This window comes from Agrobacterium sp. Ap1 (genome assembly GCF_017313375.1).
Lineage (GTDB): Bacteria > Pseudomonadota > Alphaproteobacteria > Rhizobiales > Rhizobiaceae > Neorhizobium > Neorhizobium cellulosilyticum.
The window spans coordinates 388,366-501,822 of record NZ_JAFLMY010000004.1 but is presented as its reverse complement, the minus strand read 5'-3'; the positions used below and the strand labels follow the sequence as shown (position 1 = coordinate 501,822).

107 protein-coding genes, 1 tRNA gene, 1 pseudogene and 1 riboswitch (2 of these 110 cut by a window edge) are annotated in these 113,457 nt (G+C 59.2%); of the genes and pseudogenes, 42 read left to right on the top strand and 67 right to left on the bottom strand.

The window, feature by feature from the left end; genetic code table 11:
• From JZX87_RS11425 to JZX87_RS11395, 7 genes are all read right to left on the bottom strand, one after another.
• On the bottom strand, positions 1-256 hold the 5' portion of the coding sequence (locus JZX87_RS11425) for an SUF system Fe-S cluster assembly protein (protein WP_206825510.1). It extends 119 nt beyond the left edge of the window; only the first 256 of its 375 coding nucleotides appear in the window; its start codon is at positions 254-256; its stop codon lies beyond the left edge, outside the window.
• 15 nt (positions 257-271) lie between these two features.
• Complete coding sequence (locus JZX87_RS11420) at positions 272-1,516, bottom strand: cysteine desulfurase (RefSeq protein WP_206825509.1); 1,245 nt, start codon at positions 1,514-1,516, stop codon at positions 272-274.
• A 204-nt stretch (positions 1,517-1,720) separates the two neighbouring features.
• Positions 1,721-3,004 (bottom strand): Fe-S cluster assembly protein SufD, encoded by a 1,284-nt coding sequence (gene sufD / locus JZX87_RS11415; protein ID WP_206825508.1) that lies wholly within the window; start codon positions 3,002-3,004, stop codon positions 1,721-1,723.
• A 19-nt stretch (positions 3,005-3,023) separates the two neighbouring features.
• The gene (gene sufC / locus JZX87_RS11410; RefSeq protein ID WP_148148439.1) at positions 3,024-3,779 is read right to left on the bottom strand and encodes a Fe-S cluster assembly ATPase SufC; all 756 of its coding nucleotides are present in this window, start codon (positions 3,777-3,779) and stop codon (positions 3,024-3,026) included.
• A 108-nt stretch (positions 3,780-3,887) separates the two neighbouring features.
• Positions 3,888-4,229 (bottom strand): GIY-YIG nuclease family protein, encoded by a 342-nt coding sequence (locus JZX87_RS11405; RefSeq protein ID WP_206825507.1) that lies wholly within the window; start codon positions 4,227-4,229, stop codon positions 3,888-3,890.
• A 59-nt stretch (positions 4,230-4,288) separates the two neighbouring features.
• Positions 4,289-5,758 carry a Fe-S cluster assembly protein SufB gene (gene sufB / locus JZX87_RS11400; protein ID WP_206825506.1) on the bottom strand — a complete coding sequence of 490 codons (1,470 nt, stop codon included), beginning with the start codon at positions 5,756-5,758 and terminating at the stop codon, positions 4,289-4,291.
• A 149-nt stretch (positions 5,759-5,907) separates the two neighbouring features.
• Positions 5,908-7,074 carry a cysteine desulfurase family protein gene (locus JZX87_RS11395; RefSeq protein ID WP_206825505.1) on the bottom strand — a complete coding sequence of 389 codons (1,167 nt, stop codon included), beginning with the start codon at positions 7,072-7,074 and terminating at the stop codon, positions 5,908-5,910.
• 239 nt (positions 7,075-7,313) lie between these two features.
• Here JZX87_RS11395 and JZX87_RS11390 point away from each other — a divergent pair, with 239 nt between their 5' ends.
• From JZX87_RS11390 to JZX87_RS11375, 4 genes are all read left to right on the top strand, one after another.
• Complete coding sequence (locus JZX87_RS11390; RefSeq protein ID WP_183989266.1) at positions 7,314-7,991, top strand: alpha/beta hydrolase; 678 nt, start codon at positions 7,314-7,316, stop codon at positions 7,989-7,991.
• 153 nt (positions 7,992-8,144) lie between these two features.
• Positions 8,145-8,510 carry a hypothetical protein gene (locus JZX87_RS11385; RefSeq protein WP_206825503.1) on the top strand — a complete coding sequence of 122 codons (366 nt, stop codon included), beginning with the start codon at positions 8,145-8,147 and terminating at the stop codon, positions 8,508-8,510.
• Positions 8,511-8,589: 79 nt separating this feature from the next.
• Positions 8,590-11,118: a protein translocase subunit SecD gene (gene secD / locus JZX87_RS11380; RefSeq protein ID WP_206825501.1), complete on the top strand. Its 2,529-nt coding sequence runs from the start codon at positions 8,590-8,592 to the stop codon at positions 11,116-11,118.
• An 82-nt stretch (positions 11,119-11,200) separates the two neighbouring features.
• A complete protein-coding gene (locus tag JZX87_RS11375; protein ID WP_206825493.1) occupies positions 11,201-11,641 on the top strand; it encodes a YqaA family protein in 441 nt (146 codons plus the stop codon).
• On the opposite strand, the gene JZX87_RS11370 is transcribed toward JZX87_RS11375, so the two are convergent.
• Entirely contained in the window at positions 11,622-12,266 is a 645-nt protein-coding gene (locus JZX87_RS11370) for a class I SAM-dependent methyltransferase (RefSeq protein ID WP_206825491.1), read from the bottom strand. The genes JZX87_RS11375 and JZX87_RS11370 overlap by 20 nt on opposite strands.
• A 197-nt stretch (positions 12,267-12,463) precedes the next feature.
• Here JZX87_RS11370 and JZX87_RS11365 point away from each other — a divergent pair, with 197 nt between their 5' ends.
• Complete coding sequence (locus JZX87_RS11365; RefSeq protein WP_206825484.1) at positions 12,464-13,831, top strand: APC family permease; 1,368 nt, start codon at positions 12,464-12,466, stop codon at positions 13,829-13,831.
• Between the two features lie 6 nt (positions 13,832-13,837).
• Here the strand turns inward: JZX87_RS11365 and JZX87_RS11360 are convergent, their stop codons facing one another.
• Positions 13,838-14,452, bottom strand: a complete 615-nt coding sequence (locus JZX87_RS11360; RefSeq protein WP_148148510.1) for an HAD-IA family hydrolase — start codon at positions 14,450-14,452, stop codon at positions 13,838-13,840.
• A 201-nt stretch (positions 14,453-14,653) separates the two neighbouring features.
• Here JZX87_RS11360 and JZX87_RS11355 point away from each other — a divergent pair, with 201 nt between their 5' ends.
• Positions 14,654-15,424 (top strand): SDR family NAD(P)-dependent oxidoreductase, encoded by a 771-nt coding sequence (locus tag JZX87_RS11355; protein WP_206825482.1) that lies wholly within the window; start codon positions 14,654-14,656, stop codon positions 15,422-15,424.
• A 54-nt stretch (positions 15,425-15,478) separates the two neighbouring features.
• On the opposite strand, the gene JZX87_RS11350 is transcribed toward JZX87_RS11355, so the two are convergent.
• From JZX87_RS11350 to JZX87_RS11340, 3 genes are all read right to left on the bottom strand, one after another.
• Positions 15,479-18,661 (bottom strand): efflux RND transporter permease subunit, encoded by a 3,183-nt coding sequence (locus tag JZX87_RS11350; protein ID WP_206825480.1) that lies wholly within the window; start codon positions 18,659-18,661, stop codon positions 15,479-15,481.
• A 119-nt stretch (positions 18,662-18,780) separates the two neighbouring features.
• Positions 18,781-19,965, bottom strand: coding sequence for an efflux RND transporter periplasmic adaptor subunit (locus tag JZX87_RS11345; protein ID WP_206825478.1), 1,185 nt, complete (start codon positions 19,963-19,965; stop codon positions 18,781-18,783).
• A gap of 74 nt (positions 19,966-20,039) precedes the next feature.
• Positions 20,040-20,837, bottom strand: coding sequence for an alpha/beta hydrolase fold domain-containing protein (locus JZX87_RS11340; RefSeq protein WP_206825476.1), 798 nt, complete (start codon positions 20,835-20,837; stop codon positions 20,040-20,042).
• A gap of 138 nt (positions 20,838-20,975) precedes the next feature.
• Between JZX87_RS11340 and JZX87_RS11335 the strand changes: the two genes are divergently transcribed.
• On the top strand, positions 20,976-21,911 hold the full coding sequence (locus JZX87_RS11335) for a LysR family transcriptional regulator (protein WP_206825474.1): 936 nt from the start codon (positions 20,976-20,978) through the stop codon (positions 21,909-21,911).
• A gap of 20 nt (positions 21,912-21,931) precedes the next feature.
• Here the strand turns inward: JZX87_RS11335 and JZX87_RS11330 are convergent, their stop codons facing one another.
• The 9 genes from JZX87_RS11330 to JZX87_RS11290 all read right to left on the bottom strand — a co-directional run bounded on the left by JZX87_RS11330 (position 21,932) and on the right by JZX87_RS11290 (position 31,008).
• Positions 21,932-22,651, bottom strand: coding sequence for a BA14K family protein (locus tag JZX87_RS11330; RefSeq protein WP_206825472.1), 720 nt, complete (start codon positions 22,649-22,651; stop codon positions 21,932-21,934).
• Positions 22,652-22,773: 122 nt separating this feature from the next.
• Positions 22,774-22,849: transfer RNA gene (locus tag JZX87_RS11325), tRNA-Lys, on the bottom strand.
• Between the two features lie 167 nt (positions 22,850-23,016).
• A complete protein-coding gene (locus JZX87_RS11320) occupies positions 23,017-23,934 on the bottom strand; it encodes a PhzF family phenazine biosynthesis isomerase (protein ID WP_183821706.1) in 918 nt (305 codons plus the stop codon).
• A gap of 66 nt (positions 23,935-24,000) precedes the next feature.
• The gene (locus JZX87_RS11315; RefSeq protein WP_206825466.1) at positions 24,001-24,759 is read right to left on the bottom strand and encodes an NUDIX hydrolase; all 759 of its coding nucleotides are present in this window, start codon (positions 24,757-24,759) and stop codon (positions 24,001-24,003) included.
• Positions 24,756-25,865, bottom strand: a complete 1,110-nt coding sequence (locus tag JZX87_RS11310; protein WP_206825464.1) for an endonuclease/exonuclease/phosphatase family protein — start codon at positions 25,863-25,865, stop codon at positions 24,756-24,758. The genes JZX87_RS11315 and JZX87_RS11310 overlap by 4 nt, the downstream gene beginning before the upstream one ends.
• A 50-nt stretch (positions 25,866-25,915) precedes the next feature.
• Entirely contained in the window at positions 25,916-26,944 is a 1,029-nt protein-coding gene (locus JZX87_RS11305; RefSeq protein ID WP_206825462.1) for an ABC transporter ATP-binding protein, read from the bottom strand.
• Positions 26,932-28,626 carry an ABC transporter permease gene (locus JZX87_RS11300; protein ID WP_206825460.1) on the bottom strand — a complete coding sequence of 565 codons (1,695 nt, stop codon included), beginning with the start codon at positions 28,624-28,626 and terminating at the stop codon, positions 26,932-26,934. The genes JZX87_RS11305 and JZX87_RS11300 overlap by 13 nt, the downstream gene beginning before the upstream one ends.
• An 11-nt stretch (positions 28,627-28,637) precedes the next feature.
• Positions 28,638-29,618, bottom strand: coding sequence for an ABC transporter substrate-binding protein (locus JZX87_RS11295; RefSeq protein WP_148148458.1), 981 nt, complete (start codon positions 29,616-29,618; stop codon positions 28,638-28,640).
• Positions 29,619-29,763: 145 nt separating this feature from the next.
• Positions 29,764-31,008: an aminotransferase-like domain-containing protein gene (locus tag JZX87_RS11290; RefSeq protein WP_206825458.1), complete on the bottom strand. Its 1,245-nt coding sequence runs from the start codon at positions 31,006-31,008 to the stop codon at positions 29,764-29,766.
• A gap of 199 nt (positions 31,009-31,207) precedes the next feature.
• On the opposite strand from JZX87_RS11290, the gene JZX87_RS11285 reads away from it, so the two are divergent.
• Positions 31,208-31,660 (top strand): RbsD/FucU family protein, encoded by a 453-nt coding sequence (locus tag JZX87_RS11285; RefSeq protein ID WP_206825452.1) that lies wholly within the window; start codon positions 31,208-31,210, stop codon positions 31,658-31,660.
• A 63-nt stretch (positions 31,661-31,723) separates the two neighbouring features.
• On the opposite strand, the gene ilvC is transcribed toward JZX87_RS11285, so the two are convergent.
• The 3 genes from ilvC to JZX87_RS11270 all read right to left on the bottom strand — a co-directional run bounded on the left by ilvC (position 31,724) and on the right by JZX87_RS11270 (position 34,463).
• Positions 31,724-32,743: a ketol-acid reductoisomerase gene (gene ilvC / locus JZX87_RS11280; RefSeq protein WP_206825450.1), complete on the bottom strand. Its 1,020-nt coding sequence runs from the start codon at positions 32,741-32,743 to the stop codon at positions 31,724-31,726.
• Positions 32,744-32,783: 40 nt separating this feature from the next.
• Positions 32,784-33,443: a TetR/AcrR family transcriptional regulator C-terminal domain-containing protein gene (locus JZX87_RS11275; protein ID WP_206825449.1), complete on the bottom strand. Its 660-nt coding sequence runs from the start codon at positions 33,441-33,443 to the stop codon at positions 32,784-32,786.
• A gap of 114 nt (positions 33,444-33,557) precedes the next feature.
• The gene (locus JZX87_RS11270) at positions 33,558-34,463 is read right to left on the bottom strand and encodes an AraC family transcriptional regulator (RefSeq protein WP_206825448.1); all 906 of its coding nucleotides are present in this window, start codon (positions 34,461-34,463) and stop codon (positions 33,558-33,560) included.
• A 190-nt stretch (positions 34,464-34,653) separates the two neighbouring features.
• Here JZX87_RS11270 and JZX87_RS11265 point away from each other — a divergent pair, with 190 nt between their 5' ends.
• Positions 34,654-35,703, top strand: coding sequence for an NAD(P)-dependent alcohol dehydrogenase (locus tag JZX87_RS11265; protein WP_206825447.1), 1,050 nt, complete (start codon positions 34,654-34,656; stop codon positions 35,701-35,703).
• A 128-nt stretch (positions 35,704-35,831) separates the two neighbouring features.
• Here the strand turns inward: JZX87_RS11265 and JZX87_RS11260 are convergent, their stop codons facing one another.
• The 4 genes from JZX87_RS11260 to rpiA form a co-directional block, all read right to left on the bottom strand.
• Positions 35,832-37,205 carry a class II 3-deoxy-7-phosphoheptulonate synthase gene (locus tag JZX87_RS11260; protein ID WP_148148464.1) on the bottom strand — a complete coding sequence of 458 codons (1,374 nt, stop codon included), beginning with the start codon at positions 37,203-37,205 and terminating at the stop codon, positions 35,832-35,834.
• 176 nt (positions 37,206-37,381) lie between these two features.
• On the bottom strand, positions 37,382-38,770 hold the full coding sequence (gor, locus tag JZX87_RS11255) for a glutathione-disulfide reductase (RefSeq protein WP_206825446.1): 1,389 nt from the start codon (positions 38,768-38,770) through the stop codon (positions 37,382-37,384).
• 110 nt (positions 38,771-38,880) lie between these two features.
• A complete protein-coding gene (locus tag JZX87_RS11250) occupies positions 38,881-39,501 on the bottom strand; it encodes a DUF2059 domain-containing protein (RefSeq protein ID WP_148148466.1) in 621 nt (206 codons plus the stop codon).
• Positions 39,502-39,519: 18 nt separating this feature from the next.
• Complete coding sequence (gene rpiA / locus JZX87_RS11245) at positions 39,520-40,215, bottom strand: ribose-5-phosphate isomerase RpiA (protein ID WP_148148467.1); 696 nt, start codon at positions 40,213-40,215, stop codon at positions 39,520-39,522.
• A gap of 177 nt (positions 40,216-40,392) precedes the next feature.
• On the opposite strand from rpiA, the gene JZX87_RS11240 reads away from it, so the two are divergent.
• A complete protein-coding gene (locus JZX87_RS11240) occupies positions 40,393-41,082 on the top strand; it encodes an HAD-IA family hydrolase (RefSeq protein WP_148148468.1) in 690 nt (229 codons plus the stop codon).
• A gap of 57 nt (positions 41,083-41,139) precedes the next feature.
• Here the strand turns inward: JZX87_RS11240 and JZX87_RS11235 are convergent, their stop codons facing one another.
• The gene (locus JZX87_RS11235) at positions 41,140-42,954 is read right to left on the bottom strand and encodes a L,D-transpeptidase family protein (protein WP_502711313.1); all 1,815 of its coding nucleotides are present in this window, start codon (positions 42,952-42,954) and stop codon (positions 41,140-41,142) included.
• Between the two features lie 577 nt (positions 42,955-43,531).
• Here JZX87_RS11235 and fumC point away from each other — a divergent pair.
• Both fumC and JZX87_RS11225 read left to right on the top strand, forming a co-directional pair.
• On the top strand, positions 43,532-44,923 hold the full coding sequence (gene fumC, locus JZX87_RS11230; RefSeq protein ID WP_148148469.1) for a class II fumarate hydratase: 1,392 nt from the start codon (positions 43,532-43,534) through the stop codon (positions 44,921-44,923).
• 277 nt (positions 44,924-45,200) lie between these two features.
• Positions 45,201-46,271: a GGDEF domain-containing protein gene (locus JZX87_RS11225; protein WP_148148470.1), complete on the top strand. Its 1,071-nt coding sequence runs from the start codon at positions 45,201-45,203 to the stop codon at positions 46,269-46,271.
• A gap of 47 nt (positions 46,272-46,318) precedes the next feature.
• On the opposite strand, the gene JZX87_RS11220 is transcribed toward JZX87_RS11225, so the two are convergent.
• The 4 genes from JZX87_RS11220 to JZX87_RS11205 are packed head-to-tail and all read right to left on the bottom strand — an operon-like array spanning position 46,319 to position 49,301.
• On the bottom strand, positions 46,319-46,924 hold the full coding sequence (locus tag JZX87_RS11220; protein ID WP_206825585.1) for a pyridoxamine 5'-phosphate oxidase family protein: 606 nt from the start codon (positions 46,922-46,924) through the stop codon (positions 46,319-46,321).
• A gap of 11 nt (positions 46,925-46,935) precedes the next feature.
• Complete coding sequence (locus JZX87_RS11215; protein WP_206825445.1) at positions 46,936-48,759, bottom strand: monovalent cation:proton antiporter-2 (CPA2) family protein; 1,824 nt, start codon at positions 48,757-48,759, stop codon at positions 46,936-46,938.
• A gap of 24 nt (positions 48,760-48,783) precedes the next feature.
• On the bottom strand, positions 48,784-49,167 hold the full coding sequence (locus JZX87_RS11210; protein ID WP_206825434.1) for a gamma-butyrobetaine hydroxylase family protein: 384 nt from the start codon (positions 49,165-49,167) through the stop codon (positions 48,784-48,786).
• Entirely contained in the window at positions 49,164-49,301 is a 138-nt protein-coding gene (locus JZX87_RS11205; RefSeq protein WP_206825432.1) for a hypothetical protein, read from the bottom strand. Before JZX87_RS11205 ends, JZX87_RS11210 begins: the two co-directional genes overlap by 4 nt.
• 86 nt (positions 49,302-49,387) lie before the next feature.
• Between JZX87_RS11205 and moaA the strand changes: the two genes are divergently transcribed.
• Positions 49,388-50,377 (top strand): GTP 3',8-cyclase MoaA, encoded by a 990-nt coding sequence (moaA, locus tag JZX87_RS11200; RefSeq protein WP_148148513.1) that lies wholly within the window; start codon positions 49,388-49,390, stop codon positions 50,375-50,377.
• On the opposite strand, the gene thiD is transcribed toward moaA, so the two are convergent.
• The 4 genes from thiD to JZX87_RS11180 all read right to left on the bottom strand — a co-directional run bounded on the left by thiD (position 50,364) and on the right by JZX87_RS11180 (position 55,489).
• A complete protein-coding gene (gene thiD / locus JZX87_RS11195) occupies positions 50,364-51,188 on the bottom strand; it encodes a bifunctional hydroxymethylpyrimidine kinase/phosphomethylpyrimidine kinase (protein WP_206825428.1) in 825 nt (274 codons plus the stop codon). The two genes, moaA and thiD, sit on opposite strands and share 14 nt — an antisense overlap.
• Positions 51,185-51,820 carry a thiamine phosphate synthase gene (gene thiE / locus JZX87_RS11190; protein WP_206825427.1) on the bottom strand — a complete coding sequence of 212 codons (636 nt, stop codon included), beginning with the start codon at positions 51,818-51,820 and terminating at the stop codon, positions 51,185-51,187. The genes thiD and thiE overlap by 4 nt, the downstream gene beginning before the upstream one ends.
• Entirely contained in the window at positions 51,817-52,632 is an 816-nt protein-coding gene (gene thiM / locus JZX87_RS11185; protein ID WP_206825426.1) for a hydroxyethylthiazole kinase, read from the bottom strand. Before thiM ends, thiE begins: the two co-directional genes overlap by 4 nt.
• Before the next feature lie 49 nt (positions 52,633-52,681).
• Positions 52,682-52,778, bottom strand: a riboswitch (TPP riboswitch).
• Positions 52,779-52,921: 143 nt separating this feature from the next.
• Complete coding sequence (locus JZX87_RS11180) at positions 52,922-55,489, bottom strand: methyl-accepting chemotaxis protein (RefSeq protein ID WP_206825425.1); 2,568 nt, start codon at positions 55,487-55,489, stop codon at positions 52,922-52,924.
• A 207-nt stretch (positions 55,490-55,696) separates the two neighbouring features.
• Between JZX87_RS11180 and JZX87_RS11175 the strand changes: the two genes are divergently transcribed.
• The 3 genes from JZX87_RS11175 to mobB are packed head-to-tail and all read left to right on the top strand — an operon-like array spanning position 55,697 to position 57,734.
• Entirely contained in the window at positions 55,697-56,605 is a 909-nt protein-coding gene (locus JZX87_RS11175) for a DMT family transporter (protein ID WP_206825424.1), read from the top strand.
• Positions 56,606-56,607: 2 nt separating this feature from the next.
• Positions 56,608-57,222 (top strand): molybdenum cofactor guanylyltransferase MobA, encoded by a 615-nt coding sequence (mobA, locus tag JZX87_RS11170; RefSeq protein ID WP_206825423.1) that lies wholly within the window; start codon positions 56,608-56,610, stop codon positions 57,220-57,222.
• Positions 57,219-57,734, top strand: a complete 516-nt coding sequence (gene mobB / locus JZX87_RS11165) for a molybdopterin-guanine dinucleotide biosynthesis protein B (protein WP_206825422.1) — start codon at positions 57,219-57,221, stop codon at positions 57,732-57,734. Before mobA ends, mobB begins: the two co-directional genes overlap by 4 nt.
• 51 nt (positions 57,735-57,785) lie before the next feature.
• On the opposite strand, the gene JZX87_RS32005 is transcribed toward mobB, so the two are convergent.
• Positions 57,786-60,065: an OmpA family protein gene (locus tag JZX87_RS32005; RefSeq protein WP_206825421.1), complete on the bottom strand. Its 2,280-nt coding sequence runs from the start codon at positions 60,063-60,065 to the stop codon at positions 57,786-57,788.
• Positions 60,066-60,541: 476 nt separating this feature from the next.
• Here JZX87_RS32005 and JZX87_RS11155 point away from each other — a divergent pair, with 476 nt between their 5' ends.
• The 8 genes from JZX87_RS11155 to JZX87_RS11120 all read left to right on the top strand — a co-directional run bounded on the left by JZX87_RS11155 (position 60,542) and on the right by JZX87_RS11120 (position 66,655).
• Positions 60,542-61,327, top strand: coding sequence for an ABC transporter substrate-binding protein (locus JZX87_RS11155; protein ID WP_206825420.1), 786 nt, complete (start codon positions 60,542-60,544; stop codon positions 61,325-61,327).
• 152 nt (positions 61,328-61,479) lie between these two features.
• Positions 61,480-62,262, top strand: coding sequence for an ABC transporter permease (locus JZX87_RS11150; protein ID WP_206825419.1), 783 nt, complete (start codon positions 61,480-61,482; stop codon positions 62,260-62,262).
• On the top strand, positions 62,259-63,089 hold the full coding sequence (locus tag JZX87_RS11145) for an ABC transporter permease (protein ID WP_148148483.1): 831 nt from the start codon (positions 62,259-62,261) through the stop codon (positions 63,087-63,089). Before JZX87_RS11150 ends, JZX87_RS11145 begins: the two co-directional genes overlap by 4 nt.
• 202 nt (positions 63,090-63,291) lie before the next feature.
• Positions 63,292-63,555: an usg protein gene (locus JZX87_RS11140; protein ID WP_206825418.1), complete on the top strand. Its 264-nt coding sequence runs from the start codon at positions 63,292-63,294 to the stop codon at positions 63,553-63,555.
• 73 nt (positions 63,556-63,628) lie between these two features.
• Entirely contained in the window at positions 63,629-64,444 is an 816-nt protein-coding gene (locus JZX87_RS11135) for a class I SAM-dependent methyltransferase (RefSeq protein ID WP_206825583.1), read from the top strand.
• Between the two features lie 28 nt (positions 64,445-64,472).
• The gene (locus JZX87_RS11130) at positions 64,473-65,039 is read left to right on the top strand and encodes a DinB family protein (protein ID WP_206825417.1); all 567 of its coding nucleotides are present in this window, start codon (positions 64,473-64,475) and stop codon (positions 65,037-65,039) included.
• Entirely contained in the window at positions 65,039-65,452 is a 414-nt protein-coding gene (locus JZX87_RS11125) for a CopD family protein (protein WP_183821732.1), read from the top strand. Before JZX87_RS11130 ends, JZX87_RS11125 begins: the two co-directional genes overlap by 1 nt.
• Before the next feature lie 126 nt (positions 65,453-65,578).
• Positions 65,579-66,655, top strand: a complete 1,077-nt coding sequence (locus tag JZX87_RS11120) for a D-alanine--D-alanine ligase family protein (protein WP_206825416.1) — start codon at positions 65,579-65,581, stop codon at positions 66,653-66,655.
• A gap of 131 nt (positions 66,656-66,786) precedes the next feature.
• Here JZX87_RS11120 and JZX87_RS11115 read toward each other — a convergent pair whose 3' ends face one another.
• From JZX87_RS11115 to JZX87_RS11100, 4 genes are read right to left on the bottom strand one after another with little or no spacing between them, the layout of a single operon-like run.
• Positions 66,787-67,617, bottom strand: coding sequence for an ABC transporter ATP-binding protein (locus JZX87_RS11115; protein WP_206825415.1), 831 nt, complete (start codon positions 67,615-67,617; stop codon positions 66,787-66,789).
• A gap of 10 nt (positions 67,618-67,627) precedes the next feature.
• A complete protein-coding gene (gene ssuC / locus JZX87_RS11110; protein ID WP_148148489.1) occupies positions 67,628-68,542 on the bottom strand; it encodes an aliphatic sulfonate ABC transporter permease SsuC in 915 nt (304 codons plus the stop codon).
• A 21-nt stretch (positions 68,543-68,563) separates the two neighbouring features.
• Positions 68,564-69,739 (bottom strand): FMNH2-dependent alkanesulfonate monooxygenase, encoded by a 1,176-nt coding sequence (ssuD, locus tag JZX87_RS11105; protein WP_148148490.1) that lies wholly within the window; start codon positions 69,737-69,739, stop codon positions 68,564-68,566.
• Between the two features lie 44 nt (positions 69,740-69,783).
• Positions 69,784-70,761: an aliphatic sulfonate ABC transporter substrate-binding protein gene (locus JZX87_RS11100; RefSeq protein WP_183821737.1), complete on the bottom strand. Its 978-nt coding sequence runs from the start codon at positions 70,759-70,761 to the stop codon at positions 69,784-69,786.
• Positions 70,762-71,016: 255 nt separating this feature from the next.
• Between JZX87_RS11100 and JZX87_RS11095 the strand changes: the two genes are divergently transcribed.
• Positions 71,017-71,889, top strand: a complete 873-nt coding sequence (locus JZX87_RS11095) for an NAD(P)-dependent oxidoreductase (protein ID WP_206825414.1) — start codon at positions 71,017-71,019, stop codon at positions 71,887-71,889.
• A gap of 18 nt (positions 71,890-71,907) precedes the next feature.
• Positions 71,908-72,597 (top strand): DNA alkylation repair protein, encoded by a 690-nt coding sequence (locus JZX87_RS11090; RefSeq protein ID WP_206825413.1) that lies wholly within the window; start codon positions 71,908-71,910, stop codon positions 72,595-72,597.
• Positions 72,598-72,670: 73 nt separating this feature from the next.
• Here JZX87_RS11090 and JZX87_RS11085 read toward each other — a convergent pair whose 3' ends face one another.
• Genes JZX87_RS11085 through JZX87_RS11075 form a run of 3 tightly spaced genes read right to left on the bottom strand, consistent with a single transcriptional unit; the run spans position 72,671 to position 74,435 of the window.
• Positions 72,671-73,159: an Lrp/AsnC family transcriptional regulator gene (locus tag JZX87_RS11085; RefSeq protein WP_148148515.1), complete on the bottom strand. Its 489-nt coding sequence runs from the start codon at positions 73,157-73,159 to the stop codon at positions 72,671-72,673.
• Positions 73,160-73,209: 50 nt separating this feature from the next.
• The gene (locus tag JZX87_RS11080; RefSeq protein ID WP_148148516.1) at positions 73,210-73,854 is read right to left on the bottom strand and encodes a uracil-DNA glycosylase family protein; all 645 of its coding nucleotides are present in this window, start codon (positions 73,852-73,854) and stop codon (positions 73,210-73,212) included.
• On the bottom strand, positions 73,851-74,435 hold the full coding sequence (locus tag JZX87_RS11075) for a thermonuclease family protein (RefSeq protein WP_206825412.1): 585 nt from the start codon (positions 74,433-74,435) through the stop codon (positions 73,851-73,853). The genes JZX87_RS11080 and JZX87_RS11075 overlap by 4 nt, the downstream gene beginning before the upstream one ends.
• A 122-nt stretch (positions 74,436-74,557) precedes the next feature.
• On the opposite strand from JZX87_RS11075, the gene JZX87_RS11070 reads away from it, so the two are divergent.
• Positions 74,558-76,093 carry a sensor histidine kinase gene (locus JZX87_RS11070; protein WP_206825411.1) on the top strand — a complete coding sequence of 512 codons (1,536 nt, stop codon included), beginning with the start codon at positions 74,558-74,560 and terminating at the stop codon, positions 76,091-76,093.
• 378 nt (positions 76,094-76,471) lie between these two features.
• Here the strand turns inward: JZX87_RS11070 and JZX87_RS11065 are convergent, their stop codons facing one another.
• Together JZX87_RS11065 and cobT are read right to left on the bottom strand one after the other, a co-directional pair.
• A complete protein-coding gene (locus JZX87_RS11065) occupies positions 76,472-76,870 on the bottom strand; it encodes a diacylglycerol kinase (RefSeq protein WP_206825410.1) in 399 nt (132 codons plus the stop codon).
• 11 nt (positions 76,871-76,881) lie between these two features.
• Entirely contained in the window at positions 76,882-77,898 is a 1,017-nt protein-coding gene (gene cobT, locus JZX87_RS11060) for a nicotinate-nucleotide--dimethylbenzimidazole phosphoribosyltransferase (RefSeq protein ID WP_148148497.1), read from the bottom strand.
• 68 nt (positions 77,899-77,966) lie between these two features.
• Between cobT and cobS the strand changes: the two genes are divergently transcribed.
• Genes cobS through JZX87_RS11045 form a run of 3 tightly spaced genes read left to right on the top strand, consistent with a single transcriptional unit; the run spans position 77,967 to position 79,724 of the window.
• Complete coding sequence (cobS, locus tag JZX87_RS11055) at positions 77,967-78,785, top strand: adenosylcobinamide-GDP ribazoletransferase (protein WP_502711311.1); 819 nt, start codon at positions 77,967-77,969, stop codon at positions 78,783-78,785.
• 19 nt (positions 78,786-78,804) lie between these two features.
• On the top strand, positions 78,805-79,026 hold the full coding sequence (locus tag JZX87_RS11050; protein WP_206825409.1) for a DUF1289 domain-containing protein: 222 nt from the start codon (positions 78,805-78,807) through the stop codon (positions 79,024-79,026).
• Positions 79,023-79,724 carry a TIGR02281 family clan AA aspartic protease gene (locus JZX87_RS11045; RefSeq protein ID WP_148148499.1) on the top strand — a complete coding sequence of 234 codons (702 nt, stop codon included), beginning with the start codon at positions 79,023-79,025 and terminating at the stop codon, positions 79,722-79,724. The genes JZX87_RS11050 and JZX87_RS11045 overlap by 4 nt, the downstream gene beginning before the upstream one ends.
• 117 nt (positions 79,725-79,841) lie before the next feature.
• On the opposite strand, the gene JZX87_RS11040 is transcribed toward JZX87_RS11045, so the two are convergent.
• Positions 79,842-80,840, bottom strand: a complete 999-nt coding sequence (locus tag JZX87_RS11040) for an AraC family transcriptional regulator (RefSeq protein ID WP_206825408.1) — start codon at positions 80,838-80,840, stop codon at positions 79,842-79,844.
• Positions 80,841-80,923: 83 nt separating this feature from the next.
• Here JZX87_RS11040 and JZX87_RS11035 point away from each other — a divergent pair, with 83 nt between their 5' ends.
• Positions 80,924-82,129 (top strand): MFS transporter, encoded by a 1,206-nt coding sequence (locus tag JZX87_RS11035; protein ID WP_183821743.1) that lies wholly within the window; start codon positions 80,924-80,926, stop codon positions 82,127-82,129.
• 66 nt (positions 82,130-82,195) lie between these two features.
• Here the strand turns inward: JZX87_RS11035 and JZX87_RS11030 are convergent, their stop codons facing one another.
• The 3 genes from JZX87_RS11030 to JZX87_RS11020 all read right to left on the bottom strand — a co-directional run bounded on the left by JZX87_RS11030 (position 82,196) and on the right by JZX87_RS11020 (position 84,411).
• Positions 82,196-82,957 carry an ABC transporter permease gene (locus JZX87_RS11030; RefSeq protein ID WP_148148502.1) on the bottom strand — a complete coding sequence of 254 codons (762 nt, stop codon included), beginning with the start codon at positions 82,955-82,957 and terminating at the stop codon, positions 82,196-82,198.
• Positions 82,954-83,880 carry an ABC transporter ATP-binding protein gene (locus JZX87_RS11025; RefSeq protein ID WP_206825579.1) on the bottom strand — a complete coding sequence of 309 codons (927 nt, stop codon included), beginning with the start codon at positions 83,878-83,880 and terminating at the stop codon, positions 82,954-82,956. Before JZX87_RS11025 ends, JZX87_RS11030 begins: the two co-directional genes overlap by 4 nt.
• Positions 83,881-84,045: 165 nt before the next feature.
• Positions 84,046-84,411 (bottom strand): hypothetical protein, encoded by a 366-nt coding sequence (locus JZX87_RS11020; RefSeq protein WP_183686137.1) that lies wholly within the window; start codon positions 84,409-84,411, stop codon positions 84,046-84,048.
• A 239-nt stretch (positions 84,412-84,650) separates the two neighbouring features.
• Between JZX87_RS11020 and JZX87_RS11015 the strand changes: the two genes are divergently transcribed.
• Positions 84,651-85,322 (top strand): hypothetical protein, encoded by a 672-nt coding sequence (locus JZX87_RS11015; RefSeq protein ID WP_148148503.1) that lies wholly within the window; start codon positions 84,651-84,653, stop codon positions 85,320-85,322.
• Between the two features lie 93 nt (positions 85,323-85,415).
• Here the strand turns inward: JZX87_RS11015 and JZX87_RS11010 are convergent, their stop codons facing one another.
• Positions 85,416-86,237 carry a sulfite exporter TauE/SafE family protein gene (locus JZX87_RS11010; RefSeq protein WP_206825407.1) on the bottom strand — a complete coding sequence of 274 codons (822 nt, stop codon included), beginning with the start codon at positions 86,235-86,237 and terminating at the stop codon, positions 85,416-85,418.
• Between the two features lie 564 nt (positions 86,238-86,801).
• Here JZX87_RS11010 and JZX87_RS11005 point away from each other — a divergent pair.
• The gene (locus JZX87_RS11005; RefSeq protein ID WP_206825406.1) at positions 86,802-87,038 is read left to right on the top strand and encodes a hypothetical protein; all 237 of its coding nucleotides are present in this window, start codon (positions 86,802-86,804) and stop codon (positions 87,036-87,038) included.
• Between the two features lie 49 nt (positions 87,039-87,087).
• Here JZX87_RS11005 and JZX87_RS11000 read toward each other — a convergent pair whose 3' ends face one another.
• Positions 87,088-88,365: an extensin-like domain-containing protein gene (locus JZX87_RS11000; RefSeq protein ID WP_206825405.1), complete on the bottom strand. Its 1,278-nt coding sequence runs from the start codon at positions 88,363-88,365 to the stop codon at positions 87,088-87,090.
• A gap of 184 nt (positions 88,366-88,549) precedes the next feature.
• Complete coding sequence (locus JZX87_RS10995; RefSeq protein ID WP_206825404.1) at positions 88,550-90,364, bottom strand: methyl-accepting chemotaxis protein; 1,815 nt, start codon at positions 90,362-90,364, stop codon at positions 88,550-88,552.
• Positions 90,365-90,608: 244 nt separating this feature from the next.
• Here JZX87_RS10995 and JZX87_RS10990 point away from each other — a divergent pair, with 244 nt between their 5' ends.
• Positions 90,609-90,995: an acyl-CoA thioesterase gene (locus JZX87_RS10990; protein ID WP_148148798.1), complete on the top strand. Its 387-nt coding sequence runs from the start codon at positions 90,609-90,611 to the stop codon at positions 90,993-90,995.
• Between the two features lie 125 nt (positions 90,996-91,120).
• Here JZX87_RS10990 and JZX87_RS10985 read toward each other — a convergent pair whose 3' ends face one another.
• The 4 genes from JZX87_RS10985 to JZX87_RS10970 form a co-directional block, all read right to left on the bottom strand.
• Positions 91,121-91,396, bottom strand: coding sequence for a DUF982 domain-containing protein (locus JZX87_RS10985; RefSeq protein ID WP_206825403.1), 276 nt, complete (start codon positions 91,394-91,396; stop codon positions 91,121-91,123).
• 560 nt (positions 91,397-91,956) lie between these two features.
• Positions 91,957-92,172, bottom strand: coding sequence for a DUF982 domain-containing protein (locus JZX87_RS10980; protein ID WP_183686141.1), 216 nt, complete (start codon positions 92,170-92,172; stop codon positions 91,957-91,959).
• Between the two features lie 215 nt (positions 92,173-92,387).
• On the bottom strand, positions 92,388-93,575 hold the full coding sequence (locus JZX87_RS10975; RefSeq protein ID WP_206825402.1) for a DUF1501 domain-containing protein: 1,188 nt from the start codon (positions 93,573-93,575) through the stop codon (positions 92,388-92,390).
• A gap of 4 nt (positions 93,576-93,579) precedes the next feature.
• Positions 93,580-95,055 carry a DUF1800 domain-containing protein gene (locus tag JZX87_RS10970; protein WP_206825401.1) on the bottom strand — a complete coding sequence of 492 codons (1,476 nt, stop codon included), beginning with the start codon at positions 95,053-95,055 and terminating at the stop codon, positions 93,580-93,582.
• Between the two features lie 358 nt (positions 95,056-95,413).
• Here JZX87_RS10970 and JZX87_RS10965 point away from each other — a divergent pair, with 358 nt between their 5' ends.
• Both JZX87_RS10965 and uvrB read left to right on the top strand, forming a co-directional pair.
• The gene (locus JZX87_RS10965) at positions 95,414-97,399 is read left to right on the top strand and encodes a putative bifunctional diguanylate cyclase/phosphodiesterase (protein ID WP_206825400.1); all 1,986 of its coding nucleotides are present in this window, start codon (positions 95,414-95,416) and stop codon (positions 97,397-97,399) included.
• A gap of 105 nt (positions 97,400-97,504) precedes the next feature.
• Positions 97,505-100,618, top strand: coding sequence for an excinuclease ABC subunit UvrB (gene uvrB, locus JZX87_RS10960; protein WP_206825399.1), 3,114 nt, complete (start codon positions 97,505-97,507; stop codon positions 100,616-100,618).
• Positions 100,619-100,669: 51 nt separating this feature from the next.
• Here the strand turns inward: uvrB and JZX87_RS10955 are convergent, their stop codons facing one another.
• From JZX87_RS10955 to JZX87_RS10945, 3 genes are all read right to left on the bottom strand, one after another.
• Positions 100,670-101,776, bottom strand: a complete 1,107-nt coding sequence (locus JZX87_RS10955) for an NACHT domain-containing protein (protein WP_206825398.1) — start codon at positions 101,774-101,776, stop codon at positions 100,670-100,672.
• A 42-nt stretch (positions 101,777-101,818) separates the two neighbouring features.
• Positions 101,819-102,487, bottom strand: coding sequence for an NACHT domain-containing protein (locus JZX87_RS10950; RefSeq protein ID WP_206825397.1), 669 nt, complete (start codon positions 102,485-102,487; stop codon positions 101,819-101,821).
• A 209-nt stretch (positions 102,488-102,696) separates the two neighbouring features.
• Positions 102,697-103,035, bottom strand: coding sequence for a DUF6693 family protein (locus JZX87_RS10945; RefSeq protein WP_206825396.1), 339 nt, complete (start codon positions 103,033-103,035; stop codon positions 102,697-102,699).
• 991 nt (positions 103,036-104,026) lie between these two features.
• Between JZX87_RS10945 and JZX87_RS10940 the strand changes: the two genes are divergently transcribed.
• On the top strand, positions 104,027-104,434 hold the full coding sequence (locus tag JZX87_RS10940) for a hypothetical protein (protein ID WP_206825395.1): 408 nt from the start codon (positions 104,027-104,029) through the stop codon (positions 104,432-104,434).
• 60 nt (positions 104,435-104,494) lie between these two features.
• Here the strand turns inward: JZX87_RS10940 and JZX87_RS10935 are convergent, their stop codons facing one another.
• Positions 104,495-106,873 carry a bifunctional diguanylate cyclase/phosphodiesterase gene (locus tag JZX87_RS10935; protein ID WP_206825394.1) on the bottom strand — a complete coding sequence of 793 codons (2,379 nt, stop codon included), beginning with the start codon at positions 106,871-106,873 and terminating at the stop codon, positions 104,495-104,497.
• A gap of 148 nt (positions 106,874-107,021) precedes the next feature.
• Entirely contained in the window at positions 107,022-108,068 is a 1,047-nt protein-coding gene (dusA, locus tag JZX87_RS10930) for a tRNA dihydrouridine(20/20a) synthase DusA (protein WP_206825393.1), read from the bottom strand.
• Between the two features lie 259 nt (positions 108,069-108,327).
• Here dusA and JZX87_RS10925 point away from each other — a divergent pair, with 259 nt between their 5' ends.
• Positions 108,328-108,609: a hypothetical protein gene (locus tag JZX87_RS10925; RefSeq protein ID WP_206825392.1), complete on the top strand. Its 282-nt coding sequence runs from the start codon at positions 108,328-108,330 to the stop codon at positions 108,607-108,609.
• A gap of 64 nt (positions 108,610-108,673) precedes the next feature.
• Here JZX87_RS10925 and JZX87_RS10920 read toward each other — a convergent pair whose 3' ends face one another.
• The gene (locus JZX87_RS10920) at positions 108,674-108,976 is read right to left on the bottom strand and encodes a hypothetical protein (protein WP_148148874.1); all 303 of its coding nucleotides are present in this window, start codon (positions 108,974-108,976) and stop codon (positions 108,674-108,676) included.
• A 437-nt stretch (positions 108,977-109,413) separates the two neighbouring features.
• Between JZX87_RS10920 and JZX87_RS10915 the strand changes: the two genes are divergently transcribed.
• The 4 genes and pseudogenes from JZX87_RS10915 to JZX87_RS10900 all read left to right on the top strand — a co-directional run bounded on the left by JZX87_RS10915 (position 109,414) and on the right by JZX87_RS10900 (position 111,899).
• On the top strand, positions 109,414-109,998 hold the full coding sequence (locus JZX87_RS10915) for a hypothetical protein (RefSeq protein WP_206825391.1): 585 nt from the start codon (positions 109,414-109,416) through the stop codon (positions 109,996-109,998).
• Positions 109,999-110,013: 15 nt separating this feature from the next.
• Positions 110,014-110,487, top strand: a pseudogene (locus JZX87_RS10910) (glycosyltransferase 61 family protein); the annotation flags it as partial.
• 167 nt (positions 110,488-110,654) lie between these two features.
• Positions 110,655-111,341 carry a fumarylacetoacetate hydrolase family protein gene (locus JZX87_RS10905; protein WP_206825389.1) on the top strand — a complete coding sequence of 229 codons (687 nt, stop codon included), beginning with the start codon at positions 110,655-110,657 and terminating at the stop codon, positions 111,339-111,341.
• A gap of 24 nt (positions 111,342-111,365) precedes the next feature.
• A complete protein-coding gene (locus tag JZX87_RS10900; RefSeq protein WP_206825388.1) occupies positions 111,366-111,899 on the top strand; it encodes a gamma carbonic anhydrase family protein in 534 nt (177 codons plus the stop codon).
• On the opposite strand, the gene JZX87_RS10895 is transcribed toward JZX87_RS10900, so the two are convergent.
• The 3 genes in view from JZX87_RS10895 to JZX87_RS10885 are tightly spaced (at most 8 nt apart) and all read right to left on the bottom strand, a layout consistent with a single transcriptional unit that may run on beyond the window.
• On the bottom strand, positions 111,900-112,316 hold the full coding sequence (locus JZX87_RS10895; RefSeq protein WP_183686938.1) for a transcriptional repressor: 417 nt from the start codon (positions 112,314-112,316) through the stop codon (positions 111,900-111,902). It lies immediately after the preceding gene.
• Positions 112,317-112,324: 8 nt separating this feature from the next.
• Positions 112,325-113,152, bottom strand: a complete 828-nt coding sequence (gene znuB, locus JZX87_RS10890) for a zinc ABC transporter permease subunit ZnuB (protein WP_183821763.1) — start codon at positions 113,150-113,152, stop codon at positions 112,325-112,327.
• Positions 113,145-113,457 carry the end of an ATP-binding cassette domain-containing protein gene (locus tag JZX87_RS10885; RefSeq protein WP_206825387.1) on the bottom strand. It continues 626 nt past the right edge of the window, so only the last 313 of its 939 coding nucleotides appear in the window; its start codon lies off the right edge, out of view — the gene reads right to left on this strand; it ends in the stop codon at positions 113,145-113,147. Before JZX87_RS10885 ends, znuB begins: the two co-directional genes overlap by 8 nt.

Below are 113,457 nucleotides of genomic sequence, written 5' to 3'. Positions count from 1 at the left end.
CCACCCAGCCCGGCATTTCGCCGGCAACCGGGCATCCCGGCGCCGTCAGCGTCATGGCGATCTTCACCATGCGGTCGTCTTCGATGTCGATCTTGTAGATCAGGCCGAGTTCGAAAATGTCTGCCGGAATTTCCGGGTCGTAAACGGTCTTCAGCGCCGCGATGATGTCGTCGGACAGGCGCTCCAGTTCATCCGCGGGAATGGCGGATTCGATGATCCCTTCACGGGCATCCCACTTCGGTATGTCTTGGTCCATGGCCTTCAAGTATCCTCAGGCAAAGAAATTGCGGGCGTAATCGAGCGCGTCCGCAAGCGCGTCGACTTCGGCACGGGTATTATACATGCCGAACGATGCGCGGCATGTGGAGGTGACGCCGAAACGTTTCAAGAGCGGCATGGCGCAGTGGGTGCCCGCTCGCACGGCAACGCCGCGGCGATCGATTACCATCGATACGTCATGGGCATGGATCCCGGCAAGTTCGAACGAAAAAATCCCGCCTTTGCCCTGCGCGTTGCCGATGATCCTCAGAGAATTGATCGCAGACAAACGCTCGGTCGCGTATGCCGTCAGATCCGCCTCATGGGCAGCAATTGCGGCGCGGCCGACCTTGTCCATATAGTCGAGTGCATAACCCAGCCCGATCGCCTGCACGATCGGCGGCGTGCCGGCTTCGAAACGGTGTGGCGGGTCGTTATAGGTAACGAATTCCTCGGCCACTTCGATGATCATCTCGCCACCGCCCTGGAACGGCCGCATCTCCTTGAGCCGATCCATCTTGCCGTAGAGCACGCCGATGCCGGACGGACCATAAAGCTTGTGGCCGGTCATCACGAACCAGTCGCAATCGATATCCTTCACGTCGATCGGCATGTGGACGGCGCTCTGGCTGCCGTCGACTAAAACCGGAATGCCGCGTTCGTGGGCGATGCGGCAGATTTCCTTGACCGGCACGACAGTACCGAGCGCATTCGACATCTGCGTGACGGCGACCATCTTGGTCCTGTCCGTCAGCACCTTTTCGAAATCCTCGATATGGAAGGCGCCATCGTCATCCACCGGCACCCAGACGATCTTGGCGCCCTGACGCTCGCGGATGAAATGCCATGGCACAATGTTGGAGTGATGCTCCATGATCGTGATGACAATCTCGTCGCCCTCGCCGATATGCGGCATGCCGTAACCATAAGCGACCGTGTTGATCGCTGCGGTTGAATTGCTGGTAAAGACGATCTCGTCCACCGAACCGGCATTGAGGAAACGTCGCACCTTTTCGCGCGCCGCCTCATAGGCATCGGTCGCGGCATTGGATAGGAAATGCAGACCGCGATGCACATTCGCATATTCGTTTGAATAGGCATCGCTGATCGCGTCGATCACCGCTTGCGGCTTCTGCGCCGACGCACCGTTATCGAGATATACGAGCGGCTTGTTGCCATGCACCATGGTCGACAGGATCGGAAAATCCCGCCTGATCGCATCGACATCATAGGCAGAAAACGGTGTCGTCTGGTCCATGTCAGACCCTTTCATATCGCGCCCTTGGGCAAAATCCCGCAAAGATCGCAGTTATGATCGGCATCGACGTCGCCATCCCCACTGCGTCATCCTCGGCCTTGTGCCGAGGATCCAATCACGCTGCAACCTGATCTACGGTCGCAGATGCTCGGGACAGGCCCGAGCATGACGAAGGAGACGTGCAGCCCCCTCCGCCAATTTTTGTCAGGCGTGCTTTTCAAGCCAGGTCGAGATTACTTCTTCCAGCGGCTCGACCAGCTTTTCCTCTTCCAGCTCTTCGACGATTTCGGCGACGAAGGCGTTGACCAGCATGGCGCGCGCCCTGCTTTCCGGAACGCCGCGGGCCATCAGATAGAAGAGATGGTTGCGGTCGATATCGGCAACCGTCGCACCATGGCCACAGATGACGTCGTCGGCGAAGATTTCGAGTTCCGGCTTGACCGAGAAGTCACCGTCATCGGACATCAGAAGCGTGTTGCACGCCATCTTCGCGTCGGTCTTCTGCGCGTCGGGTGCTACCCGGATCATGCCCTGGAAGACGCCGCTCGCCTTGTCGAACACGACATTGCGGAAGGTTTCCGTCGAGTTGGTATGCGGCACGTTGTGGCCGAGCACCAGCGTGACGTCCGTATGCGTATCGCCGCCGAGCAGGTTGACGCCGCGCAAGGTCAGTTCTGCGCCCTCGCCCTGAACGTCGATGCGCAGTTCCTGACGAACCAGCTTGCCGCCGGCATTGACGACGTAAAGCCGAAGCTTGGCTTCCGTACCGAGCTTGACGCGGATCTGCGCCAGATGGGTGTCGGATGCGCCCTGGTTCTGCAGGATGATCCAGGTAATGTCCGCACCGTCTTCGATCGTCAGGTCACTGATCGAGGACACGAATGCGGCAGCGCCCGTCTCCGAGCGGTGACGCTCGACGATCGTGGCCTTCGAGCCTGCGCCGAAGGATACCGGGAAACGGGTGTGGATCTGGCCCTCGCCATGCGAGACCTGCAACTCGATGACGTCCTCGATCTCCGCATTCGCGGGAATGACGAGCGCCAGGCCGTCACGCACGAACGAACCGTTCAGGCGACCGATCGCATCGTCCTTGTCGAGTGCGGTCAGGCCGGCAACGGCGGAACCGTCGCTCAACTGATCGCGAAACGCGGTGATCGTGACGCCGTCGATTTCGGCATCCGCCTGGGCCACGCCCTGCAGTACCGAAAGCACGGTCGAGCCCTTGACCAGCGGCGCGACGGACGAAACCTTCGTGCCAGCGACCTGCTCCGGTACGGAGCGCAGCAGGTTCTTCAGGTCGGTATAATGCCAGGATTCGATCCGGCGGGTCGGAAGCCCGGCATTCTTCAGGTCGTCGAGAAGACGGTCGCGGGTGCCGGCGACGGCGCCATTGCCCGGCAGGTCGCCGATCTGCGCGGAAAAGGCCTCGACGAGCGCCGTTTCGGCAACCGTGAGCTTGGCCGCTGGCTGGTTAGCTTGAATGTTCATGCCAAAATCCTCCCCGGTCTCAGGCCGCGGTCTCGATCACGTCGGCATAACCGTTGGCTTCCAGTTCCTGTGCCAGTTCCTTGTCACCCGAACGGATGATCTGGCCCTTGTAGAGAACGTGGACGGTATCCGGCACGATGTAGTCCAGCAGGCGCTGGTAGTGGGTGATGACGATGACGGCGCGATCCGGCGAACGCAGTGCGTTGACGCCGTCGGCAACGATCTTCAGCGCATCAATGTCGAGGCCGGAATCGGTTTCGTCGAGGATGCAAAGCGTCGGCTCCAAGAGCGCCATCTGCAGGATTTCAGCGCGCTTCTTTTCACCGCCGGAGAAACCGACATTGAGCGGACGGCGCAGCATGGCCGGGTCGATCTTCAGCTGTTCGGCGGCTTCCTTGACGCGGCGCATGAAGTCAGGTGTCGTCAGCTCGTCTTCGCCACGTGCCTTGCGCTGCTCGTTCATCGCCACCTTGAGGAACTGCATCGTGGCGACGCCCGGAATTTCGACCGGGTACTGGAAGGCGAGGAAGATGCCCTTGGAGGCGCGCTCGGCCGGGTCGAGTTCCAAAATGCTCTCGCCGTTGTAGGTGATGTCACCCTCGGTGACTTCATAGTCCTCGCGGCCCGACAGGATGTAGGACAGCGTCGACTTGCCGGAGCCGTTCGGGCCCATGATGGCGGCGATCTCGCCCGGCTTCACGGTCAGGTTCAGGCCGCGGATGATCTCGGTGCCGTCTTCGGCGATACGGGCGTGCAGGTTCTTGATCTCAAGCATTTCGTTTTCCCATTCATAAGGCGGTTCAAGGGCCGCCCGATAGACCTTGGGGCAGCGAGGCCCCCTCGAATTCCGTCATCCTCGGGCTTGTCCCGAGGATCAAAGCCGTCAGTTGTAGTTGCTCCACCCCTCCGTATTCGGATGCGGGCGATAGATATTCTCAATTTCGTTGATCCGCTCATAGAGATCGACCCAGGTCGGGTTCAAACCTTCTATGAGCTTGATCTTCCATTCACGCAGATAGCGCTTCAGCGATTTCTCCCGCTGTATTGCCAGGACGATATTCGGGTGGCTTTCAAACCAGACCAGATTTTTCGCCTTATACTTCTGCGTAAACCCTTCCTGAATTGCGTTCCGGTGCTCCCAGATGCGACCGTGGAGGTCACTTGTCACGCCGGTGTAAATCACACCTCGCGGTTTATCGGACATCATGTAGACGAAGCCACTCATCCTCTATCCCGCGACAGCAGATCCTCGGGACAAGCCCGAGGATGACGACGTGAAACCTGTTACCCCACACTGCCTTCGAGCGAGATGCCGATCAGCTTCTGGGCTTCCACGGCAAATTCCATCGGCAGCTGCTGGATGACATCCTTGACGAAGCCGTTGACGATAAGCGCGATCGCCTCTTCTTCCGGAATGCCGCGCTGCATGGCGTAGAACTTCTGGTCATCGGAAATCTTCGAGGTGGTCGCCTCGTGTTCGATCTGCGCCGACTGGTTCTTCGCCTCGATGTAAGGAACGGTATGTGCGCCGCACTTGTCGCCGATGAGAAGCGAATCGCAGTTGGTAAAGTTGCGGGCGTTTTCGGCCCGGCGGTGGATCGACACCTGACCGCGATAGGTATTCTGCGAAACGCCGGCGGAAATACCCTTGGAGATGATGCGGCTCGACGTGTTCTTGCCGAGATGGATCATCTTCGTGCCACTGTCGATCTGCTGGTGACCGTTGGACACGGCGATCGAATAGAATTCGCCACGGCTGTCGTCACCACGCAGGATGCAGGACGGGTATTTCCAGGTGATCGCCGAACCGGTCTCGACCTGCGTCCAGGAAATCTTGGAACGCGCACCACGGCAATCGCCACGCTTGGTGACGAAGTTGTAGATGCCGCCCTTGCCTTCCTTGTCGCCCGGGAACCAGTTCTGCACGGTCGAATACTTGATCTCGGCATCATCCAGCGCAACCAGTTCGACGACGGCAGCATGAAGCTGGTTTTCGTCGCGCTGCGGTGCGGTGCAGCCTTCGAGATAGGAGACGTAGGCACCTTCTTCACAGATAATCAGCGTGCGCTCGAACTGACCGGTATTCTTCTCGTTGATACGGAAATAGGTCGACAGCTCCATCGGGCAGCGAACGCCCTTCGGCACGAAGACGAACGAACCGTCGGTGAAGACCGCAGCGTTCAGCGTAGCGTAATAATTGTCCGTCGTCGGCACGACCGAGCCGAGATACTGCTTGATCAGTTCGGGATGCTCGCGGATGGCTTCGGAGATCGACATGAAGATCACGCCGGCCTTCTGCAGTTCCTTCTTGAACGTCGTGACGACCGATACAGAATCGAACACCGCATCGACGGCGACCTTGGAGGTCTGCACGCCGGCCAGGATTTCCTGTTCGCGCAGCGGAATGCCGAGCTTTTCATAGGTGCGCAGAAGTTCCGGATCGACTTCGTCGAGCGATACCGGGCCGGTCACGTTCTTAGGTGCGGCATAATAGTAGATGTCGTTGAAGTCGATCTTCGGGTAATCCACACGGGCCCAAGTCGGCTCTTCCATCGTTAGCCAGCGCTTGTAGGCATCCATACGCCATTCAAGCATCCAGTCCGGCTCCTGCTTCTTGGCCGAAATGAAGCGGATGATATCTTCAGAAAGCCCCTTCGGAGCCTTGTCCACTTCGATAACTGTCTCGAAGCCGTATTTGTACTGATCGATATCGATCCCACGGACCTGATCGATCGTTTCCTGGACAGCAGGCATCTTCAGTCTCCAAATTTTGCCGGTTCAAATTCCGGCAATTCCGTCAGTCTTGCGGGGGAAACAATGCCTCCCCCATGTAAGGGCCAAAAGGCGACTTTCCCACCTTTTGGCAAGCAGAAAATTGCTTTTCCGCCAGATCTGGAAGCCGCTTATGCGGCTTGTCCCGGCAGCTTGCGGCGACCGGCTATTTTCCTGAAGGCAGCGATGGCCGTCTCGATGTCGGCCTCGGTCGTTTCCGGTCCGAGCGAAATGCGCAGGCCCCCGATATCCGAGTTGAAGCCCATGGCCGTCAGGACATGGCTTTGACCGACCTTGCCGGATGAGCAGGCCGATCCTGCAGAAAGCGCGATACCTTCAAGATCGAAAGCAATCTGTCCCGTTTCCGCCTTAATCCCCGGAAGCGTGAAGAAGCTCGTATTGGCAACGCGCGGACCGTCTGCACCATGGATGACAACATCCGGTGCCGCCTGCACCATCGCCTGCTCCAGCCTGTCGCGCAGCTCGCCGATCCGCGTCCTGCGGCCTTCCATGTCTTCAGACATCACTTCAGCTGCCGCGCCGAAGCCGATGATTGCGTGAAAATTCTCGGTCCCCGAGCGGTGACCTTTTTCCTGACCGCCGCCTCGAATGAGCGGTTTAGGCATCAGCACTTCGCCGCGGGAAATGAGCGCGCCGACACCTTTCGGACCGCCGATCTTGTGCGAGGAAACGATCAGGAAGTCGGCATCCAGCGCATTGATGTCGAGCGCGATGCGCCCAGCCGCCTGAACCGCATCGACCACCATCAGGCCGCGATACTTGTGCGCAAGCGCTGCCGCTTCTGCCACCGGCTGGATGATACCCGTCTCGTTATTGACGATCATCACGGCCACCATCGGCAGGCCCGAAGCCTGATCGTGACTGGCGAGAAGCGCTTCAAGAGCGGTTAGATCGACGATACCGGCCGGCGTTACCGGCACTTCCGTCATCTGATCCGGCGCAAACCGGCCGCCTTCGCGGGTCGCCGGATGCTCGATGGCAGAAGCATAAAGACGCGATACCGTGACCGGCGCCCGGCCCATGCGATAATCCGGCGTCAGGACATGATTGGATGCTTCTGTCGCGCCACTGGTAAAGGTCACATGCGCAGGCTCGGCCCCGACGAGCGATGCGACCTGACGCCTCGCCTTTTCGACGGCAGCGCGGGCCACCCTTCCCTCGCTATGAACAGAAGACGCATTTCCCGGCAAGGAAAACGCCTCGACCATCGCGAGACGCGCAGCGTCCGATAGCGGAGCCGTCGCATTCCAGTCGAGATATGTCCTCTGCAAAGCCATCGCTTGAGTGCGCTTCCTTGGTCGCTCTATAGAATTGAACCCCACGCGACGCGCGGAATCCTCATTTTAGTTGAAATCTCAACTGCGCTTGCCTTATGAGACTTCGCAACAGGCATTGCTGTCGCATGCCTAAGTTTCGAATGGTTCTAAACTGAGTTCTAGAAAAGCTGAGCGCCTCCGTCAAGTCAAACTCGACGGCAAGCGTAAGTTGGAACCAAACACGATTGACCGGAGTACCGATGCCCGAAGTGATTTTCAACGGCCCTGCCGGCCGCCTTGAAGGACGTTACCAGCCCTCCAAGGAAAAGAGTGCGCCGATCGCGATCATCCTGCATCCGCACCCCCAGTTCGGTGGCACGATGAACAATCAGATCGTCTACCAACTCTTCTACATGTTCCAGAAGCGCGGTTTCACGACACTGCGCTTCAACTTCCGCTCGATCGGCCGCAGCCAGGGCGAATTCGACCACGGCGCCGGCGAATTGTCGGATGCCGCATCGGCGCTGGACTGGGTGCAGAGCCTGCATCCCGATTCGAAAAGCTGTTGGGTTGCCGGTTATTCCTTCGGCGCCTGGATCGGCATGCAGCTTCTGATGCGCCGGCCGGAAATCGAAGGTTTCATGTCGATCGCGCCGCAGCCGAACATCTACGATTTCTCGTTCCTTGCCCCCTGCCCGTCGTCCGGCCTCATCATCAACGGTGATTCGGACAAGGTTGCGCCGGAAAAGGACGTCAATGGCCTCGTTGAGAAGCTGAAGACCCAGAAGGGCATCCTGATCACCCACAAGATCGTCGAGGGTGCCAACCACTTCTTCAACGGTCAGGTCGATACGTTGATGGGCGAATGCGAAGATTACCTCGACCGTCGCCTACAGGGCGAACTGGTGCCGGAACCGGCCGCCAAGCGTATCCGCTAAATAGATCGGGCCTCGAAAGAGGCCCGTTTTGTTGACCGAATTGGTGTCGTCCTCTAGAAGGCGGCATCGTTCGAGATAATTCTGACCCTCTAATGTCCGGAGCAGGTGCGGATGGCGGTGTTCCCGCTGCGAAATCGGAAAAAGGGTGGACGCGTGCAAGCCGATCTTGCGCGCCTGCCGGTTCTTGTCGCCGCATTCCTGATTGCCCTCTTCGGTATGCTGGCCGGCTCTCCGCGGAACGCCGAGATTGCCACATCCGCAAGGCCGGTGGATGATCGCTCCGATCGTTCTCCGGTTCTGACCAAACGCGAGCCCCTGCGAGCCGTCTCGATTGCCGAGCGCAAGGATGGGGCAGGCACACACGCCTCCACCGACGAAGGCCTCCCAGCTCCGCAGTTTTTCGCCCTTCCGACAGTCGCCTACACTGCCGCCCGGGCACCGGGTCACAACAATGCTGTGATTGCCGATGATGATTGGCCGAGCACCCTGCCCCGCGCACCGCCGGTAGTGTCGGCCTGATTGAGACATTCGCCTCACGGCGCGAAATTTGACGGCCATGCCGACCGCTGACCGGTCCGGGCCAAACAGGATCTAGACAATGAGAAATTCTCCGTGGCTGGTGGGAAGCTATGCTCTCATCATCATAATCGGCATTCTGGTGGCGCTGCCGAATGTCATTCCGCAGTCCACACTGGACCGCATGCCGTCCTGGCTTCCCCATAGCCGCGTCTCGCTGGGTCTCGACCTTCGCGGCGGCTCGCATCTCGTTCTGGAAGTCGATCGCGCCGACCTGATCAACGAGCGCATCCAGAGCCTGACGCAGGATACGCGCCGCGTGCTGCGCGACAAGAACATCAACACGTCTGCCATCCGCCGTGCTGGTGACGCGATCCTCGTAACACTGCGCGATCCCGCCCAGCGCGATCAGGCCGTCACCGAACTGCAGACACTGGCAAACCCGGTCGGTCTCGGCTCGGTCGGCAGCTCCGACCTTTCGATCACCACGCCGAGCGACAACACGATTTCGATTGCGCAGACCGAAGCGGGCATCAACGCCCATATCGCCGGTGCCGTCGAGCAGAGCTTGGAAATCATCCGCCAGCGCGTCGACCAGGTCGGCGTTGCCGAACCGACGATCCAGCGCGTCGGCTCCGACCGCGTCCTTGTCCAGCTTCCGGGCGAACAGGACCCGTCGCGCCTTCGCCAGCTTCTCGGCTCGACCGCCAAGATGAGCTTCCATCTGCTCGGCACACCTGGCGAACCGGGCGTCACCATGCTCTCCGACGATCGCGGCCAGCAATACCCGGTTCTCGACCGCGTCGAGCTTTCCGGCGACCGTCTGACGGATGCGCGCGCCGCCTTCGAGCAACAGACACAGCAGCCGATCGTCACCTTCCGCTTCGACAGTGCAGGCGCAACCCGCTTTGCCCAGATCACCCAGCAGAATGTCGGCCGCCCGTTTGCCATCGTTCTCGACAACAAGGTTCTGAGCGCTCCGACCATTCAGACGCCGATCACCGGCGGCTCCGGCCAGATTTCCGGCAGCTTCACGCCTCAGGAAACCACCACGCTTGCAGCGCTCTTGCGCGCCGGCTCGCTTCCCGCCAAGCTGACCGTCATCGAAGAACGCACCGTTGGTGCCGACCTTGGTGCCGACGCCATTGAGATGGGTATCTATACCGGTCTCATCGGCTTCGCACTCGTCGTTGGCTTCATGCTGTTCCTGTACGGCTGGTGGGGCCTTCTCGCCAACACGGCGCTCCTCATCAACGTTATCCTGACCTTCGCAGGCCTGACGCTGATCGGATCAACCCTGACGCTGCCCGGCATCGCCGGTGTTGTGCTGGGTATCGGTCTGGCTGTTGATGCCAACGTTCTGATCAACGAGCGCATCAAGGAAGAAACCCGCAAGGGCAAGAGTGCCTTCGCGGCGATCGACGCCGGCTTTGCCCGTGCCTATTCGACTATCGTCGACTCCAACGTCACCAGCTTGATTGCGACCGTGCTTCTGTTCTGGTTCGGCTCCGGCCCGGTTCGCGGCTTTGCCGTCACCATGGGTCTCGGCATCATGATCTCGATGTTCACCGCCGTTTCGGTCGTGCGTGTCGCCATGGTCGCCATTACCGCCCGCCGCAAGCTGAAGAAGATCGAAATCAAGCCGCTTCTGCCGATCAACCTTGTGCCGGATGGTACCAAGATCCGCTTCATGCGTGGCCGCTATATCGGCATCGGCGTCTCGATCGTGCTTTCGATCGCCTCGGTCTTCCTGTTCTTCAAGCCGGGCCTGAATTACGGCGTCGACTTCCGCGGCGGTATCCAGATGGAAGTGACCACACAGGACACTGCAGATCTGGCCGCGTTCCGTTCCGGTCTCAGCGAGCTCGGCTTCGGGGAAGTCGGCCTGCAGGAGTTCGGTGCACACAACCGCGTTCTCGTGCGTGTCGAGCGCCAGGAAGGCGGGGAAGAGGCGCAGACGGTTGCCGTCGAGAAACTCAAGGCGGAAGTCGTCAAGATCGATCCGACTGCCAAGGTAGAACGGACCGAAGTCGTCGGCCCGAAGGTTTCGGGTGAGCTTGCCGTTGCCGGCTTCCTGTCGCTCTTCCTCGCTTCGATCGCGATGATGATCTATATCTGGGTGCGCTTCGAATGGCCGTTCGCGGTCGGCGCGATCGTCACCCTGATCCTCGACATCACAAAAACCGTCGGATTCTTCGCGATCACCGGGCTGGACTTTAATCTGACCGCTATCGCCGCCGTGCTGACGCTTGTCGGCTACTCGGTCAACGACAAGGTCGTCGTCTATGACCGCATGCGTGAAAACATGCGTATCTACAAGAAGATGCCGTTGCGCGACCTGATCGACCTGTCGATCAACGAAACGCTGGCACGAAGCCTCTACACCTCCGCCACGGCCTTCCTCTGCATGTTGCCGATGGCAATCTGGGGCGGCAGCGCCGTGTCGAGCTTCGCCATCCCGATGGTCTTCGGCATCGCGGTCGCAGCTCTTTCGTCGGTCTTCATCGCGGCCCCGATCCTGCTCTTCCTCGGCGACTGGCGCACCCGTCACCGGGCACAGAAGCCTGCAGAAGAGGTTGCGGAAGATACGAAGGGCATCAGCAAGGCCTGATCCCGTCATCAATAGACAGACGAAGGGGCGGATCGAATTCCGCCCCTTTTGCTATCCACGCTCGCCTGGAGTGATTGATTTCATGGTTATGGAGCTTGCCGCCTATGCGGGGCTTTTCTTTTCGGCACTCATCGCAGCGACGATCCTGCCCATGCAATCGGAGGCTATCCTTGTCGGCCTGCTGCTGACCGGTGAGCATTCCACCGTGGCTCTTTTACTCACGGCCTCGATCGGCAATACGCTTGGCGGCGCAGTCAATTGGCTTCTGGGGCGCGGCATCGAGCGTTTCAGGGGGCGGCGCTGGTTTCCAGTCAAAACAGCACAATTGGAGAAGGCGCAGCGCTGGTATCGGCGCTACGGAAAATGGTCGCTTCTGTTCAGCTGGCTGCCGATCGGCGGTGATGCGCTGACAGTCGTGGCCGGGGTTCTGCGCGAACCCCTTCCCACCTTCCTGCTGCTGGTGTTCATCGGCAAGGCAGCCCGTTACGCGGTTCTGGCCTGGGTCACTCTGCGCTGGGTGTGAAGTCGAAGGGTCGGCGCCGGGAAATGCGATAGACCGCAGCCGGTGGAATGTTGCGCACGGTGCCGCCGACACGCACGGCCTTCAGCCCCAGCCTATCGAGGATGCGCCGCGGCACCGGGCAACGTGGGCCATAAGTAAATTGATAGAGTGATGCTCCTGGCCGCAGATAGGCGAATACGCCGGCCAGGATCGCCGTTTGCTTGCGCGGCGACATCGAAAGAAGTGGCAGTCCGCTGACCGCAGCGCCTACACTCGGCTCCTCGAAAAGATGCGCCTTGCGCAGCCTGGACGCATCCATCTGCAAGACCCGCGCCTTGGGAAAGCGACGCTTCAGCCGTGGCAGGAATTCATCGCCATATTCGATCAGCGTCAGGTTATCCTCGGCGACGCCGCGCGCCAGAAGCGAGCGGGTAAATACACCCGTCCCCGGTCCAAGCTCGATCACCGCCCCGGCAGAGCCGTCGATTTCCTGCGTGATCAGCCTGGCGAGAGTTTCGCCCGATGCGGCAACCGCTCCCACTCGCAGGGGATTACTCGCCCATGAGCGAAGGAAATGCAGGATGTCCGACAACTGCGCCTCGCCGAAACCTGGCTCTGCTGCGATGACATCCGAAGCGTCTGCCATGGCGTCGCTTCGGCAGTGAGATCGAAACCAACGCATCGACAACATCTCCGTTTGGGGCTTGCGCGTCTGAAGGTGGTGAGTCCACCGGACAAGCGCAATGACCATCGCAAATTGTTGCGAAATGATGGCGGAGGGAACAATGCTTGGGCTGCCGCCATTAATGCGTTCAAAATCGATGCATGTGGAGGAGCCCGACGATGAAAAATACAATTGAGCCGATCGGGGACGATGAGGAACGTGGAGAACTGAAACGGGTCATGGGTCCCGGACTGCTGCTTCTGTTCATCGTCGGGGATGTGCTCGGGACCGGCATTTACGCGCTGACCGGACAGGTGGCGGCAGAAGTCGGTGGTGTCGTCTGGCTGCCGTTTCTGATCGCCTTTGTCGTCGCGCTCCTGACCGCCTGCAGTTATCTCGAACTGGTCACCAAATATCCGAAGGCAGCCGGTGCGGCGCTCTACACCCACAAGGCTTTCGGCATTCATTTCGTGACCTTTCTCGTCGCCTTCGCCGTCATGTCGTCCGGCATCACTTCAGCCGCCACTGCATCACGCGCATTTGCCGCCAACTTCTCGACTTCTCTCGGGCTGGACGTCGGCTCCTTCGGCGTACCGCTGATCGCCGTCGGCTTCATCGCACTCGTTGCGGCGATCAATTTTCGCGGCGTCGGCGAAAGCGTGAAATTGAACGTGCTCCTGACCGTCGTCGAATTGACCGGACTGCTGTTGATCATCGGCATCGGCCTCTGGGCTATAGCCGGTGGACAGGGTGACGTGTCACGCGCATGGACATTTGAAGCACCTGAAGGTGGAGGAGCTTTCTGGCCGGTCGTTGCGGCCACCACGCTTGCCTTTTTCGCCATGGTCGGCTTCGAGGACTCGGTGAACATGGCCGAGGAATGCAAGAAACCCAGCAAGATCTTTCCCAAGGTTCTCCTGGGCGGCCTCGCGATCACCGGCACCATCTACGTATTGGTGGCAATCTCGGCCATCACGCTGGTGCCGGCTGCAGAACTGGGCGAAGGTGAGACGCCACTCCTGAAGGTCATCCAGGCCGGCGCGCCCGCCTTTCCTGTGGGTGTCTTCGCCGTGATCACCATGTTTGCCGTCGCAAATTCGGCGCTGATAAACATGATGATGGCTAGCCGCCTCCTTTACGGCATGAGCCGCGAAGGCGTTTTGCCCGCTTCGCTGGGCAAGGTTCATTCGGCGCGCCGCACCCCATACATCGCGATCATCTTCACATCGCTGCTAGCGGTGGCGCTGATCCTGTTTGCGGGCGGCGTGAAGGAGCTGGGCGGCACGACGGCGCTGTTGCTGCTCTGCGTCTTCGCGATTGTCAACGTCGCCGTGCTGATCCTCAGGAAGGACAAGGTAAGTCACAAGCATTTTCGTACGCCGACTATCCTGCCCGTACTCGGTGCCTTGACCTGCGCCTTCTTCGCCGGCCCCTGGACAGGCCGCGATCCGATCCAGTACGTGATCGCTGGCTGCCTTCTCGTCCTGGGTACTGTGCTCTGGCTGGCCACGGTGCAGTTCATGCGCACCGCCAGCCAGTCGGCATAGTCAGGATTACCTGCTCCGGAATGACAGACGGCCGTCGCCCGCAACATTTGGGGCGACGGCGCTGTAGTCGGTTATCCGGTACTGCCCGCCTTCGACCGGGTGGCTGTGGGTGGCCGTAATCACCATGACTTCCGCCCCGGCCGCTTCACCTGCCTGAATGCCTGCCGGAACATCTTCGAATACGAGAACGTCGCTCGGGTTGACCCCGAGGCGTTCGGCACCCAGACGATAGCCCTGCGGATTGGGCTTGCCGATGGTGACGTCTTCCGCCGTGACGAGATATTTCGGCACCGGGATACCCGCAGCCGCGAGCCTTGCCTTGGCCAGTTCCAGCGGCGACGATGTGACGATCGCCCAGCACTCGACCGGCAACTGCTTCAGGAATTCGGCAGCGCCGCCAAGCGCAACAACGCCTTCGACGTCATCGATCTCTCCCTGCAGGATCTTTTCCGCCTCGACGATCGGATCGACGCCGGGCAGGTTCAGATCGGTGATCGTGTCGATGCCACGACGGCCGTGCATGGTCGGCAGGAATTTCTCCACATCGAGGCCCATTCCTTCCGCCCATTTGCCCCAAACACGCTCTGCGGCCGCAGTAGACGTCAGGATCGTTCCATCCATATCGAAGAGGAAGGCGGCATAGTCGCGCGACGGCAGGACGGACTTGACGGAAGCGGCAGAAGACAAGGGAATTCCTCTCGAAATGAGTGGTAGATGGCGGGATCTCCATGACTATCCCGCCAGTGACGCAGGCGCAAATAATCCCGTGATTTTTTAACATCCTGGCGTAAGTTTGCCGCGGGACATCAAAGGGAGGATCATTTGACATACCCATCCGTAAGCCATGCCGATCTCAGTGGACGTGGCGTCTTGATTACCGGCGGCGGCTCGGGGATCGGCGCAGCACTTGTCGAAGGTTTCGTCAAACAGGGCGCCAGGGTCGCGTTCATCGATATCGCCGAGGAGCCCAGCCGGGAGCTGGTCGAGGGACTGGCAAAAGACGCGGACCACAAACCGGTATTTGTCCGAGCAGACCTTTCCAACGTGGACGAGTCTCAAGCCGCCGTCCGCGAAGCTGCCCAGCGCCTGGGCTCGCTTTCCGTTCTGGTCAACAATGCAGGCTGGGACGACCGGCATGAAATGGCGGAAGTTACCGAGGACTATTGGGACAAAAGCCAGGCGATCAACCTGAAGCAGATGTTCTTCGTTTCGCAGGCGGCCGTGCCGTTCATCAAAGAAACGGGCGGTGGGGCGATCGTCAATTTCTCGTCGATCTCCTATCTGCTCAATACCGGCCGCATGCCGGCCTATACGACGGCCAAGGCCGGCATTATCGGGCTGACCAAGAGTCTTGCCGGAAAGCTTGGTCCAGACAATATCCGGGTAAATGCTATCCTTCCCGGCATGATCATTACCGAAAGACAGAAGCGCCTGTGGCTGACGGATGAAAGCATCGCCGCAATGATCGACCGGCAATGCCTGAAGCGAACGCTCGACGGAACCGATCTTGTCGGCCCTTGCCTGTTCCTCGCCTCAGACGCCTCCGCCGCCATGACCTCGCAGACGCTGGTCATCGACGGCGGAACGCTTTGATCAAAATAAAAATGCCGCACGGACGGAGAGAGATGTCCGCGCGGCCCGTGCAGCCTACTCTGCCGGGGAGAGAGTAGGCGCAACCTCGGTGCCGTGGCTCCGCAGCGGACGGTTGCCCGTCAGAAGCCGCGCCAGGATGTAGAATACCGGTGTCATGAAGATGCCGAAGAAGGTGACGCCGATCATGCCGGAGAAGACGGCAACACCCATGGCGGCACGCATTTCCGCACCCGCGCCGGTCGAGATGACCAACGGCACCACGCCCATGATGAACGCCATCGACGTCATCAGGATCGGGCGAAGACGCAACCGGCTCGCTTCCACCGCGGCCTCCAAGGGTTTCCTTCCGGCAAGTTCAAGTTCGCGGGCGAACTCCACGATCAGGATCGCGTTTTTCGCCGATAGCCCCACCAACACCACTAATCCTATCTGGGTGAAGATGTTGTTGTCGCCACCGGTCAGCCATACGCCGGTCAACGCTGCAAGCACGCCCATCGGTACGATCATGATGATCGCGATCGGCAATGTCAGGCTCTCATACTGGGCAGCCAGCACGAGATAGACGAGCAGCAGGGCGAGCGGGAAGACGATGATGCTCGAATTGCCGGCGAGGATCTGCTGGTAGGTCAGGTCTGTCCATTCGAAGTCGATACCCGAGGGCAGCGTTTCGGCGAGGATCTTGGTGATCGCAGCCTCCGCCTGCCCCGACGAATAGCCCGGTGCCGGAGCGCCGTTGATATCCGACGACAGGAAGCCGTTGTAGCGGGTTGTCCGTTCCGGACCTGCCGACGCATCGACCTTCAGGAGTGCCGAGAGCGGGATCATCTCGCCTGATTGCGAACGGACCTTCAGCTGGCCGATATCCTCAGACTTCGCGCGGTATTGCGCATCGGCCTGAACGCGGACGCTGTAGGTGCGGCCGAAGGCGTTGAAGTCGTTCACATAGAGCGAACCGAGATAGATCTGCAGCGTCTCGAACACATCCGTGACGGAGACACCGAGCTGTTCGGCACGGGCACGATCAAGGTCGGCATAGAGCTGCGGCACATTGATCTGGAAGCTGGAGAACACACCCGTCAGTTCCGGAGCCTGATAGGCCTTGGCCATGACGGCCTTGGTTGCCTCGTCGAGAGCCTCGTAACCGTAGCCAGCCCGATCCTCGATCTGCAGCTTGAAGCCGCCTGTCGTGCCGAGGCCGTTGACCGGCGGCGGCGGGAACATGGCGATGAACGCATCCTGGATACCGGCGTATTTCTGGTTCAGCGCCATCGCAATGGCACCGCCTGAAAGATCCGGCGTGGTGCGCTTGTCGAAATCGTCAAGCACGGCGAACACGATGCCCGAGTTGGAGCCGATGGTGAAACCGTTGATCGACAGGCCCGGGAACGCGATCGCATGTTCGACGCCCGGTTGCTCCATGGCGATATCGCTCATCCGCTTGATCACGTCTTCCGTACGGTCGAGCGTTGCACCATCGGGCAGTTGTGCGAAGCCGATCAGATACTGCTTGTCCTGCGCCGGCACGAAACCGCCCGGCACGGCACTGAACATGCCGTAGGTCGCACCGACCAGCGCCAGATAGATCACCATCACGATGCTCTTGCGCGACAGAAGCCCGCCGACAGACCGGCCGTAGCCGTTTGCCGCCTTACCGAAACCTCGGTTGAAGCCACGGAAGAACCAGCCAAAGATCTTGTCCATGCCGCGCGTCAACCAATCTTTCGGCGCATGGTGATCCTTCAAAAGAAGAGCCGCCAGAGCCGGAGACAAGGTCAGCGAGTTGATCGCGGAAATGACAGTCGAGATGGCGATCGTCAGGGCAAACTGGCGATAGAACTGGCCCGACAAACCGGTGATGAAGGCAAGCGGAACGAAGACCGCGACCAGAACCAGCGCAATCGCGATGATCGGACCCGACACTTCGCTCATCGCCTTGTATGTCGCCTCACGGGGACTTAGGCCATTCTCGATATTTCGCTCGACGTTTTCGACAACCACGATTGCATCGTCGACGACGATACCGATCGCCAGCACGAGACCAAACAGGGTCAGCGCGTTGATCGAGAAACCGAAGGCATACATGACCGCAAACGTGCCGATGACCGAGACCGGAACCGCGATCAGCGGAATGATCGAGGCACGCCAGGTCTGCAGGAAGATGATGACGACGAGAACGACCAGCGCGATGGCTTCGAGAAGCGTATCGAGAACCTTTTCGATCGACGAACGAACGAACTTGGTCGTGTCATAGACGATCTCGTATTTCACGCCTTCCGGCATCGCCTTCTGCAATTCGTCCATGGTGGAACGAACCTGATCGGCGATTTCGATCGCGTTGGAGCCCGGCGCTTGGAGAACCGGAATGGCCACAGCCGGCTGGCCGTCGAGAAGCGACCGCAGCGAATAGTCGGCCGCGCCGAGTTCGATACGGGCAACGTCGCGCAGACGGGTGATCTCGCCATTGGAACCGGTCTTGACGATGATATTGCCGAACTGTTCCGGCGTCGTCAGGCGGCCCTGGGCATTGACGTTCAGCTGCAGGTCTACACCCGGAACCGTCGGCGATGCGCCGATCGTGCCGGCTGCGGCCTGCACGTTCTGTCCACGGATTGCGTCGGTAATGTCGCTGGCCGCCAGCGAAAGCGCTGCGGCCTTCTGCGGATCGATCCAGATGCGCATCGAATAGTCACCGGCACCAAAAATCTGCACCTGGCCGACGCCTTCGATACGGGCCAGACGATCCTTGATGTTGAGCGTCGCATAGTTGCGCAGATAGGTCAGGTCATAACGGTCAGTATCTGAGACCAGATTGACCACCATGATGAAGTCCGGCGAGCTTTTCACCGTCGTGATGCCGAGCGCGCGCACTTCCGTCGGCAGGCGGGGTTCCGCCTGGCTGACGCGGTTCTGTACCAGCTGCTGCGCCTTGTCGGGGTCGGTGCCGAGCTTGAAGGTGACGGTCAGCGTCATGACGCCGTCGGACGTCGCCTGGCTGGACATGTAAAGCATGTCCTCGACGCCGTTGATCTGCTCTTCGAGCGGCGTTGCGACGGTTTCGGCGATGACCTTCGGGTTTGCACCCGGATAGGTCGCCTTCACGACCACTGATGGCGGCACGACATTCGGATATTCCGAGATCGGCAACGATCGCAGTCCCAGCAGGCCGGCAACCACGATGAGAATGGACAGGACCCCGGCAAACACCGGTCGGTCGATAAAGAAGCGGGATATGTTCATCTTGAAAGCCCTCTCTCCTGGGCGACGTTCAGGGCGCAAAAGGCCCCTGCGCCCGCAGTGCTATGCCGCGGGCGATCGTTTGGTTCAGTGTTGGAAGGGCCGGTCAGCCGGCCCGTTGGTTACTTCGAGGCGAGTTTCGCTTCGTCCTGCGGGTCGACCGTTGCGCCGGGGCGCACGCGCTGCAATCCGTTGACGATGATGCGGTCGCCGGCATTCAGGCCCTTTTCGACGATGCGCATGCCGTCGATTGCCTCACCCAGTTCCACCGGGCGGTAGGCGACGGTATTCTTGCCGTCGACGACGAGCACAAACTTCTTGTCCTGATCGTTGCCGAGCGCCCGTTCACTGACGAGAACGCGGTTCATCGGCTCAGGCTCCCCCATGCGCACCCGCACGAACTGACCGGGGATCAGCCTGCCGCCCGGATTGCCAAACACCGCCCTCACCCGGATCGTGCCGGTACCGGCCGCCACCTGGTTATCGATGAGCTGCAGATGCCCCTTGATGGCTTCTGAGCCGGGAGCCAGCGTTACGATTTCCACCGGAACCTGATCGATTGCCGGCTGGCCATCTGCGAGCGGCAGTTCGGCGAGAGTGCGGGTCACCAGCTGCTCGTCGGCATCGAAGCTCGCATAGATCGGATCGGCGGAAACCAGCGTCGTCAGCGGCGCCGACGCAGAACCGCCCGCAACCAGATTGCCAACCGTTACCTCAATCTTGCCGACACGTCCGGCAATCGGTGCCTTGATTTCGGTGTAACCGAGATTGAGTTCGGCGACACGAAGCGCGGCCTTGGCCGACTGGAGATTGGCCTTGGCTTCGCGTTGCGTGCTCTGCCGCTGCGCCAGATCGCTCTGCGAGATCGTGTTGCGCGAAAGAAGCGTATTGCCCCGTTCAAGTTCGGTTTCGGCATAGGCGAGCTTTGCTTCAGCCGAGGCAACGGAGCCTTCCGCTTCAGCGACTGCCGCCATATAAGGCTCGGGATCGAGGGTCACCAAGAGGTCACCAGCCTTGACCAGCCCGCCTTCACGGAAATGGACGGACTTGACCTCGCCGGCTACGCGCGGACGAACGTCAACGCGATCGACGGCTTCCAGACGGCCGGAAAATTCCTGCCACGTGCCGACCTTGCGGGGCTGCACGGTGGCGACAGTAACCGGAATGGCGGCAGGTGCCACAGCCTCTGCAGGCGAAGCAGCATTGGCGCCGTTCGGCATGTCGAAATAGAAGGCTGCGCCTGCAATAAGCACAGAGGTCGTCAGGCCGGCGCCCAACAGGGCCCAGCGGGGTGTCTTCGATGTCATTGTGAACTCCTTCAGCCTTGGGAAGGGCTGTTATCGTTTCCTGGAACTAGAAATATGGGCAGAAACTGCTGACCTCAGCTCGTCAACTGACGAACGAAGGTCGAAAACTCCGTGCAGAGCCCAGCTAACCAGGCTCCGCCAACGCCGTGATACAGGCCCGTCCAGCCACTGCCGGCGGGCAATACACGCTTGGTGACACTCACCCCTGCCCCGGAAAGCTTGTCGGCATAACCGAGTGCTTCGTCGCGCAAAGGATCGTCGTCAGATGTCATGACCAGCGCCGGCGCGACACCCGATAACCGCGAACACAGACAGGGCGCGGCGTAAGGGTGCTGCATCGAGCAGGCGGAACCGAGATAATGGCTCCATCCGTCCGACCAGCGTTCACGCATGCCGATCTCGTCGGCACCGCGGATCGAGGCCGATGTCATCATCGGGTCGATCATGGGGGAGAGCAGAACCTGCCCGGTAAGCCGGCCCGGCATCTGGTCCCTTGCCTTCAACGCGGCTCCTGCGGCAACATTGCCACCGGCCTCGTCTCCGGCAATCAGCAGGGGCGACTTGCCCTTGCCATAATCATTCAGCTTCTTGCTGAGGCCATAGAGCGCCAAAAACGCGCATTCCATCGCCTTCGGGAATACATTGCCAGAAACTCTCCCGTAGTCGGCTTCGACCACGACCGCGCCGGCGTCTTCAAGAGCGCTGATCACTGGCCGCGGAGCGTTTTCGTCTACTGGCGTCTGAAATGCATCACCCTTCAGGTAGAGCACGACCGGCGGCTTGCCGCCCTGCACATTGCTCTTGTGAATGCGCACGGGGATAGCGGCCTTCCAAGGCCCATCAATCTCCAATGTTTCCCAGCGCAGCGACATAGCGTTTCTTCCGTTTTAGCCACAGGTCTTGCGGCGAATTCGTATTCAGATATTATTGTTCGGGATCGCAAGCGCAATACGCCTCGATCGGCAACACTTTTCCAAATTCATGGATAATCGCGTCGCAAGGAGAATTCCATGGACCAGCTATCGGCAATGCGTGTTTTCGTAAGGGTCGTCGAGACCGGCAATTTCACCCGTGCGGCGACGACGCTCAACATCCCGAAAACCACCGTCACCAACATGGTGCAGGCACTTGAGGCGCATCTGCAGACCACTCTGCTCAACCGCACGACGCGGCGCGTCATGGTGACGACGGACGGCGCCCTCTATTACGAGCGGGCGATCCAGATCCTCGCCGATATAGCCGAGCTCGATGGTAGTCTCTCGAACTCTCAGACACAGCCCAGTGGCCGTGTTCGCCTGGAGATGGCAGGCGCCTTTGCCGACCTCCTGATCATCCCGCACTTGTGCGATTTTCATGAACGATATCCGCTGATTAAGCTCGACATCGGCGTGGGTGACCGGCTGGTGGATTACATTGCAGAAAACGTCGATTGCGCGCTTCGCGGAGGCACCCCGACGGACCAGTCGCTGATTGTTCGAAAGGTCGGAGAAATCGGCATGCATGCCTATGCCGCTCCGCTCTATCTGGAAAAAATGGGCGAGCCGGCGCATCCGACAGACCTCAATAACGGTCACCGCTGTGTCGGATATCTGCAGGCGCCGTCCGGAAAAATCATGCAGATGAGTTTCACGCGCGGCGACGAGGAAATCGAGATCGATCCGAACTACATCGTCTCCGTCAACGACGCCCGCTCCTATCTGGATGCGGCAATCGCCGGTGTCGGTGTCGCCCAGGTGCCGCGCTTCATGGCCCAGAAGGCTTTGCAGGAGGGCAAGCTTGTGCCGATCCTGTCGGATTGGGTCTGTGAGAGTTTCCCGCTCTACATCGTTTATCCCCAGACACGCCATCTCAGCAACAAAGTGCGTGTCGTCGTCGATTGGCTTGCCAAGCGCGTACAGACCTTGAAGGTCGAGGAAAACCGCATGCTCATGCGTGAGGCAAGCTGACGGACAGCCTGCTTTGCGGGTTAGCCGTAGGGAGACGTGCAGGCCCGGCGTGGACCACCGTCGAAAGGCTGGTAGCTATTGTCTTCACTTCGATAGGAGCGGTAGCGCTCGTGGCACCATGCCTCGTGCGTGCCGATAGGCATCGACCTCACGTCTGCGGTCTGCTGCTCCTGTGATGCCATGACGACAGACGACGCTACAGCAATATTCCTCGCTGGCTCACGCCCACCGTCAGCGAACAAGTCCGTTGCCAGCTGGACGGAAGCGGTGTCTATGGCCGGTGACACGCATTCCCTCCGTGGACCGCCGCCATAGGGTTGATAACTGTTATCCTCGACCTGATAGGATCGGTAACGAGCAAGACACCAATCCACATGCCCGGCACCAAGCTGCGCAGTACCCGTCGCGGCGCTATCGACCGGCTGGGCAGCCTCGGCAACATTTTCGGCGATGTCCGGTGTCTTCGAACCCCGCTCCTCGCTACGGGCAAAGGAAGCGGTTTCCACGTCTCCATCGGTCGGCGCGACGTAGGCAGCCACCTGAACGCCTTCGATGCGCTCGTAGCCCTGTTTGGCCGGATCGACGGAAGTCGGCCTGGACGTCCACAAGTCGGGCGTTTCCATGTGGGCGAAATGATACGGCTCGTAGTCTCGGGTGGCATAAGCCACGACAAAAAGGCCTGCGACGAACAGAATCACCGCACATACGATTGTGGAGACAAGAGTAAAAATCGCGCGCACGCCGAGCAGCCCATAAAGATTGGAATTGCCGGTAAAATGCGCGGAAAGCCAAAGAAGTTCCGACCGCCGAAAACTTTGTTTTCAGCGATAAACTATTGTCATATATTTGTTTTAAGAAGAGATGGTGGGTGATGTAGGGCTCGAACCTACGACCCGCTGATTAAGAGTCAGCTGCTCTACCAACTGAGCTAATCACCCGTAACCAACAGCTTCAGTGGCCTGCGCCGTTGGTGTGAGTGGCCGTATAAAGAGCTTCTTTTGGCTTGTCTAGCGGCCAAAATGATTTTCTTTGTGCAACTGCTCAAAAAAATCACCGCTCTCGGTGGAAAGCCTTATTTCGTGGGACTTCCCGCCCTGGTTATTTTTCAGATGTGCAGCATGCCTTCCGCGATCTTCACCGCATGCCCTCCAATACGTGCCTTCGCGATCTCACCACCCTTGGAATCGATATGCAGATGGATGAAGGACGTGCGACCGATTTCCAAGCCTTGTTCCACGATGATCGGATGATGTCCCTCCGGCAAGGCATCGAATTGCTGGATCGCACCCGCCAGCGCGGCAACCGCAGCACCAGTCGCAGGATCCTCCCAGATCCGCATATCTGGCGAAAACATCCGTGCGTGAAATTTCGCCTGATGATGGACGCCGCCCCTGCAATAGACATAGGCTGAAGCGAGCGCACCATCGACGAATGGGGCCACCCGCTCCCACAGGGTCGATTCAAATTCGAGATTCTGCACAGTTGCGAGATTGCGCAGCGGCACGAGCAGAAACGGAACCCCCGCAGTCCAAATCGACAGAGTATGGTTCTCAAACGCCATGTCAGTGGTTTTGACCGTAATCGAATCCGCGATACCTTCACGATCCAGCGGGATGTCTATCCTTACCGGGCGGCGTGGAAGCTCGAACTCGGCGAAGGTCGCCTCCCCCGTCCGCATCCTGATCGCACAGCGAACCGGGCCGACCTTTTCTTCAATCACGGACATAAGATCGAGCTCCGTCACCCCCGGCTCGTGGTCTCGCTCCGCAAGCGCGATGGCCGCACCGACAGTTGGGTGTCCCGCGAAGGGTAATTCTTTTCCCGGCGTAAAAATGCGGATCTGGGCCGAATGCCCGTTCGATTCCGCGGGCCACAGAAAGACCGTTTCCGACAGGTTTATCTCGCGTGCGATCGCCTGCATGGCGTCGTCCGAAAGTCCTTCCGTATCGAATATGACGGCAAGCGGATTGCCGGAAAGTCTCCGATCGGTGAAAACATCGTAGATGGCATAATGTCTTGCCACGACTCCCCTCCCATTCAAGACAGTGCCGCACCCTGCCCGAGCGCGCTTAAGGAAGCAAGCGACAGGCTAGCGGCCTATGCCGGAGAAAAACCAGTCCAAAATTGGCAACATCAGCAGATTATAGTTGTGGGCAATGGGATCTGCAGATCGGATGACGACGACGCCGTCGATCTCCTGCTCCTTGTCACGCGGCATATGCGCCTCAATCCGGGCCTTAATTTCGGACGATGTCACCGGAAAGCGATAAAGCCTGAAAACCACGATGCGGTTATCCTTGTGGCAGGCATAGAAATGCTGATCTGCGTCTGCTTCAGAAAGAGCTAGCCCCGTTTCCTCACGCACTTCTCTCGCCATATTGCCCGCAACATCGAGCCTTCCATCGATGATGTCGCTGAGGTCGAGCGAGCCGGCTGCGCAATAGACTTGCCCCGGATTGGCCGTGCGATCGCTCATACGGATGGCAATGATCGCGCCGTCGGACGAGATGATCACCGCAAAACCGAACAGATGCAGAGCCCCTTCGGGATCAGGCCGCTTGCGCCACCACAGAAGCGTCGAATAGGGAATGACATGAGCTACCCCTCTAATGACGCCCTGATCGTAGGTCAGATGCCGCTGAAGGACCATCTGGCCGTTGAAGAGATGCGGATTGGCGTTGATTTCCCTTTCCCAATTCGCCTCGATTTCAGCCTGATGCACCACGTAGAGGGGATGCGGATCGTCTACCACCGAAAGATCGAAGGCATCGACGCGCACAGGACTTGTAGATGGCGGCCAGATACCTGCAGGCCTGCCAGCTAACCCGGAAGCGAAAGGGGGTGTCATGGGAGGTTTATCTCCACGACCACGGGGCAATGGTCGGATGCCTTGGGCCTGTCCCAGCCGATACGCGGATAGCGCTCCACCTCCTGCCCCGGCGGAAAAATCGTGCGAAACGGTTGACCGTTGCGAATGACATCCGGCACTGCAGCCGGATTATGTTCCGCAAGTGCCGGAGAGAGCCAGAGGTAGTCGAGTTGGCAGAGATGCTGTTCTTCTGGCCCGCGCGCATGATAAAGCGTCCATCGATCCATCACGCCGCGCCGGGTCATGACATTGTGGGCAAAGTCGTCGTGACTGAAAACGTCAAGTGCACTCATCTCCTCCGTCACAGGCTCGAACCGATAGCCGGTGCGGCGGGTGCCGATAACCTTCACTCGCTCCTGATAATCATTCATGTCGCCGCAGATAGCGAAATTCATTCGACCGGTATTCTCCACACCGAATCTTTTCTCGATGATGTGTCGCACGGCCTTCGCTTCTGCGATCCGGAGCGCCATCGTACCGATACGTCCGTCCTTGTTGTCGCGTGCATTACTCATCGATTTGAAATGCACGACGTAGAGCGACAAGCGCTTGTCCCCGATTTTGAGATCCAGCTCCAGGCAGTCGCGTTTGAAAATCTTGTCGGTCGGTCGGCTAGTCAGCTCTAGTTCGTCGTTAAACAGATCGAGATCCTGATAGGTCAGCATCGCGTGGCTGCGGACATCGAGTACTTCTATTTTCTGGCCGCTTCGCGTCTCGTCTCGCATCAGGACCGCGACATCGATGCCGCGCCCATCATTACCCTCAACCAGAAACTTCTGCAGATAGCCATTGCCGACCATGCGGTAGAGATAGCCGTATTCGAAAGCCTGCAATGTCGGCATGTTGTCGACTTCCTGCAGGCACAGGATATCGGCATCCGCATCGGCAATGGCGAGCGCCGAAAGCTGGCGGGTATCATCCGTCTCGGCGATAAGCCGGGCCTGCTCAAGTTGCTCGTACTCCTGTTTGCTGCCCACCTCGAACAGTCGCAGAACCCTGTCCTGGCGCAACTGATTGCGCCAGCCGGAGAAATCGAAACGGGTCATGAGGTTTTCGATATTGAAGGTACCGAGGCGAAGAGACATGCAAATTTCCCTATTGCGACCGGCACATTAGCGGCTCGACAGTTAGCTGGCTACAGCCTCCAGGCCGAGCGGATGATGATCGCCACCATGTCGCCGACCTTAACCGGCTGGCGGCTGAACGCGCGCAGAACCTGCTCGTCGCCGAGTGCCAGTTTCAGCGCGTAACGCTCGCCCTCGAACAGCACGGATGTTACACGCGCAGGCACGCCTTCGCCGGCGATCTCCACATCCTGCGGCCGGATGAGGATATCGGCACAATCGGCGCCATGTGAGCGGCTGAGCAGTTGCTGCAAGACATACCAGTCCAGCTGACGGTTCTCGACCGAGGCTGCCGGCCATGCGACGATCGCCCCCTGCCCGACCAGCCCGCCAACCAGCCGGCCTTCCGGACGGGCATAGATTTCCTGCGGGCTTGCCACCTGCAACAGCCTGCCTTCCGACATCACCGCGACATCCGTCGCCAGCGCCATCGCTTCCGCCTGGTCATGCGTGACATAAATCATCGTCGCGCCGGACCGTTGATGAAACTCGCGGAACGTCTCTTCCATTTCCTGCCGCAGATGCCGATCGAGATTGGCGAGCGGCTCATCGAGCAGAACCACATCAGGCTCCGTCACAAGGCATCGCGCCAGCGCAACACGCTGTCGCTGGCCACCGGAGAGATCAGCGGGGCGGCGATCCGCATAGGCTTCGAGCCTGACCGCCGCGAGCGCCTCCCGGATTTTAGCCGAGCGTCTCTCGCCGGTGACACCGCGAACCTTGAGCGGATAGCCGACATTGTCGGCAACGCTCATATGCGGCCACAGCGCGTAGGACTGGAACACCATCGCCATGTTGCGATGTTCCGGCGCCACCATCTCGCCGGCATCTGCCAGCACTCGGTCACCCAGCAGGATCGAGCCGTCGGTCGGCTGCTCGAAGCCGGCGATCATTCTGAGCACCGTCGTCTTGCCGCAGCCGGAGGGGCCTAGCAATGCGAGAAAACCACCATCGCGAACTTCCAGCGATACATCGTTCACGGCTGGACGGCCGCCGGTTTCGAATGCCTTGGAAAGGCGGTTTAGGATCAGCTTCGCCACGGTACCACACCTTTCGGCAGTCTCTTCGCCATCAGTTCCAGCACCAGCATCATCGCGATCACCATGATGACCACGAGGACGGAAAGCGCTGCAGCGAGATTGAAGCTGCCGCTGTCATCGAGATTGTAAATCGCTACGCCGAGCGTCTGCGTGCCGGCCGACCAGAGGATGGCCGAGACGGTGAGCTCGTTGCAGGCAATGAGAAAGACGAGAATGACCGACGCGCCTGCCGCCGGCGCCACCAGCGGCACCACGATATCCACCAGCCGCCGTCCGAACCCTGCGCCTGCGAGGCGTGCAGCCTCTTCCAGAGACGGATCGAGTTGCCGGAACGCACTCACCACCGGCTTCAGACTGACCGCAAAGAAGCTGGAGAAATAGGCAACGAGAATAATCCAGATCGTGCCGTAGATCGAAATCCCGATGATCGGGATCGGCGCGGCGAAGACCAGGATCAGCGCCACGGCGAGAACGATGCCCGGCAGCGCGTAAGGGATTTCGGCAAGCGCCGAAAGCACCGGCGCCAGCCGGCTTTTCGAGCGCACGAGATAATAGCCCGTCAGCACAGTCACCACCAAGAGACCAAGCGCCGTCGCCAGCGAGAGCGAGACGGAATTGGTGAACGCCGTTCGGGTAATAGACTGCTTGAACAGGACCTCGCGATAGGCGTCCAGCGTTGCGGTCGCCGGTGTCAACGGCACGCCATAGGCAGGCGCCAGCGAGCTTGCAATCAGTGCCGTCAGCGGCATGACGAGGGTGATGAAAATCGCCAGCCACAGCACCAGTTCGCCGATCAGACGCCAGTTTCCAAGCCGGAACATCGCCACCTGCCCTGAGAGCCCGATGACGCGATAGTCGCGCCCGCGCAAAACCCTTTCCTCGACCGTTAGGCCGATGACCGAAAGGATCGCGATGAGACCGGAAAGCAGCGAGACGTCGGCAAAGGTGTTCGTGCCGAAAGCGGCGAATTTCGAATAGATCAGCGTCGGTAGCGTGTAGATCGAGGCCGGAATGCCGAGAATGGCCGGAATGCCGAAATTGCCGACGCAGGAAACGAAAGCGATCGCTGCACCGGCGACGAAACCGGGCAGTGACAAGGGCAGAATGATATCCTTCAGCACCTGCCAGGACGATGCACCTGACAGCCGTGCGGCCTCGACGCCATCACGCGGCAGTGCCAGAAGGCCGGCGCGCAGCGACAGGAAAACCAGCGGCGCATTCTGCACGCCATAGAGTAGCGCAATACCGCCGATCGAATAGAGCGGCTGCGGGCTCCCCAGCGGCGGCGCCATGCCGATGGCCTTCAAAAGCGCGCTCGACGGTCCGGTCATGCCGATCCAGGACAGAGCCGTCACCTGCGGCGGGATCATCGTCGGCAGCATGAACAGGAAACCCAGAGCCGTCTTGCCGCGCACGTCAAACAGTGTCAGCAGCAGCGCAAACCCGCCGCCGAGGATGACGGCCGCGATCATTCCGAGGATTGAGGTGGTGAGCGTGTCATAAACCGCCTGCCAGACGACAGGATCGGAAAGAAGCGCACGCGCACCGCCGTTGAAAAGCGATGAAAAACCGGTCGCGGCAAGCCGTCCGAGCGGCAGGACGCTCAGGAAGAAGATCACCACGACGACAAAGGAAAACAGCCAGCGGGGCTGGCTGTTTCCTCGATTCTGAGATCGGAACATGAGGCCTTATATCAGCCCTTGGTGCCGAAAATATCGGAGAACGTCTTCACGTCCTTTTCCGAGTTCTTCAGCGCGTCCGCGGCGTTGAGCGGCAGAACCTTGATCTTGTCGCGTGCCGGGTAGCCAGCCGGCAGGTCGATGCCGTTACGAGCCGGGATGTAGCCGAGGCCTGCTGCGATCTTCTGGCCATTTTCAGAGAGAAGATAATCGATGAACTTCTTGGCATTGTCCTGATGTTTGGTCGACGACAGGATCGCAGCCGGTTCGGTGACGGCCGAAACGCCTTCCTTCGGGAAAACGAACTCGACCGGGGCGCCCTTTGCCTTTTCGCGGATCGGCATGTAGTCGACGACGACACCATAGGCCTTTTCGCCGGAGGCGACAGCCTTCAGCACGCCACCGTTACCACCAGCGGCAACCGCACCATTGTCCTTCAGCTGCTTGTAATAGTCCCAGCCGAGACCATCGACGGCTGCCAGCGTCTGGGCGTGGATGAGGGCGGCGCCCGAAGCAACCGGGCTCGGCATGGTGACGAGACCCTTGGCTTCCGGTTTGGCAAGATCAGCCCAGCTCGTCGGCTTCATCGCAGCCTGGGTGTTGTACATGATGCCGGTGGTGATCAGCTTGGTCGAGTAGTAGTAACCGTCGGCATCATAGAGCGAAGCGTCGAAATTCTTGGCTTCCGGCGACTTGTAGGCCAAGAGCTGGCCGGCGGCCTTCATGCGCTCAAACGTCACCGTGTCGGCGATCAGCAGAATGTCGGCGACCGGGTTGCCGGCGGCGATCTCGGCGTTGAGCTTCGCCATGATCTGCGGAGTTCCGTCACGCACCCACTCGACATCGACGCCCGGATTGGCGGCCTTGAAGCCGTCAATGGTTGCCTGCGCATCGGCATTCGGCTGGCTGGTATAGACCACCAGGTCGGCAGCGTTGACAACGCCGGCGAGACCGAGCGCGACAAGCGCCGTGAAAGAGGAAAGTAGCTTTTTCATGGGAGAGTTCCTGTTTGAGTTGACGCGCTTAAACACACATTCAACGACACTCATGTGACAGGCTTCGGCCTAAGGCTGAGTTCCGACGAAAAAAGGGCGGATCGCCTGTGGATCCGCCCTTTCCATACGAATTCGTGAGCAGCAATCAGATGATCGGCAGGCTTTCGTGTTCACTTACCGATGCGTGGGCGACCAGACGTCCAAGGCGCTTGATGCCCTCGTCGATCATCTCGTCATTGGCGCAGGAGAATGAAACGCGCAGCGTGTTGGCATTGCTGCCATCCGCATAAAAGGCCTTGCCCGGCACGAAGGCGACCTTTTCCGTCGCAAGTGACTTGGCGAGCAGTTCGGCCCCGTCCATGCCTTCCGGCAGCGTAATCCAGACGAACATGCCGCCTTCCGGCTTCGTCCATGTCGTGCCTTTCGGCATGTATTTTGCCAGCGCAGCGAGCATCGCATCGCGGCGGCCGCTGTAGACATGCTTGATCTTGGCGACCTGCTCGGCAAAGCCGCGGGACGCGACATGTTCGACGGCGATCTGGTTGATCGTCGAGGAATGCAGGTCGGCCGCCTGTTTCATCAGAACCAGCTTGCGGATGACAGGCATCGCGGCAATGACGAAGCCGACGCGCAGGCCCGGAGCCAGCGTCTTGGAAAAACTGCCGCTATAGATCGTGCGCGTGTTCTCGATGCCGCCCTTGCGCGCGATATCCAGAGACAGGATCGGCGGGACTGCCTCGCCGTCGAAACGCAGGTTCTGATAGGCTGCATCCTCGAGGATCGCGATATCCAACTCGTCGGCCAGCGCCAGCAGCTTTTCACGCCCCGCCCGGTCGATCGTCTCGCCGGTCGGATTGGAGAAATCCGCAGACAGGTATGCAAACTTCACCGAACCACCAAGCTTCGACGCCGTATCGCGATAGGCATCAGGCGTCCGGTTGCCGTTCAGCGACAGCTGGTCGTAATTCGGCTCATAGGCATTGAAGGCGGACAGCGCACCGAGATAAGTCGGCCAGGTGACGAGCGCCGTATCCTTCGGAGACAGGAACAGCTTGCCGAGATAATCGAGCGCCTGCTGCGAACCGGAGGTGATGAAAACGTTATCGGCGGAACAGTCGATGCCGATCTTGGCGACGTCCTCGACGATCCAGTCGCGCAGCGGCTTGTAACCCTCACTGACGGAATATTGCAGCGCAGAGTTTACCTGTGTGCTGGAAAAGATATCGGCGTAAGCTGCCTTGAACTCTTCCGCCGGAAACAGAGCCGGATCAGGAATGCCGCCTGCAAACGAGATGATATCGGGCTGTTCGAGCAGTTTCAGCAGTTCGCGGATTTCCGACGCCTTCATCCGACTGGAACGGGTAGCGAAGATATGTTCCCAATCAAGCATGGGGATGTTTCCTGTTATTTCAATTTTATTGCCATCGCTTTACATAAATTCCGACAGGTCAGCAATACTGACCTATCGCCTCATGCGACATTTTTTGTCTCCATGACATTCCGCCAGGGCCGATATTTCGCTGGTGCGCGCCGGCCTTTGCCTGCGATAACGGGCGACGGGACTTGTCCGTGTCTTGGAGGAGAGACGAATGCTGAAAAACCTGGATCCGGCGCTGAGTGCCGATCTTCTTTATGCCCTGAAATCCATGGGCCACGGCGATACGCTCGTGTTGGCCGATGCCAATTTCCCATCCGATTCGATTGCCCGTCAAACGGTGCTAGGAAAGGTGATAAGGATGGACAACATTTCGGCGCCGCGCGCCCTGAAGGCGATCCTGTCGGTCCTGCCGCTCGACACGCCATTGCAACCTTCGGTCGGGCGTATGGAGGTTATCGGCAAGCCGGACGAAATCCCGGAGATCCAGAAAGAGATACAGGCGGAAATCGATGCCGCCGAAGGCCAGCCTGCGCCCATGTATGCAATCGAACGCCACGCCTTCTACGAGACGGCCAAAAAAGCCTATTGCGTCGTCGCCACCGGCGAACTGCGCTTCTACGGCTGTTTCATCCTCACAAAGGGCGTTATTCCGCCCAGGGAATGATGATACGAAGCACCGCGCAGTTATCCCGCGCGGTGTGTTTTCCCTACTCGGTGACCGAGCCGATTAGTTTACGGCCTTGTCGACGAGCTTGTTCTTGCCGATCCACGGCATCATGCCGCGCAGCTTGGCGCCGACTTCTTCGATCTGGTGGCTGTCGTTGTTACGACGGATGCCCTTGAAGCGGGCGCCGCCTGCACGGTATTCCTGCATCCAGTCGGAGGTGAACTTGCCGGTCTGGATGTCCTTCAGGACGCGCTTCATTTCGGCCTTGGTTTCTTCCGTGATGATGCGCGGACCGGTGACGTATTCGCCCCACTCGGCCGTGTTGGAGATCGAGTAGTTCATGTTGGCGATGCCGCCTTCATAGATCAGGTCGACAATCAGCTTTACTTCATGCAGGCACTCAAAATAGGCCATTTCAGGCGCATAACCGCCCTCGACCAGCGTCTCGAAGCCAGCGCGGATCAGTTCGACCAGACCGCCGCAGAGAACAACCTGCTCGCCGAAGAGGTCGGTTTCGCACTCTTCCTTGAACGTCGTTTCGATGATGCCCGAGCGACCACCGCCAACGCCACAGGCGTAGGAAAGAGCGAGCTCAAGTGCGTTGCCGGAAGCGTTCTGGTGGATTGCGACGAGGCAGGGAACGCCGCCGCCCTTCTGGTATTCGCCGCGAACCGTGTGGCCGGGACCCTTCGGTGCGATCATGACGACGTCGATCGATGCCTTCGGCTCGATCAGGCCGAAATGAACGTTGAGGCCGTGAGCGAATGCGATCGTTGCACCGTCGCGGATGTTGGCGGCGATTTCATCGCGGTAGATGTCGGCCTGCAGCTCGTCCGGAGTTGCCATCATCATCAGGTCGGCCCAGGCGGCAGCCTCGGCAACGGTCATGACCTTGAAGCCGTCGGCTTCGGCCTTCTTGGCGGTGGCGGAACCGGCCTTGAGAGCGATTGCCATGTTCTGCGCACCAGAATCCTTCAGGTTCAGCGCGTGTGCGCGACCCTGCGAACCGTAGCCGATGATGGCGACCTTCTTCGACTTGATCAGGTTGAGGTCGGCATCACGATCATAATAAACGCGCATCTTAAATTCCTTCCCTATGCGAGTGTTTGTTTCAGTTGTCTTATCGTCCGGCGGATACGCGAAGCGCGTCCGCGGTTTTCTGCTCGACGCCGTGCAGCGCGAGGAAGGCTTCGACCGCCCTCTCCGCCTGGCGCGAATTGTCTTTCAGCCCCGGCTCGCCGAGCAGCATGCGAACATGCAGATCGGAAACGATCAGGCCATAGAATGTGTGGTAAGCCGCATCGGCATTCTCGAAACGCAACAGACTTGCCCGCTTGCCGGCATCCATCAGCGCCATGGCACGACGATCGATCTGCCTGCGGCCATGCTCGACTAGAAGCTTGCCGAGCTTGGAGCCATCGCGGCTCGTCTGGCCGATCGCCAGCCGATTGAGAGCCAGAGAAACGTCACCGCCCAGAACCTCCAGAAGATCGCGCCCGAACTGTTCGAGATGCTGTTTCAGAAGCTGTTCCGTCAGTTTTTCGCCCGAACGGTCAGCGGTGCGAACCTTGCTCGCCTGATAAGCGATCATTGCGGCCAGAACACCGTCGCGGTCACCGAACCACTTGTAGAGGCTTTCCTTGGAGCAGCTTGCGGCACGGGCAAGTCCCGACGTCGTCAACGCCTTGTCGCCACCTTCAACGAGAAGACGAAGCGCCTGCTCCAGAACCTCGTTCTGGCGCGGCGAAAACTGGGGCGTGTCGGCGGTATCGGGTCTCACTTGCGGCTGCTCCTCTCAGGTACCGTACGGTACGGTTCTGGCGTATAAAGCAATTCCGCTTTCCGTCAAGCCGGATTTGCAAACGGCGACGAGGAATTTGAAGAAGAAGAAAAATCAGCCCGTGGGCGAAACCCGGACCGAATCCATGTCACGCGCAGGAGACAGGCCGTAAAGGCGGCTATACTCGCGACTGAACTGCGACGGGCTCTGATATCCGACGCGGTGGCCGGCATTGCCGACGTCTAGCCCTTCCACCAGCATAAGCCGCCGGGCTTCGTGAAGCCTCAACTGCTTCTGGTATTGAACTGGCGTCATCGCCGTGATCGCCTTGAAATGATGATGGAAGGACGAGACGCTCATGCCGACATGTTCGGCCAGTTCCTCGATCCTCAACGATCCGGCAAAGTTTTCCTTCAACCATGCAATGGCGCGCGCCACCCGGTTGCCGTGGCTGTCGGCGATCGCAATGTTGATCAACTGCCCGCCTGCCGGCCCCGTCAGGATGCGATAGAGGATTTCCTGTTCGATCAGAGGCGCGAGAGACGGGATATCGCTTGGACGATCGAGCAAGCGCATAAGGCGAACGGAAGCATCCAGAAGCTCGGGCGTGGCGACATTCACCACGATACCTCGTTGATTTTTGCTCGGCCCCACCGGCTTGGAAAGCCCGTTTCTGCCCATCAGATCGAGCACCTTTTCGCTGCTGATCGCAACGGTGATACAGAAGTGCGGAACCTCGGGACTAGCTTCGACGACCCGCCACGCGACGGGAAGTTCAAGTGAGGTCAGAAGATAGTCGCCAGCGCCGTAATTGATCGTATCACTGCCGAGTTGAACGCATTTCGCACCCTGAATCACCATCGCGAAACACGGTCTATAGCTTCCATGGCAAGGTTCACTCGGCGATGTCCTCCGGCTGATTCCCAGCCCTTCGATTGTCGTCGTACCATCGCCCTCGTCTTTCGCGTAACGCGCCGCGATAGAAGCAATTTCCTGATAGGGATTGAAAGGGAGTGTCATTGAGCCATTTCTCCGAAGCAGGCCGCGAACCGTTTCCACTCTATAATCCCAGATTGCCGCCGCAACGAGGGGTACCTCGCAATCTTGCAGGATTGTGCAAGAAGCTTGGAGGATCGATCTAACGCCTGCCCGGTGTCGTGACGCATAGTCCGGCCGTTGATTTTCAACCCATCAATGAATGGAGTTCCCCATGCCCATCGCCAGAGGCTATGCTGCGACCGACGCGTCGAGCCCGCTCACCCCTTTCACCTTCGAGCGCCGCGAACCGAATGATGACGACGTGGTCATCGACATCAAGTTCGCCGGCATCTGCCATTCCGACATCCACACCGTCCGCAACGAATGGAAGAACGCGGTCTATCCGATCGTTCCAGGCCATGAGATCGCCGGTGTCGTCAAGGCCGTCGGCTCCAAGGTCACCAAGTTCAAGGTCGGCGACCATGTCGGCGTCGGTTGCTTCGTAGACAGCTGCGTCGGCTGCGCCACCCGCGACCTCGATAACGAACATTACCTGCCGGGTCTGGTTCAGACCTATAACGACGTCGACACGCTGAACGGAAACGCTCCCACCCATGGCGGTTATTCCGACTCGATCGTGGTCAAGGAAGGTTATGTCCTGTCGATCCCGGAAAGCCTGCCGCTCGATGCATCCGCCCCGCTTCTGTGCGCCGGTATCACGCTCTATTCGCCGCTGCGCCGCTGGAGTGCAGGCCCGGGCAAGAAGGTCGCGATCGTCGGTATGGGCGGCCTTGGCCATATGGGCGTCAAACTCGGCGCTGCCATGGGTGCCGATGTCACCGTGCTCAGCCAGTCGCTCTCCAAGAAGGACGACGGCCTGAAGCTCGGCGCGAAAGACTATTACGCCACCAGCGACGCCGAAACCTTCAAGAAGCTCGCAGGCACCTTCGACCTGATCATCTGCACCGTGTCGGCTGAAATCGACTGGAACGCCTATCTTGGCCTGCTGAAGCCGAAGGGCAGCATGGTTGTCGTCGGCGCTCCAGAAAACCCGATCCCGGTTCACGCCTTCTCGCTGATCTTCGGCGCCAAGGAACTTTCTGGCTCGATGATCGGCTCGATCAAGGAAACCCAGGAAATGCTGGATTTCTGCGGCCAGAAAGGCATCGTCTCTGAAATCGAGAAGATCAACATCAGCCAAGTCAATGAAGCCTATGAACGCGTTCTGAAGAGCGACGTCCGCTACCGCTTCGTCATCGATATGGCTTCGCTCGACGCCTGACCCGGCGGACATATCCGAACGCCATGACCGCCATCGATGATAGATGCGGAGGTTGCGGCGAATGTAAAAAGAAAAGGCCGGCGATTGCCGGCCTTTTCTCATTCCTGAAGCAGGGATTGCGATATCGCTCAGCCGTTGACGACCATCCGCTTTTCGTCGCGACCGGTCTTCATCCGTTCGGCCAGAAGGAAGGCCAGTTCCAAAGCCTGATCCGCATTGAGACGCGGGTCGCAATGAGTGTGATAGCGATCCTGAAGATCCGCGCCGGTGACAGCGCGCGCACCGCCGGTGCATTCGGTTACGTCCTTGCCGGTCATTTCGACATGGATGCCGCCCGGATGCGTGCCTTCGGCACGATGGATCTGGAAGAAGCTCTCCACTTCCGACAGGATCCGGTCGAACGGCCGGGTCTTGTAGTTGTTGAGCGTGATCGTGTTGCCGTGCATCGGATCGCAGGACCAGACAACCTTCTTGCCCTCGCGCTCGACGGCGCGGATGAGCTTCGGCAGATGTTCTGCAACCTTATCGTGGCCGAAACGGCAGATCAGCGTCAGACGACCAGCCTCGTTTGCCGGGTTCAGCGCATCGATCAGCTCGATCAGGTTGTCAGGCTGCAGCGAGGGGCCGCATTTCAGACCGATCGGGTTCTTGATGCCGCGGAAATATTCCACATGCGCATGGTCGAGCTGGCGGGTGCGGTCACCGATCCACAACATGTGGCCGGAGGTCGCGTACCAGTCGCCCGAGGTGGAATCGACGCGGGTAAAGGCCTCTTCATAACCGAGAAGCAGCGCTTCATGGCTGGTGAAGAAATCCGTCTCGCGCAGGCTCGGCTGGTTGTCAGCAGAGATGCCGATCGCGCGCATGAAGTCCATCGTTTCGCTGATGCGATCCGCGAGCTTCTTGTAACGCTCGCCCTGGGGTGAGTCCTTGACGAAGCCGAGCATCCACTTGTGGACGTTTTCCAGGTTGGCGTAACCACCCATGGCAAACGCACGCAAAAGGTTCAGCGTCGCCGCCGACTGACGATACGCATCGAGCTGGCGCTCCGGTGACGGAATACGGCTCTCCGGCGTGAAATCGATGCCGTTGATGATGTCGCCGCGGTAGGACGGCAGCTCGACATCGCCCTGCTTCTCGAAATTCGAGGAGCGCGGCTTTGCAAACTGGCCGGCGATACGGCCAACCTTCACGACCGGCAGCTGCGCGCCATAGGTCAGGACAACAGCCATCTGCAGGAACGAGCGGAAGAAGTCGCGGATGTTGTCCGCGCCATGCTCGTAGAAGCTTTCGGCGCAATCGCCGCCCTGAAGCAGGAAGGCATCGCCTTCCGCAACCTTGGCAAGCTGCGCCTTGAGGCGGCGTGCCTCACCAGCAAACACGAGCGGGGGAAACTTCGCCAGCTGGGCTTCTGTAGCCGCCAGAGCGGCCGGATCGGGATATGCCGGAACCTGCTGGATGGGTTTGTTCCGCCAGCTGCTCGGGGTCCAATTCTGTGCCATTTGTCTCACCTGTGGGACCGGACCACCGGGTCCGGCCGTTCCTCTTCACAATAGTGGCGGCTTATAGACCGTGATGCCGCCTTTGCCTAGCCGCTTTGGACAGCTCGTTTCGGTGAACGATCAGTCCTCGGAGACGCCCTTGAAAGACGCCTCCGGCCTCTGAAATCGGTCGGTTTTCAGACGCGCTCGCCGTTCTTTATCCGATAGCTCGGATTGTACATGGTCACGAGTTCTTCGGCGGCCGACGGGTGCAGTGCCATCGTCCGGTCGAAATCGTCCTTGGTCGCACTCGCCTTGAGGCAGATTCCGAGAAGCTGCGCCATTTCACCGGCCTCGTGGCCGAGAATATGTGCGCCTACAACCTTGCGGCTTGCCGCATCGACGACCAGCTTCATGATCATCCGCTCGGAGCGGCCGGAGAGAGTCGCCTTCATCGGGCGGAATTCGGCGCGATAGACTTCCAGCTCCTCGTAACGCTTGGCGGCTTCCTCTTCCGAAAGTCCGACCGTGCCGATTTCAGGCTGCGAGAAAACGGCTGTCGGGATCAGGTCATAATCCGGCGAGGTCGGATTGTTACGATAGACCGTCTCGATGAAACACATGGCTTCGTGGATTGCGACCGGCGTCAGTTGTACCCGGTCGGTGACGTCGCCCAGCGCGTAGATATTCTCCACGTTGGTTCGGGAATATTCATCGACGACGATTGCACCGCGCTCGTCGGTCTTCACACCGGCCGCTTCAAGTCCGAGACCCTTTGTGTAGGGGTCGCGACCGAGTGCCAGCATGACGGTATCGACGGAGAGCGTCTCGCCGCATTTGGTGCGCGCCGTCAGTCCGCCGGCAGGCGCCTCGGCGACTTCCTCGATCACGTCGGTGAGGATGATCTTGATGCCCTTCTCGACCATGGCCTTGTGCAGCCCCTGGCGCATGTCGTGGTCGAATCGGGACAGGATTTCCTTGCCGCGATAGATCAGGGTCGTGTCGACGCCGAGGCCGTGAAAGATGTTGGCGAATTCAACGGCAATATAACCGCCGCCGGCGATCAGGATCGACTTCGGCAGGGTTTCGAGATGGAACGCCTCGTTGGAGGTGATGCAAAGCTCGTGACCGGGAAGCGCGCTATGCGGGTTGGCAACGCCGCCTGTGGCAATCACGATCCGTTCGGCCGTCACCGTCTCGCCGGTCTTGATGAGCCGCACCGTGTGGGCATCGACCAGTTCTGCACGGCTATCGAAAATCCCGGCCTTGTTGTTTTCAAGCCCACGACGATAAAGCCCTTCCAGACGGGTGATTTCCTTGTCCTTGGCTTCGATCAGCTTCGCCCAATCGAACGTGCTTTTTCCGACCTCCCAGCCGAAACCGGCGGCGTCCTCGAAATGCTCGTGAAATTGCGATGCATAGACGAAAAGCTTCTTCGGCACGCAGCCACGGATGACGCAAGTGCCGCCGAAACGATATTCCTCGGCGATGCCGACCTTCTTGCCGAGGCTGGCCGCGACACGCCCTGCCCTTACACCACCGGAGCCTCCGCCAATTACAAACAGATCATAGTCATAGGCGGCCATTCTAATCTCCTTCGGCATATGGGGTGATGCCGCATATAGGCATGTTCCTGAACAAGAAAAAGCCCGGATCGCTCCGGGCTTTTGATAAACATCCTGCTTTCCTCAGCCGATTACGGCTTCGGCAGGTTGAGCGTCGGTGCAGGCGCGCGCGCAGGGGCCGGAGCGGCTGCGGCAGGCGCCTGAGCTGCGGGGGCCGGAGCAGCTTCTGCCGTCGGCATCTGGATCGGATTGGCATCGATCACGCCGCGCAACTTTGCGGTGCTCTGAGCCGTCAGGTCACGCGAAATGCCGTTGCTCCAGATTTCGGCGGCGCGGCCGAGTTCACGGGCAACAAGCGGCGTGCTGGTCATCAGCTTCTTGCCTGCTTCCGTGTTGAAAAAGGTGGCGATCGCCTTGAGTTCGTCGACCGAGAAGCTTTTGGCATAGATGGTTGCCGCTTCCTTCTCGAGGTCGGCGCGGCGCGGGGCCAGCGTCAGGGCCTGCTCGTTGACGATCGCGGAAATCTGATCCTGGAAATTGGGGGAGGACTGAATGAACTGCGCCTTCAGATTTTCCGCAAGAGCCGGCAGAATATTGTCGTATCGATCCGTGACGTTAAGCGCCTTGATCGCGTCGCGCGCCGCCGCCAGATGAGCCTCCGGAATTTCCTGGGCACGCGCCTGAACAGCCACGGTGCCGGACAGAAGAACAGCTAGCACGACGGCACGGCCGAAAACCGCGGATTTGATCATGAGTGAATGCTCCTACTTTTATTTGGCCTGAAGCGTCCGCGCTCCCGCCGGGCCGGCGATGATCGCAAGGGACGCCATATGAATGAAAAGTCCGTGTTCTACGACGCCTGGAATCGAATGCAGTTCGGCTGACAGTGCCTCTGCATCAGGAATGCGGCCAAAAGATGCGTCGACGATGTAGTGGCCGCCGTCGGTGGTGAAGAGTTCGTCGCCAGCCTTGCGCATCGAGAGCGAGCCACCGAGACCAAGCCTCGCCGCCGCCTTTTCGATCGCAACGCGCGTCGCCATCTGCCCGAACGGGTTGATTTCGATCGGCAGCGGAAATGCGCCGAGCGTCTCGACCAGCTTGCTTTCGTCGGCAATAACGATGACGCGTTCGGATGCAGCGGCAACGATTTTTTCGCGCAACAGAGCACCGCCGCCGCCCTTTATCAGACTGAGATTGCCGTCCAATTCGTCAGCGCCGTCAATCGTCAGATCGAGTTCAGGAAGCTCATCCAGCGACTTCAGCGAAACCCCAAGCTCCAGGCAAAGCCGTGCTGTTCGTTCAGAGGTCGGAACACCCTGAACACGCAAACCTGCATGAACCTTCTCGGCCAGAAGACGAACGAATTCCTCCGCCGTCGAGCCGGTCCCGATGCCAAGCTTCATCCCGTCTTCGACATGCGCAAGTGCTGCTGCAGCCGCCTTGACCTTCATTTCCCGGGCGTCCATGCGCCTGTTGCTCCCCATTGTTCCAGCCGAGACGCTGTTTACACGCCTGATTGATTGAGCGGAAGACCCCCGCAGTCGTTTCTCACTGCCAACATGCGGCACCGGCGGCCTTTCCAAGGGCGCTTCGGCGTGCTTAACCGGACAGACCATCCAAAGCAGCAGTGAGGTAATATCCCCGTGAGTTCTCCCCTCGTCATCTTCGATCTGGACGGCACGCTGATCGATACCGCGCCCGATCTGATCGACAGCCTAAACCACACGATTGCGCCAGTCGGCCTTGCTCCCATGACGCTGGACGATCTGCACCATCTCGTCGGCCAGGGCGCACGAGTGATGATCAAACGTGCCTTCGAATTGCGGAACGTCCCGCTCGACGAGGCGGATGCCGACACCCTTTTCAACAATTTCGTCGAACATTATCGGCACAACATGCCGGGCAAAAGCCAGCCGTTTCGGGGCACGGTCGAATGCCTTGAGCGCCTTGCCGCTGCCGGCATGACACTTGCGATCTGCACCAACAAAAGCGAGGCACTCGCCATCCCGCTTATCGAGACCTTGGGCCTGAGCGACCATTTCGCGGCGATCACCGGCGGCGACACATTCCCGGTCCGCAAACCTGACGCCGCCCATATCTTCGGCACAATCGAAAGGGCCGGAGGATCGAGAGATCGGGCGGTCATGATCGGCGACAGCATCAACGACATTCTTGCCGCCAAAAATGCAGGCATTCCGTCGATCGGGGTCGATTTTGGCTACTCCGACGTTCCGATAGCAAGCCTTTCGCCCAGCAGCGTAATCAGCCACTTTGACGCGCTAACCGATAATCTGGTGAGAGACCTCTTGGTCGCCAGCAAGGTCGTCTCCTGAACCTGCAAAAAAGGCGACCGATCGGTCGCCTTTTTCGTATCCCGATATCCCGAAGGATCAGATGCGCGCCTTCGTCGTGGCATCAAAAGCCTTTTGGACCGCAACATCACGATCATAGACGTCATCGAAATATTCGATTGCGCCGTCCTTGTTAGGCCATGCGGTGAAGTAAGCGACATAGACCGGAATCTTCGCATTCACCTTTTCGGCGACATTCTTGCCGGCGGCAATTTCAGCGTCGACCTGCTGCTCGGTTACCCCAAGCACAGCTGCGGCCATCTTGCGCGGCTCCTGCAAGCGCACGCAACCATGGCTGAGCGCACGCATGTCGCGCTGGAAAAAGCTCTTCGATGGCGTGTCATGCATATAAATCGCATGTGCGTTGGGGAAGAGGATCTTCAGGTCGCCGAGAGCATTGTCGCTGGATGGCGGCTGGCGCACGGAGATGTTGTTGGTCGAACCATACCAGTTGACCGCGCTAGACGGCATGACCTTGCCGTTGACGGCGACTTCATAACCGGTGCGGTCGAGATAACTCGGATCCTGGCGCAGCTTGGGCAGCATCTCGTTGACGATGATCGACTGCGGCACGCCCCAATAGGGATTGAACTCGACCGTCTGGATCTGGTCCTCGAAGAAGAATGTCTGATGCGCCTTGGCGCCGATGACGACGCGCATCGAGAACTGCTCAGCGCCGTGATCGTGATAATAGACGCGGTAGGCGGGCTGGTTGATGAAGACGTAGCGCTGACCGAGATCATCCGGCAGCCAGCGCGCCTGCTCCATGGCAACGACCACCTTGTCGATCATGGCCTGCGGAGAATGACCGGCCATCTTTCGCAGCGTCGCGGTACCGATGACGCCGTCGGCCTTCAGACCGACCTCACCTTGAAACGATTTCACCAGTTCGACCAGTTCAGGCGTGTATTCCGGAGTCTTCTGATAGGCGGCAAGCGTTGCGGCATGCTGCGTCCTAAGCGATTCTGAGCCCTTCTTCTCGATCACGGCCACGATCTGCGGCAGGTCTGTGCTTACATTACCGGGCTTCAGCAACAGTTTTTCAGGCAAAAGGATATCGTCACCGGCGCTAGCTGCCTCGGCCTTCAGCTTTGCGAGTTCCGCCTTGAGTGCCATAAAATTCGGACCCTTGGGCGCCAGGCCTTCGAGATAGACTGCAGCATCGGGTGCCGTCGCAGTCGATGACAGGGTCTGCGAAAGATTGACGTCCTTACGTTTGAAATCGTGATATCCGGAAATGCGGTTCGGATCGATCCGGCCACGCACCATATCCTGCGCGAACAGCAGCGCCTTGCCGGACAGCGCTAGCTCGAACTGCATCAGTTCGGCATCATGGGAAACCGCCGGCTCTGCAGCGACAACGGGAGCAGATGCAGCGGATTCAACTGAAGGCGCAGATGCATTATCGGTGGCCGGGGCGGCAGTTGTGTCAGCAACCGGCGCCTGTGCAGCTACAGGGGCAACGTCCGCAGCCGTCGCATCGACTGCGGGTGCAGCAGCCGGCTCAACGCTTGCGGTTGTCAGTACCGGCGGCGTCAGCAGATAGTCGGCCGGATCAAGCCCGTAGTCCCCTGCTCTTTCGAAAAGCGCGAGGACTGCCCTCGCCTTGTCGTTGATCTCACCACCGGAAACCCAAAGCGGCGCCGTGGCCTTGCCATAATAGGCCTCGAGCACGGATGCGACATCTCCGGGTGCCGAAACCTTGGCGTTCGCCATTGCCTGGAACGGGGCCACAGCGGAGGAAGAGAAACCTGTCCTTACCAGACGCTGACTGTCCGCCTTGTATGTGTAGTATCGAGGACCGGTAACCTTGGGCAGAGGCTCGGGATCAGCCAAGGCGCGCTCGCTCGGCATTGCCTCTTGCGCCCTTGCATTTGCCTGAGCTGCACCATCGCGCTTGCCTGGCCCACCGCGAAGAATATCCATAAGAGTGATGGCATGGGCCGGAGCAGCCGCTCCTGCAAAGATGGAAATACCCGACAGGAGCGCCAGTGCGATCGATGTCTTCTTATGTGTGTGCTGCAATGTAGTCCCCGTGACCTTCGTCCGCGTCTCGTTGGCGGGCTCGACTTCAGTATCACGCCATCTATCCGATCGCGTGAGGGATGGAAAGAAAACGGTCGTTCACTTCTCGGTTCCAAAAGACTGAAAAAAGCGACGAGCCGATCTGCATAAAGGTTAAGAAAGTATTGGTTAATTTTTTGCTGACAGCCGACACGATCTTACCCGCAGCGTCGGCCTACCCTCCGCATAAATCGGTTCGGCGTGTCATGAAGGACACGCATTTGCTGCTGCAAAAAGCCGCATCGGAAGCTTGCGGACGTCCGGCAATCGTATAGTAATGCGCCGCGCCGGTACGGTTACGCCTCCACCATATATTTATCGAGGATCGCGACGCCGGTGAATGCATCAGGGAGAAAAGGCAACAACCATGGCATCGACCCGCACCGAAACCGATACGTTTGGCCCGATCGAGGTCGCGAGCGACCGCTATTGGGGCGCTCAGGCGCAGCGTTCGCTTGGAAACTTCAAGATCGGCTGGGAAAAGCAGCCGCTTGCGGTGGTTCGCGCACTCGGCATCGTCAAGCAGGCCGCAGCTGTTGCCAATATGGAACTGGCAGGTCTCGACAAAGGCCTTGGTAAAGCAATTATCGACGCCGCCCAGGAAGTTATCGACGGAAAGCTCAACGAGCATTTCCCGCTCGTCGTCTGGCAGACCGGCTCAGGCACGCAGTCGAACATGAATGCCAATGAAGTGATCTCCAACCGGGCAATCGAAATGCTCGGGGGCGTCATGGGCTCCAAGAAGCCGGTACATCCGAACGATCACGTCAATATGAGCCAGTCGTCGAACGACACCTATCCGACAGCCATGCATATCGCCTGCGTCGAAACGATCGTTCGCCACCTCCTGCCGTCGCTGAAGCATCTCCACGAAGCACTGGAAGCGAAGGTCAAGGCCTTCAGCCACATCATCAAGATCGGCCGCACCCACACGCAGGACGCAACGCCGCTGACGCTCGGCCAGGAATTTTCGGGTTACGCAGCCCAGGTCGCATCGGCGATCGCCAATATCGAACTGACGCTGCCGGCGCTCTCAAAGCTGGCACAGGGCGGCACTGCCGTCGGTACCGGCCTGAACGCCCCGATCGGCTTTGCTGAAAAGGTTGCCGACGAAATCTCCAAGATTACCGGCCTGCCTTTCGTCACCGCGCCGAACAAGTTCGAGGCTCTTGCCTCGCATGATTCGATGGTCTTCTCGCATGGCGCCATCAACGCAGCTGCAGCCGCCCTCTTCAAGATCGCCAACGACATCCGTTTCCTTGGCTCAGGTCCTCGCGCCGGCCTCGGCGAGCTTTCGCTGCCGGAAAACGAACCGGGCTCATCGATCATGCCGGGCAAGGTCAATCCGACCCAATCTGAAGCGCTCACCCAGGTCTGCGCGCACATTTTCGGCAACCATGCGGCGCTGACTTTCGCCGGTAGCCAGGGCCATTTCGAGCTTAACGTCTACAATCCGATGATGGCCTACAACTTCCTGCAGTCGGCACAGCTTCTTGGCGATGCTGCAGTCTCCTTCACCGACAATTGCGTTGTCGGCATCGAGGCACGCGAAGACAACATCAGAAAGGGTGTCGAGAACTCGCTTATGCTCGTTACGGCCCTGAATTCGAAGCTCGGCTACGACATCTGCGCCAAGATCGCCAAGACCGCCCACAAGAATGGCACGACGCTACGCGACGAAGCAGTTGGCGGCGGTTACTTGACGAATGAAGAATTCGATCAGTATGTCCGTCCGGAAAACATGATCGGCCCGAAATAAATATCATGAAACAGGGTTTCGCATTCCGGCGCGCAGCCGGAATGCGGCCACTGCATACCACAATTGCACCCATCATCATACAACTATAGATAAATCAAAAGATACTTAGTTGCGACACATAATCACTTATCGTATTGAGTAATAATAAATTTTAGCGCCACCAAAAATTCCTTTTACTACTTGAACGAAGCGTCGACGAAATAGATCCTTAATTATTTTCCAATAGATTTTAATATAAGATTTTATCAAATCCATAGGGTCTAACTGGGGGTCGTCGATGACGACGATATCTGCATCGAAGCCGCATTCGGGTGACCTGATGGGGCAGATCATCTATGCAGTGCGGTCAATGGGCGTATCGCCCATACCGCGCAATTATCAGCTTTTCTATGAAGCCTACATAGGCTCGAACCCGGATCTCACTCGAGAACTCGCAGCGCTTGGCAGCCGAGCTACTCAGGAAGATCTGGACATAATTTCAGAGCGTTATCTCGGCGGGCCTCAAGCTGCCGTTATCGAGAAGGCAAACGACCGTTTGCTCGGGGAACTCGATGCGCTGCTGAAGCTTCTGCGCCAAGAGCAGAACTCGCTCGAAAGTTACGGCAAGCTGCTCAGCGAGACCGCGTCGAGAATCAATACGAAGAACAGTTTCTCTACGGATATCATCCGCAGTGCCATCAGCCTCTTGCACCAGGCAACCGATGACAAGATGGCGCATGGCGAAAAGACCGTCGACGACATGGTTCAGCGATCCAACGAAATGGATCAGGTGCGCCGTGAACTTGATGAGTACAAGCGCATTGCCAATACCGATTCACTGACGCGACTTTCAAACCGTCGCGCCTTTGATGAGCGCCTGGCCAGTTCATTCGACAACCAGACGGCCCTGCCCCTCACCGCGCTTGTTCTGGCTGACATCGATAACTTCAAGAAGATAAACGACAATTTTGGCCATCCGGTTGGCGACAAAATTCTCGCGACTGTCGCTTCTGTGCTGCGCGCCAATGTACGGAAAGATGTATTCGTCGCGCGCACCGGCGGTGAAGAGTTTGCGATCATCGTTGAAGGCAATACGCCGGACGAGGTAATGGTGATCTGCGAGCGCGTGCGCCGTGCCCTTGAGACAAGAACCTTCCGCAACTCTCGCTCGGGCGTAAACTACGGACCGGTGACAATCTCGCTCGGTTATTCGATGGCCGTCCAGGCAGCCGATCCCGGCGAGCTTTACGCACAGTCGGATGCAGCTCTCTATTATGCCAAAAACAGCGGTCGCAATCGCTCGGTCTTCTTCGAGGAGAGCATGAAGAGCCATTACATCAGCAAGAACTGGCTGATCTACAAGAAGTAAAAGGCAGGCCGCCCGGCCTGCCTTTTCTCTTTCAGGATATCTCTCACTCACCACATGGTTTTGGCCGCACGCGCCGGCCATTCACGATCATAGGTTTCCCGGTCGAAATCCGCTTTTGCCGCCTTCAACAATTGCCCTGGCGTCGGCAATGTCATCGGGTCGACGAAACGATCGACATTCCACAGCTCGGATCGCATCAGTGCGCGGGCGCATTGGAAATAGACCTCATCGACTCTGACGATAGCAACCGTTCGCGGATGTTTGCCATCCATCTCGAAGCTCTGCAGGAGAGATGGCTCGGCGGAAACGACTGCCCTGCCGTTGACGCGCATTGTGGTGGTCGAACCAGGAATAAGGAACATCAGGGCGACACGAGGATCGCGAACGATGTTGATAAGCGAATCGACACGGTTGTTGCCGCGCCAATCCGGCAGCAGCAGCGTATTTTCATCCTCGACCCTGACAACACCGCCAATATCGCCGCGCGGCGAACAATCGAGACCTTCCGGGCCCACCGTCGCAAGCGCTACGAACGGAGAGATCTCGATCATGTGCCGATATTCCGGCGTCAATTTTGTCGTCACCTTGGCAGTCGACGCTTCGCTCGAAGCGCCATAGATCGCTTTTAATTCCTCGATCGAGCGGATGATCATGGTTTCGTCATTCACGTTGCAGCCTCCTGCGCGGCGGCCTGTTCTGCCGCGCGTTTCTCTCTTTGCCGTCCCGTTCTTGCGGCAATGACGTCGGCGGGACGTGCGTTGCCCTTGATCAGCGAGCGACCGGCATAGATGCCACCGATCTGCTCTAGTGCGAAACGCTCGCGATCGGTCTCGCGAAATTCCTCGATGATCTGGGCTGCAAGTTCTTCCTCCTCGCCAAGCACGCTCAGCACTTCGCTGCCGAAATTCAGCGCCGATTCGTAGGTCTCCCGAATCTGGTAGTCGACGCCGGCTTTCAAGAGATCTATCGCGTGGCCGCGGTCATAGGCACGGGCAAGCAGCGGCACCATGGGAAATTCATCCTTGACGATCTCGGCTATCTTGATGGCCGCTTCCTTGTCGTCAATGCAGATGAGGATCGCCTTTGCGGTCGCTGCCCCCGCGGCGTGGAGGATTTCCGGGCGGGAGCCGTCCCCGTAAAAGACCTTGAAGCCGAAATCGCCGATATCCCGGATAAATTCGGCATCCTTGTCGATGATCGACAGCGTATAACCGCGCGCCAGCACCGGCTGGCTGACGATCTGGCCGAAACGGCCGAAACCGATCATCAGCACAGTGCCCGCAATATCTTCCGGCGCGTCAAGCCCGCTTGTGTCGACCTGCGGCTTGGGTGCAATTCGGACATAAACAGCCACGACAAGCGGTGTGACCACCAGGGACAACACGATCGTTGCGGTCAGCACTGCATTCGTCTCTGCGTCGAAAATGCCGGCCGATGTCGCAGCGGCATAGAGCACGAATGCGAATTCACCGCCCTGCGCCATCAGGATCGCACGGCCGACACTTTCCGGATGAGGCGTACCGAGAAGGCGGGCTACACCATAGATTACCAGTGCCTTTACGATCATGTAGGCGATCACGGCAAGAACGACATGCTGCCAGTTCGCGGCGATGACTGCGAGATCGACCGCCATGCCGACGCCCAGGAAGAACAGGCCGAGCAATATCCCCCGGAAAGGTTCGATATCGGCTTCGAGCTGGTGCCGGAAAGAGGATTCGGACAGGAGAACGCCAGCAAGGAAGGCGCCCATGGCCATGGAAAGTCCGGCGAAATCCATCAGCAGTGCTGACCCGAGCACCACCAGCAGGGCGGCTGCCGTCATAACTTCACGGGCACCGGAATTGGCCAACAACCGGAAAAAGGGGTTGAGAAGATAACGTCCCGCAAGAACGAGAGCCACCAGCGCGGCAAAGCCGATAGCAACAGACTGGAAACGTTCCATGATGGATACGGTCTCACCGTGTGAAGCAAGGAGCGTGACAATCGCCAGCAAGGGTACAATGGCCAAATCCTCGAAGAGCAGGATCGAGACGATATGCTGGCCTTTCGGTGTATGCAGATGATTGCGCTCCTGCAGCATCTGCATGACGATTGCCGTCGATGTCAGGACGAAACCTGTCCCTGCCACGAAGGCAACGGGAGCCGTCTGGCCAAACCCCATTCCAATCGCCATCAGCGCCACAATACAGGCGCAAACCTGAAGTGCGCCAAGGCCGAATATATCCTTGCGCATGCTCCATAGGCGCGAGGGCTGCATTTCCAGCCCAATGATGAAGAGGAACATGACCACGCCGAGTTCGGCAATGTGGAGGATGGCTTGCGGATCGGAGACCAGCTTCAGGCCGAATGGGCCGACAACCAGGCCTGCCGCCAGATAACCGAGAACCGAGCCAAGCCCTATCCGCTTGAACAGCGGCGCGGCGATAACGCCTGCGCCCAAAAGCGCCACGACCTGTACCAGTTCACCTGCATTCGATTCTGCCGCCACCCGCTTGTCCCCTTGCTTATCCTGTTAACGCGCTCGCGCGCCGTCTCGGCTCAGGCCCTTAGCAGCCAGATCCTCTTCGTATTGTCGAAAAAGATCGTCACCGTCCGTTCCCAACTCGCGCAGATAACGCCAGGTGAAAATTCCACTGTCGTGTCCGTCGTCGAAAGCAATTCGCACGGCATAATTTCCGGCCGCAACCAAATTTCGGATCGCCACCATACGCTTGCCGGGAACCGTCACCTTTTGGCCCGGACCATGGCCTTGAACCTCGGCCGAGGGCGAGAGAACGCGCAGCCGCTCGGCGGGCAGCGCAAAACGCGCTCCATCGTCGAATGTCACCGTCAACGTCCGCTTGTCTTCGGCCACGCGCAGTTCGGTGGGCCAGCTGTCGTTCGAAACCTCGGTCATATCCGCTCTTCCAATTTCACCCGCTCAGGATTATGGATTTCATCAATTCGCCGCAACCCTGTGCGTCGCGCCGTTTTGATCAAAGTGCCATCCGCTTTGTCGGTATAAAGCTTGACGTCATCGATGATGACCACCAGATTCCGGCAATCAGGAGTATATTGACTTGAATTCCATCGTTACCCCACCATTGTTCGGCAATCCAGCATCGGCCCAGGCGCCGATGATCGATCCGTTTGGTCGTGCGGTGACTTATCTTCGTGTGTCAGTGACGGATCGCTGCGATTTCCGCTGTACCTATTGCATGGCAGAAAACATGACTTTTCTGCCGAAGAAGGACCTGCTGACGCTCGAAGAGCTGGAACGTCTCTGTTCCGCCTTCATCGCGAAGGGCGTTCGCAAATTGAGACTCACAGGCGGCGAACCGCTGGTACGCAAGAACATCATGTTCCTGGTCGAGGCGCTTGGAAAACAAATCGATGCAGGAAGGCTCGATGAGCTGACGCTGACGACCAATGGTTCGCAGCTTGCCCGTTATGCGCAAGAGCTTCATGACAACGGTGTGCGCCGCATCAATGTTTCGCTCGACACGCTCGACGAAGCGAAATTCAAGGCTATCACCCGCTGGGGCAATTTCCGTCAGGTCATGAACGGTATTGATGCTGCCCAGAAAGCCGGGATCAAGATCAAGCTCAATGCCGTGGCGCTGAAGGATTTCAATGAGCATGAAATCCCGGAAATGATCCGTTTCGCACATGGCCGGGACATGGACCTGACGCTGATCGAGACCATGCCGATGGGCGAGATCGAAGAGGACCGCACTGACCGCTATCTCCCCCTGTCGCAGGTTCGGGAAAGCCTTGAAGAGCAGTTCACTCTTTCCGAAATTCCTTACAAGACAGGCGGTCCCGCCCGTTATGTCGAGGTAAAGGAAACAAATGGACGATTAGGCTTCATCACGCCGATGACGCATAATTTCTGCGAAAGCTGCAACCGCGTACGTCTCACCTGCACCGGCACTCTCTACATGTGTCTCGGCCAGAACGACGCCGCGGACCTGCGTTCCGCCTTGCGCGGCTCTGACGATGATGATTACCTTGCCAATGCTATCGATGAGGCGATCACCCGCAAGCCGAAAGGCCATGACTTCATCATCGACCGCACTCACAAACGCCCCGCGGTCGCGCGACACATGAGTGTCACCGGCGGGTGACCTCATCCTCCCACAGCTCGACGAAATGATTGACCGGCCCGTGTCCGCTGCCGACCGATAAGGTGTCGGCAGCGTTTATAGCCTTGGCCAGATAAGCTTTCGCCAACTTCACCGCCTCCACCATGGATCGTCCCTTGGCAAGTTCGGCGGCAATGGCGCTCGACAGGGTGCAGCCGGTGCCATGGGTATTCCTTGTCGTCGTTCGCGGCCCTTCAAACCAGGTCACGCCACCAACATCCGCCAGTACATCCGGGCTGTCGTCGCTGGCGAGATGGCCTCCCTTGATCAGCACGGCACCCGGTCCTTGCTGCAGTAAACCCGTCGCCTGACTGGCCATTTCCGCCCGTGTCTTAGCCTCATTCTCGCCCAGCAGGACTGCAGCTTCGGGAAGGTTCGGCGTGATGACGGAAGCAAGGGGCAGCAGCCGGTCGATAACCGCTTGACCGGCATCGGAGGCAAGAAGTGGAGCGCCACCCTTTGCGACCATCACCGGATCAAGCACGATCGGAATACCCATCGCATGGGTCTCAAGCAATTCTGCAACGGTGCGTGCAATCTGCGCATTGGCGATCATGCCAATCTTCACCGCATCGACCCTTATGTCGGCAAAAATCGCCTCGATCTGGGCGCGAACGAACTCCGGAGGCAACGCATGAATGGCGGTCACGCCCTGCGTATTCTGGGCCGTCAACGCCGTCAGCGCTGCCATGCCATAAGTGCCGCGGGCGGAAAATGCCTTGAGGTCCGCCTGTATGCCGGCGCCGCCGGATGGATCGGAGCCTGCAATCGACAAGACATTGCGAATCGTCATTTCTTCACCTCCGCAATTTTATCGGCGATCAATCTTGTGGCAGCTTGGGGATCGGGCGATCCGCATATGGCGGATACGACCGCGAGACCCTTTGCCCCTGCGCGAAAGATTTCTTCGACATGTTGAACCTTGACGCCGCCTATCGCCACTGCGGGTATCGGGGATGCCGCCACGATCCGCGCAAGGCCTTCAAAACCGATCGGCTGCTTGTGATCCGGCTTCGTGCCGGTCGCGAAGACCGGGCCGACGCCGACATAATCAACCACCGCCGGATCAACCCGTCGCGCCAGATCTTCCGTCTCTATGGAGAGACCAAGGATTAGCCTATCGCCAACACGCTTTCGAACCTCCGTCGCATTCATGTCTTCCTGCCCGACATGAATACCGTCTGCACCGATCGCGAGCGCGGCCTCCACATCATCGTTGACAATCAGCGACACGCCGGCCCCTGAAAGGGCAGCTTTCAGCTGCAGGCCCGTCGCGATCATCTCTGCGGTCGTTGCCTGCTTGTCGCGCAACTGCACCATCGTTGCCCCGCCCAGCACGGCAAGTCGCGCCGTCTCGACCATGCCGAACGCGCGACAAAGATTCGGGTCCAGCACCAGATAAAGGGAAAGGTCGAACTGCTTCATGCCGGTATCACCCGCGCTACGGCATCAACGGCATCCGGGGTCACTTCCGCAAGCAGATCGAGGAAACGCACGGCAAAGGAACCCGGCGCATGAGCGTCCCGTCCCGCCAGTTCGCCAGCTGACGCAAACAAGGCAAGCGCCGCAACTGTTGCCTCAAACGGCTTGTCCGGCACGGTTGCTGCAAAACCGCCGATGACACAGGTCAACGAGCAACCGAGCGCCGTCACTTTCGGCATCAGCGCAGATCCGCCGAGAACATGAACGGCACGATGACCGTCGGTGACGAAATCCCGTTCCCCAGTCACGGCGACGACACAGCCATGACGAATGGCAAGAGCGCGGGCAGCGGCCTGCGCTGAAGCCACGCTGTCACCGGAATCCACCCCCTGCCCCGATGCATGCTCGCCGGCAAGCGTGATGATTTCGGAAGCGTTGCCGCGGATTACCGTCGGCCTGTGCTCCAGAAGCGCGGACACGGCGGCACGCCTATAGGCGGTCGCGAAATGCGCAACCGGATCGAGTATCCAGGGTTTTCCCGCTTCGCTTGCAGCCTCGGCGGCCTGCTTCATACCGTCGAAAAAGTCCGGCGAGATGGTCCCTATATTGAGGGTCAGTGCCGCCGCTATGCCTGCGAATTCCGCCGCCTCTTCCGGGCTGTGCACCATTGCAGGCGATGCGCCCGCAGCCAGCATCACATTGGCGGCAATGTTCATCGCGACGAAATTGGTGATGTTCTGCACCAACGGATTTTTCTGCCGCATCGCTGCCAGCAATGCGCCGGGTTTCAATGATTGAGCGGAATCGTCTGCCATCTGCGCCTCCTTTTGAGGCGGAGGTGGACGTGGGGATGCGACGTCAAGAACGAAGACCCGAACGACTCCCTCCGCCAGCATGATCTGGTTCAGGTTCAAAGGGTACTTCTCAGCCCGGCTTTCGCCGGACGCCCCTGTCATGATCAACAACTACCGGATGATGATCCGCGATTCCAGCCTTTTTACTCAAATGCGGCAAGATGCGGGCTTAGCCTTAGCCCCGAAAGCCGCCGTCGTATCTGGCGGCGGCTTTTGAAGTTTCACGAGGTTCTGGGCATCTGCCTTCACGTCATGCGGCGCTGCTACGGTGCAAACGCGGCTGAGGCTCCTGGTAATAGGTCCCGCTGCTGTCGCTGGTCCTGAAGCGGCCGATCTTCTGGGTCAGATCCTCCACCCGGTGACGCAGGCCACGTATTTCGGCATTGTTCTCCTCGACCATGGCGGCATTCTGCTGGGTTATCAGTTCGACGTCGTTGACAGCCTGCGTGACCTGCGTGATGCCCGTGGACTGCTCTGCGGCAGCCGAGGAAATCTGTGCCACCAGTTTTCGAACATCGGTGACGTGAGCAATGATCCTGGAGAGTGCTTCGCCGGTTTCCTCGACGAGCTGCACGCCGCTTTCGACCTGCGTTGCACTTGCCGAAATCAACTGCTTGATCTCGCGGGCCGCACCCGCGCAGCGCTGGGCCAGTTCGCGGACCTCCTGGGCGACAACAGCAAAACCGCGGCCTGCTTCACCGGCGCGAGCAGCCTCGACGCCGGCATTCAGCGCCAGGAGGTTCGTCTGAAAGGCGATCTCGTCAATGACGCCGATGATCTGGCTGATCTTGTCGGAGGAGCGGCTGATCTCGCCCATGGCATTGACTGCGCGTGCCACGACCTCGCCTGAGCGGACGGCGAACTCTTCGGTCTCGTTGACCGATTGAGACGTCTGACGGGCATTAGTAGCGGTGCTACGCACAACATCGCTCAAGTGGCGCAAAGCCCGAGAGCTTTCCTCCAGCGCGGCCGCCTGCTGTTCCGTGCGTTTCGCCAGATCGTCGGCGGAGGCGGAAAGATTGGCCGTACCGCCATTGATCTCCTGCGCCGCAAAGCCGACTTCGGACAAAGTCGCACGCAGAGCATCGACAGCCTGATTATAAGTTCTGGCCATCATGACGAAATCTGCCGGGAGATTTTCGTCCATCCCCGTTGCCAGATCGCCCTCGGCCAGATTGCCGAGCACGCCCGAGAGCGCGGTCAACGCATGCTGCTGATCGGCCGCGATGCGGGCACGTTCGCCGGCACGCTGTTCTGCTTCCGCCGAAGAGAGCTCCCGGGCGGCGGCGGCTTCCTGCTCCAGCCGAACATTTTCTCTCGCAGCGTCGCGGAATACCGTAACGGAACGAACCATGTCACCGATCTCATCGCCACGCTCGCGGCCTTCGATCGAAACCTCCAGGTCGCCGTCGGCAAGACGCTTCATCACTTCGGTCACCCGGCGCAGAGGGCCGCGCAATGTCTCGATCAGCATCAGGCCGCCCGCGATCGCCAATATCGTACCGACCACCATGGCGACGACCGAAAGATTTGCCGACCGTTCGCTATCTTCCTTGCCGACTTCCTGAGCCTGGGCAACGAAATTCTTCAGCCCGGCCATCGCGCCGCTCAGAGTGGCCGTGGCTTCCGCCCTCTTCTTCTGCCAGTCGGAAGCGATCACGATCAGCTTTGTCGATCCGGCGTCCAGCGATGCGAGAAGCGGCTCGAGCTTTACAGCAAAGCCAGCCATGGTGAAGTTGGTCTTGGCAAGTTCAGAAACACGCGCCGAGACGGTACGCAAACCCGCCGTCGATTCAAGAAGCGGCTTCTGCGAAGCCTCGCTCATCGTACCGCTCATCCGCTCGACAAGCAGTTTGAGCTCATCGATCCTGCGCAGCGAATCCTCTGTCTGGGCAAGCAGCTCACGCTGGACGGCCACATCACCTTCAAGACCAACAAACCGTTCAGCCGCCGTTACGGCCCGGCTGTTGGACAGATTATCCAAATCTCGCTGGATCGGCATGAGTGCACTTGTTCCGACACGCACGGCCTGCGCCTTGTCGGCGATCGGGGCGTCGCCGGCAATGGTCGCTTTCAAGCCGGCAGCGGCCTGTCGCGCCGGATCGAAAGCCTTGCCTGCCTTTTCCGATACGAGAGTGCTGATCTTTGCGAATTCCTCTTCCAATGGGCCGAGGTAGAGCTTGGCCGTATTGATGGCCGCATCGTCGCTTTCGGCACGACGCATTGCTTCACGTAAGTCCGAGACCCTGCCCGAAATGGCGTTATAGGCATAGGCTTCCAGCAACATGCCCTTGGCAAATTTCTCCTTGCCGGCGCTCTGCTTGCGCAGGCTGCCTACCTGCGCCTCCACTTCCGTGCCGAGCGTATCGATTTCCGTCACGGCGCTGGCCATCTGCGCATCCGTTTCGTCCCGCAGCAGCTTGACGGCCCACAGCGCATCGACATGACTGCGCATTGCCGAGGCGAGCCCCATAACCGGTGCAACCCGTGATCGATCCCCTTCACTTGTCAGAAGTCCCTCGAGCACACCGACGCCCTGTTGCTGGGCATCGATATCGGCTCTTAGTGCCGAAAGCGTCTTTTCATTCGGCGTCGCGGAATATTCCTGCAAGCTCGACTGAAGGCGCTCGAAATCGCCGATGTTCTCAATCGTGGCGCGGGTCACGGTCATATGGCCATTCAGAGTATTGGCCGTGTAATATCCGGCAAGGCCCACGCCCGCGATCAGCAGAACGAGAGGAACAACGAACAGAAGAACCTTGGTTACAATTTTCCGGCTTTGCAAAAGTCGATCGATAAACAATTTTTTCCCCGTCATTAGCTGCGCTGAAGGCACGATTGCATGTGTGCACAACGGAGCGATTCCAGCCTCATGCGGGAACATCTGCACACGATGGCCACTTTCGGTTGAGCAACCGTTAATGGCAGCCGGCGACATTTGCGCGCGGAAAAATCAGATGGAAATCTGCTGGCAGCAAACTTGCCGATCACGTAAAGACGGGACGCAAAGGGTGGAGGAATCGGGATGGCATTGTCGGATAACACGCGCGGTGCGCTGCTCATGGCGACCGCGATGGCGGTGTTTTCCTGCAATGACGCGATGGTCAAGGCATTGACGCACGACCTCAGTATTCCGCAGATCATGGCAGTACGTGGGGTTCTGACAACCATACTCGTATTTGCGGTCTCCATTCTCCTGCGCGCCAAATTCTCGCTACGCGCCTTCACCCATCCGCTGGTGCTTTTGCGCACCGCCTGCGAACTCGGCGGAACTTTGTCCTTCTTTAACGCGCTTGCCAGGATCGATTTCGCTTCGGCTTCCTCGATCATGCAGTCGCTGCCGCTTGCGGTTACGCTCGGGGCTGCGCTTCTGTTTCACGAACCGGTCGGCTGGCGGCGCTGGAGCGCCATCATCGTCGGCTTCATGGGTGTGCTGCTGATCATCCAGCCGGGACCTGAAGGCTTTTCCAGCGACGCGCTGTTCCCGCTTGCAGCGGTTTTCTTCACCGCCTGCCGGGATCTCGTGACACGCAGGATCGCAACGGAAATCCCGACCATCCACGTGACCCTCTTCACCTCCTTCATCATCATGGTCGTCGGCTTTGTTCTCGTCGGCCCGACAGGCGGATGGCACCCGATTTCGGGTTTCAACTGGCTGCTTCTGGCGCTGACGGCGATTGCGGTATTCTGCGGCTATCAGGCAATCATCCTCGCCATGCGCGGTGGGGAAATCTCCTTCATTGCGCCGTTCCGCTATACCAGCCTGATCTGGGCGCTCCTCATCGGGGTCCTGGTTTTCGGTGAGCGTCCGGGCATGACAGTGCTCATGGGCGCGGCCGTCGTGATCTGCTCCGGCCTCTATACATTCTACCGCGAAAGCCGCCGCGCCATCGATACGGCCAAAAAGGCGGTGACGCCCACGGCGGGTGGCTGAGGATGCGCCCGCCCGGTCTCATTCTTGCCGGTGGCCGCTCCAGCCGCATGGGAGCGAACAAGGCGCTGCTTCCGCTCGGCGACAAAAGCGTTCTCGCTCATGTCATTAGGCGACTGTCTCCTCAGGTATCGGATCTCGCCGTCAACGCCAATGCCCCCTTCCCGGGGTTTGAGAGCTATCGCTATCTTGCAGATGATCTCGCCGGACAGCTAGGACCACTCGCCGGCATCCTTACCGGGATGCGCCATTATTCCCGCCGGCTCGCAGAAGTATCGCATTTCGCCAGCGTTCCGTGCGACAGCCCTTTTCTGCCGTTAGATCTTGTGCCGCAATTGAGCGCAGCCTGTTCCGATCCGGAAACCGTCGTCATCGCCACCTCACTGGAGCGCCGTCACCCGGTTTTCGGCCTCTGGCCGATCGCTCTTGCGGAGGATCTCGAACACTGGCTGATTGATAGCGATAATCGCCGCATCAATGCGTTCCTGAGCCGTCACCGCATGGTGACTGTCGATTTCCCGTCGCTTCAGACACGCCGCGGCCTGCTTGATCCCTTCTTCAACATCAACACACCAGAAGAGCTTACCCAAGCCGCGGCCTTTACGGAGAGCCTTGAATGAACACCACGCCCGCCTTCGGGATTTCCGGCTGGAAGAATTCTGGAAAGACGGGACTGACCGTTCGTCTGGTTGAAGAGCTTACCGCCCGCGGTTATCGCGTTTCCACCGTCAAGCACGCGCATCATGACTTTGACATCGACAAGCCCGGTGCGGATTCATTTCGGCACAGGGAGGCGGGCGCCGGGGAAGTGGCAATTGTCTCGGGAACGCGCTTTGCGATCATGCATGAACTGCGAGACGAAGCTGAGCCGACGCTTGCCGAAATCCTTTCACGGCTGGCACCTTGTGATCTCGTACTCGTAGAGGGCTACAAGCACGAGGCCATCCCGAAGATAGAACTGCGCCGGCTGGAATCGAAAAGCCGCGAGCCTCTGGCACCGATTGATCCCCATATCGTTGCGATCGCCACGGATCACTCGCTCGCTTTGCAAACTTTGCCCGTCTTCGAGCTCGACGACACGGCATCCATTGCCGACTTCATCATCGACACCACAGGCCTTCCAAAACGCTGAAAGCCGCCGACCGAATGGCCGACGGCTTCCAATTCCTGCCTGTCCGACCCGTTACTGGTTCGAGGCGACAGGTTTTACCAGAGGCGTGATCCGGCGGATCGTCACGCGGCGGTTTTCCTGGTTTGCCGCTTCGGTACTCACTTTCAGATACCGCTCCCCATAACCTTGCGTCGTCATGTTTTCGGGCGGAATGCCGAAAGCATCCGACAGGACAACAGCCACCGATTCTGCGCGCTTGTCCGAAAGGACTAGATTGCTTTCATCCGAGCCGACCGCATCCGTATGGCCTTCGATCAGGAAGGTTTCCGACGGATCCTTTTCCAGCACCTTATTGATCGCGTCTGCAACCTTGCGCAGCGAGGTTGCCTGGTTCATCGGAATCTCGGCGCTGCCCGTGGCAAAGGTGATGGTATCGAGGTCGATACGCGGAACCTTGTCGCGGATACGGGCCGAATAACGGACCTCATCGAGCGAATAAGGCCGTTCGACCCGCTCCACCGGCGGCTGCTCAAGGAAGCGGTAATAGTCGCGATCCGGCTGGCTGGATGTATCGATGATGTAGTCGTCAATCGGCACGCCAAGGCGCATCGGCGGCAGTTCGTCACCCGGATCGCGCCAGGTATAGTCCTGACGGTCTTCCAGAAGCTCCGGTGCGTAATAGAGCACATATTCCCGACCGCCACGGACGATGCGCGAACGCTGGACGACTTCGCCATAGCGGTTGCGGATCGTCACCACGCGGGTACCGTCGTTGCGTTCGACGACCTCGCGATAGCGACCGTCGCTCAGACGCTCATATTCCGGACGGCCTCCATCATCGTAGAAGCGGCGGCTGTCGTCGTGGCGCACATAGGTCTGGTTGTCGATCGAGATGATAACGCGACCATCGTCACGGTCCTGATCCCAATTCCTGTCGCGGCCACGGTCACGATTGCGATCCTGGTTTTGGTTCTGTCCCAGAAGAGCGTCGCCGATCGGGCCCAAAACATCCCAGCCGCGCGGCCGTTCGAAATCGGGCCGGCCATCGATACGCTGGCCGCGTTCCTCTACCAGCTCGCGACGCTGGTTGCGCCAGCGCTCCCGGTCTTCGCGGGTGACACGATCATTGGCCTGCGCGTCTGCATCGTTACGCGGCGGCGGAGCCGCGCGTTCCTGTGCCTGCTGCTGGTCTGGCGCGCTCGGATTTCCGCGTCTGTCCGGACGGCTCGGATCCTGCGGACGGTCACCGCCGCGTTGCGCACGATCCGGCCGCTGTTCCTTGGCACTGTCGAGCACGGCGGCTCCGTTTTCGACCGGAAGCTTCGGCTGCTCGGCGCTCTGCTCAACGGGACGCGGCTGATTGCGCTCTCCACCGCTCACCGCCTGATCAGGTGCCTTGTCCGCGTCCTGAGCCTGCTGTCGGGCAGGTTTGGGCGGCTGGCCCGGCTGCTGCTGGGGCACCGGCGCCTGATCGGCATTCTGCTGCGCGCGAGGCTTTGGCGGCTGAATCACATCTCCCTGATCTGCCTGTTGACGCTGCGGCCGTTCAGTCTGAGGACGCTCGGCCTGCTGCGGACGGCCTTGAGGCTGCTCGGCCTGCGGCTGTTCCGCCTGTTGCTGGCGTTCCTGCCGCGGCTTGGGCTGTTCCGCATCCGCCTGTGCAGGCGGCTTTGCTGTCGGCTTTGGTTCAGGTGCCTGATCGGCATTCTGCTGCGCGCGAGGCTTTGGCGGCTGGATCACATCTCCCTGATCTGCCTGTTGACGCTGCGGCCGTTCAGTCTGAGGACGCTCTGCCTGCTGCGGACGGCCTTGAGGCTGCTCGGCCTGTTGCTGGCGTTCCTTGCGCGGCTTGGGCTGTTCGGCCTGATCTGCATCCGGCTTTGCCTGTTGCCGGAGATCGGGGGCCTGCTCGGCGTTCTGCTGACGCCGTTGCGGACGTTCGCTGCCCGCGCCCTGATCTGCCTGCTGCTCACGGCGCTGAGGGCGCTCGGCGTCCGGCTGCTCGGCACGCTGTTCACGCTGGCGGGGTTGCGGCCGTTCACCACCCTCACCCTGATCTGCCTGCTGCTGGCGACGCTGGGGACGTTCACCCTCTGGCTGTTCTGCCCGCTGCTGGCGCTCGCCGCGCGGACGTTCAGCTCCTTCGCCCTGATCAGCCTGCGGCTTGCGGCGCTTCGGAAGCTCCTCACCCTCTGCCGGAACCTGCTCCTGCACCCGAATGATACCGGGCGCCGCCGGCTGCACCGATCCGAGATCCACACCGGATGGCAGGGCATAGGCAGGTTGCATCAACAATGGCAGGGACAAAACAGGCGCCGCCACGCTGGCGAACAATCTGGATTTCATCGACATGACATTTTCCTTCTTCTGGCTTTCGTCCCTAGATGCTCGCGACGGCCCCAATGATCATGACTGTTGAGGCCCACCTCTTGCGGGCAGTTTTTCGCGGCACCACAACTGTATTTGTTCCAATTGGTTCCCATTATGGCCGCCTGCAAAGGTCCGTATCATCGGGACCAAAGTCTGAACTACGCTTGAATGCTGTATTCATCCGGCAATTATCGCTGCGCTATCTTGGCGCATCACAAAAAGCTCCGCCTGCGATGTCAGGCATTTTCTTCCGGCAACAATCTCCTCCAGGAACACTCTGGCGACATCAGGGTTTGGACGTAAACGTCAAACGCATGTGAAGCCCGAGGTTGCCGTAGAAAATGCCGTTGCAATTTTGCCGGAGCCGGTATCTATAAAAAACAAGGGCTGCGAAATGCCCCTCGCCGGCTGCGAAAAACCGAGAACACGTCGCCGGCCTGCCAACAGAGAGGACAATTATGAAGATCTCCACCCGTTTGTTTGCTGCCGCGTCGATCGCGGCGATCTCGCTTTTTGCTGGCGCCGCTTCGGCCCAGGACAAGCTGGTCATCGGCACGGAAGGCGCATACCCGCCCTTCAACGTTCTGGAATCCAACGGCGAACTGACCGGCTTCGATATCGACATCGCCAAGGCACTCTGCGTCCAGATGAAGACCGAGTGCACCTTTGTCACCAATGACTGGGATGGCATCATCCCGGCCCTGCAGTCCAAGAAGTTCGACGCGATCATCGCTTCGATGTCGATCACGCCTGAGCGCCAGCAGCAGGTCACCTTCTCCAAGAAGTACTACAACACGCCTCCGGCAATTGCCGTGCCGAAGGATTCGCCGCTGACGGAAGCAACTGCTGCTTCGCTGAAGGGCAAGGCCATCGGCGCGCAGGGTTCGACCAGCCACGCCAACTATGTCGAAAAGCATTTCCCCGATGCGGATGAGAAGCTCTATCCGACAGCTGACGAATACAAGCTCGACCTGACCAACGGCCGTATTGACGGTGTTGTCGACGATATCGTCGTGCTCACCGAATGGGTGAAGTCGGATGCCGGCTCCTGCTGCAAAATCCTGACCCCGCTGCCGGTCGATCCGGAAATCAACGGTCAGGGCGCCGGCATTGCCGTGCGCAAGGACGAACAGGCGCTCGCAGACAAGTTCACCACCGCAATCGCGGCAATCCGCGCCGACGGCACCTACAAGAAGATCCAGGACAAGTATTTCGACTTCGACGTCTATGGCGGCGACAAGTAATCCGTCCAATCGCTAAAAAAACGGCGGAAGGGTCACCTTCCGCCGTTTTCATTTTCATGAAGCACTTGTCCTCAGAAAATTTTCCTTTTTAATTGGCATTTGAAAGCGGCACGACATAAGCCGCAGGGGAATATGAACCGGAACATGATCCTATGAGCGGATGGCTCTCCGCCCTCTTTAATACACTCGACCCGTTTTGCGGCCCCGCCGGTGTCTTCACCTGGTTCGGCGGCACCGGCCTCGTCTCCTGTGGCGACACCGGCTGGGGCGACGAAATCGCCTTCGGCGTCAAGGTGACGATCTCGCTGGCGCTCGCCACGTTGCCTGTCGGGCTGCTGATCGGTTTCCTGATCGCGCTTGCCGCGCAGTCGCAGGAAAAACTGCTCAGGCTGGCCGCCGGTATCTACACCACCATCTTTCGCGGCCTGCCCGAACTGCTGACGCTGTTCATCGTCTATTACGGCGCGCAGATGCTGATCCAGTCGGTGTTGGCTTTCTTCGGATATGACGGTCGCGTCGAGATCAACGCCTTCGTAGCCGGCATGGTGGCACTGGCGGTGGTGTTCTCCTCCTATTCGTCGGAAGTTCTGCTGTCTGCCTTCCGCGCCATTCCGCGCGGGCAATATGAGGCCGGCGACGCGCTCGGTCTTCGTCGCGGCAAGACGATGGTTCTGATCGTTCTGCCGCAGCTCATCCGCATCGCCCTGCCCGGCCTTACCAATCTCTGGCTGATCCTCCTGAAAGACACGTCCTATGTCTCCGTTATTGGACTTGCCGATATCGTGCGCCAGACGGGCGTTGCGGCGCGCGTCAGCAAGGAAGCCTTCTTCTTCTATTTCCTGGCCTGCCTGCTTTATCTGATCCTGGCGATGATCTCGTCCTACGGTCTTGGCTTTGTCGAGCGCTGGGCCAAGCGGTCGGAGGTTTCCCGATGAGCGTGGCGAAAGAAATGATCCCGCCACGCCCGGCACCTGCAGTGCTGCACCGGCCTCTGACGACAGCGAAAGTCGTCGGCATCGGCGTGCTGATCCTTTGGGCCCTGCTTGCCATGGCGCTGATCAGCATGGTGATCGAGGGATGGGATCCGGCCAAATTCGAGCGTTACGGACCGCGTTACCTGAACGGTTTATGGACGACGATTTCGCTGGTCGGAATCTCCATCGTGCTCGGCGCCGTTCTCTCGCTGCCGATCGCGTTTGCCCGCATGTCGAAGAACCGCGTGCTGAATGCGATCGCCTACGCCTATGTCTACATCTTCCGCTCGACGCCGCTGCTCGCCCAGCTGTTCCTGATCTATTACGGTCTCGGCAGTTTCCGACCGCAGCTGGAATCCGTCGGCCTGTGGTGGTTCTTCCGCGAAGCCTGGTATTGCGGCCTCTTCTCGCTGACACTGAACACGGCCGCCTATCAGGCGGAAATCCTGCGTGGCGCGATCCAGAGTGTTCCCGTCGGCCAGCACGAAGGTGCCGCCGCACTCGGCATTTCCAAGCGCGTCGCCTTCTGGAAGATCATTCTGCCTCAGGCATTGATCGTGGCACTTCGCCCCTACGGCAACGAGATCATCCTGATGATCAAAGGCTCGGCCGTGGTCGCGATCGTCACCGTCTACGACCTGATGGGCGAGACGCGCTACGCCTTCTCGCGGACGTTCGACTACCAGACTTATCTCTGGGCTGCGATCTTCTACCTCACCATGGTCGAAGCGCTGCGGCATCTGTGGAACTTCATCGAACGGCGCCTGACCCGCCATTTGGTGCGCTGATGCACGTCGCGATCTAACCCCCGAAGCGGTTGAGCACGTTCGGGAGACATGCGTTAGCAGCACTCCTAGACGATGGATGCTAACAGGCTGAAATAAAACATCAATTTCAGCCAAAAGCGACAATTGTCAAGCTTCCGTTAAGCATGACATGATCCCATTTCAATGACGCAGACAATGCGTCATTGAACAAAGGGAACAGCAGATGTCGGAACTCGAAATGATGCTGCGAGGCTACGGCCTCACCACCGCCCAGATCTTCTACCGCATGCCGGATCACCCTGCCTTGCTGCAGAGCTATGTCTGGCAGGACTATGATCTCGCCCCCGACTTTCCCGAAATGAACGGCTTTCTGAAATTCTGGCAGGAGAAGCTGGAAGGGCCGATCCATTCCGTGCGTTACGTGCACCGCAAGCTGATCTCGGCCAGCGAGTGGCGGCAGGTGAAGGGCGAAATCATCCTGCACTGATTGCGCTTGGCTATGATCCTCGCAATTGCCAAACGCTGCCGCGACACGTAAAGCGGCTGGCAACAACGAGGATATGGTTATGGCGAAGATCGACGAAGAAGCATTGGCGGAAGCCTATAACCGGGCGCTTGCGCATGAAAAGGCCGGCGAGATCGATGCGGCCGTCGAAGCCTACAAACAGGTGCTGGAAATCGATCCGGAAGACCACGGTGGTGCTGCCGTTCGCATCGCCTCGATGGGCCGCGGCGAAGCGCCGCCCAAGGCGCCCGACGCCTATGTCGAAACGCTGTTCGACCAGCATGCGGAAAGCTTCGAAGACATCCTCGTCGAACAGCTCGGCTATGCTGTCCCGGTTCTGGTGCGCCAGCGCCTGCAGGATCTGAAGCTCGGCCCGTTCAAGCGCATGCTCGATCTCGGCTGCGGCACGGGGCTGACCGGCGGCACACTGCGCGACATGGTCGACTACATTACTGGGCTCGACATTTCCGAAAACATGGTCGAGATCGCCCACGAGAAGGATCTCTACGAGACGCTTTATGTCGCCGAAGTCGAGGATTTCCTCGAGGACAATGACGACGCGCCCTTCGACCTGATCACCGCGACCGACGTGCTCCCCTATCTCGGCGCGCTCGAGCCGCTGTTCTTCGGTGCGGCCGAAAACATGGTCGCTGGCGGCCTGTTCATCTTTTCCTCCGAATCCCTGCCGGAAGGTGATGAACGCACCTACACGGTCGGCCCGCATCAGCGCTTCATGCATTCGCCGGCCTATATCCGTACACGGCTTGCCGATACCGGTTTCGAGCTTGTCGAAATGAGCGATATCAACGTGCGGATGCAGGACGGCAATCCCAGCCCGGGCCATCTGGTCATCGCGAAGTTGAAGGGATAATTTCTTCGCCTCAACGGAGAACGGCCCCATGACGCCGGAGCGTTACCTCATAGCCCAGGCATACAACAACGCCTGGGCCAATCACCGGCTGCTGAGAGCCTGCGCCCTGCTGTCTTCCGAAGAGCTGGCCGCGCCGCGCCAAAACTTCTTTCCGTCGATCATCCACACGCTGAACCATATCCTGACCGTCGACTGGCTCTATATCGGCGCGCTCGAAGGCGACTGTCCGGGTGCTTCCGCCTTCGAACCGGAAATCCCGTTTCCCGCCCTTGCCGATCTCGACCGCGAACAGCGCGCAGCCGATCGCCGGCTCATCGACCACTGTCGCAGCCTGACGGACGACACGCTTTGCGCCGAAGTCCGCATCCCGCGCTACATGCATATGCAGGTCGAGCCGACAGACCGCATCCTTCTGCATCTCTTCCAACACCAGATACATCATCGCGGACAGGTTCATGCGATGTTATCCGCAACGGGCGTAAAGCCGCCGCAACTGGACGAATTCTTTCCATCCGACCCGGCAGAACAGGCGCTTCGAGCGCAGGATCTTGCTGAACTCGGGTTTACCGAATCCATGATCTGGAGTGATCGATAATGCTGTATTTCGTCATCAAGGCTCTGCACCAACTCTCCGACTTCCTCCTGATCGGCGGCATGCTGATCAATGCCTTCGTCATTTCGATGGTGCCGCCGCCGATCCGTGTCGGCGTGATCGTCGCGCTACGCAAATACGACCGCACAGTGACCACTGCAGCGCTTGCCGGCGCCTGGATTTTCGGCCTGTGGCTTGCCTTCGGTTACATCGGCTTTGCCGGCAATGGCTGGCTGCATGCCAAGCTTCTGCTCGTCGTCATCCTTTCGGCGCTGCACGGCATGCAGCAGGCTGCGATGCGCAAGATGGCTGCCGATCCGAAATTCGACCCCAACGCCTTCGTGCGCATCGGCATGCCGGTCATCCTGATCTGTCTCGTGCTCGTCGTGGCGCTCGCCGTCATCAAGCCGTTCTGACACCAACTTTCCTAATCTCCATAGCCAGCGCGCCGCAAAACAGCCCGTTTTGCGGCGTCGCAAGGAGTGGGTGAAAAACCGATGCAGAATCGGATACCGGCGACGAGTCGGACTGGAGAGGGTTACATGACGGGAAACTCAGGCAGGTTGCGTATTGCCGTGTTGTTCGGCGGGCGTTCGGCGGAACATGACGTGTCGGTGCTTTCGGCCACCAATGTCATGAACGCGCTCGATCCGCAAAAATACGATGCGGTACCGGTCTTCGGCAGTCGCGAAGGCCTATGGCTGCTCAGCGCGTTCGAGGGCGGCGCGCTTTCAAAGCCGGAAAACGGCACCCAGCTTTCCCTGATCCCCGGTGGCAAGGGTCGTCTTCTTGCACTTCCCGAAGGTGCTGCGGCATACGAACTGCCGAAGATCGATATCCTGTTTCCAGTGCTTCACGGCCTGCATGGCGAGGATGGTGCGGTTCAGGGGCTTGCCGAAGTGGCGCGCGTACCGCTAGTTGGCTGCGGCATTCTCGGTTCCGCCAATGCGCTCGACAAGGATATCGCCAAGCGGCTGTTCAACGAGGCCGGCATTCCGGCGGCTCGTTCGGTGACGATCTATCAGGATGCGGCACCCGCTTTCGAGGAACTGGAACAGGCGCTCGGCCTGCCGATCTTCATCAAGCCGGCCCGCCAGGGATCTTCGGTCGGCGTCAGCAAGGTTTTGACGAAAGCCGGTTACGACGCGGCCTTGTCTGAAGGTTTTCGCCACGACAGCAAGCTTCTCGCCGAAGAATTCATCAAGGGCCGCGAGATCGAATGTGCTGTTCTGGAAGCGCCGGACGGCAGCCTGTTCGTCTCGACAACGGGCGAGATCGTTCCGGCGGAGAGCCACGGCTTTTACAGCTACGATGCCAAATATATCGACGAGGATGGCGCAGCGCTGAGAGTTCCGGCGCAGATGCCGCCGGATGTCGAGGATGAGATCCGCGCCTTCGCGATCAAGGCGTTTCGCGCGCTCGGCTGTGACGGCATGGCGCGAGCGGATTTCTTCCTCACCTCGGAAGGGCGCATTCTCATCAACGAGCTGAACACCATTCCCGGCTTCACCGATATCAGCATGTATTCCAAGGTGATGGGCGCAAGCGGCGTCAGCTATCCTGAAGTCATTGACCGGCTTGTCGAACACGGCCTGGCACGGGCCGGCCGATCGATCTGATCGGCCCGACCTGTTTTTTGAGCAATTCCAGCAAAAGTGGGAACCGGTTTTGCGTCCGGAATTGCGTTAAAACAAAGAGATAGAGCGGTTTCGCATTTCAAAGAAAGGCGGAAATGCTCTAGATACGATCCTCAGGTTCTCCCGAGGATCGTATCAAGCAGTCTGCCCTCCAGTTCCGCCAGAACCGGATCGCCATGCCGGCGCGGCTGATCTCTCGGGATCTCGAGGTCGAGGCTGATACGGCCTTCATCGAGCACGATCACCCGGTCCGCCAGATGCACGGCTTCCGCCACATCATGAGTGACGAGCACGGCGGTAAAGCCAAGCTCGCGCCAGACATTGGTCACCAGATCCTGCATGCCGATCCGCGTCAGGGCATCGAGCGCGCCGAGCGGCTCATCGAGCGCCAGCAGGCCCGGACGGCTGACCAGAGCGCGTGCCAAGGCCACGCGCTGGCGCTGGCCGCCGGAAAGTTTCGACGGCCAGTCCTTCGCCTTTTCCGACAGCTGCACGCCCGCCAGCGCCCGCTCGGCCTCGCGCCGCCCGAATGCTTTCGGCACGCCGTCGCCCAATCCAACCGCCACATTGTCGGCAACAGAGAACCACGGCAAAAGCCGCGGCTCCTGGAAAACGATGCGGGAATTGGGCTCCACTGCCTTGCCTTCCTCATCGACGAATTCGATCCGGCCACCAGTCGGCTCGTCCAACCCGACCAGGAGCCGCAAGAGAGTGCTCTTGCCACAACCGCTCTTGCCGACGATTGCCAGGAACTGCCCGGCGGGCACATCGAGATCAAGACCGCGTAAGACCAGATTGTCGCCGAAGCGTTTCTCGACGCCGCGCAGCTTCAGGCCAGCGGGTTGCGGCGCGGCCTGATAGTCCACCGGCTGCGCGGCATGGTGCGCATCGAGTTCCACATCCGAAATGAAGGCGACCGGTGATTGATAGGGTCCAACAGGCATTTTTTCCTCCTTACCGCTGATAGGCCGGGTTCCATGAGAGCGCTGCGCGCTCCAGCGTCCGGGCAATGACGTCCGCGAGCTTGCCGAGCACCGCGTAGATGACCAGCGCCAGCACGACGACATCGGTCATCATGAACTCGCGGGCGGTATTGGCCATGTAGCCGATGCCGGAATTTGCAGCGATCGATTCAGAGACGATCAGCGTCAGCCACATGATACCGAGCGCATACCGTAAGCCGACGAAGATCGACGGCAATGCTCCCGGAAAGATCACCTTGCGGAACAGCGACCAGCCGCTCATGCCGTAGATACGTCCCATCTCAATGAGGTCGCGATCGACATTCTTCACCCCGTGATAGGTGTTCAAGTAGATCGGGAAGAGTACACCGAGTGAGGTGAGGAACAGCTTTGCCTCCTCGCCGATGCCGAACCAGAGGATGACGAGCGGGATCATCGCCAGATGCGGAATCGTGCGCAGCATCTGCAGCGTCGTGTCGGTCAGTTGTTCCGACAGTTTCGACACGCCGTTGGCGATGCCTAGCAGGAACCCGATCGAGCCGCCGATCAGAAGACCGCTCAGCGCCCGTGCGCCGCTGACGCCGACATCGCGGACCAGTTCACCGGAGAGCAACCGTTCCCAAAAGGCCGCAACCACCGCCACCGGCGACGGCATGATCCGGTCGGAGATTAAGCCGAAAGACGAGCCCGCCTGCCAGAGTATGACCAATGTCACCGGCAGGAGAAAAGGTAAAAGCGCTAAGCCGGAGACGCTGCGCGGGCGTAGCGGCTTCCCGTCATCTGCCCGCGCAGCCTTCTCCGCCGACCCCTTGGGAGGATCTGAATAGCCGATTGCCGCCGATGAAGTCCTGTCTTCCCTGATGCGCCTTAGGCTGCGCCCTTCCGAAAACGTATCGACTGCCGTCATTATCTCGCCCTCGCTATCTTATCAGGATGCAGCAACAGCACGGATGGTCGCGTGGCCGCCGCCGCCGAAGAGCGGCTTTTCGGACGCGAATTCATTGCCGAAACCGGCACGCTGTTCCTCGCGGGTGATGCCGAGTTCCGGGAAAAGCAATTCCGCCACGCGGTAAGCCTCTTCCAGATGCGGATAACCGGAGCCGATCACCGTCTCGATGCCGAGGTCCTGGTATTCGCGCAGGCGCGCCGCCACCGTCTTCGGCGAGCCGACCAGGGCGGTCCCCGCGCCCGAGCGCACCAAGCCGATCCCCGCCCAGAGGTTGGGCGAGACTTCCAGCTTGTCGCGGCGGCCGTTGTGGAGCGCCGCCATCCGCTGCTGGCCGACACTGTCGGAATCGCGCGCGAAATGCGCCTGCGCCTTGGCGATTGTCTCGTCAGAGAGCTTGGAGATCAGCTTGTCCGCAGCCTCCCAGGCCTCCTCGTCGGTCTCGCGGACAATGAAATGCAGCCGGATGCCGAAGGAAACCTCCCTGCCCCGTTTTTCGGCGGCAGCGCGCACGGCCTTGATCTTTTGCTCCACCTGTTCCGGTGGCTCGCCCCAGGTCAGATATTTGTCGCCACGGCCGGCGAAGAACTCGATGCCGGCATCCGACGATCCGCCGAAATAGAGCGGTGGCCGTGGCTGCTGAATGGTCGGGAAACCGAGCTTGGCATTCCTCGCCTTGATATGCTTGCCGTCTAGATCCGCATGGCCGGTGGTGACGAGATCCTCGAAGACCTGGAAAAATTCTTCAGCATGGGTGTAGCGCTCGTCATGCTCAAGAAAGATGCCGTCGCCCGCTAGTTCCGACGGATTGCCGCCGACGACGATATTGAGCAGCAGCCTGCCGTTCGATACCCGGTCGAGCGCTGCCGCGAGCCTTGCATAATAGGCCGGCGCCGCCGTGCCCGGGCGGATCGCCACCAGGAATTTAAGCTTTTCGGTGAACGGCGCCAGCGAGGCAGCCGTCACGAAGGACTCTTCGCAGGAGACGCCGGTCGGCAAAAGCACGCCGGAAAACCCAAGCCTGTCCACAGTCTGCGCCAGTTCGCGCAGATACCTGTTTTCAGGCGGACGGTTAAGCTCGCTGCCGCCGAGATAGGTGCCGTCGCCGCCGGTCGGGATGAACCAGAGAAAATCGATGGGGTTCTTCGTATCGCTCATCGTGAAAAATCCTTGATCTCGGTTGGTCTGTGACGGACGCAGGCTCAGCTGGCCTTGGGGCGCCAGACGATGTCGGAGATGTCCAGCTTTCGCGGAATGATCTTGAGATCGTAGAATTCATCGGCCAGCGCCTGCTGATACTGGACCGCCGCATCCGGCACGGTGGAGACCGCGCCCAGATCCGCCCCACGGCGCGACAGCACGACCTTGGTGACGTTTTCCGGCACGCCGGTGATTGAGGCGATCGCCTTCACCGTCTCATCGAAATTCGACTGTGCCGTGCCGCCGACCTTTTTCAGCTCGTCGATCACCTCGACGATCAGATCGCCGTTCTCGGCAGCGAAATCACCATTGCCGAGGAAATAGCTCCAGCTATCGACAATACCCTCCGCCGTCGTCAGCACGCGGGTCTGCGGGTCGGCTTGGGCAATTGCCGTATAGGGATCCCAGATCGACCAGGCATCGATCGAACCATTCTTGAAGGCAGCGGCCGCATCCGGTGGCGCAAGATCGAGCTGCGTCACGTCGCTGGGGGAAAGTCCGCCCTTGCGCAGAACCTTGACTGCAACATTGTGGGCGCTGGAGCCGCGCTTGAAGGCCAGCTTCTTGCCCTTCAGATCCGCGATCGACTGGATCGGGCTATCCTTGTGGACGAGGATGGCCGAACCTTGAGAACTGCCGCGATAGGTACCGACATAAAGCAGGTTGCCGCGAGCGGCCTGCGCAAAAAGCGGCGGCACGTCACCGGTCGGGCCGAAATCGAGCGCGCCCGCCCCGAGCGCTTCCAGAAGCGGAGGGCCGGAGGTGAATTCCGCCCATGTCACCTTGATGCCGCGATCGGCGAAACGCTTTTCGAGCGCACCCTGGCTTTTCGCCAGAGCCAGCACGCCGTTCTTCTGCCAGCCGATGCGCAGTTCCTTGGCTGCCGCCTTTGCCTTTCCCGCGATGGGCAGGACGGCAGTAGCCGCTGCCGCGCCGAACAAGCCAAGTGTCTGTCGACGGTTCAAATTGCCTGTCACCATGGAATGAGCCCTTCCTCACCAGATCTCTGATGACAGAAGGCTCCCATACTCTATCGAGTTGGTCGACATTCCATCGTTTCAAAAAACAACTGCAATCGGAGATTTCATTTCTCCGATTCAAGCCGATGGGAATGCAAAACTGCTAAAGTGCAAATCTCCACTGCATTGCGGAAAATCATTTTTGCCTGCTTTGTTCTTCCCGTCGGCCATGCTTTGTTCTAATCATCGGGAACAACAAGCGTTCGGAGGTTCGGCATGGCGAAAGTGGCATTCATCGGTCTCGGGGTCATGGGTTTCCCGATGGCGGGACATCTCAAGCAAAAGGGTGGCCACGACGTCAGCGTCTATAACCGCACCGCCGCCAAGGCCGCCGACTGGGCCGCGAAATTCGGCGGCACGACCGGAGCCACGCCGGCGGAAGCCGCCAAGGATGCCGATTTTGTCTTCACCTGCGTCGGCAATGACGACGATCTCCGCTCGGTGACAACGGGCGAAAACGGTGTGCTCTCGACCATGAAGCCCGGCGCGATTCTGATCGACAACACCACGGCCAGTGCCGAGGTTGCGCGCGAACTCGATGCGGCTGCGAAGGAGCGCGGCGTCCACTTCATCGACGCCCCGGTCTCCGGTGGTCAGGCGGGCGCAGAAAACGGTGTGCTCACCGTCATGTGCGGCGGCGATCAGGCCGTGTTCGACAAGGCGAAGCCGGTCATCGACGCCTATGCCCGCATGGTCGGGCTGATGGGACCGGTCGGAAGCGGCCAGCTCACCAAGATGATGAACCAGATCTGCATCGCCGGCATCGTCCAGGGCCTGTCGGAAGCCATTCATTTCGGCAAGCAGTCCGGCCTCGACATCGAAACCGTCGTCGACGTCATTTCCAAGGGTGCGGCCGGTTCATGGCAGATGGAAAACCGCCACAAGACGATGGACCAGGGCAAGTACGATTTCGGCTTTGCCGTCGACTGGATGCGCAAGGATCTCGACATCGTCCTGACAGAAGCACGTCGCAACGGGGCGAAACTGCCGCTGACGGCACTGGTCGACCAGTTCTATGGCGACGTGCAGGCCATGGGCGGCAATCGCTGGGATACGTCCTCGCTGCTTGCCCGTCTCGAACGGAAGTAAGACAAAAGGTCAAAGGCAATGCTCAGCCCCTCCTCCGACGTCGCCGGGATAATCGATCATCTTGGTACTTTGCGGTCGGAGGAGAACATTGCCGGCATGGGTCGCTTTGGCATCGTCACCGATGCGGCGCTCGGGATCTCCAATCCCGACCTGCAGAAAATCGCCCGTGTGGTGAAACGCGATCACGCCCGGGCGCTTGATCTGTGGAACACAGGCATTCGCGAAGCGCGGATGGTGGCGATTTACACCGCCGACCCGAAAGCGCTTACCTCTGCCGAAGCGCATTCCTGGGCGGATGATTTCGCCTCGTGGGAAATCGTCGATGCCGCCGCCGACCTCTTTACCGAAGTCCCCTTCTGGCAGGACCTGATCGCCGAGTTTGCCGAAGACGAGCGTGAATTCGTCCGCCGCACCGCCTTTGCGATGATCGCCGGAGCATCCGTCCATCTGAAGACGGAGCCGGACGCGACCTTGATAGGCTGTCTGCGCCTGATCGAACAACACTCCACCGACCCGCGCAATTTTGTCAAAAAAGCTGTCAACTGGGCCTTGCGCAATATCGGCAAGCGAAATGTCACCTGCCACAAGCCGGCTCTCGCCCTTGCGCAGAAACTCGCAGAATCGAATGACAAAACGGCACGCTGGATCGGCAAGGACGCGCTCAAAGAACTGTCGAGCGAGAAGGTGATGCGGCGACTAAAGGTCTGAATACCAAAGCAAAGCGCCGCAACCCAACCCGGATTGCAGCGCTTTCAAAATCATCTCAGCAGAGTTGGATCGCTCAGTCGTCGCCGGATTTCTGGTTGTCGATCATCATGTAGTCGAGCGGCAGTTCCGTCGTGTATTTGATCTGCTCCATGGCAAAGACGGAAGAGACGTCGCGGATCTCGATCTTGGCGATCAGGCGCTTGTAGAAGGCGTCATAGGCAGCGATATCCGGCACGACGACACGCAACAGATAGTCTACGTCACCGCTCATGCGGTAGAATTCTACCACTTCCGGAAAATCTACCACGACTTCGGAAAAGCGCTTTAGCCATTCGATCGAGTGGCTGGCGGTGCGGATCGAGACGAAAACGGTAACCTTCGTATTGACCTTGCCCGGATCGAGCAGCGCCACGCGACGGCGGATGACGCCGTCCTCTTCCATTTTCTGGATACGGCGCCAGCAAGGCGTGGTGGACAGGCCGACCTTCTTGGCGAGATCCGCCACTGCGAGTGTGGAATCTTCCTGTAGAATACGCAGGATCTTGCGGTCAAGACGGTCCATCATTGTCCCCTTCGAAATGATTTTTCGTTATACACCCGATTTTCACACAGTTAAGCGAATTTTGTTCCGCGGATCAAGCTATCCACATGCTGGCGCAACACGGGCAAGATCTCCGCTTCAAACCAGCCGTTGCTTTTCAGCCAGCCGCTGTTGCGCCAGCTCGGATGTGGCAGCGGCAGGATGCGCGGCCCGTCATTGACGAAGAAATATTCCCGCCAGTTCCTCACCGTTTCCGTCGTGGTTTTCTTTCGGCGAGCGCCCAGATGCCAAGCCGCAGCATATTGGCCGATCACCAGAACCGTGTCGATCTGCGGCATTGCCGCAATCACCCTGCTGCGCCATGCGGGCGCACATTCCTTGCGCGGTGGCAGGTCACTTCCCTTTGCGTCGTAACCGGGAAAGCAGAAGCCCATTGGCACGATCGCCAGACGGTCTGCATCGTAAAACTCTTCTCGGGTCACGCCCATCCAGTCGCGCAGCCGGTTGCCCGAGGCATCGTCAAATGGCAGTCCGCTCTGGTGAACTCGCAAGCCCGGCGCCTGACCGGCAATCAGTAACCGTGCCGTCGAGGACAATGTCGCAACCGGCCTCGGCTCGTGGGGCAACGGATTTCCTGGTTTTGCAGGATGGTCGCGACAAATGCGACAGGCTGCGATGCCTGCACCGAGATCGGCAATCCGGTCCGGTTCAATCACGTCCACGGCAGCATGCCTTTCAGCCGATCGAGGATCGCTTCGACACGGCTTCCGGTCCCCGTCGATCCATCATCTTCGGCCGCAGCACCCTTGGCCGTACGCCACGCGCGTGGGGTTTCGAAAGGACCGGACCATATCCCTTCTGCCTGTCCCCGCGCAGCTGTCTCTTCTGCGTGATAGTCCCCGGATGCGACGGCCACTCCCTGGCGAACGAGTTCGGCGTTGATATCCGTTTCACCCAGCCGACAGCGTACAAGAACACGGCCATAACGATCCCTGGAGGATCCTGCGCAATATACGTCGGGCACCGAGGCGAATTTTGCCAGGGCGTCGCGTGCGGCATCGCCGCATGTCCAGACATTCTGCCCTTCGCCGCAGGACTGATCAGCCTCCGGGGCATCAATACCGATCAGCCTCAAGCGCTCGGCTCCGGCCGCCAGCGTATCGCCGTCGATCGCGTAAAACGGACCGTTGATGCGGGTGTCACCGTTGAGGTCGATCTTGGCAACGATAAGTGAGGCAAGGACAAGGAATGCTCCGAGGAACAAACCATCCTTCAGGGTCTTGGCAAGGCGGGTCACAATCCGGTCTCAATTACAAACGGAAGCTTCAGGAGAATGGCAAACAAAACCTTTCCCGGCAGTATCTTCTTAAGGTTTGGAACATAAGCTCTCAATCATCCGAATAAATTAGTTCACAACCAATGAGTAGCGGCGTCAGTATCTCGACCGACAAGATAATCGTTGATCGATCGCGTGGCCACCGCAACAAGGCGGTATCCAAGACCGTCCGCGCGACACGTGAACGGCTGCAACTTTCCAATAGCGGCAACCAGGCCTTCGACCGTGACATGCTCGCCATGCATGTCAATGCGGTGCTGCAGGCGGCGGCGGTCGTGCCCCTCTTCATCGCGCTCGTCACCGCGATCGGAATGTATATCTCGCCGAGCGCCCACCTGATTGCCTGGGCGCTTTTGATGCTCAGCCTGCATGCGATCAACCTTCTGCTCGCCCGACGTTTCAGCCGCAAGGAAATCGCGGCGGCGGAAACCACCAAGTGGCGCCGGCGGCTGCTGCTTGCGCAGATTCTGCTTGGTGTCGGATGGGCGACTTTTGCGCTTCAATCCTGCGACGCGTGTGGTGGCGACAGTTTTTACTTCTACAAGGGCGCTGTCCTGCTCTTTACGATTTCAATCACAGCCATGAGCAGCTTCATGCTGCGCCAGGGCGTTCTCGTCGGCTTCGTCCCGGTGATTGCGGCACTTCTCTTTCGTGTCGCGATTTCACGGGACCTCCTCGACATAGGCTTGACCGCGATCTGCGCCATCGCCGTCGTTTTCTTTCATTTCATCGGCGACCGCCTCTACCGCTCGAACCTTACCCTGATGTCCTACCAGTCGGAAAAAGACGACCTGATCGCCGAGCTGGAAGTGGCAAAATCGATGTCGGACGAGGCGCGGCGCCGGGCGGAGGAAGCCAATCTGGCAAAATCCCGCTTCCTCGCCTCCATGTCCCATGAACTGAGAACACCGCTCAATGCCATTCTCGGCTTTTCCGAGGTCATGAGTTCAGAAGTGCTCGGCCCGATGCCGAACCCCACATACCGCGAATATGCCGGCGACATCCACCGCTCCGGCGAGCATCTTCTCAACCTGATCAACGAAATCCTTGATCTGTCGCGTATCGAAGCCGGCCGTTATGATCTGAACGAGGAGACGCTGTCGCTACTGGAAGTGGCGGAGGACTGCATCGGCATGGTTCAGTTGCGGGCACGGGCGAAGAACATCGCCATTCGCCACAATTTCGAAAACGAGATGCCGCATGTCTGGGCAGATGAAAAATCGATCCGACAGGTCATTCTCAACCTGCTCTCGAATGCGGTGAAATTCACGCAGCAAGGCGGAGAGATCTCGGTCAAGGTCGGCTGGACGGCGGGCGGCGGACAATATGTGGCAATCAAGGATAACGGCCCCGGCATTCCCGAGGAAGAAATTCCCGTCGTGCTGTCGGCCTTCGGACAGGGTTCGATTGCCATCAAGAGTGCCGAGCAGGGCACAGGACTCGGACTGCCGATCGTTCAAGCTATCCTGGCCAAGCATGACGGCCAGTTCGTGCTTCGTTCCAAGCTGCGTGAAGGCACCGAAGTCATAGCCATCCTGCCTGCCACCCGGGTGATGCAAAGCATTCCCGCCGTTGCCGATGCGCCGGCGATCGAAAAACGTAAGCGTTCTTTCGCCTGAACTTAATTACCGAATAATCATCCGTGCATTCGTCCGCAAATCGTTCACGGTCATTAGTCTTCGCGCCTGCAAGCGAATCTCTGCGGCGGACATTTGATCCGTATACGCTGACCTGCTGCCCAGGAATGGGCATGTTCAGCGATGCTAAAAACGCGCTCCGTCACTTCTCCGTTTTCGCATACCCGAACAATCCATTTGAAATCACATTCAAAAACTTCGATCGAGTCATCGGTCAAGGTGACAGGTCCCGCAATCCCCAAAACATGACAAATGCTAATTTTTTGACATTCGCGCGTCCACTATAAAAAGTTGCATCTGAAGATCACGGGTCCGTGATCGCAACTCGGAAGATCCGGAAAACGCCGATATCGCGCCTTCCTAATGCAATCGAAAGAAGGGCTTGACCAGAACGTAAAGCACAAACAATCCGTTTGCGGTCAGCATACAGAAGACAGCGAAAGAACCGAGATCTTTGGCGTGGCGTCCGACCGTGGAGATTTCGGGAGATATCCGGTCGACAAGTTCCTCTATCGCCGTGTTGAGCGCCTCGACGCAAAACAGGAGCAGAGTCAGAATGAGGAAGATGAAATAATCGATCGCCGCGGCGCCGATGATCGCAAAGAGCGCGAGACCTGCGCAGAAGGCATAGACCTCATGCCGGAAAGCTTGTTCACGCCACAGGCGCACAAGACCCTGCATCGAATACCGGGTCGCCGCGATAATCCGGCGGACGCCGCTCGCCTTTCCAAGAGTACTGTCGAGCGGCGTGTTTTCCATTGGCGGTTCACTTATGCCTTGTTGGTCACGCCTGCCTGTTCGTAGGTCACCATGCCGGTATGGCAGGCGGCTGCAGATTTGACGATACCGGCCGCCAGTGCTGCGCCCGTGCCTTCACCTAGGCGCATGCCGAGTGCCAGCAGCGGTGTCTTGCCGAGCTTTTCAATCGAGCGCAGATGTCCCGGCTCGGCAGAAACGTGACCGATCAGGCAGTGGTCGATCGCCGACGGGTTCATCGCCTTCAAAATTGCAGCGGCAGCAGTGACGACGTAGCCATCAAGCAGAACAGGGATCTTTTCCATGCGGGCTGCCAGAATCGCACCGGCAATTGCTGCGATCTCGCGACCGCCGAGACGGCGAAGAATTTCGAGCGGATCGGAGAGATGGTCCTTGTGGAACTCGACCGCCTGTTTAACGACGGCGATCTTACGGGCCATCAGCTCGCCATGGGAGCCGGTGCCCGGACCGACCCAGTCTTCGGCCTCGCCACCATAAAGCGCCAGATGGATAGCTGCGGCGATCGTAGTGTTGCCGATGCCCATTTCACCGAGGCAGAGGAGATCCGTGCCACCGGCAATCGCTTCCATACCGAAAGCCATGGTCGCAGCGCAATCGCGCTCGGAAAGAGCCGCTTCGGTTGCAATGTCGCCGGTCGGATAATCGAGCGCAAGGTCGAAAATCTTCAGGCCCAGGTCATGGGTGACGCAGATCTGGTTGATTGCCGCACCGCCTGCGGCAAAATTATCCACCATCTGCTGCGTCACGGACGGCGGAAAGGGAGTGATCCCATGCCGGGTAACACCGTGATTGCCGGCGAAGATCGCAACAAGCGGGCGGTTGACCGCAGGTGCCCTGCCCGTCCAAGCGGCGAGCCAGAAGGCGATTTCCTCAAGCCTTCCAAGCGCTCCGAGCGGCTTTGTCAGCTTGGCGTCACGCTCGCGGGCATCCACCAATGCGCGTGGATCCGGTCCCGGCAGATTGGCAATCAGGTTACGAAAATCGTCGAAAGGCAGGCCGCTCAAACTCATCGAAATCTCTCTCGTCTTAGCCGGCGCGTCATCGTCCGGCACTTGTGTTCACCGGCAAATCGCGCTTTGTGTGCGCATCTCTTAATCGCCTATATCGGGAGCGACAACTGCCAAACGCGACGGATTTCATCGCCGACCTAGCCCGCTCGGTCGCATTTCTCAGCCGCATCCCCGTGCCGGACCGTTTCTTTCTCGGTCAAAGCGGCTCGTTTTCCCGTGCAGTCAGGGCATTTCCGCTTGCCGGCGTGCTGATCGCGCTCGTCCCCGCACTCGTGCTTTACATGTTGTCGCAGACGGGTGACGCGCTTGTGACGAGCCTGATTGCTTTGTCACTGATGGTTCTGTTGACCGGCGCGCTGCATGAGGATGGCCTTGCGGATGCGGCAGATGGGCTGGGTGGCGGGCGCGACCGCGAACATGCGCTTGCCATCATGAAGGACAGTCGTATCGGCTCCTACGGTGTCGTTGCGATGCTTTTGTCCTTCCTGCTGCGCGCAGCATCGCTTGCGGCGCTCGCCCGGTTCGATTCCAGCCTGGCGGCAGTCTCGATGCTAGCCGCGGCCTGCCTCAGCCGCTCGGTAATGATCTGGCACTGGAGCGCGCTCCCGCCTGCCCGAACAAACGGCGTGGCGGTGGCCATCGGCGCACCCGAACGGGGCTCGCGTAACCTTGCACTGCTGATCGGCGGCGTGATGGGGCTGATCTTCATCGCCTCTCACCTCGGCATTCCGGTTGCGATCTTCGCGATCCTCGTCTGCGCCGCGGCCGGCCAGTTCTTCACCGCTTTCGTCCGCCGCAAGCTTGGCGGCCATACGGGTGATACGATCGGCGCCACACAACAGGTTAGCGAAATCGTGCTTCTTTCGACCCTTGCCCTGATCGCCTGAACCTCCGATATAGGTTTGCATGATTTCGCCCTGCATCCTCGTCTGTTCGATCGACCCGAAGACCGGCTATTGCTTTGGCTGCGGCCGTACGCGCGACGAGATTGCCGGCTGGATCGACTATTCCGATGCCGAGCGACATTCGATAATGGACGGGCTTACCGCCCGGCTGGAAACGGTCGAACGAAAACCGCGGCGGGAGACCAGACGACAGAAAATAGCAAAGGAGCGCCAGATCACATGAACGGACTGACCTTCGTGCTTCTCGTGCTCGGCGCAGGCCTTGCGCTGCTCGTATTCAATCACTCATCGGGCCAGACCTTCGGCATCGACAACAACGATTTTGGCCAGCTCATCTATCTCGTCCCGATTGCCGGCCTGCTTGGTGCCGGCATTCTTGCCGGTCGCCGCGGCGGCATGAACGAGGCGTTACGCAATCTCGCCATCTGGCTGGTCATCATCCTCGGACTGGTTGCCGCCTATCTTTACAGAAACGACGCCAACCAGTTCGCCGGCCGCATGGTCGCAGGACTGATGCCCGGCCGAGCCGTCGTCGTCACGGGAAGCGACGGAAACGAGGTCATCATCCAGAAGGCACTCGGCGGGCATTTCCAGGCCGATGTCGCAGTCGACGGAAAAAACATCCCGATGCTCGTCGACACCGGTGCCAGCAGCGTGGTTCTCTCCTTCGAGGATGCCTCGGCAGTCGGAATAGACACCGGCGGCCTCGCCTACACTGTCCGGGTAATGACCGCCAACGGCCCTGCCATGGCCGCCCCCGTCAGGCTCGACGAGATCGCCATCGGCCCGATCTCGCGCAGAAACGTCCGCGCCATGGTAGCCCAGGACGGAATGCTGGACGAAAGCCTGCTTGGCATGAGCTTTCTGTCGACGCTGAGTTCGCTCAACATGCAGACAGACGAGTTGCGGCTAAGGGATTAGGCAAGCCGGCACACGCCGTCTCATTGTGACGACATGCTTGAGAAACGCCGCCGGTCCATCAGGCTTCCAGCTCCTCGCGCCATCGGATGGGCAGAGCCGGATCCCGCGTCTCTCCCGTCACCCGACCGCGGCCAGTTCGACCATCTCGTCAGGCGCCGTTTCGCTATCCGGCTTGCCTCGAAAATGGCTTGGTGGGTGTCCGATGATACGCTTGAAGGCACGGCTGAACGAGGCTTCGGCGTCATAACCGAGTTTTTCGGCCGCCGTCGCTACACGCATGCCTTGTTTCAGCCAGAGACGCGCCTGGTGCATTCTCACCAGCGCAACATACCGGGCGGGCGTTTCTCCGACGACGCGGGCAAACCGCTCGGAGAAACCGGAACGTGAGGCACCCATCAGCCGCGCAAGTTCGGCCACAGACCAGTCACGTTCAGGCTCCAGGTGAATGGCAGCGAGAACCCGCCCGACCTCCGGATTACGCACCGCCGCAATCCAGCCATTCGTATTGCCGCAGCCGTGTTCGACCCAGGTGCGAATGATCGTTGCCGTCAGGACATCCGCCAGCCGCGCCAGAATACCGCCGGCGCCGACCCGATCCATATCCACCTCGCGCGCCATGGCATCCAGAAGATGCGGAATGGCCGGCTCGCTGGTTGCAAGGTCGCTGGTCAGCATCGTTTCGGGCATGAGCTGCAGAAGCGGATGCAACCTGTCTATATTGAAGCGCATCGACGCGGTCAGCGCCACCGTGCCGCAATGTGCATCGGCGCATTGCATGTCGAATACGCCCTCACAGACCTGCTTCTTGCCGTAACGCCCGAAAGGCAGCGGCTCGACAGTCTCGGCACTCGCTATCACATGGGCGTCACCGCGCGGCAGTATGACGGCATCTCCGGCATTCAGCTGCAGCCATTCGCCCGAAGGCGCCTTGAGAAGCGCCCTGCCGGACGAAATGAAATGAAACCGCGCCGCATCCTCGGCCGGAAAGGCCGTGGCCCAGGGGTCCGCGAGCCGGCAACGCCCGTATTCGACACCGTCGAGCCGCAGGCCCCGCAGCATTTCCGACAAGGGATCGGCTCCAGCCGACGATGAGAATTTGGACGATCTGTCAAGCATGTCGGATTTTCTAGCATGGAAACGCCAGTCCGTCACGCCTATTCCTGACAAAAGCCAAATAGGCTGCAATTCAGGAGAATCTCATGCACGGCACCCCCTTATCATCTGACGATGCAGCGCGAACGGAACATGATGTCGCACGTTGGGGCGCAGTCGCCTCGTTGACCTTGGGCGTGTTCGGCCTCGTCACTGCCGAATTCCTTCCCGTCAGCCTGTTGACCCCGCTCTCGGCTGATCTCGGCGTCGGCACCGGCGTCGCCGGCCAGTCGATCACCACCACCGCAGTGATCGCCGCAATCGCCGGACCCGGCGTCATCATCGGCACCCGCAAGATCGACCGGCGCTGGACAGTTCTGGCGCTGACGACACTTCTGGTCATTTCCAGCCTCCTCGCCGCGATCGCCACCGATATCTATACGGTATTCGCCGCCCGCATCCTTCTCGGCGTCGGGCTCGGCGGTTTCTGGGCCATGTCGGCCGCACTTGCCATGCGCCTCGTCCCACCGGCGCGGATGCCGCGCGCGATGGCCATCATCATGGCCGGCGTTTCGCTTGCCACCGTCTGTGCCGCGCCGCTCGGCGCCTGGATCGGCGACACGCTCGGCTGGCGGGCGGCATTCTATCTGTCAGCTGCCGTCGGCTTCGTTGCGTTGGTCGCCCAGGCGACGCTCCTGCCAGCTTTGCCGCCGACCGGTCACGCCGGGCTTGGCACGCTTGCGGCGCTGATGCGCCGGCCGGCAATCCGCACCGGCCTGATCACCATCCTGCTTTTCGTCGCAGGCCATTTTGCCGGTTTCACCTATATCCGTCCGTTCCTGGAGCGGGTGCCGCAGCTTGATGTCGAAACCATCTCGCTGATCCTGCTTGCCTATGGCGTTGCAGGCTTTTTCGGCAACATGCTCGGCGGCATGGTTTCGGAACGCAGCCCGCGCCTGTCGATCGTCCTGTTCACCACGCTCGTTGCTGCATCGGCCGTCGTTCTGGCGGTTGGCGGTGCCTCGCTTGCCGTTGCAGCGACTGCGATCGCATTCTGGGGCCTCGCCTTCGGTGCCTTCCCGGTCAGCGTACAGAGTTTCGTCGTGCGCCATGCGCAGGATGAGGCGGAAAGCGCCGGCGCTCTGGTGATCCCGGCCTTCCAGATCGCGATTTCGAGCGGCGCGGTTCTCGGCGGCCTCCTGATCGAAACCCAGGGTCCAGTGTCCGTCGTCATGCTTCTTGCGGCAGCCAGCCTGCTTGCTGCATCGGTCATGGCCGCACGCGGCGAACGCCGCCAGCTGTCGCTCGGATAAGTGTGGCCGACTGTTGAAAGACAAAGCGATAGGCGGGGATAAGCCGCCTATCGCCCCCCAATTGCGTCAGCTACGCAGCCGATAACCCGTCTTGAACATCCAGCCGAGCATCGACAGGCACAGAGCCAGAAAGACGCCGATCATGATCAGGCTGATCACCGGATTGACGTCGGCGATCTCATAGAAGCTCCAGCGAAAGCCGCTGACGAGATAAAGAACCGGGTTCAAGTGGCTTACCGCCTGCCAGAATGGCGGCAGCATGTCGATCGAATAGAAGCTTCCACCCAAAAATGTCAGCGGCGGCACGACAAGCATTGGCACGATGTTCAACTGCTCGAAATTCTTTGCCCATACACCGATGATGAAGCCGAACAGGCTGAAGGTGATTGCGGTGAGCACAAGGAAGAGCACCATCATGAACGGATGGGCGATGCGGATATCGACGAAGAAGGAAGCTGTCGCGAGGATAATCAGCCCGATGATCAGCCCCTTGCTGGCGGCTGCACCAACATAACCGATCAGGATCTCCGTCATAGCCACCGGCGCCGACAGGATCTCGTAGATCGTGCCGGTGAACTTCGGAAAGTATATGCCGATCGAGCCGTTCGCGACGCATTGGGTCAGAAGCGTCAGCATGATCAGGCCCGGCGTGATGAACGAGCCGTAGGACACACCTTCGATCGACTGGATGCGCGAACCGATCGCCGTGCCGAAGACGATGAAATAGAGCGAAGTGGTGATGACCGGCGAGATGACGCTCTGCAAAAGCGTGCGGCGCATGCGCGCCATCTCGAAGAAGTAGATGGATTTGATCGCTTCGATATTCATGCCTTTTCCTCCACCAGAGCAACGAAAATGTCCTCCAGCGAGCTTTGCCGGGTCGAGAGATCCCGGAAATGGATGCCTGCCGCCGTCAGCGCCGAAAGCAGCGAGGCAATGCTGTCCTGGCTTTCCTCGTGGCTGTATTCATGCGTAAGCGACATGCCGTCTTCACTGAGCGAAAGCGAAAAGGCCGCAAGGCTCGGCGGTATCTCTTCCAGCTTCTCGGTCAGTTCGAGTTTCATCTGCTTGCGGCCGAACTGTTTCATCAGCCCGGTCTTTTCCTGCAGCAACAGAAGCTGCCCACCATTGATCACCCCTACCCGGTCGGCGATCTCCTCGGCCTCCTCGATATAATGGGTGGTCAGAATGATGGTGACGCCATCCTCGCGCAGCCGCTTGACCACTTCCCACATGTCGCGGCGCAGGCTGACATCGACGCCGGCTGTCGGCTCGTCGAGGAACAGCACTTCCGGCTCGTGGCTCAGCGCCTTGGCGATCAGCACGCGTCGCTTCATGCCGCCGGAAAGTTCGCGCAACATGTTGTCCTTCTTCTTCCACAAGGACAGTTCGCGCAAAATCTTCTCGATCAGCGCCGGGTTCGGCTTCTTGCCGTAGACGCCGCGGGAAAAGCTTACCGTATTCCAGACCGTTTCGAACTGATCGGTGGTCAGCTCCTGCGGCACGAGACCGATCAGCGATCGCGTCTGGCGAAAATCCTTGACCACATCATGCCCGCCGACAAGCACCTTGCCGCCGGTCGGGTTGACGATACCGCAGACAATAGAGATCAGCGTCGTCTTGCCGGCGCCGTTCGGCCCGAGCAAAGCGAGGATTTCGCCGCGCTCGATATCGAGATCGATGCCCTTCAAGGCCTCGAACCCATTGCCATAGGTCTTTGTCAGTTGCTGTACGGAAATAATGGGGGGCATGGGAACCGCATTTGTATAGGGCGACATTGCGAGGAAGTTGTTCCCCGGAGATGCCGCAATATAGGGTCGCGTTCCCATGAAGCTATCCCTTCATGGAAGAATATTGCGTTCGGGATTTTGGGACGATGCCGACGTTCGGGGTTGACCGTTATCGGCCCAAACCGGTCATCGGGTATGCTTGACAGCATATTCCCCAGCGATTGGGCCGCTAGTCCACGGGCCAACGTCGTAGCCTGCTTCAAGACTATTGAGCTGCGTCTGAACCGCGCCCTCCAACTCATCTTGCAGCGATTGATATCGTTCGATGACGCCAAACTGCGACCACGGTGATCGATTAAACCCATGCTCATAATGGTTGTAGTAAATCACAATTTCGCCAATTAATGCGACAACCCAGCAAGGCCCGTAACCCTTCAACTCCCATTCTTCAGGTGGCCGTTTAATAGCGTCCCAAAACTTGCGTTGTTTGAATGACATGCGGCTCCACCCATCATTAATGTGGTCCCAAAGTCTCTCTTCTGGGAAACGCATGATTTTTCTCCATAGCGACGCGGCATAGTTATCGATCTTGGTATCGCAATATACAAAAAACATAAGGCTTAGACCAAGGCAACGACTGCCTCTGGTGCGAAGTGCTCACGTAATCAAAACGGCCAGACAGAGTATCTGATCACACAACGGGGCGAACGAAGATGTGCTTAAAGACTTTCTCCGAGTACAGACCGCGCCACGTCCTCTGCTTCCTCGGAGCCGCAGGCGGATTCCAGGAGTTGTTGCAGTCTACCCAATCCGCGATAGAAGTCCTTGCCGCGGATTTCGAAATCGACATGGCGTTCTCTCAAGACGCGTCCGACGCTCGGATGAGCGAGAGCTTCGCAGTTTCTTGGGACCAGGTGCACGAAGACGCGTGGCATCAGCGTGACGTCGAGGCTGTTATGAGCCACGGATGCGTCGTCTATGTCGTCGGTCCACTCATGGAGGCTGCGGAAGCCCCTGCCGTTTCGCTGACGGCCTTAAGGCTGGTTGAGCGAATGCTTGAAGCAGGCGCGACTGCGGCAAAAGGAGAGAGTGCCGGGGTCGCGCATGGAGTTGCTCGGTGGCGGCAGCTCGCGCGGGACGCGAAAAGCGCGGAGCCTAGCGCAGCGGCTAGAGCGTGCCGCCTCGCCTTCACGAAGAGGCCGCTTACCTGCGACGATTACTTGTCCAGCGTGGGCTTTCATCTTGTTGGCCTACCGGAGGTGTTGGTACCGAGCAGTTCACCCCTGGATGAACTGGTGCTTAGTGCCGTGATCGACAGCGTCGCAGATGAGATGGCATCTGATGGCATAGAAAAGGTCGTCATCCGCTACGGTGCAGAGCTGAAAGCTATCAATCAATACGAAGAAGAAGACTTCAAATACAACCCGTTCGGCGGCGTCCATTTAGTTGCCGGAGTGCATTGAAAGCCTGACGGCGTTCTATTGTCCAAGCCGGTCGGCGCTTCTAAGTCCGCTTGTGACGCAAAAGAGACGGTAGCCCTTCACGTCGGCATAACACTAGAAAATCACGCTGGCGAAAAACTGCAGTGCGATGAAGACGAGAAATAGCGCAAACCCGACCTCCAGCTGGCGCTTGGACAGCGCATGCGCAAGCCGTGCACCGTAAGGTGCCGTATAGAGCGTGACCGGGATCAGCAGCGCCACTGCCAGCCAGTTGATATAACCGGTCGAAAACGGTGGTAAGCCGCTCTTGCCCCAGCCGCCCCAGATATAACCGACAAGACCAGGGATTGAGATCAGCACACCGACGCCGGAGGAGGTTGCGACCGCTTGGTGGATGGTGCGGCCGTAAAGTGTCATGAAGGTGTTGTTCAACACGCCGCCGCCGATCCCCATCAGGCCCGACAGGATGCCGATGCCGGTACCGACCAAGAATTTCAGCGGATTTCTGGGGAGATCTTCGCCGAGTTTCCAGCTTGCCCGATTGAAAATCATTCGCAGCGCCAGGAAGAGCGCGATCACCGCGAAGATCAGCCTTAGTTCCGTGCTGGACGCCCAGGCGGCGATCAATGTGGCGATAAGCGTGCCGAGCGGAACGGCAATGATCCAGCCCTTCAGGAGGTCGATATCCACGGCTCCACGCTGCCGGTGCGCCGTGAAAGAGCGAACCGAAGTCGGCACGATGATGGCAAGCGATGTACCTAACGCCAGATGCATGCGCACCGCATCGTCCACGCCGAGCAGCCCAAAGACATGAAAGAAGATCGGCACGAGGATAGCGCCACCGCCAATCCCGAACAGGCCGGCAAGAAGCCCTGCCAGAACGCCGGCAGCAAGCAGCGCCACCACGAAGGGAAGAATATCGAGAAAGGCAGGCATCACGTTCTCCGGCAGCGATTTTAACTCATGAGCCGGAAGAAAAAGGCATGAGCGATTGGGCGGGGCATGCACTACTAAGCCGAGAAAACGGCCCTTGACGGTTGTTCATCATCAAGAGACCTCATCGCATCATTGTCGTTGTCAGACAAGTCACAGCGTGGCGACGCCCCCACAATGTCATCAGTACGTTCGGACCGTAGAGTGAAGGACAGGGAACAATTCCGAAAGCGGCTCACCCAAACGGGTGGCGACTGTAGTTACGGCAGATGCTGAAATACCCCTCAAATAATGGGGGGGGGGCAAGGGTTGGCGCAAACAGCAGCGACGCCGGCTCGCGAGATGACATTTAGAAAACAGAAATATCTGGGCAGATAAGATGCTGCCGTGAGTTCGCCGTTGCCGACTCCCAGCAACATCCTGCTTTTCATTGCCGTCAGAAACTCTTTGGCGATGAAATAGATACAGGCAATTGACGTATGCAATTTCGGGTACGTTGCCTTATATGTGGTGCCAAGATACCAGACCACATATTTTTCCTAAATTCGTTGCTGCAGATGAGAGTCGATGATCATGCCGAATTCCGTGAAGAAGAACATAATTCAGCAAGAAACCGAAAACGCCCCAGAGGCTAATGCTGAAGCTGAGGCTGATGATTTCGACTTCGCGTCCCTTGATGATCTGGCGAATTTCATGGTCGATGCGCTGACAATTCCGATGCCGGCAGATTTGCGCGATTCCGATAGCTGCGATATCGGTGAAAAAGACATGCTCGCGCCTTCCCCTTCCAAGCGCCTCAACTGAGCATCGAGAAGTTTCTCGCCATATCAGGCTTCAAATCCAGATAGTTCGCTCAGTTGCAATACTGGCGGCCGCCTTTGCGTGAGCGAAGGTCGAAGTGGAAATGGTTCCAATGCTCGGCATTGCTGCCCGGGCCAAGTACCGTCGAGAAATACTTGCAGCTGTCACCGCGCACCGATTTCAGCAGCCCGCCCTCGCGGAAAGAGAACAGCCCCTTCTTGCGAACATCGATATCGTGACCGTTCTTGAGTGTGATGCGGCCGATATCGATCGCGTTGCCGCGGGCATGTTCGGACATCGGATTGTAGCGCTGGCGGCTGTTGTTCATCTTGCGGCAGGAATAACCGCCCATCGGCTGGATCTGGCGGATGCCGGTGAGATACCGGGTGCGGGCGGAAATCGCCAGATCGTTCTTCACCCATTTGGCGAAGGCAAGCGTCACCTGACAGTTCAGCGTCACCGCCGGCCTCACATCGATACCGCCGGAAAGGCCGGCAAGCTTCACCGGATAATCGATACCGCAACTCGGCCCCTGGGAAATGCGCGGCAGATCCTTGAACTCGACACCGAGACGGCGCAGTTCGGTGCGGCAGGCCACTTCCGACTGCGGCATGACCGTGCGCTGCCAGGCGCCATCAGGCGCGCTCATCGGGGCATCGTCGGTTACCGTGCCGGCGACCGGATTATTCGGCCGCAGCATGGCGACCTCCTCGGCGCGCGCCGGCGCCCGACCGGGTGCGGTCACGGGAGAATTGTCACCCCAGGTCATCGGGGCGGAAGAGCCCTGCCTGCCAATGCCCGCTGCTGACCGCTTCGGTGGTACGATTACGCGGTCATCGATCGGCTGACGACGTGCGTTAAGCGCCACCGGATTATCGGTGCCGATGCCACCGACCACCGGCTGGTCGCCGACCCCTTCTGCGATATCGCCATCCTGCTCCTCGGCCAAACCGACGACATCGCTTTCGTCGGGGCTGAAACCGAACTCTTCATCCATGTTGACGCCTTCGGCCGGGATCGTCGCCGGCGCACCATTCGGGGCGCGCAGATAATGACCGCCGCCATTTGATTGCATCGGTGATTGGGCTGAAGGCGCCGCCAGATATCCGCCGCCGCTTGCCTGAGAAACGGGCGCGGAAGCAACTGAATAGGGCTGATGCGATGCGGGCTGGGAAATCGGTGACGGCGGCAACGAGCGCGAGATGGAGCCGACCTGCGTGCCATTGTCGATCGATGCCGGCGGCACGAGGCTCTCTGCCGAACAGGCGACCAGAAAGGTCGAAACCAGAAGCGAGCTGATCACTCGCGTCGATAGGGAAGCATACGCCATACCAGTTGCCTCTCGCTCGATGCCGAAATGACACAGGTTTTGATTTTAGGCAGATTGGGTAAACGAAAGCTTGATGAAGCATGGCGGTTTGCGGGCCATTTCGGATCGGCTTCGCCATATTACGGGAAACGGCCGGACGCCTCCGCGCTCCGGCCCTTTGGTGAAATCAACCGTATCGAACGCGTCAGGCAGCGCGGGAGACGGAGCGGATACCGGTATTGCCGAGCCTGAAGCCCCCCAGCAATTGCTGCAGATGCAGGCTCTGGTCGGCAAGCGTCTGGCTTGCCGCCGTCGTCTCTTCCACCATGGCTGCGTTCTGCTGGGTCATCTGATCCATGTGATTGACCGAGGAATTGATCTCGGCCAGCCCGCTCGCCTGTTCCTGCGATGTCGTGGCGATCGTCTCGACATGGGCATTGACCTTCTCGACCAACACGGCGATCTCCACAAGCGCCTCGCCGGTCGAACGCACCAGCGTCACGCCGCCCTCGACCTCTTGCACGGAGTTGCCGATCAGAACCTTGATCTCCTTTGCAGCGGTCGCCGAGCGTTGCGCCAGTTCGCGCACTTCCTGCGCCACCACGGCAAAGCCCCTGCCCGCCTCACCGGCGCGCGCCGCCTCGACGCCGGCATTCAACGCCAGAAGATTGGTCTGGAAGGCAATTTCGTCGATGACGGAAATGATCTGGCTGATCTGCCCGGACGACTGCTCGATCCGCCCCATCGCGTCGATCGCATTGCGGACGATCTCGCCGGAGCGGCTGGCGCTCAGCTTGGTTTCACTCACCATTTCCCGCGCTTCCCTTGCACGCTGCGATGCCGTGCGCACGGTGGTGGTGATCTCGTCGAGCGCCGCCGCCGTCTCTTCCAGCGCCGCTGCCTGCTGTTCGGTGCGCTTGGCCAGATTGCCGGTCGCACCGGAAATGTCCGACGCACTGTCGCGCACGATCACGCCCGTTTCGGAAATCGCCACGATCGCCTGATTGAGCGCGCCGACGGCATCGTTGAAGTCCTGCCTCAGCTTGACGAAATCCTCGCCGATATCGCCGAGCGACACCGAAAGATCACCGGCCGCCAGCCCTTCGAGCGCCTGCCCGAGTTCATGCATTGCGTGCGACTGCCGGCCAGCAGCGGTCGAAATCGCCCTTTCGCTGGCCGAACGTTCGGCGGCGATGGCACGCTGCTGCTCCGCCTCGCGCGCCTGCAATTCGGCACGTTCCTCGACATTGTCGCGCAGCACGACCAGCGCCCGCGCCATTTCGCCGATCTCGTTCTTTTCGCCCGTGCAGGGAACAACAACACCCGTCGCGCCGCCGGCAATCGCCTGCAGCACCCGCTGCACGCGCGACAGAGGCGTCGTGACGCTCTTGACCACCAGCCATGCCCCGCCGATCACAAGAAGAGCGCCGACCGCAAAGATCATGGCGAAATCCGTCGCATCCTTGCGGAACATCGCCTTCAGGTCATCGACATAAACACCGGTACCGACGATCCATCCCCAGGGCGCGAATCCGGCCACATGCGAAAACTTCTCCACCGGCTCGCTCGCGCCGGGCTTGGGCCAGTAATAATCGATAAAGCCCTTGCCGTTTGCCTTCACCACCTGAACGAATTCGACGAACAGGAATTTACCGTTCGGATCCTTGTTCTGTGAAAGGTCCGAGCCATTCATCTCCGGCTTTACCGCATGCATGACCATTTTCGGGTGCATGTCGTTGATCCAGAAGTAACCGGAACCATTGTCGTAGCGCATGGCGGCGATGACGCCCTTTGCCTGCGCCTGCGCCTCTTCGCGAGACAGGGCGCCGGAGGCTTCCATCGCCTGATATTTGGCCAGCACGGCCAGCGCCGTATCATTCATTTGGGCAAGCCCGGCCTTCCGTTCCCGTTCGGAAGACGCATAACTTTCGAAAAGACTGAAGGTCAGCGCGCCGGCCAGAATGACGAGCGACAGCGCGACGAGACAATAAAGACGCCAGGAAATGGCAAGACGTTGCATGATACCTCCCCCGATATTTGCAATTCTCATTAAATGATAATGATCGGAAGTTACCGGGCCGTGAAGAACTCGGGCGGCAAGGCGCGATCAAGTCGAACCCACATTTCTTCTTGGGTTATTCTCCGCAGCCAAGTCATGACGATGGCTCATGGTCGCCATGACCAAAAGAAACTGGCAATCGCCAGAAACAAGGCTAGTGTCCGCCTCCCGACCGACACGAATAATTGCAAAGGATGATTCCGGAATGACCGAACTCGCCAGACCGACCGGTGAACTGACCCTTCGAACGCTGGCCATGCCGAGCGACGCCAATCCGGCCGGCGATATTTTTGGCGGCTGGGTCATGGCCCAGATGGACCTTGCCAGCGGCATCCGCGCCGCCGAGCGCGCCCGCGGCCGCGTCGTCACCGCGGCGGTGAAGGAGATGGCGTTCCAGCTGCCGGTCAAGATCGGCGATACGATGGCGATCTACACGGAAATCACCCGCGTCGGCACGACCTCGATCACACTCAATGTCGAAGCCTGGGCCCACCGCGCACGGCACCAGCAACTGGAAAAAGTCACCGCTGCAACTTTCGTCATGGTCGCGCTGGATGAGGACGGCAAACCGAAGCCGGTTCCGGCAGAATGATGCTACTCTGTCGCATCGCCATTCCAAAACAGACATAAACCGAGCAGCCGAAGAACCCCGACTCCGGCCGCTCGGTCGAGGGATCATCTGCATCTAGCGTGCTCCCTCATTCGTACGCTTGACGACTAGGTTTCCGGTACCGGTTCAAAATGGCTTTGCTCGACCCACGCATCGACGAAAGGCTGGCGAGCAAAGTCATGGTGCAGCGTTCCCAGAAGGGCCTCATGGCAAAGGGAGTGAGCGCGCCAGTAAACAAAGCCGCGCTTGTGCTTGAAATGGGCCTGCATCCACCTGATTGCGTCGGCAGGGCCTGACACGACCGTATCAAGCTGGTCGCCCTCGCCTACGTAGACTGGCTTCGCCCAATGTAGCGCGAAACCAATCCGCGTGACCGTCCCCATCTATGTGGGGCTCGCAGGAGCGCTGCCTGTCTGAGCATGATTGGAAACCGGCAGGGGTTTGACACGGCCATATTGGGCCGTCAGATCGTGTAGTTTTAGAAAATGCGAAATGAGTGCTGAGCTACGTGTCATGATCGACCGCCATGCTTTTGCAGGCGGGAGTTACAAACTCTCAGCCGTCAGCGCCTACGAATTCGGTTGCCGACGATATGCTGAACATATCCGATACCCACATGTAAGTCGATGCTGATATTGTATTTCTGCGTGGCCTCCGGCTGGGGCATCACCCAGCCGGGTCATCAGTTAGCGTCGATCGGTTTTGTCGTTTTCACGATCGGACGGCTTGGTCTGGACGCCTGATTTGTCATCCGGTCGGTTGTTCTGCTGATCCGAACGTTTATCGTCCTGCTGACCAGGCTTTGGAGTGTCAGTCATTGCTTACTCCCTGTCGCGGGATGCGACATATGGCCAACAAAACAGAACACCTTAAGTTCCATGGAAGCCTGTCCCTGTCAGTTCGAGATCATTCTCTCGGCGTCTGGGAAGAATGTCTGTCGGTTCTACCGGGAATTACTCAAGGCCTTTTCGAAAAGCTCGCGCGCAACATCAGGGGATGCCCGCCCTGCCAGAGCATCGAGTATCGCGCTTGCAGCGACGGCAAATGAGCTATCCTTCACGGCAGTCCACGAACTGACCATGTGTTCCTGCGCATCCAGCGGGCCAAAAATCAATCTGCCGCCCACGCTGACCGGCTTGTCCCAATATATCGTTCGCATCACGGTTCTCCAAAGCCGGTCAAATAGCGCGACAAAGGCGGAAGGCGAGAAATAAGGCATCCTCGCACTGTGCCCTCGCCCCAACATGGAGACAGCTTGCAGGCCACATAATGAGAGCGAACCGGTGACCGGGTTCAACAGGACGTCCACTCCGGGACGCAGGCAAGTTATCTAAAGCGCGTCACACCCGCGGTGGAATTGGCTCAGCCACCACCTCACCCCTTCAAAAACACCGAGCCCTCGTCAAACCCCAGCCCCGGGAACACCCGGCTGCTCAGGCTGCTCGGCTTGATGTCGAACTGGCGGTAGAGCATGGCGGCGGCCACTTCACGAACATCGCCGGTCGGCATCAGGTCGCGTTCGTCGAGCAGTTTCCCTTCGCCAAGCCCCGGCCATGTGCCGAGCACCTTACCGCCGGCGACGGCACCGCCGGCAAGCACGGCAAGGCCGCCCGTACCGTGGTCGGTACCATTGGTACCGTTTTCGCGGGCAGTGCGCCCGAATTCGGTCATGGCCAGAACCACGGTCTTGTTCCAGACCTCGTCACCAAGCGTGTCCTTCAGCGTCATGATTGCTGTCGCAAGGTCGCCGGCCGCCTTCTTGAACTGGCCAGCCTGACCGACATGGGTATCCCATCCGTTGATCGAGAAGCTTGCGACCCGGTATTGCTCGCGCAACATGCCACCGGCGAGCTTCGCCATATCGGCAATGCCGGAACCGCGCTTTCCATCGGCATAAAGTTGATCCGCCGCCGCACCCGTCGTCTTCGCCTCATCGAAAGCCTTGGCGAAAAGCGGATCGTTGGAATAAAGGCGGTCGAGAAAGGCGATCTCGTCATCGGCAAGCGAGAAGTCGCTCTGGCTCGACCAGTTATCCGCCTGGTTCGGCCCGGTCAGGATCAGTTCCATCGATGTATTGATATCGATAGCCTTGCGCGCGTCAGAACGAGGAATGGCCGCCAGCGCCCGGTTCAGCCAACCGGTTTTCTGGCTTTTGTCGGCACCGCCGGTTTCCAGAATGTCCTGCCCGTCGAAATGGCTTCGCTGGTCGCGATAGGGTGTCGAAACGGCATGAACGAAGGATAGCTGGCCTGCCTGCCACAAGGGCATCAGTGCAGAGGCTGCCGGGTTTAGGCCGAAAAAACCGTTGAGGTCGAGCAGTCCCGTATCGGGCGTCAGCCCTAGCTTGGGGCGCAGCGCGGCAAAGGCCGGGTCACCGTAGGGCTGCACGAGGTCGAGGCCATCCATGGCGCCGCGCAGGATGATGGTGACAAACCGGTTGTCTCCGGGCATGGCGGCAAACGTAACCGGGGTGAGGACCGGCGCGGCGGCAACGCAGCAGGCGCCGGCGAGAAAACCGCGACGGGACAGCGCAATACGCTCGATATCCTTGATCGATGCCATCCACCTATCTCCTGTTGAACTCGGGCGATCCCAGCACCATGGTCAGCCCGTGCAGCTTGCTTGGCGCCTGTGAGATAATCCTGCGTGTTTCCGGTGTCGCGGCATCCGCGAGCGCTACCTGGAGAAAATCGGCCGGTTCGAGTTTCTGTCCAAGCAACCTGGCGGCACGACGCGACCAGTCGATCCGCTCGCTGAGCTGGCCCGGCGTCAGCCAGGCATCGCTTTTGTCAGGCACGCCGGCCGGACTTGGCGGCTGCCAGATCGGCTGCCCCATTTTCTGCAGCGCGCCGAGCGTCAGGGCATTTGCCTGTCCGGCGCGCTTGCGCCGCTGTTCGGCCGATTTCGCCGCCCCGGCCATCTGCATCGCCTTTCCGACCGGACCGACATCATCGTCATCGCCTTCCATATCGGCCAGAAGTGCCGACATATTGTCGTCGGGCAGGTTCAGTGCGCGAAAACCGGACACAACGAATTCGAACGGCTGCTTGATCTTCTGGCCTGGATTCTCCCATGCAAGCGGATGTTCGAGCATGGCGCGGTAGACCTCACCGAGATTGCCATTGCTTGACTTCCAGCTTGCCACCATCACCTCGGTCATGTCGGCCGGCGGTTCATCGCTGATGAAATGGGCTGCAATCTTGCGGCAGATATGGGTGGCAGTGCGGGGATCGGCAGCAAGATCCTCCAGCATGCGCACGTGATCCTGGCTACCGGCTTCGTCGTCCTGATAGTCGCGTCCGAGCAGCGTGATCGTACCGCCCTGTGCGCGACGCGGGCGATAGACCATTTCCAGCGCTCGGTTATCCACCGTCAGCCCGGTCAGGATCAGTGCCGCGGCCCGTACATCCTCCTGAGTATAGCCGCTTCCAGCCCCCAGAGTGTGCAGTTCCAGCAGTTCACGTCCCAGATTTTCGTTCAGGCCGCGACCATTCTCCTGCGCAACCCGCGAATCCGGGCCCACGCTCTGGTCCTGATCGAGATAGATCAGCATCGCCGGATGCAGGATAGCAGCCTTCAACAGATCGGCAAACGACCCCGCCATGCGCGGCCGGATCGCTTCCGTCTCGTAAAGCGGCACGATCATGCGCATCGGCAGGGATTTGAGCGCGCTGGTGGAAAAATGATCCATCCAGAAACTGCCGAGGCGCTCGTAAAAACCGAAAGGCGAATGAATGGCCTGCGCAAGGCGCGACATCGCATCGAGCCGATAGATCCGCTGCGCTTCGCGCTGCGTCTCCTTGCGAATGCTTTCGTTCGGCTTGCCTTCCCGCGCGGCCTTGGCCTCCGCGGCCCTGAGCGAGATCACGCGCGTGGCGGTTTCACGACGGCCCACAAGCCCTTCGCGAGGAAAACGATCCTTGGCGGCAATGCCTTTGGCAAGCTGGGTCATCAGCCCATCGGCATCGGACGGGCTGTCCTGCCCGGGCCGAAGACCATATCCATAGCGGATTGCCGCAAGCGTGGGCCGTGCAAGAGCCATGCGCTACTCCTTGTTCGATAGAATCCTCACCGACAACTAGGGCGGAAACGGTGACAGAATGTGGCATTTTCGAGAGATGGACAGATTGTAATCCAACGGTCGATCCGTATTGAGGTTCCTGCCAAAGCAGCACTTCGAATTCGACCAACTTCATCTCAACACAATGGTTTCGCCGGCTCATCTCACACTTTCGGCATCATGCGTGAGGAGGATAGGGAAAGAGCCTGACAGTCCTTTGAAAACCGGCATGTTGGGCCGATCAGAGCCTCAATCGCACTCGGCCACAGTATCGGAAAGACTTTATTATTAGCTTGACCTTATGTTACATTTGCAAACCGTGAATGTGACGACCTAGTGAATGCTGCAGGATTCGACAAGTCAGATAAACGCCCCGCGACTTGAACTCGCGGTGAGGCAGGCGCAAGCCGCGGCCACACTTGAGCGCCTCCCCACGACGCTTACGGTGAATGCGCTAGTGTCGGTTTCGGCGCTCCTGATGAGCGCGATCAATCGCGGCATAACAACTCTTGCCGTCGTCTGGTGCATTGCCGCATTGGCAACAGTTGTATGGCGTTTTGCCGTAGGCACCGCAATAAAACGCCGCCGCCTGGACGAATTGAAGCCGAACCACTGTCTTCGCCTGATGACCTTGGGCGCCCTGGTCAGCGGCATCGCCTGGGCTGCCCTGCCCTTCATGCTTTCGGATTTCGATGCGCTGGGTGTCGACGGCGGCATCTATATCCTGATGTGCGGAATGGCCACGGGCGCCGTGCTGCTCGGAACCGGCCATGCAATCACCGCGCTCGCCTTCGCCCTTCCTGTCCATCTTTCGGTCGTAGTCACGCTTTTGATGAGTGAAGCGGCCGGTGGTCATCTTCTGGCACTGAACGTGCTGGCCCTGACATTCGTGCTCTACAAGAGCAGCACAAAGGGCCAGGCGATCGTCATCGGCAATATCGAGGCGCAGGTGAAGGCGACGGCGCTGGCGCAATCGCTCAGCCGGGCCAATGCAAGCATTCTCAGCGCCAATGAAAGTTTGGAAGTGCTCGCCAATCGCGATCCGCTGACCGGGGTTGCGAACCGCGCCGCATTCAATGTCGCGCTTGAACGCGGCATCGAAAATGCGGGCGCGCAGAATGAGCAACTGGCGCTGCTTATCCTCGACCTCGACCGATTTAAGACGATCAACGACACGTTCGGTCATTCGGCCGGCGACGAACTGCTGCTGGAAGCGTGTCACAGACTGCGCGAGGTCGTCGGCGAACGCGGTTTCATCGCAAGGCTGGGCGGTGACGAATTCGCCGTCGTCATCGGTGGCGCCACCGCTGCCGCCGAGGCGCGCCAGCTTGCCTCCCGCATCCTTGATCGCGGCCGCGAGCCCTTCGTCATCCGCAACCGGCCGGTCGTGTCCGGCGTCTCGATCGGTTTCGCCATCTGGCCGGAGCATGCGGAAAGCGCTGCTGACCTGTTCGTCTCCGCCGACATGGCGCTTTATCGCGCCAAGGATGAAGGCCGCGGCCAGTGGCGTGAATTCGACCCATCACTAAAAGCCCGCGCCGATCGCCAGCGGCGTATCGAACAGGACCTCGCCGGCGCGATCTCGTCCGGCGCACTGACCGTTGTCTTCCAGCCGCAGGTGGAGCTTGCGCAGAACAGCGTCATCGGTTTCGAAACGCTGGTGCGCTGGACGCATCCGTCACTCGGCGCCGTGCCGCCGCCGGAAATCGTCGCGGCGGCGCATGCGGCCAATCTTTCCGAAGCGCTGACGGCCAGCATCGCCACCGGCGCCTGCCGACTGCTCACCACACTGCCCTCGCTCGGCCTGCCGGAAGCGAGCGTGTCGGTCAATGTCTCGCCGCGCGAATTCGAACTGTATTCCGTCGCCGAAACGCTCGACCGCATCACCCATGCACATGGCATCGATCCCGCGCTGTTCGAGATCGAAATCACCGAAGAGGCGATCCTCGATACGCTGGTGGCCGGCGAGCAGCTGAAACATATCGAACGCTCCGGATACAAGCTCGCCGTCGACGATTTCGGCGCCGGCCATTCATCGCTTGCCTATCTGGTGACGCTGAAGGTCGACCGGCTGAAACTCGACCGCCGTTTCGTCGCCGGCATCGAGAGCAGCTTCCAGAACCAGGAAATCGTCGGCGCCATGGCGGGCCTCGGCAAGGCATTGTCTATGGATATCGTCGCGGAAGGCGTCGAGACGGCGGAAGAAGCCGCAACCCTGCGCGATCTCGGCTGTCCCGCCGCACAGGGCTATTTCCTCGGCCGCCCGATGCCTGTCGAGGCCATCGCCGGCTGGCTGCTGACGAGGCTTCTGACGCCAGCGGCCTGACCCGCCACGTCTACGCTCTCGGCGGCGCCCAGCTGTTTCCCTTTTGTACTCATTTTCCCGCCACCCCCTCTTCACTTTGGCCCGGACTCTCTCCATATTCGGGCCATGGCCAGATCCCCGAAAAAATCCACGCCCGATGCCTCCAGCGGTTTCGGTGAAGCTCCCCAGTCATCCTTTGAAGGCGCACCGCTGGAAGGCAGTGTGACCGACTGGGTGAAGCAGCTGGAGGCGGAAGCGGAAGCGTCGGGGATCGAGACCCAGCGCGAGATCGCCTCCAAGGCCGGCAAGCACCGCAAGAAGATCGAGATCGCCGCCCGCGAACAGGCTTTGCGCGAGGCGGAAGAGGACGCTGCCAAGGCGAAGAAAGCGGCCAAAACCACCGGCAAGACCGCCAAGAATACGACGGCCAGCAAAACCGCCCGCGGCGTGTCGATCGGCGCCTCGTCCGACCCGAAAACCCGTGCCGCAGCCGGTCTCAATCCCGTCGCGGGCCTCGATATCTCGCTGGAGGACGCGCAAAGCCTCGCCCCCGGCGCCGTCACCGCCACAGTCGAAGCCCTCTCCGCCCTGATCGAAAGCGGCAATCCGCTTTTCAAGGACGGCAAGCTGTGGACGCCGCACCGGCCCGAACGCCCGGCGAAATCCGAAGGCGGCGTCACCATCCGCATGGCCTCGGAATATCAGCCCGCCGGCGACCAGCCGACCGCGATCGCCGACCTCGTCGAAGGCATCAACAACAACGAGCGAAGCCAGGTCCTGCTCGGCGTCACCGGTTCGGGCAAAACCTTCACCATGGCCAAGGTGATCGAGCAGACCCAGCGCCCCGCCGTCATCCTCGCGCCGAACAAGACGCTGGCCGCGCAGCTCTATTCCGAATTCAAGAACTTTTTCCCCGACAACGCGGTCGAATATTTCGTCTCGTACTACGACTATTACCAGCCGGAAGCCTATGTGCCCCGCTCCGACACGTTCATCGAGAAGGAATCCTCGATCAACGAACAGATCGACCGCATGCGCCACTCCGCCACCCGCTCGCTGCTGGAGCGCGACGACTGCATCATCGTCGCCTCGGTCTCCTGCATCTACGGTATCGGCTCGGTCGAAACCTACACCGCCATGACCTTCCAGATGGAAGTCGGCGACCGCCTCGACCAGCGCCAGCTTCTCGCCGACCTCGTGGCCCAGCAGTATAAGCGGCAGGACATCAATTTTATCCGCGGCAGTTTTCGCGTGCGCGGTGATACCATTGAGATCTTCCCCGCCCACTTGGAAGATGCCGCATGGCGCATCTCGATGTTCGGCGACGAGATCGACAGCATCACCGAATTCGACCCGCTCACCGGCCAGAAGACCGGCGACCTGAAATCGGTGAAAATCTACGCCAACTCGCACTATGTCACGCCGCGCCCCACGCTCAACGGCGCCATCAAATCCATCAAGGAAGAGCTGAAGATCCGCCTCGCCGAGCTGGAAAAGGGCGGCCGTCTCCTGGAAGCGCAGCGGCTGGAACAGCGCACCCGCTACGATATCGAAATGCTCGAAGCCACCGGCTCCTGCGCCGGCATCGAGAACTATTCGCGTTATCTCACCGGCCGCAATCCCGGCGAACCGCCACCGACCCTGTTCGAATATATCCCCGACAACGCCCTGCTGTTCATCGACGAAAGCCACGTTTCCGTCAGCCAGATCGGCGGCATGTATCGCGGCGACTTCCGCCGCAAGGCGACGCTCGCCGAATACGGTTTTCGCCTGCCCTCCTGCATGGACAACCGCCCGCTGCGTTTCGAGGAATGGGACGCGATGCGCCCGCTCACCGTCGCCGTGTCGGCCACGCCCGGCAATTGGGAAATGGAACAGTCCGGCGGCGTGTTTGCCGAACAGGTCATCCGCCCCACTGGCCTGATCGATCCGCCGGTGGAAGTGCGGTCCGCCCGCTCCCAGGTCGACGACGTGTTGGGCGAAATCCGCGAAACCGCCCAGAAAGGCTACCGCACGCTCTGCACGGTCCTCACAAAACGCATGGCAGAAGACCTCACCGAATACCTGCACGAACAGGGTGTTCGCGTCCGCTACATGCACAGTGACATCGACACGCTGGAACGCATCGAGATCATCCGCGACCTGCGCCTCGGCGCGTTCGACGTCCTCGTCGGCATCAACCTGCTGCGCGAAGGCCTCGACATCCCGGAATGCGGTTTCGTCGCCATTCTCGACGCCGACAAGGAAGGTTTTCTCCGCTCGGAGACATCGCTCATCCAGACCATCGGCCGCGCCGCGCGTAACGTCGACGGCAAGGTCATTCTCTATGCCGACAAGATCACCGGCTCGATGCAGCGCGCCATGGACGAAACCGCCCGCCGCCGCGAAAAGCAGGTCGCCTACAATACCGAACACGGCATCACCCCCGAATCGGTCAAAGCCCGCATTTCCGACATTCTCGACTCGGTCTATGAGCGCGACCACGTCCGCGCCGACATTTCCGGCGCGTCCGGCAAGGGTTTTGCAGACGGCGGCCATCTCGTCGGCAACAACCTCCAGTCCCATCTCAACGCGCTGGAAAAGAGCATGCGCGACGCCGCCGCCGACCTCGACTTCGAAAAAGCCGCCCGCCTGCGCGACGAAATCAAACGCCTCAAGGCCGCAGAGCTTGCGACCATGGACGATCCGATTGCAAGGGACGAGGCAAGATCGCAGGAAGGTGGAAACCGCAAAAGTGGAACGAGCGGCCGCTCCAAGTCGATCTCCCCACATGTGGGGGAGATGTCCGGCAGGACAGAGGGGGGTGAGGAGCGGTCCGCGCAGCGGAGCAATCGATCCAGTGAATCGATTGCAGCGACGAACGCCCGGAGCGAAAGCGAAGGGCCGGGAGACGGCGCGTCAAACCAAGCCTCCTACTTCGCCAAACCCACGCTGGACGACATGGGCCCGGGCACCGACACCGCCCGCCCCCTTTTCCGCCGCAACAGCCTCGACGAAATGACCGTCGGCCGCACTGAAAAACCGGCCACCGGCGCCCTCCCCGAACGCCCGCCGGAAACCTACAGCACCAAGAAACGCTTTTCGCCGCTCATGGAAGGCCAACCCGAACGCGCCGATGGCACCAAGGACGATCCCCGCCCGATCGTACGTGGCAAGGTCGGCGCCGGGAGTTATGAGGATGCCGGAGAGCAGAAGCGCAAGGGACGGACGAAGGGGAAGACGGGACGGCCGGGGCGGTAACTCTCCAAATTCTGGTCTGACCTTTATGTCATCTCCAAAGCGGCATGTTCGTCAATTTACGCCAATTATGTCGGACTTATTACGCCGCAACATCAATCTGGATTTCTTCTTGCTTTCATGCCTCCCCACTATTTCATCTCTTATGTCTTTAGTATCCGCAACCAAGTCAGAAACATATTTATCGAGTCCCAATGCCTTAAGCAAATAAACGGGAAGCTGAATTGGATACATAACTTCAACATCCCCATCTTTCATCTTACTCAAAGATTTAGGTAGCCTACCGTACCAGTTCTTTGATTTGTATTTATCCCATTCCAAGAAATTCAATTTGTAATGAGATATAAGTATTTTTGTTAAAGCAGAACCTGAGTAAGCTGAGAACGTTCGCGTGTCGCAAACAAATTCATCCTTCATCTTTCTAAAAACAAGAAGCGGCATGAAGAAGTCTAATTTTTCTCTAAATGTTTTCATACCATTTAGATCATCACAAACCTCTGCCATTTTTGCCAAAAAATATTTTCTTTCGAACTCCTGCCTGTCGATACTTATAAGCATATCTATCGCGCTAGATCTTCCGCGAGTAGATATTATTTCATCAATAAACCCTTCATTGTCATCTATACTCTTCCTAGAAAGATATATTGCAGAAAAGTACTCTTGAAATGATCGATGTATAAAATTTATATCGTCCCCCTCTTCCTGCATTATGCACATATTATTCTTTAGATCATAGTAATAATCAGAGGGCGAAACCTCTATTTCCTCCTGCTCAGCCGCACCAGATACGTAGTGCAAAACGTTCTCCATTTTGAATGAGTAATAATCATCCAAATATGAATAAAAACAAAACGCAGTAAAAACCTTCCTAAAGTCATCCTGCTCTAAGCTTGACTTAAAATCACGAGAATATTCAGGCTTCGTCGCATCATGCTTTCGGTAAAGAACATCAAATGCTGTGCAATAAAACACATGCATTTTCGATGGAACGTCTTGAAATTCCTTGAATGTCAGCAACATCATCGATGCTAGAAGCGGATTCGAAAGCAAAGATTCATGCGTTTCAAATAATCCTGACTTTATTTTCTTAACAAATATCGCCTTATCAGTTTCATCATATCGCATTCTTCCGATCATGCTCTCAAGCTGAGAAACAGACATCGGCCTAACATTATATTCAGGAAAAGAGTGCCATGATATAAATCAATTACTATCAGGCCTCGAAGAAACAATTATAACATTTCGTGGATAATCCCTAGACAACCTCAATATCTCAGATTCGGCCGACGACCTGTTACTCTCCGAAACCTCGTCAAAGCCATCAAGTAAAAGGGCAAAAATCCCCGCCCTCAATCCGTATTCCACAGCATTCTGATCAATAAATGCCATAAACGGACTTAATTGCTGAACGATATGGTCGATCAACCCCTGCTGCCCGAACGGGATTTGGCGTAATTCTATAAAAATCGGCACTCGAGTCTTTTTGGCATCCAAGAAAAATTTAGAATACAGGTATTTCATACTGAACGATTTGCCAGCTCCGAGCATCGCCGTTATCAAGGCGAAGTTGTCGGTTTTTCCGATTTTTCCATAAAACACATCTATCGCCATCGCCTTGTCCTCACTGACAAGAACAGCAGGCTCATATGCCTCTGAAAGCAAAATGGGCTCGGACGACGATATCAAAGTCTTAACTTTAATACATCTATGGTGAGTGCTTTCCAAGTATTTCTTGAAGCCAATTCCGAAACTAGATCTCGCCAAATTGAAACCATCCTTGGATGACGAAATCAAACCGGAAAACGTTTTCTCAACCAACTGAGCAACAGAGTTAGACAGCCCTGCATTCAATCCTTCTTCGGCACCACTCATGTAACACCCATTATTCTGCCATTTTATAAGTAATTTTTATTCCTAACTACTATACGGACATATCTATTTCAAACACATCTTCAAATCCCCCATTACATGAAATAAAAATCACCATACGTGTAGATAATTTCTATCGCTATATTTTAATATCTACATGCATTGGCGCAACCGATCCGTCACTTCTCAATAATACTCAATCACCGTATCGCTCAGCACGACCCGCACCACCCGGTAGAGATAAAAAAACCGGCGATCCCGAAGGTGATGAGGATCAATATCCCCCAGATGATCACGTGGCCGATCGAGGAGATCAGGTCGAAATTGCAGCGCAGCTTGCCGATCGGGCGGCCCTGCTGGTCGAGCACTTCGGTGCGGTTCAGCACCGCCCGGTTGAGGTAATAGGGAAAGACCAGGAGCGCGAGGCCGAAGGTGATCAGCGTCAGGACGACCCATACGATGACATGGCCGATGGACTGGCCGATCGAAAACTCGCAGCGCAACCGCGCTGCCCGCGACCCGACCTGAGCCGCCTGCAATACCTGGTTCATTCCGTCCTGTCCCCCGACATGATGATACTTGCCCGCGGCCACAGTGACAGAAGATGACAGAGTGTCAATTGCGGCGAAAGTTCCGAGGTTGGGGAAATTGGCCTCGACGAGGGCAGCGAGCAGGCGCATCTGTACCGGCCCAACACAAAGGATCCCCTCACCAACAAAATCTGAGATTTAGCTGACGCTAAGATCTCGATTTTGTAACCTCTCCCACAAGGGGAGAGGTAGGCGCGGAGAGCCCGGCACCGGTATCTCTCCCCTTGCGGGAGAGAAAGCAGTTTCGAGATCTTAGCGTCAGCTAAATCTCAGAAATTGCAAGTGAGGGGTCCACTGCCGGGGACAACATTGCGCCTCTCCTGAAAAATCTAGCACTTATCCTTCGGTCTAAGATGCTGATTTTCCTTCCTCTCCCGCAAGGGGAGAGGAAGACACTGCACAAACTCCCCTCCCCTTTCATCCCCACCCTCCAGCCCCATGCCTACAATCCCCTCATTCCGTCACGGATACACCGGCAGGCGTGCCGGCGAGGCGGGATCGGCGCTGGGGGTGGAGGGACGACGTGAACCGTCACCACCGGGGTCCGCGGAAAATGGTCTCCCTCCGGCGACACGGGGGAAGCGGCAAGGTTTTCGGACCGGCCTGCCGCTTCTGATGCCCGAACGGCGCGTCGGATGTGCCTGTGCGGCACACATGGTGGCCTCAAGGATGGTTTCGCCGGGCTTTAAGTCCGCTCGTGAAAGCGGGAAGCCCGGCGGCGGCGACATGGAGGGTTGGCGATAAGTCGTTTCGCCCGTTTTCCATCTGTTCAGACGAACACCATCCCGACAGGCAACGGCAGAGGGACCGGAGTCGCGGATAAAAACTGCCGAACGGGACGCTGAGAGGTGTCACTTACAAACCAACTTACGAGGCAGCTTTCGGCGCCCCGTCCGTTCAATCCTCTTCGGGCCTGACCGAAGAGAAAACCGAGGATCGCCAAGGGGGAAACATGTCCCGTGAAAAGCCGCCGATCGATACCCGTCTTGCCGCGCGTACCGCCGAGGCGATGGCCTTGCCTCTGATGGTATGCCGCCACCGAAACTGTCGGCGCGGTCAACGCTGCCGCTGGTTTTTCAAGGCGACCAATGAACCCTGCTGCCTGCGCAATCTCGATCCCGGTCAGCGGGCGATATTCGACTTCCTCTACGAGGACGCACGTTTCACCAGGGAGTTTCTCGGCTGGGAAGGCCCGTTCTTCGAAGACCAGAGCGGCCCGCAGCGGATGCGCGACGATCTGGCGATCGCGATCGCCCGCAATGTGGCGAACCGCTACCTGGCGAAGCGATGGGATGCCACAAGGCGCGCAAGGGAGAAGCGGATGGCGGTCGCCGATCGGCTGGCCGGTGCGGAGGATTGAGGCGATGCGGCGGGCGCCTCCACCTAACCTGCGGCGAGCGCCCTGCCCTTGCCGCCTCGCCTATCCCCGCTTGCGGAAGGACGGCACGCGGCGGATGCCGGAGAGGACTTCCACTTCGCCGGCACTTTTCGGCTTGCCGAGCAGAAAGCCCTGCAGCTGCTCGATGCCTTCCTCGATCACCATGCGGTGCTGGCCGAATGTCTCGATGCCTTCGGCGACGACCGGCAGGTCGAGGCTTTTTCCGAGCCCGATGATCGCCTTGACGATGGCGCGGGCGCTTTCATCCTCCTCCATCTGCCAGATAAAGCTGCGGTCGATCTTGATCTTGTCGAAGGGAAAGGCCTGCAGGTTGCCGAGCGAGGAATATCCGGTGCCGAAATCGTCGATGACGATCATCACGCCGAGCGCGCGCAGTTTTTGCAGCATGGCAAGCACCGTCTCGCGATTTTCGATCAGCGAGGTTTCGGTGATTTCCAGCTCCAGCCGGTGCGGTTCGAGCCCGCTGTCGGTGAGCGCCGATGAGACCGTGTCGACCAGATCGGGGAAACGGAACTGTACTGCCGAAACATTGACCGCCACCGCCAGTCCGTCATCCCATGAGGCAGCGGTGCGGCAGGCTTCGCGCAGTGCCCATTCGCCAAGCGTGACGATGATGCCGGTTTCTTCGGCGACCGGGATGAAGGTTGCCGGCGAGACCTGGCCGAGATCCGGGTGGTGCCAGCGCATCAGTGCCTCATATCCGGTGCAGGTGCCGTTCGAGGCGTCGAACAGCGGCTGGAAGACGAGCGACAGCTGGTCGCGCAAGGCCGCGTGGCGCAGCTCGCTTTCGACGAGACGGCGCTGGCGCAGGTCGGCGTCCATGTCGGCGGAATAGAAGGCGGCGGTGCCGCGGCCGTTGAATTTGGCGTTGTAGAGCGCCATGTCGGCGGCATTGCGCAGCTCGTCGGCGGTGCGGCCGTCCTCCGGGAAGATCGAAACGCCGATCGAGACGCCGACCGCCTTGGGGTCGAAATTGACGTTCATCTCCTGGCGGAACGTGTCGAGGATCCGGTCGGCCAGGAGATAGGCGGCGGTCGGCTGGTCGAGGCCGGCCTGGAGGATGATGAATTCGTCGCCGCCAATGCGGGCCGGCGTGTCGGTCACCCCGACGCAGCGGCGCAGGATATCGGCGACCCTGATCAGCACCCTGTCGCCCTCGGCATGGCCGAACACGTCGTTGACGGCCTTGAAGCGGTCGAGATCGAGCGCCAGCACCGCCAGCCGCTCGCCGGTGCCGCCCGCGACTTCGATCGCGGTGTCGAGCCTCTCGTTGAACAGCGAACGGTTCGGCAGATCGGTCAACGCGTCGTGGCGGGCCATGTGCTCGACCTTGAGTTCGGCGATGCGCTTTTCGGTCAGATCGCGGACCGCAAGCACCTGGCACTGGCGGCCGCGATATTCGATCGTGTGGACCGCGACTTCGAGAAAGGCCTCCTTGCCGTGCTTCAACGGTCCCGCCTTCAGGGGGGCAGCCTCGACCGCGCGGGTGCGCTCCACATCGATCAGCGAAATCCCGTCGGCGGCCACCATCAACGCATCGGGCGAGCGTCCGATGACGTCGCGATCACGCAGGCCGAGCATGGCGGGAAAACGGGCGTTGGCCTCGATGATGACACCCTCGCGCACGACCGCGAGGCCCTCGAGCGTCGCATTGGCGAAACCGCGCAAGTCGGTGAGATAACGGTCGAGGAAGCTCGCGATCGTGCCTGCCAGCACGATCATGCCGACGACGACGGAGACCGCCCAGACCATCCAGATTCGGCCGACATCACCATCCAGAGACACTTCCCGCAGCGACGGATCTGGGACGAGCGTGGTGGCCGACATGGCGGAGAAATGCAGGAGGCAGATCGACAACACGCTTGCCCCGACAGCTGCCCAGAGGCCGCGGCGCCCCTTGCGGCGCATCGACATTCGGAAGGCGAAGGTCACGAGGCCGATCGACAGCAGGGCAGCGACCGGGATCATGCCGATATCGTGACGGATCGTCGCCGCGGCGCGGATCGATGCCGTGCCGGTGAAATGCATTGCCGCAACCGTCAGCGTCGCGGCAATCCCGGCGGCAATCTCGCTCTTCAGCGTGCCGCCCTCGGCGATCCTGAGGCTTGCCCAGAAACCGACAGCGGCGATGACGGCGGAAAGGATGGTGCGGAACAGTTCGAATTCGATGGCGACCGTGCCCTCATAAGCGAGCATGGCGACGAAATGGGTGGCCCAAACCGAAAGCCCGCCGGTGACGGCCGCAACGAGCAGCCAGATTTTTCGGCGTTTCTCGCTGCATTCGACTGCCCGGCGATGGATAAGAAAGAACGCCAGCATGCCGACGACGCAGATGCCGGCTGCCAGAGCCACCAGCGCGTGATCGTGCTGGACCGCGACGCATTCCAGAACCTTGAACATCATACACTACCAGATCCACGCGGTGATTGATTTCACCGTCACTGGGCTGGAACATTACGAGTACGCTATTTAAGAAATGTCTAATACGAAACAACGCAGGGCTGTTGCATTCTGATACATACACCAATACCCATAAATTATTGGGGGTCTATCCCGCGATTCGTTCCGGCTCACGCTCAGCGTTGCCGGAAAGATCGACGGCGGCGAAGGCTGCCGTGATGATTTCCGTACCCGCACCGGGTTTTGTCGCCTCGGACGACAGGATCTGGCGGAAACGCCGGGCACCGGCATAGCCCTGAAATAGGCCTACCATGTGGCGAGTGACATGATGCAGGCGTCCGCCGGAGGCGATGACCTCATCGGCATAGGCAATCATCGTGTCGCGCAGGCCCATCCAGTCAGTCTCACGGGTTAGGACCCCTGCAGGACTCGAACCATCCAGCATGGCATCCACCCCCGCCAGCAGACCAGTATTCTGATAGGCGGCGCGGCCGAGCATGACGCCATCCATAACCGAAAGGTGGCTTTCAGCCTGCTCAAGAGTGGAGATGCCGCCATTGATACCGACAAACACGTTGGGGTTCTCGCTCTTCATGCGGTGGACGAGATCGTAGTCGAGCGGCGGGATCTCGCGGTTTTCCTTCGGTGACAAGCCCTGCAGCCAGGCCTTGCGGGCGTGGATCCAGATTGCATCCGCCCCTGCCCCGATCATGCGGGCCAGAAAGTCAGGCAGGACATCGCGCGGCTCCTGGTCATCGATACCGATACGGCATTTCACCGTAACCGGAACGGGAGACACTTTCTTCATCGCGGAGACAAGGTCAGCGACATGAGCGGGATCGCGCATCAAACAGGCACCGAACGTGCCAGACTGGACACGATCGGACGGACAGCCGACATTGAGCCCGATTTCGTCATAACCGTAATCGGAGGCTATACGGATGGCTTCGCAGAGCTTGCCTGCATCCGAACCGCCGAGTTGCAGTGCCACGTGATGTTCCTGCGCTGAAAACGACAGAAGACGTTCGCGTGGACCGTGAATGATTGCGTCAGCCACGACCATTTCGGTGTAAAGCAGAGCATCTGACGAAAGCTGCCGATGGAGAAAACGGCAATGTCGATCGGTCCAGTCGATCATCGGCGCGACGGCGAAGATTTTTCGACCCGTTTCCAGCGCTGTCTCGTAAAAGCTCACGTCTTTTTTCTCCGCGTGGGTGACACAATACTATGCCACACCCTTTCGCCTCGGGGATAAACCGGAGTTCATGACCCGATCTCCAGGCCGGGCTTATCCGGGAAACCGCTCAGACCTTTAGGGCTGACCAGATGGCGGTGCTATACAGGCGATCGGCAGGGAAAGAAAGGTTCGAGGCCGTGCAAAGATATCAACGAGCAAGGAACAGTATCACGCGCTGACCGTTCATCATCACGTCAACGCCAACCGAGGACTATCAATGCACCGCGATCTGTCTAACGATATCGACCGCCTGACAACCCAGCTCGCAGATTTGCGTGCTGCCTTGGCAAAACAGGCCAGTGCTTCGGCAGACGACGCTTCGAGCTATATAATGCCGCGTGCTCGCCAAGCTGTACGTCAGCTTCGCCATGAAGGTTATCAGCTTTCAAATACAGCTCGGCAGAACCCGGGAGCAACGACCGGGGCAATTGTCGGAGCGCTGGCGCTGATCGCAGGCTTTGCATTTTTATTATCAAAGGGCGGTTCGGATCCCGGCTGAACGACGACAGCCCAGAGGCCTGAGAAGACTGCGGATATATCGTCCGCAGTCTTGAAGCGCAGACTCAATGTACTGAGGGGGTATCATCCTCTTCCAGAAAACTCTTCAGCCCGTCGCGCTCAGCCGTTGCCAGGAATTCTTCCCACGCCGCCTGATCGGTTTCGAAGTCTTCTTCCCAAGTGGTGACGATCTCCGTCTGGCTGATGACTTCCAGCGTCCAGTCACCATTGGTGCCGGCTTCCCGAAAAATATCAACCAGAACAGTGACGCCTTCATCCTCGAACTCGCCTGCAAATTCGGAGTGCTCAAGTTGAGGCTCCTTCGATTGTTTCGACTTCGGCTGGTTCGGTTTAGGCGGTTTCGACATTGGGTACTGACCTTCTAGTCCTGTTTTAGTCCACAATAGTCATTGGCCGGAAACGCTAGCCAGTGCAAGCAGCCTTCTGAACAACTGATCAACTGCTGATGGCCGGTCGCTGTGCAGCATTCTCCCCGACGATGACTTACGGGCTCGAAACGAGCTTATCGCTTTCGGCAAGTCACTCACTCCCGTATCACGGTCCGGGAATTTGCGGATCACTCATTCAGGCGCCGACCGCAATTCAGGTACCCAAGTCACACTGACACCCAAGACCACGCCCCTTTCACAGACCAAAACAAAAAACAAAATAAACAACAGCTAACAATTTAATAAAAATGACAATTAAATTAATCATCCGAATAACATTCGGACACCAACCCCAAATAATACTGTAACAAACAACTAAATAATCATCTTAAACGCGCTTCACTGGAAGGTGTTCTGTGGGTTTTTCTCATTTCAAGCGAAACATTGCGCCCGTCGTCTACACAATTGCCGAACAGATTGGTTATTATCGGAACTGGTCGCGAGATGAGAGGCGCTTCAGCAGACGCGAAGCTGTGAATTTTTCGGGCGAGATACCGCCGATGGCGGGCACGGAATTCAACCAGTACCGGCTGAAATACGATATTCCACGTAACGTGATCGGCAGTGCGTCAAATGTCATTTATACCGCAAAGGGCATGGGCTGGGTAAATGGCCGGCTTGAACGGCGCCTGAGCTTCCAGGAAGTAAATCTCAAACATCTTCTGGACAAGCCATCCAGACCGGCGCGGCGACTTGAACGCGGTACGATACTGCAGGCGCAAACGCCTAAGACATTTGGCGACTGGATGTCAGAACACGTGTCGTCGCTTGCGATAGCCCTCAATCGATTGGGAACGCTCGATCCTCTGATCCTGCCGAGCCACTGGCTGGCGAAACCCTATGTAAAAAGAGACCTGGCACGACTAGGTATCGAGGCAATCGCAATCGATGAACCGGTCGAGATTGCGCAAGCAACCGTTCTGAGCAAGACACGTCCGTGACATTACTGGACCGCAGCGGAGACCGACAATCTTCGTAAAGCCCTGAAGGTGGCACCCAAGCCCGCCCGCCCCGGCAGCGCCATCTATCTCTCGCGACTGGGGGAAAAAGGCGAAGGGCCGCAACGGCAGATGAACAACATGCTGATCGAGGCAGCAATGACGGCTGCCGGCGTCTCCATCATCAGGACAGCGGGCCGTTCGCTGGAAGAATATCTCGCCGCAGCCGGAAATGCCGAGACGGTTTTTGCCGATCACGGAAGCGCCATGTACAATCTCGTCTATTGGCAGACCAAGCGGGTGGTGGAACTGCATTCGCCCGATTATTGGGACGGCTCGTTCCTGATGTTTGCCGATGGCCTGGGTATTCATGACTATCATGTCTGGATGGTCGGCGAGACGATGACTGTCGACGCCCTGAGAGACCGTGCCTTGTACCTGCTGGAAAAGCCGATCGACCACGATCAGGCACCGATCATGCTGGCAGGTTGATAACGCGGGCATCTGCTGACATGTGCTGCGCGGGGTCAACCGGATACGGTCATTTCGGCCGTATCCATCTGACGGCATGTGAATTTATTTTCCTTCATCTCTAGGATTACCGGGCGAATTGATGGACAAAGGCCCAGCGTTTTTCCAGTGATGTAAGGATACCCAAGATGCGCGCTACAGTGATCCCTGCCCCCGAATCCGTGCTTCTCGATGTGGTCGGTGTAACCGAACAGTTTCCGGTGCGCCGGGTCTATTGCGTCGGCCGCAACTATGCCGACCATGCGATCGAGATGGGGCATGACCCTTCCCGCGAAGCGCCGTTCTTTTTCCAGAAAAATGCCGACAACGCCTATAACGGCGAAAGCTTTCCCTATCCGCCGCTCTCCTCCAACGTGCATTTCGAGGTGGAGCTGGTGATGGCGCTTTCGGGCGGCGGTGCGGATATTGCCGCCGAAGACGCGCTGTCCAAGGTCTACGGTTATGGCGTCGGCATCGACTTTACCCGTCGCGACCTTCAGGACCAGATGAAGAAGATGGGCCGTTCCTGGGAAGTGGCAAAGGCATTTGAAAAGTCGGCTCCTGTTTCGGCACTCGTGCCGGCCTCTAAGATCGGCCATCCGCAGGAAGGCGCAATCTGGCTCGACGTCAACGGCTCCCGCAAGCAGGACGGTAATCTGAACCAGATGATCTGGAAGTTGCCAGAGATCATCGCAGAACTGTCCAAACAGTTCGTTCTGGCGCCGGGTGACATCATCATGACCGGCACACCGGCCGGGGTCGGCGCCATCGTCAAGGGTGACAAGGTCACCTGCGGCGTGGCTGGCGTCGGCGAGCTTTCGCTGTCCGTCATCTGACGGAAACACTCGGGGAGTGACGTGATGCCGATCTATGCGCTCGGGGATTTCCTGCCTTCGCTTCCCGCCCCCGACCGTTACTGGGTGGCGCCGGATGCCAATGTCATAGGCAAGGTCATTCTTCATGAGGATGTCGGTATCTGGTTCGGGGCGACCTTGCGCGGCGACAACGAGCCGATCACCATCGGCGCACGTTCCAATATTCAGGAAGGCGTGACGGTGCACACCGATCCCGCCTTCCCGGTCTCCATCGGTTCCGACTGCACGATCGGGCATCATGCCATCATCCATGGCTGCACGATCGGCGACAATTCGCTGGTCGGCATGGGGGCGACGATCCTAAACGGCGCGAAGATCGGCAGGAACTGTCTTGTCGGCGCAAATGCGCTGGTGACCGAAGGCAAGGAATTTCCCGACAATTCACTGATCGTCGGATCGCCCGCCAAGACGATCCGCGTGCTGGACGATGAATCTGCCGCCAAGCTCAAGGCCTCGGCTGCGCGTTACGTGGCAAACTGGAAGCGGTTTTCGCGGGATCTCAAAGAAATAAAGCCCTAATCAGGCCGCGCATTTTTCGCAAAGGCCGCGAATTTCGATCGTCGTCTTGGACGGTTTGAACCCTTTCGACTTGGCCCAGTCGCCGAGTTGATGATCGACCTTGTGATCGTGGAATTCGATCACCTGATTGCAGCTTTCACAGATGGCGAAGGCGACCGTGCCGTGGCCGTGCCCCTGAGCGCCGCCGCAGCACTCATGCTCGCGGTGGGCGCAGGCGACGAAGGCGTTGAGGCTTTCCAGTCGGTGAACCATGCCGAATTCGGTCAGCTTGTCGAGCGCACGATAAACCTGAAGCGGCGCGCGAAAGCCGTGGTCGCGCAGCTTGTCGAGGATCGTATAGGCGCTCATCGGGCCTTCGGCGCGGTTCAACGCATCGAAGACCAAGGCCTGGTTTTTTGTCAGGGCCGGATTGACGATCGGGGCGTTCATCCTTGCACTCCCTTGTTTGCAGGCCGTTCGGCAGCGGTGCGACCGAAGGCAGGAATCAGACTTAATATGAAAAGTAGGAGTGCCGCGACCACGATGGAAGGGCCGGACGGCGTATCATAGGTGAGCGATCCGAAAAGACCGCCGACGACAGCAGCCGATCCGATGAGAGACGCGAACACCGCCATCCATTCCGGGCTTGCCGAAAAGCGGCGCGCGGTGGCGGCCGGGATGATCAACAGCGAGGTTATCAGCATGATGCCGACAATCTTCATGGCAATGGCGATGACAAGCGCCATCAGGAGCATGAAGAAGAGTTTCGTGCGCGCTGGGTTCATGCCTTCGGCCTCCGCCACATCCTCGCTGACGGTGGAGGCGACGAGCGGGCGCCAGAGATAGACGATCGCCGCGACGACAACGGCGCCGCCGCCCCAGATGAGGGCGATATCGGACGGCGTGACGGCGAGAATATCGCCGAAGAGGAAGGCGATAAGGTCGATCCTTACCCAGGTCATGAAGGCGACGAGAACGAGGCCGATCGCCAGTGCCGAATGGGAGAGGATGCCGAGAAGCGCATCGGCCGAGAGCGACTGGCGTCGCTGCAGCAAGAGCAACATGGCGGAGACAAGGATGGCAACGCCGAAAACGGCAATCAGAAGGTTGACTTCGAAGAACAGCGACAGGGCCACACCGAGCAGTGCCGAATGGGCCATCGTATCGCCGAAATAGGCCATGCGCCGCCAGACGACGAAACAACCGAGCGGACCGGCAGTCAGCGCCACACCGATGCCGGCGATCAGCGCGCGGATGAAGAAGTCGTCAAGCATGGCGGGTGCCCTCACCTTTCTGCGTGTCTTGGTGATGGGCATGATCGCCGTGGGCGTGATCATGAGAATGGCCGTGGTCGTGGTCGTGGCCTGAATGATCGTGGTGGTGGCCGTCTTCGGGATGGCAATGTTCGGTGATCGAGCCATCCGAGTGACGCACCCGGCCATCGGGAAGATGGGTGTGGTCGTGATGGTGGTTATAGACCGCGAGCGAGCGGGCATTGCCGCCGAAGAGCTTCATGTAATCGGAACTCTGGCTGACGACTTCCGGCGTGCCGCGGCAGCAGACATGGCCATTGAGGCAG

What these genes read in the sequence shown, in the direction of transcription:
- JZX87_RS11120 (WP_206825416.1), top strand. Translation starts at nt 65,579, where the DNA reads ATGACGGGAAACTCAGGCAGGTTGCGTATTGCCGTGTTGTTCGGCGGG.
- JZX87_RS11010 (WP_206825407.1), bottom strand. Translation starts at nt 86,237, where the DNA reads ATGCCTGCCTTTCTCGATATTCTTCCCTTCGTGGTGGCGCTGCTTGCT.
- JZX87_RS11155 (WP_206825420.1), top strand. Translation starts at nt 60,542, where the DNA reads ATGAAGATCTCCACCCGTTTGTTTGCTGCCGCGTCGATCGCGGCGATC.
- JZX87_RS11420 (WP_206825509.1), bottom strand. Translation starts at nt 1,516, where the DNA reads ATGGACCAGACGACACCGTTTTCTGCCTATGATGTCGATGCGATCAGG.
- JZX87_RS11335 (WP_206825474.1), top strand. Translation starts at nt 20,976, where the DNA reads ATGGACCAGCTATCGGCAATGCGTGTTTTCGTAAGGGTCGTCGAGACC.
- JZX87_RS11375 (WP_206825493.1), top strand. Translation starts at nt 11,201, where the DNA reads ATGGTTATGGAGCTTGCCGCCTATGCGGGGCTTTTCTTTTCGGCACTC.
- JZX87_RS11220 (WP_206825585.1), bottom strand. Translation starts at nt 46,924, where the DNA reads ATGATCATCCGCTCGATCGAGGAATTAAAAGCGATCTATGGCGCTTCG.
- JZX87_RS11065 (WP_206825410.1), bottom strand. Translation starts at nt 76,870, where the DNA reads ATGGAAAACACGCCGCTCGACAGTACTCTTGGAAAGGCGAGCGGCGTC.
- JZX87_RS11070 (WP_206825411.1), top strand. Translation starts at nt 74,558, where the DNA reads ATGAGTAGCGGCGTCAGTATCTCGACCGACAAGATAATCGTTGATCGA.
- JZX87_RS11045 (WP_148148499.1), top strand. Translation starts at nt 79,023, where the DNA reads ATGAACGGACTGACCTTCGTGCTTCTCGTGCTCGGCGCAGGCCTTGCG.
- secD (WP_206825501.1), top strand. Translation starts at nt 8,590, where the DNA reads ATGAGAAATTCTCCGTGGCTGGTGGGAAGCTATGCTCTCATCATCATA.
- JZX87_RS11140 (WP_206825418.1), top strand. Translation starts at nt 63,292, where the DNA reads ATGTCGGAACTCGAAATGATGCTGCGAGGCTACGGCCTCACCACCGCC.
- cobT (WP_148148497.1), bottom strand. Translation starts at nt 77,898, where the DNA reads ATGAGTTTGAGCGGCCTGCCTTTCGACGATTTTCGTAACCTGATTGCC.
- JZX87_RS11100 (WP_183821737.1), bottom strand. Translation starts at nt 70,761, where the DNA reads ATGGTGACAGGCAATTTGAACCGTCGACAGACACTTGGCTTGTTCGGC.
- JZX87_RS11285 (WP_206825452.1), top strand. Translation starts at nt 31,208, where the DNA reads ATGCTGAAAAACCTGGATCCGGCGCTGAGTGCCGATCTTCTTTATGCC.
- JZX87_RS11175 (WP_206825424.1), top strand. Translation starts at nt 55,697, where the DNA reads ATGGCATTGTCGGATAACACGCGCGGTGCGCTGCTCATGGCGACCGCG.
- JZX87_RS11130 (WP_206825417.1), top strand. Translation starts at nt 64,473, where the DNA reads ATGACGCCGGAGCGTTACCTCATAGCCCAGGCATACAACAACGCCTGG.
- JZX87_RS11345 (WP_206825478.1), bottom strand. Translation starts at nt 19,965, where the DNA reads ATGACATCGAAGACACCCCGCTGGGCCCTGTTGGGCGCCGGCCTGACG.
- JZX87_RS10925 (WP_206825392.1), top strand. Translation starts at nt 108,328, where the DNA reads ATGCACCGCGATCTGTCTAACGATATCGACCGCCTGACAACCCAGCTC.
- JZX87_RS10970 (WP_206825401.1), bottom strand. Translation starts at nt 95,055, where the DNA reads ATGGCTCTTGCACGGCCCACGCTTGCGGCAATCCGCTATGGATATGGT.
- JZX87_RS11225 (WP_148148470.1), top strand. Translation starts at nt 45,201, where the DNA reads ATGACGACGATATCTGCATCGAAGCCGCATTCGGGTGACCTGATGGGG.
- JZX87_RS10920 (WP_148148874.1), bottom strand. Translation starts at nt 108,976, where the DNA reads ATGTCGAAACCGCCTAAACCGAACCAGCCGAAGTCGAAACAATCGAAG.
- JZX87_RS32005 (WP_206825421.1), bottom strand. Translation starts at nt 60,065, where the DNA reads ATGTCGATGAAATCCAGATTGTTCGCCAGCGTGGCGGCGCCTGTTTTG.
- rpiA (WP_148148467.1), bottom strand. Translation starts at nt 40,215, where the DNA reads ATGGACGCCCGGGAAATGAAGGTCAAGGCGGCTGCAGCAGCACTTGCG.
- JZX87_RS11260 (WP_148148464.1), bottom strand. Translation starts at nt 37,205, where the DNA reads ATGGCACAGAATTGGACCCCGAGCAGCTGGCGGAACAAACCCATCCAG.
- JZX87_RS10905 (WP_206825389.1), top strand. Translation starts at nt 110,655, where the DNA reads ATGCGCGCTACAGTGATCCCTGCCCCCGAATCCGTGCTTCTCGATGTG.
- JZX87_RS11095 (WP_206825414.1), top strand. Translation starts at nt 71,017, where the DNA reads ATGGCGAAAGTGGCATTCATCGGTCTCGGGGTCATGGGTTTCCCGATG.
- fumC (WP_148148469.1), top strand. Translation starts at nt 43,532, where the DNA reads ATGGCATCGACCCGCACCGAAACCGATACGTTTGGCCCGATCGAGGTC.
- JZX87_RS11210 (WP_206825434.1), bottom strand. Translation starts at nt 49,167, where the DNA reads ATGACCGAGGTTTCGAACGACAGCTGGCCCACCGAACTGCGCGTGGCC.
- JZX87_RS11365 (WP_206825484.1), top strand. Translation starts at nt 12,464, where the DNA reads ATGAAAAATACAATTGAGCCGATCGGGGACGATGAGGAACGTGGAGAA.
- JZX87_RS11090 (WP_206825413.1), top strand. Translation starts at nt 71,908, where the DNA reads ATGCTCAGCCCCTCCTCCGACGTCGCCGGGATAATCGATCATCTTGGT.
- JZX87_RS11290 (WP_206825458.1), bottom strand. Translation starts at nt 31,008, where the DNA reads ATGCTTGATTGGGAACATATCTTCGCTACCCGTTCCAGTCGGATGAAG.
- JZX87_RS11030 (WP_148148502.1), bottom strand. Translation starts at nt 82,957, where the DNA reads ATGAATATCGAAGCGATCAAATCCATCTACTTCTTCGAGATGGCGCGC.
- JZX87_RS10935 (WP_206825394.1), bottom strand. Translation starts at nt 106,873, where the DNA reads ATGTTCAAGGTTCTGGAATGCGTCGCGGTCCAGCACGATCACGCGCTG.
- JZX87_RS10965 (WP_206825400.1), top strand. Translation starts at nt 95,414, where the DNA reads ATGCTGCAGGATTCGACAAGTCAGATAAACGCCCCGCGACTTGAACTC.
- znuB (WP_183821763.1), bottom strand. Translation starts at nt 113,152, where the DNA reads ATGCTTGACGACTTCTTCATCCGCGCGCTGATCGCCGGCATCGGTGTG.
- JZX87_RS11270 (WP_206825448.1), bottom strand. Translation starts at nt 34,463, where the DNA reads ATGACACTCCCTTTCAATCCCTATCAGGAAATTGCTTCTATCGCGGCG.
- mobB (WP_206825422.1), top strand. Translation starts at nt 57,219, where the DNA reads ATGAACACCACGCCCGCCTTCGGGATTTCCGGCTGGAAGAATTCTGGA.
- JZX87_RS11265 (WP_206825447.1), top strand. Translation starts at nt 34,654, where the DNA reads ATGCCCATCGCCAGAGGCTATGCTGCGACCGACGCGTCGAGCCCGCTC.
- JZX87_RS11145 (WP_148148483.1), top strand. Translation starts at nt 62,259, where the DNA reads ATGAGCGTGGCGAAAGAAATGATCCCGCCACGCCCGGCACCTGCAGTG.
- JZX87_RS10900 (WP_206825388.1), top strand. Translation starts at nt 111,366, where the DNA reads ATGCCGATCTATGCGCTCGGGGATTTCCTGCCTTCGCTTCCCGCCCCC.
- JZX87_RS10950 (WP_206825397.1), bottom strand. Translation starts at nt 102,487, where the DNA reads ATGAGTGGTGCCGAAGAAGGATTGAATGCAGGGCTGTCTAACTCTGTT.
- JZX87_RS10980 (WP_183686141.1), bottom strand. Translation starts at nt 92,172, where the DNA reads ATGCGAACGATATATTGGGACAAGCCGGTCAGCGTGGGCGGCAGATTG.
- JZX87_RS11235 (WP_502711313.1), bottom strand. Translation starts at nt 42,954, where the DNA reads ATGCCGAGCGAGCGCGCCTTGGCTGATCCCGAGCCTCTGCCCAAGGTT.
- JZX87_RS11310 (WP_206825464.1), bottom strand. Translation starts at nt 25,865, where the DNA reads ATGTCTCTTCGCCTCGGTACCTTCAATATCGAAAACCTCATGACCCGT.
- JZX87_RS11005 (WP_206825406.1), top strand. Translation starts at nt 86,802, where the DNA reads ATGATCATGCCGAATTCCGTGAAGAAGAACATAATTCAGCAAGAAACC.
- JZX87_RS11370 (WP_206825491.1), bottom strand. Translation starts at nt 12,266, where the DNA reads ATGGCAGACGCTTCGGATGTCATCGCAGCAGAGCCAGGTTTCGGCGAG.
- JZX87_RS10955 (WP_206825398.1), bottom strand. Translation starts at nt 101,776, where the DNA reads ATGTCTGTTTCTCAGCTTGAGAGCATGATCGGAAGAATGCGATATGAT.
- JZX87_RS11350 (WP_206825480.1), bottom strand. Translation starts at nt 18,661, where the DNA reads ATGAACATATCCCGCTTCTTTATCGACCGACCGGTGTTTGCCGGGGTC.
- JZX87_RS11115 (WP_206825415.1), bottom strand. Translation starts at nt 67,617, where the DNA reads ATGCCTGTTGGACCCTATCAATCACCGGTCGCCTTCATTTCGGATGTG.
- JZX87_RS10985 (WP_206825403.1), bottom strand. Translation starts at nt 91,396, where the DNA reads ATGGGGACGGTCACGCGGATTGGTTTCGCGCTACATTGGGCGAAGCCA.
- uvrB (WP_206825399.1), top strand. Translation starts at nt 97,505, where the DNA reads ATGGCCAGATCCCCGAAAAAATCCACGCCCGATGCCTCCAGCGGTTTC.
- sufD (WP_206825508.1), bottom strand. Translation starts at nt 3,004, where the DNA reads ATGAACATTCAAGCTAACCAGCCAGCGGCCAAGCTCACGGTTGCCGAA.
- JZX87_RS11085 (WP_148148515.1), bottom strand. Translation starts at nt 73,159, where the DNA reads ATGGACCGTCTTGACCGCAAGATCCTGCGTATTCTACAGGAAGATTCC.
- JZX87_RS11340 (WP_206825476.1), bottom strand. Translation starts at nt 20,837, where the DNA reads ATGTCGCTGCGCTGGGAAACATTGGAGATTGATGGGCCTTGGAAGGCC.
- JZX87_RS11020 (WP_183686137.1), bottom strand. Translation starts at nt 84,411, where the DNA reads ATGCGTTTCCCAGAAGAGAGACTTTGGGACCACATTAATGATGGGTGG.
- ssuC (WP_148148489.1), bottom strand. Translation starts at nt 68,542, where the DNA reads ATGACGGCAGTCGATACGTTTTCGGAAGGGCGCAGCCTAAGGCGCATC.
- JZX87_RS11040 (WP_206825408.1), bottom strand. Translation starts at nt 80,840, where the DNA reads ATGCTTGACAGATCGTCCAAATTCTCATCGTCGGCTGGAGCCGATCCC.
- gor (WP_206825446.1), bottom strand. Translation starts at nt 38,770, where the DNA reads ATGGCCGCCTATGACTATGATCTGTTTGTAATTGGCGGAGGCTCCGGT.
- JZX87_RS11000 (WP_206825405.1), bottom strand. Translation starts at nt 88,365, where the DNA reads ATGGCGTATGCTTCCCTATCGACGCGAGTGATCAGCTCGCTTCTGGTT.
- JZX87_RS11360 (WP_148148510.1), bottom strand. Translation starts at nt 14,452, where the DNA reads ATGGATGGAACGATCCTGACGTCTACTGCGGCCGCAGAGCGTGTTTGG.
- JZX87_RS11025 (WP_206825579.1), bottom strand. Translation starts at nt 83,880, where the DNA reads ATGCCCCCCATTATTTCCGTACAGCAACTGACAAAGACCTATGGCAAT.
- JZX87_RS10975 (WP_206825402.1), bottom strand. Translation starts at nt 93,575, where the DNA reads ATGGCATCGATCAAGGATATCGAGCGTATTGCGCTGTCCCGTCGCGGT.
- JZX87_RS11395 (WP_206825505.1), bottom strand. Translation starts at nt 7,074, where the DNA reads ATGGCTTTGCAGAGGACATATCTCGACTGGAATGCGACGGCTCCGCTA.
- JZX87_RS11295 (WP_148148458.1), bottom strand. Translation starts at nt 29,618, where the DNA reads ATGAAAAAGCTACTTTCCTCTTTCACGGCGCTTGTCGCGCTCGGTCTC.
- JZX87_RS10940 (WP_206825395.1), top strand. Translation starts at nt 104,027, where the DNA reads ATGTCCCGTGAAAAGCCGCCGATCGATACCCGTCTTGCCGCGCGTACC.
- thiE (WP_206825427.1), bottom strand. Translation starts at nt 51,820, where the DNA reads ATGAAGCAGTTCGACCTTTCCCTTTATCTGGTGCTGGACCCGAATCTT.
- JZX87_RS10945 (WP_206825396.1), bottom strand. Translation starts at nt 103,035, where the DNA reads ATGAACCAGGTATTGCAGGCGGCTCAGGTCGGGTCGCGGGCAGCGCGG.
- JZX87_RS11035 (WP_183821743.1), top strand. Translation starts at nt 80,924, where the DNA reads ATGCACGGCACCCCCTTATCATCTGACGATGCAGCGCGAACGGAACAT.
- JZX87_RS11180 (WP_206825425.1), bottom strand. Translation starts at nt 55,489, where the DNA reads ATGACGGGGAAAAAATTGTTTATCGATCGACTTTTGCAAAGCCGGAAA.
- JZX87_RS11300 (WP_206825460.1), bottom strand. Translation starts at nt 28,626, where the DNA reads ATGTTCCGATCTCAGAATCGAGGAAACAGCCAGCCCCGCTGGCTGTTT.
- moaA (WP_148148513.1), top strand. Translation starts at nt 49,388, where the DNA reads ATGATCGATCCGTTTGGTCGTGCGGTGACTTATCTTCGTGTGTCAGTG.
- mobA (WP_206825423.1), top strand. Translation starts at nt 56,608, where the DNA reads ATGCGCCCGCCCGGTCTCATTCTTGCCGGTGGCCGCTCCAGCCGCATG.
- JZX87_RS11390 (WP_183989266.1), top strand. Translation starts at nt 7,314, where the DNA reads ATGCCCGAAGTGATTTTCAACGGCCCTGCCGGCCGCCTTGAAGGACGT.
- ssuD (WP_148148490.1), bottom strand. Translation starts at nt 69,739, where the DNA reads ATGAGCGATACGAAGAACCCCATCGATTTTCTCTGGTTCATCCCGACC.
- JZX87_RS11150 (WP_206825419.1), top strand. Translation starts at nt 61,480, where the DNA reads ATGAGCGGATGGCTCTCCGCCCTCTTTAATACACTCGACCCGTTTTGC.
- ilvC (WP_206825450.1), bottom strand. Translation starts at nt 32,743, where the DNA reads ATGCGCGTTTATTATGATCGTGATGCCGACCTCAACCTGATCAAGTCG.
- sufB (WP_206825506.1), bottom strand. Translation starts at nt 5,758, where the DNA reads ATGCCTGCTGTCCAGGAAACGATCGATCAGGTCCGTGGGATCGATATC.
- JZX87_RS11315 (WP_206825466.1), bottom strand. Translation starts at nt 24,759, where the DNA reads ATGACACCCCCTTTCGCTTCCGGGTTAGCTGGCAGGCCTGCAGGTATC.
- JZX87_RS10995 (WP_206825404.1), bottom strand. Translation starts at nt 90,364, where the DNA reads ATGCAACGTCTTGCCATTTCCTGGCGTCTTTATTGTCTCGTCGCGCTG.
- JZX87_RS11250 (WP_148148466.1), bottom strand. Translation starts at nt 39,501, where the DNA reads ATGATCAAATCCGCGGTTTTCGGCCGTGCCGTCGTGCTAGCTGTTCTT.
- sufC (WP_148148439.1), bottom strand. Translation starts at nt 3,779, where the DNA reads ATGCTTGAGATCAAGAACCTGCACGCCCGTATCGCCGAAGACGGCACC.
- thiM (WP_206825426.1), bottom strand. Translation starts at nt 52,632, where the DNA reads ATGGCAGACGATTCCGCTCAATCATTGAAACCCGGCGCATTGCTGGCA.
- thiD (WP_206825428.1), bottom strand. Translation starts at nt 51,188, where the DNA reads ATGACGATTCGCAATGTCTTGTCGATTGCAGGCTCCGATCCATCCGGC.
- JZX87_RS11405 (WP_206825507.1), bottom strand. Translation starts at nt 4,229, where the DNA reads ATGAGTGGCTTCGTCTACATGATGTCCGATAAACCGCGAGGTGTGATT.
- JZX87_RS11050 (WP_206825409.1), top strand. Translation starts at nt 78,805, where the DNA reads ATGATTTCGCCCTGCATCCTCGTCTGTTCGATCGACCCGAAGACCGGC.
- JZX87_RS11125 (WP_183821732.1), top strand. Translation starts at nt 65,039, where the DNA reads ATGCTGTATTTCGTCATCAAGGCTCTGCACCAACTCTCCGACTTCCTC.
- JZX87_RS10990 (WP_148148798.1), top strand. Translation starts at nt 90,609, where the DNA reads ATGACCGAACTCGCCAGACCGACCGGTGAACTGACCCTTCGAACGCTG.
- JZX87_RS11135 (WP_206825583.1), top strand. Translation starts at nt 63,629, where the DNA reads ATGGTTATGGCGAAGATCGACGAAGAAGCATTGGCGGAAGCCTATAAC.